The following is a 115,343-nucleotide window of genomic DNA, read 5'->3' on the forward strand; positions in this document are numbered from 1 at the left end:
CATCATGTTATACATTCATTGAATCGATTTATGAAAGCTGAAAACAACCCATACGCATGGATGTTACAACATGTTGAAAGTTTCCGTGCAGTGGATGAATTTGTTGTTGAAATTCAATTACATACGGTAAATAGGATGTTTTTACATATGCTAAGCGCAGAACAGTGTTCTATCGTAATTGAAGATGAAGCAGGAAACTTCATAGGTACAGGGCCTTTTATATTACGAGAGAAGAATACACATTTATTTGCATTAGAAGTACATGATTTATATTATCGTGAAAGACCTTTTCTTGACCGAATTGAACTATTGAATGTGGAGCAAAATGTAAATACTTATGACGTGTTAGTAAAGGCGCAGTATAAAGATAAAGAAAATCTCCATAAAGAACTTTCACGGCTCGAATCGAACGTGACATATGTAACGTGTAATCTTGTAAAAGAAGGGCCAATGCAAGATGAACTGTTTCGAAAAGCGCTATATAAAATTATTCATGGCGATAAAATCGTTCAAGAACTCGGCGGAGAACGTGGAGAAGTGGCAAAGAAACTAATATTAGCAAATGAAAGCATAGTAGAAATTGAGGAAGATATCGAAAGTTTAATTAAGAGAAGTACGTATCATAATGAAGTGCTACAACTTTATACATTTACAGGACGAGATCACGTTGAAGATGCACAATGGATACAAAAAGAGTGTGCGAAGTACGGGGTTTGTGTAGAAAATAATTTTCTTAAAATAGAAGAGCTGTTAGAAATAAGTACGATACAAAAGGCGGATATGATGCATGATAGCGCAACAATTAGCGAACGAATAGAAGATAGTTTACTATATATGTTTCTTACAAAAAACAGTTTTATTCATGGGCAAGGTAGCATGGACTTTCATGAATCATTGTCCTCTTATTTTAAACAAGAACAAGTAGAGAAAAGAGTTACACTGTTACGCGATATTGAAGACACTTTGTTACGTCAAATTCATATAATTCCTTTATACCGTAACAAACAACAAGTAACTTCTCATGAAAAAGTACAAAATATAATGATTAATTCACAAGGGTGGATTGATTTTTATGAAATATGGTTTACATGTTGATATATAAGGGTTTTTACGCATTTTATAAGATGTGTGAGAACCCTGTTTTTTTGTGTGAAACAGGGTTGTTTTACACATTGTTACGCTACTCGTGATAAAAGTCTATTTACAGCGTAACAGTGTTATGTTACATTGTTATCAGGAAGGAGTGTTATACAGTTGAGTACAGATTTAATTTCAAAAAAAGATTTATTAGAACTTACTGGTATTTCATACGGACAATTATATAGGTGGAAAAGAAAAAATTTAATACCGGAAGATTGGTTTGTACGAAAGTCTACATTCACGGGTCAGGAAACATTTTTTCCGAAAGAAAAGATATTAGAGCGTATTGATAAAATTCAAACGATGAAAGAGGATCTATCACTTGATGAACTAGCAAATATGTTTTCGCCGAGTGTGAGGGAAATTCTTTTAACAAAGGAAGACATTTTACGTAAGGGGATTGCATCAGAACCAGTTTTACAATTTTTCATAGAACAAACGAATAAAACAGCGGAGTTTCAATTTGTAGATATTCTTTATGTGTACATGTTAGAAGAATTACTACAATCGGGAGAGATTAGTTTAGAAGAAGGAAAAATGGTCTTGCAAGTTTTAAGTGGAAATTATGAAGCAATGAAACATAAAACGTGTGACTTAATTATTGTCCGAAAGTTAGGGGTTTCTACATGTTTCTTAGTTTCAAACGTGGACGACTTAATTTTTGAAAAAGGCACCAAAATCGTTTTACGCGAAGCGATTATGAAATATACCGAAGCATTAAAAACTAAATTGTTGTAGTGGAGGAGAAAGTATGCGTACAGATAATTTGATTATAAATGGTTACGGTTCATCGAATGGCGGCGAGTTTCATAAAGTGCAATTAAACGGAAAAGGAACTGTGAATGGAAATGTTGAATGTGAGCAATTTGAATGTAACGGTTACGGTACAGTTACTGGCGACTTGAAAAGTAGCAGAGCACGAATTAGCGGATCTGGTAAAGTTGATGGCACAGTTCATGCTGAAACGATGCGAATTGATGGAAAAGCTACAATTACGCAAAATGTAAAGGCAAACAGTTTGAAAATTGCAGGAAAAGGTACGATAGGTGGAAATGTCACAGGTGAAGAATTCAAAGTTAATGGTCAAGCAACAATTGACGGTAATTGTGAAGTGGATACTTTTTCTTCAGAAGGACAATTTACAATTGGAGGATTATTAAGTGCTGATGAAATAAATATTAATATTCACGGTACATGTCGCGCGAAAGAAATTGGTGGTCAAACGATTAAAGTAAGACATAGATCAGGTACATTAAGTAGGCTATTTAAAACAGTATTTGGCTTGCAGTTAGAATCTGAACTATTAGAAGGTGACAATATTGATATTGATTATGCTCACATAAGAACGGTAAGAGGAAACAATATTACAGTAGGACCGAACTGTGAGATTGAACTCATTGAATATACAGGTGTTCTGACTGTTGATAAAAGCGCAAATGTAAAAGAAATTAAGCAGGTTTAATGGGAGGGAGAAAGCAATATGGAACATCCACATAGTCTCACAGTAAATGGTTCCGGTAATTCAGCAGGCGGAGATTATAATAAAGTGAAGATTCGCGGTGAAGGAACGATTTCTAATGATATGAGCTGTAATGAATTTAAAACGTACGGCACGAGTGATGTACGGGGTAATATGAAAGTGAAAAATTATGTTGTGTATGGAGATAGTGAAGTACAAGGAAATGTAGATGCAGAATATGTAAAAGTATACGGTAATACACAAATTCATGGTGATGCACATATTGAAAAAACAAAAGTTAGAGGTATGATAGATATTGCGGGGAAGTTTTCAGGTGATTATGTCGATGTAAAAGGTGCTTTAAATGTGAGGGGAAATATTGAAGTAGAAGATTTATCATTAACTGGTGGTCTTGAAAGTGATGGATTACTTAATGCTGAAAATATTCAAATCTCACTTCGTTATGAAGGAAGTAAGGTAAGAGAAATTGGTGGTAAAAACATTACGATTCGTAAAAAAGCGAGATTTCTTCCTTTTATTAGTCATGTTGGAAACCTCCAAACTTCAATTGTGGAAGGAGATGATATTTATTTAGAACATACGATTGCTGAAGTAGTGAGAGGAAACAACGTTACAATTGGCCCTGGGTGTGAAATTAGTGTTGTAGAATATCATACTAGTTTTAATCAAAAGGGTAATGCAGTCGTTAAAGAACATAAACAAATATAAGTAGTACGAGGGAGAGCAAGGTTATGGTTGAGAAGAATAATAAGCTCGGCTTTGTTGTGGCGGGCTTATTGCTAGGTATTTTAATGGCATCAATGGATAATACCATTGTCGTAACAGCGATGGGAACAATTGTTGGTGACTTAGGAGGTCTTGAAAACTTTGTATGGGTCGTTTCTGCCTATATGGTCGCAGAAATGGCAGGCATGCCGATATTCGGTAAACTATCAGATATGTATGGTAGAAAGAGATTCTTTATTTTTGGTTTAATCGTTTTTATGATTGGTTCGGCACTTTGTGGTACTGCTGAAAATATTACACAGTTAGGTATTTATCGTGCCATTCAAGGTATTGGCGGCGGGGCATTAGTGCCGATCGCGTTTACTATCGTTTTTGATATTTTCCCTCCTGAAAAGCGCGGGAAAATGGGCGGTTTATTCGGAGCAGTATTTGGTTTATCGAGTATTTTTGGACCGTTGCTTGGCGCGTATATTACAGATTATATTAGCTGGCACTGGGTATTTTACATTAACTTACCGCTTGGCATTTTAGCACTTATTTTTATTATATTCTTTTATAAAGAGTCACGAGTTCATAGAAAGCAAAAAATTGACTGGTTTGGTGCAATTACTTTAGTTGGTGCAGTAGTTTGTTTAATGTTTGCTTTAGAGCTTGGCGGACAAAAGTATGACTGGGATTCTAGCTTTATTTTAAGTTTATTTGGTGCATTCGCTATTTTAATTGTTGCATTTATTTTTATTGAACGAAAAGTAGAAGAGCCAATCATATCATTTGAGATGTTTAAGAAGCGCTTATTCGGAATGAGTACAATTATTGCATTATGTTACGGTGCTGCGTTTATGTCAGCAACTGTGTACATACCGTTATTCATTCAAGGTGTATACGGTGGTACCGCAACAAACTCAGGATTACTACTATTACCGATGATGTTAGGATCAGTTGTAACAGCGCAATTAGGTGGATTTTTAACGACGAAGCTTAGCTACAGAAACATTATGATTATTTCTGCTGTTATTATGCTAATAGGACTATTCTTATTAAGTACATTAACGCCAGAAACAAGTCGTGCATTATTAACAGTGTATATGATTATTATCGGATTTGGGGTTGGTTTCTCATTCTCTGTACTAAGTATGGCGGCTATCCACAACTTTGGTATGGAACAGCGAGGGTCTGCGACTTCAACGAGTAACTTTATTCGTTCATTAGGCATGACGCTTGGTATTACAATCTTCGGAATGATCCAAAGAACAGGTTTCCAAGATCAATTAGAAGAAGCATTTAAGGGTATGAGCGGAGGAATGAATACAAACGCTTTAGGAGATTCAAGAGCTATTCTATCAGAAGCGGCAAGATCTCAAATTCCACCGCAAATATTAGATAAAATTATTGATGCTCTTTCTAGCTCAATTGTCCAAACATTTATGTGGGCATTGGTACCAGCTGGTTTAGCATTCATATTTATTTTCTTTATGGGAAATGAGCGCATGGTAATGAAGAAACAACAAAAGAATAAAAAGAGCGAAACATCTAAAGCGTAATGAAAAAGCTCCCTTCCAATTGGAAAGGAGCTTTTTCGTATGTACGGATTTAGATTAGCCTTCGATGATTTCGTATTCTTCGTCTGCTAATAATAAAATTTGTGTTTTCTTACCTTTGTTTTGAACTTCGATTACATCGTAAGCACCTAGGTCTCTTATTTTGCTTTGAGAAGCGTTAACCATAACTTCAATAGAATCAATTAAGATATCTTCTTCAATGTATGATTCAGGCAATGCCATATCTTCAGTATCTAATACACATGCGTATAGATTTTGTAAGTTTTCAGCAGTTGGATTTTGTTCTTCAACATCAATGATATTTTTTACTGCTTCCATATTTTCTTCTTTTGCTTGGTATACTTTAATTTTAGCCATTGTTTTAATCTCCTTTATAACGTAATCGTAGAGGCTACACTTCATTATAACGTTTTTTTTATGAAAGATGAAATTGTTATATGTATTTATAGGAAAATTTATGCGTTATTACTCATTATTGGCGTAATTTCATTATTAATGAGATGAGTAGGTAGCTATATTCCTACGTTAAAGTTATATTGTCCAAGCTTTTCTCATATCCCGCTCATATTATGTGTATGAGATAAAACATATAGAGAAGGGATGGAGTGTAAGTGGGTTGTGAGCCGAAACGAAATGATCGATGTTGCCAAAATAGTATTTGTGAATTTTTGCGAAGTCTAGAGCCTTTTACAAAAGTTGAGAGTATTGTAATTGCCGGAAACGAAATTGTTGTATCTTATTTTCTTTCATTTAATAAGAAGAATGGTGTCGTATCCTTCGTACAAGAGGACGATGAGGTTATTTTTGTAGATTGCTCTAAGATTGATGCAATTCGAATAGGAAAAGTTTGTAGTTGTAAAACGAAAGTCAAATTTATTGAAGAGGATTTTAGTCTACTTGGAAACGTTTGTCCGCAATGTTTAACAGAGGGAAGCACACTCTTTTTTGACTTTCACAATTCAGAATTGAATTTATCACTGCAAGCAAAAACAATTGATGCACCTAGTTGTACTAAGTTTATAGATGAGATGGGAAATGTAGTAAAGCAAATTACTATAATAGGTGAAGCAATTGTTTCTAAAGATTTTGTTCAAGTGCCTGAATTATTAAGTTTTCGATTCGTACTATCTGATACGGCGGAGAATCCTTTAAAGTTTGGGCTACTGTTCATTAATTTCCCAGATCTTACGTTTATTATTCTTTTCGCATCGAGTGGATACCTCAACATTTCGAACTGTTTGAAAATAGAGAGTGGAGCTGGTAATACCGAGATAGAAGAGATGAGAAAGATGATATCGAATGACGATAATACGTACACATCAGTTGTTCAAGTGACTAAAGTATATAAAAACGGGGCAACAGAATCATTTGTTTATAAGAATGAGTTATAACATATATATTTAAATGAACCCTTAAACTAATGTTGAGGGTTTTTACATAATAAAAGATTATAGATTGTGAATTATTATTATTAAGTATATTATCCGTAAACCTATACACTAGAAAGTCATTTGCTTTTTGATTAAATGTTATAATAATTTTATATTTATGAATAATTTATAATTATATGGAATGTAGTAGACGTTTGCTTATATGTAGAAAAGAGTAGAAGTGCATTAGTTCTAAAGAAAGCAGGAATGTAAATGATATATGAAGCGAATATACATACAAAAGAAAAATTAGTTACTATGTTCGAAGATTTCAATAACGTTGTTTTACTTTCTTATTTACAAGGACATATGGGTACCGCTTGGGTAAATAATCTTGAAAATCCAACAGTAGCGCAAGTTACGATAGGGATTTTCACATTTTATGCTGGGGATTCAAATGCGAAAGAAACAGAAGAATTAGTACGTAACATTCCTGATAGAATGTTAGTAATCGTAAATAGTGAAGAGTGGAAAAAGCGTTTAGAAACATGTTACGGAAGAAAAATAGATAAGTTTTTACGCTATAAATTCAAACGTAATACAGAAGTTTTTAATCGTTCAAAATTACAATCTTTTATATCAGCGCTTCCAAAAGGATACGAGTTAAGAAGAATAGATGAACATATCGTAAATAACCCTACATTACATAAAGTCTCTAAAGATTTTACAAGTCAATTTCAATCAGTAGAAGATTATATAAACCGAGGTATAGGGTATTGTATTTTGTATAAAGGAGAAGTTGTATGCGGTGCATCATCATATAGCATTTATGATAATGGCATTGAAATTGAAGTAGCGACTGATCACAATCATAGAAGAAAAGGGTTAGCGACTATAGTTAGTGCAGCACTAATCTTGGACTGTTTAGAAAAAGAGATATACCCAAACTGGGATGCAGCGAATACTACATCTGCAAAACTAGCTGAAAAACTAGGATATGTTTTTGATAAGGCGTATGATACTTATTTTGTGGATAATAGATGAAATCGTATTTTCAAATAAAAGAGCAGTTAGCAAAAGCTAACTGCTCCTCTCCAAAGGGGGAATGGAGAGATACAATCATGTTACTTACATTATTGACGGGAGGTTGATTTTTAATCAATCTCCTATAAAAGTTGAGATAAAATATTTTTAATTAACCCTGAGGATCCAATTAAGAGTACTGATAAAAAAACGATTGAGAATATACTTTTTTTAGGTTTTTTTAATTCTATGTATATGTTAATAATGGCACCAATTGCAACTACAGTAAAGATAATGAGTCTTACTACATCTATCATAAATAACGCTCCTTTTAATTACTTAATTGTATTATATAGGAATTCGCATTTCGATTAGTTTATTTAAATACGATTTAAGGTAATTTTAAACAAACTAATCTTTTATACAAAAGTAAGGTTAAGGAAAAAGATAGCGTAAGTAGTAATAGTATATCTTGTAGAAGCTGATGTAGACCAAATAAAGTAGGGTTATTATCTATGGGCAAGTATAATTAATATATATACTCACTTTAGGTACCTTTACAACTTAAATAATAAAACATGCTTTTCATAATGATCCAAACACCAATTATATTTTTCTAGAATAATTGGATGAACAAATTCTTTCGTAGTATCGACCTCAGTATAGCCATATTTCTTATAAAAGTTTTCTAATTCCTCAAAAGGAAGACAATATACATGTTGTACTTGTAATTTCTTCGCAGTTTCTACTAAAAATGAAACAAGTTCCCCAGCTAATTGTAGACCTCTAAATTTAGGAAGAATAAGTATCCCACCCATTTCTAAAGTATCTTCATCTATTTGGACTAATCGTCCAATACCTGCATACTCATTGTTGTATGTAATAATTGCAACTTTATCTCTTTTTAAATCACTGCGTACAAATCCTATTGAGTCGTATTGATTATTAATCCATTCTAAATCATTAGATGTAGCCATTTGGATACTCATAGACATCCTCCTTCGGAATACTAGCACTATCTTTATTATATAAAACATAATATGCTATATCAAAAGAACCTTGATATAGCATATTTGCAAAATTTATTAGTTGAAGTTGTGGATTTGCTGGTGTTGAAATGATAACGTCAACTAAAAGAGGATAAGAACCTTGTGAATTTAGTGTAAAACTAGTTCGTGTGTTTGGTAACGCATTATTATTTAAGCGTATAGAGTTTATAGGCTTATTTTAATTGGTGTAGCTACTATATTATTGGAACTAGTAAGGAAATATAATAATCACCAGCCTGAGTGATAAAAATCGTATTAGGATTTAGCAAAAAAAACCTCCTGAAAAAGAAAAGGGATTTAAAAATAAGAGCACTTCGAAAAGCGCCCTTCAGTAACGACTACTCATTCTAAAAAGAAAGGATGCAATATATCATATGAAGTTAAGTGTATTTAATTATGGGCCTTTTATATAAAATTTTTATTTTGTTCCGAATAAAAAGGAGGTTGTTTCCGCAACCACCTTTCAGTAAAATAAAGCACTTTTTATGAAATAAATTATGGATGATCCCTAAAAAAGGTTATAGGATATACTCACATTTTTATAACTAAAGTGACGAGCTCAGGTTATAAGAAAGGAACAATTATATTGTATGAAATCTAGACTAGACTCGTCACAAAGAAAGCTGTCTTCTTATTAGAAGGCAGCTTTTTTTTATTAAAAAAGAAGTAGAAATAAAATAGAAGATTAAGTTACTTGTCCAAACAAATTTTTTGAAAATACATAAGATGCTAGTAGTTAGTCAATATTTTAATATTGCCAACTTTTTAGACTAAAAGGAGTGGTTTTATGTGTGATTGTGAAGTTTGTAGAAGAAAGAAAAAACGGGATCCATTAAATCGGTATTCTGAACCAAAAAAACAGGATTCAGAACCATTAAATTCTTATTCGTTTAGTAAAAATGCTAATTTTTTTGAAGAAGCTATACAAACAGATGAGATTGATCAAGTTTCTGAGGAATATATTGAAATAGTTGATTCAGCAGATGTACAAGTTACTACTACAGATACAAAAGCTGCACTATCTATCCAAGCGGCATTACAAGCAGCTATTGTGGTTGTAGTAAGTATTTCTATAGCAGATAGTGAAAAAGCAGATAAAATAACACAAGAATTATTTCAAAAATCATCTATTAAACAAATTAATAGACAAAAAACAATCATTAAAAATTCTAGAAACGTAACCGTAACAACTACTGATACAGATATTGCAGTGAATATTCAAATTCTCCTTCAAATTTTATTAGCTTTACTAGTTAAATTAAACATTTTATAAGGTTTCTAACTTGTTTATATTTAGCGATAAGGGTTTACTCTAAGTAAATGTTTTTTGTTGTAATATGTGGTACAAGCTTGGACTTCTTATTATGACTGAACTAATATTCAAGATTAATGGGAAAGTAAGTGTGGAAAACAAGAGTAAAGGTTAAATACATTATTTAACAGTAAATGAAACTTATATTTATGTGAAGTGAAGGAAAGCTGACTTCTTATTAGAAGCCAGCTTTTTTATTTTATTAGTAAGAACGTTGAAAAGATAATATTCAGTTACTTGTCCAAGCAATTTGTATTAAAAAACATATAATGCTTGTAGTTATTTAAAATCTTTGCAGAAAATTGATTGGAGTGAATATTGTAAATGGATGATTTAAACAAATTTTCTTCCTTTAAATTTGATAAGGATCAAAAGAATATAATCATAGACCTTTTACTCTCAGATATTTTGAATAGGCATGGGATAAGTGAAGAAAAGTTAAAAGATTTATCACCAGAAAAAAAGCAGCAAATTAAAAATATTGTTTCAGAAATACAATCACAAGTTAATAATTATTTAGATTGAAAGGGGGTGAACATATGGACAAAAAATGTCATTCAAATGAAAATAAAAAGTGGAGTGCATTAGATTACTCAAATCCTCATCCATCTTTTAAAAATGCTAGTGTTTCAGAAACAGCTGCGCAAGAAAGTAAAACTTACCAAATTTCTGAAGAATCAATTACAATTGTCGATTCAGCAGATGTAGAAGTTACTACTACAGATACAAAAGCTGCGTTATCTATTCAAGCGGCATTACAAGCAGCTATCGTGGTTATAATAAGTATTTCTATAGCAGATAGTGAAAAAGCTGACCGTGTAGCGCAAGAATTGTTTCAAAAATCATCTATTAAACAAGTTAATAAACAAGAAACTGTTATTAGAAATTCTAGAAATGTTACGGTTACGACTACGGATACAGACATAGCAGTAAATGTTCAAATTCTTCTTCAAATTTTATTAGCTTTACTAGTAAAATTAAATATTTTATAAAATGTTTACCCCCTTTTTTAAATACAGTGTTTCTTATAGGGGAATGTAGTACAGGCTATAAATATTTATCATAACTGGACTAATATTCAATATCGCCAAAATAATAATGCAAACAATCTGATGGGAAATAAAGTTTGGTTATTGTATAAAAATCTAAAAGCCACTTCCTTTATTATTGGATTTGGCTTTTAAATTTTAAATGGTTAAATAAAATTAAAGAATTAAATACAAAAACTCACAAAATTATTCGTGTTATAGTAAAAATAAAAAAGTGGTTTAAATGGCATTACTTTCATTAACAGTTCAAGTTTTGAAGAATAGTGCATACAATATAAAGTGTTTTCCTTTCTTCATTTAAGTTTTACGTATATAATTTAAAAGTACTATTTTTATTTTATATTTTTTATATTTATAACAGAATAGAGGTTTAAAAATGGGTGTTAAAATCATTACGGATAGTGCGGCGGATTTACCGGTAGAATTGCTGCAAGCATATGATATTGATTTAATTCCACTCCGTGTTTATGATGAAGCAGAAACAGAGTATTTAGATGGAGTTACATTAGAGTCAGTTACATTATTGCAAAATATGAGAGAAGGCGCTGTTTATAGAACGTCATTGCCTTCGCTTGAAACTTTCCAGGAAAAATTTGTTTCTTATGCAAAAGAAGGTAATCCTTGTATATATTTAGCTTTTTCATCTGAACTGTCTGGTACATATCAATCATCAGTTCTCATTAAAGAGGAAGTAAAAGAAACATATGCTAACTTAGATTTAGAAATTATCGATACGAAATGTGCCTCGCTCGGTCAAGGGCTTGTCGTATTAGAAGCTGCTAAAATGGCGAAAAACGGTGCATCAAAAGAAGATATTTTAAAACGTGTTGATTTTCTAATGAACCATATGGAACATATCTTCACTGTAGCTGATTTACAGTACTTAGTGAGAGGTGGACGTTTAAGTAAAGTCGCAGGATTTATCGGTGGTTTACTAAACATTAAGCCGATCTTAAACGTGGAAGAAGGAAAGCTTGTACCACTTGAAAAAGTTCGAGGGAAAAAGAAAGTACTTGGCCGAATTGTCGATATAATGGAGGAGCGCGGAAAGGAACTTAAAGGTCAAACCATCGCAATGACTCATGGTGATGACTTAGAAACAGCTGAAGCGTTAAAAGCATTAATTACTGATAGATTTGGCTGTGAAGTATTTATTGTAAATACAATTGGTGCAGCAATCGGAGCACATACAGGACCGGGTGTTATAACGTTATTTTTCTTAAATGAAGTCGAGTAAAGGATTGATCTTTTGATCAATCCTTTTTTCTTATTAATCTGTAATAATCGGTCGATATGGTATCGGTGAAGATAAAATCATCGAAGTTTTGACAGTTCCAAATGGTATAACGATATCAATTAATTCCTCTAATTCTTTCATAGAGTGAACCGCTACCTTTAAATAATAGCTACTTTCACCTGTTACTCGATGACATTCGAGTATTCTATATTCTTCGTAGATTTTCTCCTCAAATTTTTTACAAGGAATCTTTAGATTTTCAATTCTTAAAAATGCTTGAATTGATTTTCCTACTGCATCTAATGATATCCGTGCAGTATATTTCTCGATTATTCCAGTATCTTGTAATCTCTTTAGCCTTTCGGTAACACTAGGGCGGCTGAGGTGTAAGTGCTCAGTCATTTCTGTAATCGTCATTCTCGCATCTTCTTGTAGTAATAACGTAATTTTCTTGTCAATTTCATCCATGAATTATGCTCCTTTGCAAAATTGAAATTAAATTTCTGAAATAAATACATAATATAAAATCTAATGTTAAATTACATACACTTTTGTATATTGAATAGAATGATAACTTTCTATAATTAAAATATAAATGGAGGTGCATGTAATGTCTAATCATTTTGGTGAAACAATTTCTATTAAAAAGGGAACAGCCTTATACGTCGGAGCGGTTCTAGGATCAGGAATTCTTATATTACCTGGTATGACAGCGAGTGTAGCAGAGGGGAATGCAATTGTTTCTTGGCTTGTTATGATATTACTTAGTATTCCACTTGCATTCACATTCGCATTTTTATCGATAGAGCATCCAAGTGCTGGTGGAATAGCTACTTTTGCAGAAAAAGCTTTCGGTAAAAAGATAGGTGCTATTATAGGATGGTGTTTTTTTATTGCAGGTAGCGTTGGGCAAATCGTAGTCTCAATGACTGGTGGAATGTATATAGTGAGAGTGTTTAATTTATCATCATATTTTTCTTACATTATAGCGCTTATTATTTTAAGTACTTCAATTGTTTTTAATTTATATGGGTTAAAAATGAGTGGGTGGTTTCAAGTATGTATTGGTGTATTAACTTTCTTTATTTTAATCGTAACTATTATTAGTTCGCTATCTTATATTGAAATGAAGAATATAAATGTACATATTTCTATGCAAGAAATAAATCCAATTTTAGAGGCATCATTATTAATTTTTTGGTCTTTTTTCGGCTGGGAAGCTATTGCAAGTTTAGCTCCAGAATTTAAAACACCTAGAAAAAGAAATATTATTTTATCTACGGCATTTGCGATTGTTATTATTGGAGTTTTATATGTTGGTATTGCATTATCAGTAATTGGAACGAAATCTTATCATATAAATGCTGATAATACTACAGCTCTCGTGCTTGTAATCAAGCAAACTTTAGGTGACCAATTTGCATGGGTAATTGGATTTTTAGCTTTTATCATTTGTTTAGGGACGACAAATGCCTTTATTGCAAGTATGGGTCGCTTAGGTTATTCACTAGGGAGAGAAGAAATTGCACCTCTTTATTTAGGATATATTAATAAAAAAAGAGAAACACCAACAAATGCAGTAAAAGTTGTAGGTTGTATTGCAATAATAGGTTTGCTAATAAGTTTCGTTTTTCATATTAGTATAGATAAAATTGTATTAATACCGAATTCGTTAGGAATTGTTACATATATAGTAGGTACTGCGGCTGGGATGAAATTAATAAAGAATAAGTTAGGTAAATTTTTTTCTATAGTAGCTTTTACATGTTGCGTAGTAGTTTATCCTTTTATTGGAGGAGTAATATTGATTCCAGTGGCAGTAGCATTTATCTGTTTATGTTATGTGCGTTTCAGTAGTGTAAGCAAAGGGCATAAATAAGAATGTTTGTATAGAAATCTAAATATTTAAAGATATTAAAATTTTTCTATTTCATATATAATTGTGTAGGGAGAAATATCTGTAACTATTTGTAAAAATAGGAGGCGGCTATAAAAATGAATGAAGTTGCTACGTGGGATTTAGATCGATTGTATTCAAAGGGGGATATTCTAGTACCAATATTGGAGTTGAAAGAACAATATTTTGTAACAAAAGATATAGGTCTTCTTTCAAAACTTATACAAGCTATTGAAAAAGCAGAATACTATTTGTACTGTCGATCGGCTGAAGAAAGTGTTGCATCGGATAATACTAGATTGACTGTGAAAGTAAAGGAATTAAAAAGTGAAGTGCAGCAAGTCATGCAGCAAAGTGAAGTGGAAATTACTGATAATACTAGGCTAATAAAAGATGAACTAAATGCGTGGGAAAATATGTACATACAATTAAGGAATAGGATAGAAATAGAGCACAATAATAAGCAATTATCATTTGGACAAGCAAATCATGTTGCAATGAATAGTGATAATGAAAAGGAAAGACTAGAAGTATTCGAGTCATTAACATGTGCTTTACATAAGGAGAAAGAAATTTTTGCTACTGTATTAAATCAAATAGGAAGATTGCGTAATACAAAGGGTAATGAATTAGAAGATATAGAGATTTTAGCAAGGTCCCTTCATGCGAATGGTATTTCAGAAACTGTATTATTACAAATATGGAATGCGACAGAAGAAAATCTAGATAAATTAGTTAGTGCTTTAAATGTGTATAAGAAAGGCAGAGCTTCGATTACATGGCATGAACTTATGACAGTAAAGGAGAATAATGAGGTTATTATTCCTTTTTCAGTAGCAGTACAAAACATATATGATGCATTAAAAAATATAGATGAAGAATTAGCAGAATTTGCAAGTCATGCGATAGTAAGTGGTTGGGTAGATGCAGAGCCGAGAGAGAATAAATCACCAGGTGGATTTTGTGCTCCTTTTTTCAGTGAGAAAGAATCTCGAATCTCAATGCGTTACGACGGAAGTATCGATAGTGTAAGAGTACTTGCCCACGAACTAGGACATGCTTGGCATTTTTATAATATGAGTTTTGAACAATCCTCTTCTTTTTTAGATGATTATTTGCCAATGAGTACAGCTGAATCAGCATCTATTTTCTTTGAAACGGTGCTTGTAAATTATCTAATTCAAACAACAGATAGTATAGATATGAAAAAGTCATTGCTTAGTTGGAAAATAAGAAACTGTTTTAATTATGTAATGGCAATTCGAGCATCGTACGAATTTGAGAAGAACTTTTACGAGAAATGTAAAGAAAGTCCTTTAAGTGCTGATGAAATTGAGAAATTATCTATAGCAGCGCAAAAAAAAGCATACGGGAATGCATTATTAGAATATCAGCCGTTTGTTTGGGTGAAATATATTCAATTTTATATAGCAGATGTTCCTTTTTATAATTATCCATACACATTTGGCTATTTAGTTAGTTTTAGTTTATTAGAAATAGCGAAAGAAAGGAAAAGTACTTTTCACTTGAAATATAAAGAGTTTTTACGAGAAACAGGAAAAGCTCCAGTGGAAGAACTTATGAAAAAACATTTTGAAATAGATATAATGAGCTATGAATTTTGGGATAAAGCCTTTAAACAAATTTCTAAAGATATTGATGAATATTTGCAACTTATGTAAGGGGAGAGTATAGTGGATCACCAACTTATAAAGGGAATACCTTTTTCAACTTTAGAATATGCAAAAGCTATAAGTTTATTAAAAGGTTGGCTACATGAAAAACAAGAGAAACCAAGATTTGTAGTAACTGCAAATCCTGAAATTGTTATGTCTGCAAAGGAAAGTACGGCTAAATCTAAACAGTTTAAAAAGATGTTACTATCTGCGGATTTAATAACAGCGGATGGAATTGGTGTCATAATTGGCTCGAAAATATTAAAAGGAACGCTGAAAGAACGCGTCACAGGGGCAGATATCACTCACGATTTAATAAAATATTGTAACGATAATAGATACCGCGTCTTTCTTTTTGGAGCTGCTCCAGAAAGTAATAAAAAGGCATTAGAAAAATTAAATGAGCAGTTTCCAGGAGCACAGTTTAAAGGACAGCATGGATTTGTAAATGGTGAGCAAATAGAAGAGGTAAAAATGAAAATAAAGCAATTCAAGCCGCACTTACTGTTAGTAGGACTAGGTTCACCGAAACAAGAAGAATTCATCTATGAAAACATACAAACATTAAACATTCCACTATCTATAGGTATCGGAGGTATGATCGATATAATATCTGGTACTGTAAAAAGAGCACCGAAAATTATGAGGGATACAGGAACTGAATGGTTATATAGATTACTCTCACAGCCGAAAAGATTAAAGAGACAAATCGTACTTCCGAAATTTTTATTGTCGGTTATGTCTGAAAGAATTAAAGGGAGTAATTAATAAAGGAGAGTACATTCATGAACAGAATCGGAATTATCGGAGCAATGCAAATTGAAATAGACTTACTTTTAGAAAAATTAGTTGTACAAGAAGAACAAATAATTGCGGGAATGCCTTTTTACATTGGTGAATTCATGGGAACAGAAATAATTGTTACAAGATGTGGTGTAGGAAAAGTTAATGCAGCCGCATGTACGCAAACGTTAATTCATAAATTTGATGTAGATGCTATCATCAATACCGGTGTTGCTGGCGGGCTACATCCAGATGTAAAAGTTGGCGATGTAGTTATTTCAACTAACGTAACTCATCATGATGTAAGTAAGACTCAAATGAAAAACTTATTCCCGTTCCAAGAGGAATTTCACGCAAGTAAGAAATTAATGGAGTTAGCATGTACTGCATGCAATAGTAGTAGTTTACATATTGGGGTTCATGAAGGAAGAATCGTAAGCGGTGAATGTTTTGTTGAAGATTCAAAACTAAAAGCGAAATTAATAGATGAATATGCACCGCATTGTACAGAGATGGAAGGTGCAGCAATAGGACATGTTGCTTACATAAATGAAGTACCGTTTCTCGTAATACGATGTATTTCTGACAGTGCAGACGATGAAGCACAAATTTCTTATGATGACTTCGCGAAAACGGCCGCAAACTATTGTTCAGAAATTATCGTTGAGATGTTGAAAAATATATCGAGTAAAACTTATAGTTCAAAAGGAGGGAATGAAATGTTACAAGCATTCATTTTTGATATGGATGGAACGTTATTTCAAACAGATAAAATTTTAGAATTATCGTTAGATGATACATTTGATCACTTAAGAACCCTTCAATTATGGGATACGGTAACACCTATTGAAAAATACCGTGAAATCATGGGTGTGCCTTTACCGAAAGTTTGGGAAACTTTATTACCGAATCATTCTATTGAAGTAAGAGAACAAACTGATGCATATTTTTTAGAAAGATTAATTGAAAACATTAAGAGTGGAAAAGGTGCTTTATATCCGAATGTAAAAGAGATTTTTACATATATAAAAGAAAATAATTGTTCAATTTATATTGCAAGTAATGGTTTAACTGAATATTTACGAGCAATCGTATCTTATTATGCTTTAGACCAATGGGTTACTGAAACATTTAGTATTGAACAAATAAACTCGCTTAATAAAAGCGACTTAGTAAAAAGTATTTTGAACAAATATGATATAAAAGAAGCAGCTGTAGTTGGGGATCGTTTATCTGATATAAACGCAGCCAAAGATAATGGTTTATTTGCGATTGGATGTAATTTTGATTTTGCACAAGAAGATGAACTTGTTCAGGCGGATATAGTAATAGATGATTTAATGGAGCTTAAGGGCATTTTACCTAAAGTGCAAAATACGCATGCTATGAATTGAATAAAATAATAACCATAAAAATGCTCAGAATAAATAATTCTTGAGCATTTTTATGTATTTTCATATTAAGGGGGAATTTATTTGAAAGATATACATATTCAACAAATTGAAGATTTAATGATATACGAACACAATTACCTTGTTCAGGAAAGCAAAGAAGAAGGATTTAATTTCCTAATAAAACTAATAAGTGAATATGAAAATAAAATAAACACATTTAATAAAACTGGTGAATGTTTATATGGTATTTTTCAAGGGGAAAAGTTAATTGGAATAGGAGGGTTGAATGAGGATCCTTATACAGAAAATAATAAGATTGGCCGATTAAGGAGATTTTATATTTTAAAGAATTATCGTCGTATAGGACTAGGGAAGTTGTTATTAAACCAACTATTATTTTATGCGGAAAAGAATTTTAAAGTAGTTGTTTTACATACAGATACAAAGCAAGGCGATGCATTTTATACTGCAAATGGATTTGTGAAAGGGGAATTATATCAAGGATCTAGTCACTATAAAGTATTATAGAAAAGGCTGTCAAAACAATATTTTGTTAGTCTCGAGTTCCTATATTTGTAAAGTGGAATTTTAATTTCATTTACCGAAATGATGCTATAAAAAGAGACCTCACCTTCTAAAGATAAGCTTATGAGATCTCTTTTTTATTCAATTATGTTTTTACATTCATTTTCTTCAATAATCCCTTCGGATCACCTTTTACATAATAGAAATGTGGATTATTTTCATCGTCGTAAAGCATAATATAAGGTTTTTCGTTAAGTGGTAGAAGAATAAGTACTTCATCAATTGTTGTTTGTAGCCATTGATTTGTAATAGAAACTGGTTTAGATAAAGGGATTTTTATCATGTGACCATCTTTTGGAACGACATTTAAATTTTTGAACGGGCCAGTAATGGATTTAGCATATTGAACAGCTTCTTTTTGAATAGCTGAATCTAAAGATTGTTTTTGAACGACCATTTCTTTTTGGCAATCAAATACTTCAATTTGTTGATTACTATTTGCGAACACGTTTGTCGATAATAAGAAACAAAGAAGAGTAATGACCCCAATTTTTTTAATCATAATACAACACCTCGTCTTTACTATACCCTTAAAAAGTTCAAATATTTTTCTGTCACATTTATGTAACAAAGAAGTTGTATAATACAATTGGTTTTTGTTTAAAAGCAATGGAGGATCATTCATGAAAGTATTAATTGCAGATGATGAACAAGATATGTTAAGGATTTTAAAAGCTTATTTTGAAAAAGAAGGCTTCGAAGTGTTATTAGCGAAAGATGGAGAGGAAGCACTTCAAATATTTTATGATGAGAAAATTGATTTAGCTATTTTAGATTGGATGATGCCGAAACATAGTGGCATTACTGTCTGTCAGGAAATAAAAAAGAATTCAAGCGTAAAAGTATTAATGCTTACGGCGAAAAGTGAAAGTGAAGATGAATTAGCAGCGCTTCAAAGCGGAGCAGATGAATACGTAAAAAAACCATTTCATCCAGGCGTACTAATTACTAGAGCGAAAAGGCTTGTCCAGCATGACGATGTCATTCAAGTTCAAGATTTGAAAATTGATTTTACGAAAAATAAAGTTTATAAAAATGACAAAGAGTTAGATATTACAAAAACAGAGCTAGAATTAATAAAGTGTTTTTTAAATCATAAAGGCATGATTTTGACTCGTAAAAAATTGTTAGATATCGTATGGGGATTTGACTATTTTGGAGAAGAGCGAACTGTTGATACACATGTAAGAAGATTACGTAAAAAAGTTGGAGAAAATATTATAAAGACGCATCGTGGGCTAGGATATAGTTTGGAGGAACAGAGTGAATAAACTTGGAAAAAAACTATTTCTCAGCATTTCTTTAACTGTTATTCTTATTTTTACGATTTCTTTATTATTAATCAACTATCTTTTACCGAAATATAACATTTATAAAACGCGAGAAAGCTTAGAAGGTATTACAGCACAAATACAGTCCATACCGAGCGAACAACTAGATGAAGCAATTTCTAGCATTGATAATAAAGGAACTGTTACGATTGCGTATACATCAATTAACAATTCGGAAGATCATATTAATGATGAGTTACGTATGCAACTTACAAGGAAAAGAGTTGCCCTTAATAAACTTTGGATTACAAAAGGTGAAATAATAAAAGTAAAGAACTTCGGACAATTGAATAAAATATATGATCAAGAGAAAATCAAATCTAGTTTTTTTGTGAAATATATTGCGAAAAACGATATGTTGATTTTAGTAGGGGTTTCTATCGCACATTCGAATGAAATAATAAAAACGTTAAACACATTTTATTTATTCATTTTAGGCATGACGATTTTACTCATTATTTTACTTGTATGGATATTGTCAAAAACAATTACGACACCACTGAAAGAATTAAGTGATGTCGCAGAAGATATTTCGCGTTTAAAGTTTAAAAAGACAAAAGTGAAAACGAATGATGAAATAGGAGACTTAGCCACTAGTATTAATATCATGAGTAAAAAACTACATGAAGCGCATGAAGATTTAACAGATCGAAATGAACATTTAAAACGATTTATGGGTGATGTGACGCATGAATTAAAAACACCAATAGCACTAGTAAAAGCATATTCTATGGGAATAAAAGATGGTCTAGATGATGGTACGTACATAGATACAATCATTAAACAAACAGATCAAATATCAAATTTAATTGAAGAATTATTACGATTTTCTAAATTGGAAAGAGATGTTTTGCAAAAAGAAGAATTCTCTATTAAATCACTACTTCAAAGTATTATAGATAAGCATAAGATTGAACTGGATTCGAAAGAAATTGATTTGCATGTGAATTATAATGTTGGCGATGCAATTATTTATGCAGATGTAAACAAAATGAGTATGGTATTACAAAATTTAATTTCTAATGCAATAAAATATACAACAAATCAAAATATAAAAATTACTTTAGAAGATCGAAATGAAAGTGTATATTTTCAAATTCAAAATGGTATGAATGCTGAACAAATGATAGATATCGATAAAATTTGGGAGCCTTTTTACGTCTTAGAATCTTCTCGTAGTAAAGACCATTCAGGTACAGGACTAGGTTTAGCAATCGTGAAAAGTATTTTAGAAAGGCATGGTTTTGACTATGGTGTATCTACTATAGAGGGAGAAATACGGTTTTATATAACTATGAAGAATGAATAATTTAAGACAATTAGAAGCATCGTCTATTAATAAGCGATGCTTCTAATTGATTAAATGTGAGTAGTAAAGGAGAATAAATAACTTCGAAAAATCGTTGGAAGAGTGTTCTACAAATTTCTCAAGTGGTTGCATAAAATATTAACTGAATTTTCAGTGATTTTGTTGTATAGTAAAAGGAGAAATATATGGGGAGGAAAGAGTATGGGGAAAAAGAAAATAGCTACACTATCAGCAATATTATCTTTATCAATTGCATCAGGTGTTTCTAGTATGACTGCGTATGCGGACAATAAAGACACAAACTACATAAATAAGAATGACGTTAAATTAAATGGAAAAATTTCAGAAGCGTTACGTTCAAACACGAAGATTGAATTAGAGAATGGGATGACAAAACCGATTTACTCGCTTGATGAAGCGATTGTTGAAAATTTATTTGTAGAAACGGAAGTAGATAGTGATCGAGATGGAAAAAAAGATCGAGTATCAGTAAAAGTTATGCGTCCAAAAACTGATCCAAATGTGAAAGTTCCTGTTATATATGAAATGAGTCCATATCGAGCTGGTTTAAAAGACGTTCCTGTATATAATGTAGATGAAGAATTGTATGCGTATGAAGGTAAACCGTATGGAGCTGTTAATCTTGGTTCATACGGAAATTATTATGTACCAAGAGGCTATGCAGTCATTTTAGGTGAAAGTATTGGAACTGGAAAATCAGATGGATGTCCGACTACTGGGGACGAACAAGAAATATTAGGGACGAAATCTGTCATTGATTGGGTAAATGGACGTGCGAAAGCATATACAGAAAATGGTGAGGAAGTTAAAGCCGATTGGTCAACAGGAAATGTAGGTATGACTGGAGTCTCTTATAATGGTACGTTACCGAATGCTGTTGCAACGACAGGCGTTGAAGGGTTAAAAACAATTATACCAATTGCAGCGATTAGTAGTTGGTATGATTATTATCGTGCAAACGGTGCAGTCATTGCGCCAGGTGGATACCAAGGAGAAGATACAGATAATATGGCAGAAGCAGTACTAACAAGAGAAAATCCTGAAGTTTGTGGACAAGTAATAAAAGAGTTAACAGCAGGACAGGACCGGAAAACTGGTAATTATAATAATTTTTGGGACAAACGTAATTATGTAAAAGATGCTAAAAATGTAAAAGCGAGTGTATTTGTTGTTCATGGTTTAAATGATTGGAATGTAAAGACGAAGCAGTTTGCGCAGTGGTGGGAAGCGCTTGGAGAGAATGGTGTCCCTCGTAAAATGTGGTTACATCAAGGTGGACACGGTGGGACATCAACGAATGACTGGCAAAAAACACAAAATAAATGGTTTGATTACTGGCTATATGGAATTGAAAATGGCATTATGAATGAACCAATGGTTGATGTACAACGTGAAAATAAAACATGGGAAAAATTAAAAAACTGGCCAGATCCAGCAGCTGTACCGTCAAAAATTCGTATGTATTTAAGTAACAAAACAGTTAATTTACCATTGAGCATGGGGGTTGTTAATAAGGTGTTTTCATTCGTAGATGATGCAAAAATGAAATCAAACGAATTAGTAGCAAACCCAGAATTAGAAGTAGCCAATCGATTAGTGTATACAATGCCTGTACTACAAAAAGATATGCGCATAAGTGGCACACCAAAGATTTCAATTACAGGAAATATTGATCGATCTGTATCAAATTTAACTGCTTTACTTGTTGACTATGGAGGAACGAAGCCGGAAATCGTAACAAGGGGCTGGATGGATCCACAAAACTTAAAGAGTATAGAAACTTCAACAGCGATTCAACCGGGCAAAGATTATACATTTACATGGGACATGCAGCCAGATGAATATGTCTTTAAAGCTGGGCATCAAATTGGAGTTGTTTTAATTGCAAGTGATTATGATTATACAATTAGACCAAAAGCGGGCACGAAGCTTACAGTGAAATTAAGTGAAGTGACATTGCCAATTGTGAAATAAATAGTTATGGATAAAGAGTTTACTACAAAGTAAGCTCTTTACATTTTGAAAGGGGGAGTTTAATGTGAATGTTTATTGGTAGATACAAAAAGGCTTACAATAAATAAAAAAATTGCATTTATGATCAATAGGCCACTAAATGTAAGTCCAGCAAAATCTCCAGCGAATCTATCTCCTACTTTTTCACCAATTACATGCAAAGTGGCGAAGAAAACGATGGGGGAAGAAAGAATGAAAATGCCACTGGTAATTTTCCATATTCGTCTATACTTCTTTGCAATAAAGAAAATTACAGCATTAAGAGCAATAAGAAGTAAAAGAAATATAATGAATGAATTCATCATATTCTCCTTTCGATAAAATTCTGAATTTTCATTCGTGGGGGGATGTTATATAATATGATTATATTCTATGGAAAGCGAGTGATATATTATGACAGTCAGCTCTTTCGAATTTTCATTAAAAGTAAAGGTACAGGAAGATTAATTGAATTATAATCTTCCGTACGTAAAAAACGGAGGAGAAAATAAATGTTTAGTTTTTATAGTACACTTTGCACGGAACTTTATGATTTCACAAAGCCTGTCGGTTATTCTTTAAATGGTGATATTGAGTATTACGAAGAACGTTTAAAAAATTGTAGGGGAAGAATTCTCGAAGCAGCGGTAGGATCAGGGCGTGTCATCATCCCACTTCTAGAGGCTGGATTTAAAGTAGATGGGATAGATTATTCACCTGAAATGCTAGAATCGTGCCGCGTGCGATGTAAAGAGAGAAACTTATATCCTAATTTATATGAAGGAAGCTTACAACAATTTTCACTGCCACATAAATACGAGGCAATTATCATTCCTACTGGATCTTTTTGTTTAATTGAAAATCGTGTGGATTCTATAAACGCATTGAAATGTTTTTATGAACATCTTAATCCAGGCGGGCGATTAATCGTAGATATTATGCTTCCCCATGACTGGAAGACTGGAGAAATTCATACATCGACTTTTTCTTTGCCGAGCGGAGACGGAATTACATTAGAAAATAAATCAATTGAAATAGATTGGCTGAACCAAGTTACTCTATCATATTTAAAATATGAAAAATGGAGTAAAGGACAGTTAGTACAAACAGAACTACAGCGCTTTGCGGTACGCTGGTATGGAATAGAAGAGTTTAAACTTCTGTTAGAAAGTATAGGTTTCTCTAACATTACTTGTTCTGCTGATTATGTTTATGAAAAAGAACCGTCAAATGCTAATCAAATGTTTACTTTTGAAGCCGTACGAAAAGAAAAATGAAGAACTACCTAAGAAAACAAGGCAATCGACATAATATCGATTGCCTTGTTTTAATTGTATATTATTTACATACTATTTCGTTTTCATCGTCCAAGCATCTTTCTATTAACTACATATGCTATTTATATTAGAGACAGTCACTATTTTAAATAGAACTGTTATTTTTCTATAAATGTTATTTTGGAGAAGTGGGGGGATAAATTTGGAAAACGTAGAACAAGATAGAATTGAGAATCAAGTGTATTCAAATCGTGTAGTAAGATCAGAATTTGATGCGAATTGGGAAACGTGTATATCAAAAAGTGGTTATGTAATTTATGTAGCAACAAGTAACAATGCTGAAGTAACAGTACTTCTTGCAGATGGTTCAAGTAAATTATTAATTTTTGAAAAAGGCGGTAAAGTAGTAGTAGGTGGCGGTGGAACAAGTCATTACAGTAAGCCGCATATCGCAAGAAATATTTAAGGAGTTAATTGAGAAGAAACCTATAAGTAATATAGAAAAAGCATTTCCTATTTCGGGAAATGCTTTTTCTATGTTATAGTATAATAGTGTTTCAAAACAATGTTATTTTAATATATTTCAGATTTTGTTGTGTATTATTTTTATATTAAATTAGTTGTGTAAGTATTTTTTTATATAAGGAGTAATAATTAGAGAAATGAAAAATATCGACTTTATACTAGAAAGTGATGAGGCATTAAAACCGTCTGAACGATTAGTACTATTATTATTAGAGAAGCATAGAATGTTATATACGAACGATCTATTAGCATTATCTAATTTATCATATAAAACATTAACGGATTCATTAACAGCGCTAGTTTTAAAATCATATGTACTAAAGGAAACAGGCAAGGGAAGAAGACAGAATTGTTATAGATTGGTATGATAAGATTCCTCATTTTAGAGATCATATATTAATGTTCTTTTGAATGTAAGGGTAAATTCTATTTTGGTTTTCAAATGAAAAATACAGGGCAAGGCTCGTTTGCATATTCGAATTTCATTTTTATTAATGTAATTCTATCAGTATTGAAAATAGAAAAATAAAATAAACTGCAAAAAACAGAAATAAAAAAACAATCCGTTTTTAAAATGGATTGTTTTTTATTGGAATAATATTATTTAATGAATGGAAAACAGGAATGATTATTCTACTTCACTTGTATACTTTTCAGGTAATAATTCCATTACGTTACATTTTACAAGTTCACCATTATAAGAGAGTATAACATTCGTATTTTTTCCGTAATCACTTATTAATTCTCGACACATACCACATGGAGCAACAACCCAACATTTTTCTATATCTTCATGAGGGTGTGGGTGTGCAACTGCTACAATGGTATCAAATTCATGATCACCTTCGGAAATAGATTTTCCTATTGCCATGGCTTCACCACATACTGTTATTCTTCCAACATTCGCTTCAACATGCACTGCTGCATAAATATTACCCGTTTTAGTTCGTACAGCTGAACCGATATGATGACGACCATATTTATAGTTTTTTTCGATTACTTTTTCAGCAGATGTAATTAAATTATAGTCTTCACTATTTAAAGGCATTACTTGCAACATAATTTCTCCTCCTTATAAAACATGATTATTGGTATTTTAACAGAAGATTTTAATATTTAAAACAAAAGATAGAAATCAGATAGATAATATTATTATGTAAACTGTTGTGTTGACAGGAAAATATAACAATCAATAGAACATATAGAAGAGTGTAATTAAATATTTTGAATGATGGGAGATTATTATGGAAATTTTACAATCAATAACACAAGCTGTTATAAGTGGTAATAAGGAAAAAGTGGTGGATTTTATAAAGACGAATCCAAGTGCAGTTAATGAATTTAGTGAAGATGGGTGGACGCTACTTCATTTAGCGGCTTATTTTGGACAAAAAAAGTTAGCGAGTTTTCTTTTAGAAAGTGGTGCAGATATACATATTAGAGCAAAAAACGAAAACGAAAATACACCTTTACAAGCGGCAATAGCGAATAAGCAAATTGAACTTGTTGCTTTCTTAATTGAAAAAGGATCAGATGTAAATGTTATACAAAGTGGTGGTTGGACGGGTCTCCACGAAGCAGCATTATTAGGGAATGAAGAAATTATTGTATTGCTTCTTAAAAATGGAGCTAATAAGATGATTGAGAAAAATGATGGAAAAACAGCCTATGATATTGCATTAGAAAAAGGACATGAGCACCTTTTACATTATTTGCACCAGGAAGTGAACATATGATGAATAAATGGAGTGTAGGTATATTTTTATTTGATGATGTAGAAGTGTTAGACTTTGCAGGGCCATTTGAAGTTTTTTCTGTAACCGAAGCGGATGAAGAAAAACCATTTACTGTTTATACAGTTAGTCAAAATGGAGAAATGATTACAGCAAGAAACGGATTAAAGGTACAGCCGGATTATAGTATTGAAGATTTACCACCAGTTGATATTTTACTTATTCCAGGTGGTAAAGGTGTTCGGGAAAATGAAGTGAAAAATGATATTATAATCAATTGGGTTCGTCAGCAAATGAAAGAAGTAAAGCTAATGACTTCAGTTTGTACTGGAGCGTTATTACTCGCGAAAGCTGGTTTACTGGAAGGGTTAAAAGCAACAACACATTGGGCTAGTATTCAAACTTTCAAAAAAGATTTTCCGAATGTAGAAGTAATGGAGAATGTGAAATTTGTAGATGAAGGGCACATTATTACATCGGCAGGGATTTCAGCAGGTATTAACATGTCATTTCATATTGTGAAAAATTTGTTAGGTGTGGAGGTTGCTGAGGATACGGCAAAAAGTATGGAATATGATATTGATTTACAAAATTAAAAAAGCCCAAATTGGGCTTTTTTCTTATTTTAAGTGTATATAGGTATGATCTATGCTCTAAGCTTAAGCTCTTAAATAGTCATTTTGGTTTTATCAAATGTACGACAATGCATTTCTTTTCTCCTTGTAATCATGTTAAAACAAGGAGAAATTTGTATGTAAAAAAACTCTTCTACAATAGTAGAAAAAGAATAACAGAAACTACTATTTTATGGCAGTATACATAAAAAAATGCAACAAAAATATAGAAATGTCGTCGAATGCTATCTTTAATTGGTTAATTAGTGAGATATTTTTGTGAAGGAGCTTATTTTATAAGAATAGAATTAAAGTTAATAAGAAATCATGTCGATGGTAGTGAAAATATATGTGTTAGGGGGATTTCAAAATGAGGAAACTCAAGCGAATAAATGTTCCTAATATACAAGAACAACTATCACAGTCTAATGAGAATCGAGCAATTAATAAGAAAAAACTAAGGCGATTTATATTCATGTTTATATTTATTGCGGCGGCTACTTTGTACGTTCAATTTATTTTAACGAAACAACAAGAAATAATTGTAGAAAAAAAAGATACAATAACGAACCAAAAAAAACAATTGGTTTCTTTAAAGAAAGATGAGGCTTCTTTAAAGACTAACATAGAAAATTTAACAGACGATGAAGAAGAAATTTTAAATTTTGCGAGAAAAGAATATCAATTTTCTAAATCAAATGAAACTATATTTATGTTGCCGAAGTAGTGTAATAGAACAGTTAGCAATAGCTAGCTGTTTTTTCATGTATGAATGTCATGGTACAAGAAACAATTACATATTGTAAAAATGAAGAGCTCGAGCTGTTTTTGTACTTATGGAATATATACGAAAATAAATGTTGTTAAAATTCTGTCAATTGTATTATAATACAAGGTAAGCGGATACATTTTTTAATCCATGTTGAGTTTATCACTTATACGACTATTAAAAAAACCGTTATCCCGTATTAGAAAGGAAGAGAGCTGTGTACGCTTCAAATACAATTTATGTCGTAGGGGATGCGAAAGCACCTCAAAATAATCCCATTACCGAAAAGTTTAAAAGCTATTTTGTAGCGTTTGTACTTGTTAAGGAGACTGGGGAAATTGTAGATGCAGATTGCTCAGCGACAATTGCATTAACATCTCAATTTGTTAAATATTTATTTCTACATAAAAATATTAATGACCCAGAATTAGTAACGGAAATAAAAGATCGTTATTTCGGTTCGTCTCAAAAAGCACTACTTGTAGCATTAAAAGATGCACAGAAAAAATATAATCAAATCGCTGCTTTGTCTACACATTCCTAGACAAAATCCAGCCGTAAGAATCTTCTTATGGCTGGATTTTTTTATTTCCCACTAACCTTCTACATGAAAAGTAGGCAAAAGAGGAGATTTATTGCTCCAAAATCATTGAGAATTAAGGTTCCATTTTGCCAGACAATGAAAGGATGAACAAAATGAAAATTACTGATGTAAAAGTAAATCGTAGACGTGTAAATCTGCATACACCGTTTAAAACGGCGCTTCGTATTGTAACCGAAATAGAAAGTATAGACGTATATATTCATACAGATGAAGGAATTATTGGCAAGGGTGCTGCAGCTGCAACACCAGTTATTACGGGGGATTTCGCTAGTGGGATTGAAGAAGCAATTTTAGGGCCGATGCGTTCAAGTTTAATTGGTCAAGATATTATTCAGTTTCAGCAGTTACTACAGCACATTCAAATGAGTTGTATTGGAAATCCAAGTGCAAAAGCGGCGGTAGATATCGCTTTATATGATGTGTATTGTCAATATCATAACGTTCCACTTTACGCATTATTAGGTGGAAAAAAAGAAATTCACACAGATATTACTGTAAGTGTAGATGAACCGTTCATTATGGCGAAAGAGGCAAAGCAACATGTAGAAAAAGGATTTCAAACTTTGAAAATTAAAGTGGGGAAATCTGCCCCTTTAGATTTAGAACGTATTGAGGCGATTCGAAATAGCATACCAAAAAATACGACGTTACGATTAGATGCAAATCAAGGGTGGAATCCAAAAGAGGCAGTTTCTATCATTAAAGAGATGGAAAATCGTAATTTAAATATTGAATTTATTGAACAACCTGTTCATGCGAAAGATTGGGATGGTTTAAAGTACGTCAAAGATCATGTACAAACGCCTATTATGGCAGATGAAAGCATATTTTCAGCGGGTGATGCATTGAAAATCGTTCAAGGAGGATATGCAGACTTGCTTAATATTAAATTAATGAAATGCGGTGGTATACGTGAAGCTTGGCGTATTGCCGATATCGCTGAAACAGCTGGTGTAAAATGTATGGTCGGAAGTATGATGGAATCCTCACTTTCTGTTAGTGCTGTAGCCCATTTAGCAGCTGCCCATCCTAATATTCATTACTTCGATCTCGATGCACCGCTTTGGTTAATGGAAGAACCAGAAGGAATGACTTATTCTGGGTCAAAGGTAAACCTTCAATCGACAGTGAATAGTAAATCTTAGGAGAAAAGACTAGTAAACTATCTTTTAAGGGGGATATGTATGAAAAAAGTAGGAACTGCATTTTTAACAACTTTATTTATATTTTCATCGTTTACATCAGCACATGCTGAAGAGAAGAAAGATAGTACGGCGTTTATCGATGTGTCTGCCGCAACACTTTGGACTGCACCTGATTCATTACGGCCAATTGATGTACCAAGCGCTACAAATCCAGTTGATTTGTGGAAGTGGACGAAATCGATGACGCTTGATGAAAAACTTTGGTTAACAAATGCAAATAAATTAGAAACGCAAGCGCTATTAGGTCAAGAAGTAACGGTTGTTGATAAAAAAGGGGACTGGGTGAAAGTGTTAGTCCATGGTCAGCCAACACCACGAAATGAGGAAGGTTACCCAGGGTGGATGCCTGAAAAACAGTTAACATATAATCAAGAATTTGCAGATAAAACAAATGAACCTTTCGTATTAGTAACGAAACCGACAGCAATTTTATATATAAATCCTTCTGAAAAACATAAATCGCTTGAAGTGAGCTATAATACGCGACTGCCGCTACTAAGTGAAGATACAATTTCATATCGCGTGTTGTTACCAAATGGACAGAAAGCTTGGCTACGAAAAAATGATGGAACGGTTTATCGTTCTCAAAATGATATTCCAACTCCGGCAGCCGATGATTTAATAAACACAGGGAAAATGTTTTTAGGATTACCGTATATATGGGCTGGTACAAGTGGCTTCGGATTTGATTGCTCTGGATTTACACATACAATTTATAAATCGCACGGTATTACCATTCCGCGAGATTCTGGACCGCAATCGAGAAATGGAGTTGCAGTTGATAAAGAACATTTACAAAAAGGAGATTTAATTTTCTTCGCACATGATCAAGGGAAAGGTAGTGTTCATCACGTTGCTATGTATATTGGTGACGGAAATATGATTCACTCACCAAGAGCTGAAAGATCGGTAGAGATTATACCACTAAATACACCAGGATATATAGAAGAATACGCTGGTGCTCGTCGTTACTTACCTTAAAAAATAGAGGGAGGTTTTCAAATGAAAAAAGTTGTTCGTTACTCATTAGTTAGTACTCTATTAGTTTCTTCAATTTTAGTTGGCTGCGCAAAAGAAAAAACAGCGACAAAGCCGAAAGATGAGAAAAAAGTATTACAGTTACTAGAAACGGGTGAAATTCCGTCATTAAATTCAGGGAAAGTAACAGATGCAGTATCATTTAACGTTTTAAATAACGTAATGGAAGGATTATTCCGCTTATCGAAAAATGATGAAGTGATTGAAGCTGGAGCACAAAAATATGAAGTGAGCAAAGATGGAAAAACATATACATTCCACTTACGTGATGCGAAATGGTCTAACGGAGATCCAGTAACAGCGCAAGATTACGTATATGCTTGGAAGCAGCTTATTAATCCGGATACTGCTTCTCAATATGCATACATTGCATACGATGTGAAAAATGCGGAGAAAATAAATAAGAAACAGCTAGGGTTAGAGGAATTAGGAGTGAAAGCGAAGGATGATAAAACGTTCGTTGTAGAGTTAGAACATCCTGTACCGTATTTTACAAAATTACTTATTTTACCATCATTCTATCCGATTAACGAAAAATATGCGAAAGAACAAGGTGATAAATACGGATTAGAAGCAAATAAAGCGGTATATAATGGGCCTTTTACACTATCTGATTGGAAGCATGAAGCGAGCTTTACAATGAAGAAAAACGATAAGTATTGGGATAAAAAAGAAGTGAAGTTAGATGAAGTAAACTATCAAATTGTTAAAGAAATTTCAACTGCGGTAAATTTATATGAAACAGATAAAGTTGATAGAGCCGTCATTTCAACTGAATTCGTAGATAAATATAAAAATAATAAAGAGCTTAAACAATATACAGATCCAGTTATGTACTTCTTCCGATTTAATGAAAATGTGCCGATTCTTAAAAATAAAAATGCACGTCTTGCGCTTAGTACAGTGTTTGATAAGAAAGGACTTGCGACTTCATTTTTAAATGATGGATCGGTTGCTGCAAACTATTACGTGCCAAAAGGATTTTTAAAAGGTCCAGATAAGAAAGATTTTAGAAGTACGGCAGGTGAGTTTAATAAAACGGATGTGAAACAGGCGAAAGAATATTGGGAAAAGGCGAAGCAAGAGACTGGTACAAATGAAGTAACGCTTGAGTTATTAAACTACGATTTAGAAAACTTTAAGAAAGTAGGAGAATACATTAAAGAACAGCTAGAGAAAAACTTACCAGGTTTAAAGGTAAATGTAAAATTACAGCCACATACGCAAAAGCTGGCGCTAGAGAAAAAGAAAGAATATGAAATGTCATTATCACGTTGGCTGCCAGATTATCCAGATCCAATGACATATTTAGAAGTATTCCTTTCTGGAAGCAGTGTGAACAATACTGAATATGCAAATCCAGAATATGATGCGTTAATTAAGAAGATTAAAGCAGAATTAGGTAATGATGAAAAAACTCGTTGGAAAGCATTGCAAGATGCTGAAAAGATGTTGCTGGATGATGCGGTAATTGCGCCAGTATTTCAGCGTGGATTATCTTACTTACAAAAGCCGTATGTGAAAGATTTATACGTACATCAATTTGGACCAGCAACAAGTTTAAAGTGGGCAGATGTACAAAAATAAAGGATGAGAAAACAGACTCCACGTGTGGTGGTCTGTTTTTCTTATGTAAAGTTATATAAATTGCTCGCGATATAATCTACTTGATTCGAAATATTGGGGGAATGGATATGCGTCAGGAGTAGCAAAAAAATCCATTTAATATGCAATAGAGCTTATGTGAGTAAAAAGAATAATTGGTAAGATGATAATCGTAAATGAGGATCGATTTCAATACATTGAAGTTAACGTAAAGGGAATAAGTTGATAACAAAATAGATGTGGTGTAAAATTACACTAAATAAAACAAAAGTTACTTATGGAGGGTAAGGAATTGAATAAAGAGCTCACAATCGAACTCATATCAACAAAAGTAAAGTTAATTCGTACGGAGAAAGGATACACACAGGATAAAATGGCTGAAGTTCTTGGTATTTCAAAAAAAACACTCGTTCAAATTGAGAAGGGACGAACAAATGCAGGGTGGACCAATACCGTAGCAATTTGTGCATTGTTTAGGGATAGCGAGGTTTTACAGTCTAGTCTAGGAGATGATCCATTAGTAGTCATTGCAACTTTAGCACATAAAAATATGAACAATACCAAACAGAAAACACTAGGAGGAAAAGTCTGGTGGAAACAGATTCAAGAAAAAGGGAACTTTCGTTTACAACAAAATCTAATTAGTCAGCATTATCGTATTTTAGATAAACAAGATTATCGTTTGTTTAACTCGTTTGATTTAGAAGAAGCACTCGGTCATCTTGAAAAATTAGTAGCAGATTCAGAAAATCAATAGACTACAATGACCAAAAAATAGGAGGAACTTACATATGCTCATCTTAAGTCTTCTTTGGATACTATACACACCTTATCTCGTATTATGCGGATTTGCGGGTGGGATTTATTTAATAATAACAGGGGTCAAATATCATAAATTACTCGTGAGTATTATGGGATTACTCAGTGTTTCCTTTGTCGTACTGCCTTATATTTTTTGGGGGCTGGGCGTTGAGGGTAGTCAATATCTTGACGTCCCAGCCGAGTTATATTGGATCCTATTTTCTTTAACTGGGCTACTATCAGGACTTATAGGTTTACAGTCAAAAATTAAAGGCATACGCAATATGGGATTTATTATTTTTACTAGTGGAATAATTGGAGTCTTTTTCTATTATTTAATGTCCGTACCTGATTCTATGTATATCAGATAGTTTTTTCCAAATTCGGCTTATCTACTACATATGATACTGAATTTGAAAGAATAGTAATAAAAAGGAGATGCTATAGCGTCTCTTTCCAACCACTTGGACACTTGTCTAAGTGGTTTATTTTTTATCTTATTTTGAATTTAATATAACACCTGATGGATTATGGACATTTCATATATTTTTTCATGTCTTAAAAATAAAATTATTAGTAAATTTGCAGTGTGAAATTTATGTAGAATCTTGTATAATTAACGTGTTTCTATGGAAACATTTTCTTGTGCTATTATGTAGGGCTTAATAGAACAAGGAAAGAAATGCATACATGTATATGATAGATAAATAGAATGGAACATGTATAGAGAAAAAGGAGAGAAATGATGACGTGTCAAAGACAAGGGTTACAATTTAATCGTGAGAGAAAGAGGAAGAGACGATGAAAATGAAGCATGCTTTTGGTCCGATAATTTTAGCGTGTGTGCTTTTTTTCATTATCATACTCATCCCATCGAAAAGTTTAGTATCACTTATTAGTGATAAGAAGGTAGAAGATGCGGCAACTTCCTTGCAAAAAGAAAAATTACAAAGTGTATTCTTGCAACAGAAAATGTTAGAGAATTCGCAGTATTTACCGATGTACGGTTCATCTGAATTTTTACGAATGGATGCATATCATCCATCTAATTACTTCAAAGTGAATCCTGCAGGTTTTACGCCATATTTAATCGGAATTGGCGGTACACAAAGTTTAGCTCATATATTAAATATGACGTCTACTATGGATAAGTTAGAAGGTAAAAAAGTAGTCTTTGTTTTATCGCCACAATGGTTTACAAAGACTGGGGTTTCCCAAGGGGATTTTACGAACAATTTCTCCAAACAACAAGCATATCATTTTATTTTTAATGATAAAATAAATGTAGAAATGAAGAAGCAAATTGCGAAACGACTATTAGATTATAAAGTTGTTCAAGAAGATGATATGTTAAAAAATTCCTTAGAAGGTATTGTATATAATGATACGAAACATAACGTAAAAGCGGGCTTAGTTAAACCACTTGCTTATATGCATCGAAATATTTTAGATCATAGAGATTTATTTAACTCCATATTTAAGATTGAGCCGATGAAAGAAAAAACAAATGTGGGACTACGTTCAATTTCTTGGGTAGATGCACGTAAACATGCGGAAGAAGAAGGGAAAGCGGAATCTACTACAAACACATTCGGAATTGAAAATCCGTATTACTATAAACATAATTTAAAGAAAAAATTAAAAGGTTTAAAAAACTTTAGAGCAAATGAATCGTATGAAGAATCACCAGAATATGATGACTTACAAATTGTTTTAAATATTTTTAAAGAGAAAAGTGTCAAGCCGCTCTTTATTTCTGTACCTGTAAACGGACCGTGGTATGATTATGCTGGCTTCCCTAAAGAACGCCGCGAAGTGTATTATAAAAAAGTTCGGGAACAAGTTGAGAAAGCAGGGTATCCAGTAGTCGATTTCTCTGGCCATGAATATGATAAGTATTTCTTAAAAGATACAATTCATTTAGGGTGGAAAGGCTGGATTTACTTTGATGAAGCAGTGCAAAACTTTTATACTGAGAAATAAGTGTGGAGAAAAAGGAACGGCTATAAGCTGTTCTTTTTTAGTATAGAGTATTTTGATGTGGGCAATTCGGAAAGGCGTGTATATCTTGAATTTGTCTAAAATCATAATGTTTCATTGCGAACTGCGCTTGATAAAGGTATTCATATACATACAATTGACCATCATGTGCTGAACATAATACACCAGAGGTTCCTTGCCCATTAATGAAGGAAATACCGATAGGGCGTCCGATTAAGTATTGTATTTTTTGTTGCCAATGCATAGGGGAATCACTCCTTTTTGAGATAATATACGAAATGAATGAGTGAATTGTAGCTTATCCACATAATTATGGAGGCTTTTTATCCTTTTCGGCAAGAAGACTCCATCTGATTTGTGTTACGGGTGAAACCCAACAATTCAGGTGGAGATGAATTGCCGTCAGCAGGTAGGCTGAACTCTCTTGTTTCGCTCATAGTAATTTTCTCAGTGCGAATGTTTTTTTCGTTTTACGATATAATCTGCTTAGATAAGGAGGGAGTGGATTGTAAGACAACGAAATTAGATAATGATTCTCATTCAGCTACTTGTTCCATTTCTTTCTAAATATTAATTTGTCAAAAATAATTTTAATACTCCCTCTAAGAAAGGTTGTGAAAACAATGGCTAGAAAGAAAGCAGTGAAAGTATTACGGAAACAAAAGAAAAGAGAAAACATGCAACGATTCACGCAGAAACAGAATATCGGACGAGCTAGTCTGACTGCAAAAGAATTTCGTTTACTTCAGCGCATGTCGCATAGTTCAAAAGCGTTGCGAAATGTTGGCTTATACACGATGAAACAAAGTTACTTGAATCATAACAGGATGGCTACTGTAAAAGAAGTGGACACTGCCATGCAAAATGATATGAACTACCCAGGAGTTCAATCAAACTCTGTTCAAGCGATTCGTAGATCCTTATTTACAGAAGTGAAGAGCTTTTTTAAGGCAATGGAACAGTGGAAGAAAAATCCCGAGAAGTTCACAGGTCGTCCTAAGTTTCCAAATTATTCTCGTTCCACTGACAAACGAATCATTGAAATCTATCAAGTGCCAAAAGTGGATGAGAACGGGTATTGGATCATTCCAATGAATGTTGCATTCAGAAAAAAATTCGGTTCTATTCAAATACGTATGCCAAAAAATTTAAGAAATAAAAACATCTCCTACATTGAGATTGTACCGAAGCAAAAAGGTCGGTTCTTTGAGGTGCATTATACATATGAAATGCACGTTTCTCAAATGAAGAAACCATCCACGACTACGAGTAACGCTTTGAGTTGCGATTTAGGTGTAGACAGATTAGTAAGTTGCGTAACCCATACAGGTGATGCCTTCTTAATTGATGGAAAAAAACTAAAATCCATAAATCAATACTTCAACAAAATGATATGTAATCTAGGGCAGAAAAATATGGACAATGGAATTTCAAAACGTATTGTAACGAATAAAATGGCCGCACTTTGGCATAAACGAGAACGACAAATAAACGGTTACATTGCACAAACGGTAGGTCTATTGTTCAAAAAAGTGAAAGAATTCAATTTAGATACGATTGTTGTAGGGTATAACGCTGGTTGGAAACAAAAATCTCATATGGGGAAAAAGAATAATCAAAAGTTTGTGCAAATCCCATTTCAAAAATTGATTGCAGCGATTGAGAATAAATGTGTAAAAGAAGGCATCCGATTTTTTAAACAAGAAGAAAGCTATACTTCAAAAGCTAGTTTTCTTGATAAAGATCCGGTTCCGGTTTGGTCTAAGGATGATAAGACACAGTATCGCTTTAGTGGCAAACGAATTACGCGTGGTCTGTATCAAAGTAAAGCAGGAACATGTATCCATGCTGATATGAATGGTGCGCTGAATACATTGAAAAAGTCAGGAGTTGTACAATTGGATGACAATCTGAAAATGAAAACGCCGATTCTATTAGAAGTGCAAAAACGTAAGGCTGTTGCTTCGCGCATAGCTTAGTGGGTGCGTCAACCATCCATGTGTACGCGACTTATCGGGGCTTGTAGCACACGCCGGATTCATCTGAGTGGTGGCTTCTTCCACACGGGAGAATTGCTCTTTTTTGAAAGGGTGGTGCAAGTGGGAAAACAATCGTTCGTTGCCAGTACCAACCAAAAACATACTTGGGGTGTTACCATAAGGTGGCATGAATGCTAGAGCGTCAAACTGTCTAGCGATAGACGAAAAGACCTAGAGTTCGAACTCAAGCCCCACTGAAAGGCTTTATCTCAGTGAGGGTAGTTGACAATGACTATCAATTTGGTACTAAAAAAGTGAGGCTAAACCATTATTTTTCCTCACTCATTCAGCATGACTTAAAGCATAAAGAAGAAATAAAGCAATTTCTAATATATAATCAAGCCTATAATAAAAACCGCTAACATTTGTAATAAAATGTATAGCGGTTTTTATTTATATTTTTACGCAAGATTTTTACGCTTTTTTGTCCATTTTTTTATAACGAAGTATAAAAGAATAAGTATGACGCCACCAATTGCGAATGATTTCACATATGGTCCAGCAACATCGTTAATATTTTCCCAATTCTCACCTAGTTTTTCACCTAAATAAATGAAAATGATAGACCAAGGGATGATTGCAAGTGCTGTTAATGTAGTGAAACGTAGGAATGACATTTTTGTAATACCAGCAGGAATTGAAATCGCATGGCGCACTACTGGAATGAAGCGTGCTGTAAAAATGACGCCAGTTCCGTAACGATTAAACCAATCTTCTGCAGCATCTATATGTTTTTTATGAATGAAAATATATTTTCCGTATCGTTCTAATATAGGTCGTCCACCGTATCGTCCAATCCAATAAATAAAGATTTGGGCAATAACACCGCCAATTGTACCAAATACAATTGCGCCTAAAAATGAGATACTACCATTGAATACTAAGTATCCCGCATAAGCAAGGACAATCTCACTTGGGATAATCTCAATCATAAGTCCAAGCATAATGCCCCAATAACCTAATCCTTCAAAAAACGTTAATACTGAATGAATAAAACTACTTACCATTGTTGCACCTTCTAGTTTATGTATTTTTGAATATATGCCCCTTTATTTAACTACATAAAAGGTTCACTATATGTAGATTATACCTTATTTGTATAGGGGATTGCTATTTCAATTCTTTTATGTCCTTTATAAGTATTATAGTAAAGCATATAAGTTCAATTTTCATGAAGAGATAATGAAAAGTTTATTAAAAATTTCTCATATATTAATGAAAGTAAACTGAAAATTAAGTATGATTTTACGAGTCTTTAATTTATAAAAATAGGAGGAGAACGTATGTATATTACAGAGCCGATATATGGACCAATCTCTATTCGTGATAGAGATATCCCTCGATTGATAGATACAAAAGAGTTTCAAAGATTGGCGAATATTAAACAACAAGGACATACTTATTTTTTACATGAGAACGCCATACATACGAGGGAAGAACATTCGATAGGTGTATATGTGCTAGTAAATAAAGTGATAGAACATCTTACTGAGATTGGTGACATACATTTATCTAAATATGAACGAAAGCTAGTATCTACTATAGCCCTTCTACACGATGTTGGACGAGGATATTATAGAAAATCACCTTTTATTCGAGAGATAGTAAGGTTACCTACAAAAAAATGTGCGTATTCAATTTGAGTTGATTTAGAAATTCCCTTATCACCTAGACAGGTACTTCACTTTCGAATAACGAATTATAATGGTAATAAAATTTTTATAGAAAATTAACGTGATGAAGGTGAAAATATGAAAAAAACATTATTAGAAAAGGCCTCATATCTACATAAAGCAGAATTAGAACAATTACATAAAGCTATATTAGTTTCCGAGAAAGCGCATGAAGGACAATTTCGCGTTTCTGGTGAGCCGTATATTACTCATCCATTTGCAGTTACAGAAATTTTGTTAGATTGTAAGGCAGATATAATAACTTTAGTTGCAGCATTATTACATGATGTGGTGGAGGATACAGATTATACAATCGAGTATATACGTGATATATTCGGTAAAAAAGTGGCTGATATTGTAGAAGGGTTAACTAAAATTGATAAAAAACAAACCCCTAATAAAGAAGAGTATGAAGCAGTGAATTTAAAGAAATTATTGTTAGCTACGCAAGGAGATATAAGAGTAGCTATTATAAAAGTGATAGATCGTCTACATAACATGAGAACTTTACAGGTGAAAGCTGTAAAGAAACAAGTTCCTTATGCAAATGAAACACTCAAAATTTTCGCTCCGATTTGTAAAAGACTAGGGCTATTACATATTCAACACGAGTTAGAAGATTTAGGTTTTTATTACCTTAACCATTCTAAATATAAGGGAATGAAAATTCTTTTACAAAATTATGTTAAGTTATTAGAAGGTTTGTCTCAAAATATCATGCAAGATATAAATAATTTTCTAAATCCATCTTTAATATTTGAAGTTAACTATGAAGTAAGCCCTATTTATACAGCCTATTCTCGTCTCCAAGATATTCAAGACATTACAGCGGTGTCAAAAATAATTATCACGGCCTCAAATAATTTAGACTGTTATAAAATATTAGGAGTTATACATCAACTATACCAACCAATTCCATATCAATTTGAAGATAATATAGCAATTGAAAGTGATGTGTTAAACAAATACTTAAAGACCAAAGTGGTAATCGATAACCATGAAATAGTGATATGGATTGAAACAAAAATAAATCAGGAGAGACGATATAAAGGGGTATTTCATATTCTTACAAAAAGTATAACTGATAAGGATATGCAAAATATAATTCATAAATTGATGGATCATTTTATTAAGACAAATGATCTAGTAACTCAAGATGCGATTGAATTTTATGATTTAGTTTCATATGAACTATTTCAAGATAACATTGTAGCATTTACTCCTAAGTTAGATTCCGTGAACTTACCGCAAGGTTCAACTGTAATTGATTTTGCTTTCGCATTAAACCCTGAGATTGCTAAATATATGTCAGGTGCTAAAGTTAATGGTATAAATAAACCGATAACAACGAATGTTTCACATTTAGATATCGTTGAACTTTTGGTAACTGAAAACATTAGTAATGTGAGACAGGATTGGTTAAGTTTTGCTAATAGCTCAAAAGCTCAAATCGAAATTTATAAAGAGTTACGAAGATGAAGGCGTTAAATCTATCGCGAAAAGTTGTTCGAAATATAATAGGCGATTATGGTTTTTATAATTAATACCTAGAGAAATAAGCATCAACCTGTTCTAAGTATGTAACAGGTTGATGCTTGTTTTCGTTATAAAAAAATAGAAGCATTTCTGCTCCTATTTTTTACGGCTTCACATCTAAGTTCTGTAAAAATAAAGTTGCTGTTACGTAACGTTTCGCTAACATTTGTACATAAGCGGTATGTACAGAAAGTGTGGCGATAATAATGGCGTTACGGATTGCTTCGCGTTGCTCGTTATTAACCTGATCGAACTTGCTTGCAATTTTATCAGCTCTTTCTTTTACGATGTTTTCAATTGTATGGATTGTATCTGTTGCATTTAATTGTAAGCAATTCCCTTGATTGAGTTCTTCAAATAGAGAAGAGTATGCTCCATATAAATGAACAGGATTGATTAAGTCATCACTTCGATCGGCTGGATCATTTACGATAAGGCGTAATAGCTTACGAATGGATTCAAAATCAAGTGCTGTTTTTAAATCTTCAACAATGAATAGTAAGGCTGCTTGTTCAATTGAATATTTTTTTCCTTTTTGAGGAGAGCCAATCATTTCTTTTATATCTCGTTTCACCCAGTTTTGCATAGCAGTTACAGAGAAACTTGTGTTTTCAATCTGATTGCCAAGCGCGACTATTTCATTTAAAGAGAAACCGACGTCTGTATCGTCAATTTTTATCAGTTTTTCAAAAATAGGTGAAAGTGCGGTAGTAATAAAAGCAGTTACGCTTTGTCCGCTTTCAATATCTTTTTTATGTGACTTTGCCCAAGCTTCTTGTAAAATACCGAGAGGCTTTTTCGTATTCCATCCTCTTAATGATAGAAGAAGGGTAGCCATTTCGTTTCGTGTGAGATGAAATGTTTCCATCTTTTCACCTCCATAAATAATAAAAAGTTCTTATGAACCTATAATATGTTTTGTTTCATTTAAAGTCAATTCTGTTTTGCTTAATTTTTCCTTTGTCACCAAACTGTCGGAAGTAAATAACACTTGCATATTTCGACAAAAGTTCATATAATAAGTTCATAAGAACCTTTAAAATGTTTTTAAAAATAAATCTATCATTCTGAATTTACTAGAAAGGTAGATTTCACATATATCTATATAAAAGGAGAATGGATATAATATGTTGAAAAAACTTGTAGCAGTCATGACAGCATTCATGGTTATCTTTGGAGCTAGTAGCTTCATGTTTGTAGATCACGCAGCAGCGAAGAGTTACAAATCTGGTAAAAAGTCATTTACACCAAGTTCAGGTCAAAAATCAAAAGTTGATTTAAACAAAAAAGACTCAAATGTAAATTCTCAAAAAACGACTCCAGATTCAAAAACAAAAGCAACAAATACAGCACCAAAAAGTAATAAAGGAAGCTTTATGAAAGGTTTATTACTAGGTGGTCTTGGTGGTTTACTAATGGGTAGCTTATTTGCAAATATGGGAGCTCTTGGTTCTGTATTAGCGTTTATGGTAAATATGTTAGTAATGGCTGGTATCGTAATGTTAGCAATTCGTGCATTTAAATACTTCAAAGATCAACGTAAGAAAAAGGAAGATGAAGTAGCATGGAAACGATAAAAATTTCTGAACAAGAACTGATCAATGCCCTTTGCGTATATATCGCTGAAAAAAGACAAGTTGGTCCAGAAGAAGTTTTAGTTGAACTTATGTACGACGATGACTATGGTTTCTCTGCTGAAGTAGAGGTAAATGGTCGCCAGCAAATTTTAATTCAAGCGAACTTAATCGAAGCACTACGCTTATTACTTGACAGAGAATATAACGTCAATTCATTTGCGGCAAGATTACAACTTGAATTGGATGATGAAGAGGGCATTTACGCGTTAGCGAAATTTAATAACTCAGATGAGTAGCGAAAAGAGCTGTTGAGAGTATTCTCAACAGCTCTTTTTAGTATGTGCAAATGCAAGGGAATAATCACGCCAAATTTCATTCATTTTCCGTCTACCGACATCAACACCCTGGTTAAATTGAATGGCAGCTTGTTGACGTACGGCATGTACATGTTGGATTGCTTGTTGCAATTGTTGTTCCACCGAAGGGGATTTTTTATTTGCTTGTTTTACGATTGAATATCCAGCAACAGTTCCTTGTGCCATAGCAATCTTCCCGCTTTCAATGCCAGTTATATTACCGGCTACAAATAAACCAGGGAGAGGGGTTTCCATTGTTTCAGAATGGAGAGGAACGTGCCCGCCTAATTCCGGAATGTAATGGAAAGGACAGCCAGCTACAGCAGCTAGCTCAGCAAGAGGGTATAAGCCACCTGCAATACAAACGAAATCTGCCTCATATATTTGTTCCGATCCAGTGATGATGTTTCCTTTTGTATCAATATTAGCGATGCGTACACCTTCAACTTGATCTGTACCGATAATTTCAAGAGCTGCTTTTCGAAGGTGAAGAGGTGTGCCATTTATTTTCATACCGTTATTTGGATAGAAATTTAATCCAGCTTTTTTAGCCCAGTTATATTTCATGAAGCGACTACCTACACGTAATAAAGGTGACGGGGCAAGGTGTGCAGCATGTAAGAGAGAATTTAAAACTTCTTCTGGTTCACCAGCCTGTTGACTTAATTCACTTTTTTCAGGAAGTACGATATGTTCCACTTTAATTCCTGCCAATTGTAATTCATTCAAAATGGCAAATGACAATATGTTAGCACCAATAATGATTCCTTTTTTCCCAACTTGAACACGATATACATTCGTCATAACTTGAGCTGCTCCAATTGACATCACCCCAGGAAGTGTCCAACCAGGAAGAGGGATAGAGTACTCCGCAGCGCCAGTAGCAAGTAAAACGAAAGGTGCTTCTAACGTACCGATATTCGTATGGATGAACCAAGAACTTTCATCTTTATCTAAATTATAGACGGAAATGCCACATCGAATATCAACTGAAAGAGATTCTGCTTCTTCGTGAAGGCGTTTTGATTCTTTTATCCCATTCCACCATTCTCTAGTAGGTTCTTGATGTAATTGTCCGAGCAATCTCCCGCCAGGCTTCATAAATTCATCAATAACAAGTACTTTTAGTCCAAAGCGTGCACAAGAGATAGAGGCTGATAAACCCGCGGGTCCAGCACCGATAATAATGACATCGTTCATCGCTTTTTCACCATCTCTCTCACGATATTTGGATGTTGTTTACCACTAATAACAACCATATCGTTTTCTACAACAGTTAAGCATGCTCGTACGTTTGCTTGATTGTTTACTGTGACGCGGCATTCAGAACAATGTCCAATATTACAGTAAATACCTCGTGGTGTCCCGCTATCTTCATGCACTCTTAATGTTCTTATTCCGTTCGCAAGTAAAGCAGCTGCAATCGTTTCATGTTCATATGCTTCATATTGTTGACCGTTAAATTGAAAAGTGATGCGATTACTATTATGTAAACTCCCTAAAATAGGGTGATGTGTAATTCTACTCATTTACTTTCACCTACCGATCCAAAAGTAACTGCTCGTACTGGTGGTTGGTATTTCAATGGAATATCATTTGTAGTTACGCCTGGATTTGCATTTTCAATCATTCGATCTATCATCATTCTACATGTGCGGCCACCGCAAAAACCCATGCCAGCACGTGTTCTTAGTTTTAATTCTCTTGCCGAGCATTTATAATCAGCAATTGTCGATTGAAGTTGACCGTATGTAACTTCTTCACATCGACAAACAATTAAGTGATCTTTATTCGTCATATGTATTCCTCCTCTAGTTCGATTTGCACAAATTATTTAATGCAAAAACTATGCCAATATAGAGGAGGGAAGGTTTATTGTAACCCAAGCTTTTTTAAACGATTATATAAGGTGGCTCTCGTAACACCAAGCTGTTTTGCGCATTCTAATTTATTCCCATTTAAAATGCGTAAAGCCCTCTCAATGACTTTTTTCTCATGTTCCTCCATCTCTTCTTGCAAAGAGAGGATTGTATGATTGTTGCTGAGTAATAAGGAATGAGCCGCATGATTATCTAAAGTTTCGGTTGTATGAAATGGTAAATATTCTTGCTTTATAATACCGTCAGTCGCAAATACGACAAGTCTTTCAATAACGTTACGGAGCTCGCGAATATTACCTGGCCAATTGTAATGAAGCAGTTCATGCATAATGCTTGAAGGTAAGTCGCGAATGGGTCTGTTATAGTTGATTGAAAAATCGTTTAGGAAAGAATAGGTTAATTCAATAATATCTTCGCGTCTTTCGCGCAGCGGTGGAATATGCAAACTAACTACATTTAGGCGATAGTATAAATCTTCTCGGAACGTGCCTTTTCTCATTTCTTCTTGTAAATCACGATTGGTAGCAGCGATAATACGGAAGTCAATATGAATCTCTTTTTCTCCACCAACTCGGTAATATTTTCGTTCTTGTAGTACGCGCAAAAGCTTCACTTGCATATCTAGCGGCATTTCTCCTATTTCATCAAGAAATAATGTGCCGCCTTGGGCGAGCTCTATTTTACCTTTCTTACCTTTACTATTTGCACCAGAAAACGCCCCGCGCTCATACCCGAATAATTCGCTTTCAAATAACGCCTCTGGAATGGCACCACAGTTAATCGAAATAAAAGGGGCCTTCGCTGCCTCACTAGCTTCATGAATTGCTTTCGCAAATACTTCTTTTCCAACACCACTTTCACCGAGTATTAAAACGGTTGATTTCACCGAACAAACTTTTCTAGCTAATTGTATTGTTCTTTGTATAACGGGGCTCTTTCCATTCATCGCAAGAAAAGGATCTGATTCATCTTTATACTTTGCTACTTCTTGTTCTAAACGGTGCATTTCATGTGACATATTGAATAGTTTTTCATTTAATGCGACTTGATTTGTAACGTCAGTTTCTGAAACGACTGCTCCTATAATTTCACCGTTACAATAAACTGGATTTGAGTTAATTAATACGAACAAATCTGGACGAGGTTGATGGAACTGAGCGATTATACTTTTTCCGTCATGTAATGATTGCAAAATTTCCAAATCTTTATAGTCAAAAAAACGAGTGATAGGTTGCCCAATAATTTCATTATGCTTGACTGAAAAGATCTTTTCGGCGCCATCTGTCCAGGTGCAAACGCGTTCTTTATCATCGATGACTGTAACGGAAGAATCCGTTGTTTGTATTACGGTGTTATAAAAAGAATGGAGTTCATTGTATGACTTAACAAGAAACGGAATGATTTGCTGAGTCGTGATACAGCATAAAGGCTCTTTATTTTCGTTCATTATGATAACGACTATTTCATTAGAAAACGCGTCAATTAATGCGGTGAATGAGTCATCTTCATATATTACTGCACAGTTATATTCTTCTGCAGTAGAAGAGCGGTAATAATACTTTTCGTTAACTTGCAGGATGTGTTGCAAGCTGCATGTATGATCAATGGATAAAATTTTTAGAAATTCTTTTATTGTGGGAAATGAGAATGCCATATTGTCCTCCTGTTATGTATAAAAATTTTGACAGTGATAAAAAAATAATACACCTATTTACGATAAATTTAAAATATTTTTACAAATAAAAAATTTTTTTGTAAAAAGTGTATATATGTACAGTTGGCACGTCAATTGCATAAAAGAAAGTGAGGGAGTAAAAAGGAGGGAGGATGCTACGTGAGGCACTGTGACGTTTTAATAATAGGGGGTGGTATTATTGGCTGTTCTATCGCTTATTACACTTCAAAATACGGAAGAGACGTAACAATTATTGAAAAAGGAGAATTTGTCAGTGGGACGTCTTCACGATGTGACGGAAATATTTTGGCTATTGATAAAGACCCAGGGTTTGATAGTCAAATGTCGTTAGTAAGTCAAAAATTAGTAACTGATTTAAGTGAAGAGTTAGAGCACTCATTTGAATATAGGGCGCCAGGAAGTATTCTCGTATGTGAGTCAGACGAAGAAATGGAAGCAGCGCAGCAATGGGTGAATCGCCAAAAAGAAGCTGGTTTACCGTTTCGAATGCTTGATAGGCAAGATATAAGAGCGGAATCGCCATTTTTTGCAGATGATTTATTAGGTGGGTTAGAATGCGCAACAGATTCGACTGTAAATCCATATCTTCTTGCTTTTTCACTTCTTGCAGAATCGAAGAAATTTGGTACGAAAGCTTTTAATCATACGGAAGTAAAAGAAATGAAAAGAGATATAGACGGTTCATTTATTGTAGAAACGACAAATGGGACGTTTACTGCGAAGCAAGTGGTGAACGCAGCGGGTGTGTGGGCTCCGAAAATCGGACAAATGTTGGATGTAAATATCCCAATTGAACCGAGAAAAGGGCATATTATTGTAGCTTCAAGGCAACAACACGTTGGTTGCCGTAAAGTAATGGAATTTGGTTATTTAATTTCTAAATTTGGCGGACAACGAAAAGTGGATGCTTTAACTGAAAAATATGGGGTAGCCCTTGTATTTGAGCCGACAGAAAGCCAAAATTTTTTAATTGGTAGTAGTAGAGAGTTTGTAGGTTTTCATACGAAGATAAACAACGAGGTTATCAAATGCATTGCGAATAGAGCGATACGTTTTTATCCAAAAATGGCGGATATGATGGTGATTCGTTCCTATGCTGGATTACGCCCGTGGACAGAAGATCATTTGCCGATCATTTCACGTGTGGAACATATCCCGAACTACTTTATAGCGGCAGGGCATGAAGGGGATGGCATTAGTCTTGCTGCAGTTACAGGAAAAGTGATTGAAGAGTTATTAAACGAAAAAGAAACAATCATTCCTATTGAACCACTTCGTTTGAGTCGTTTTACAGAAAGGGTGTTAAACGGATGAGGTCACAAAGAGTATTTACAACGATTGATACACATACGGGAGGGAATCCAACGAGAACAGTGATTAGCGGCCTGCCTAAGTTAATAGGAGAGACGATGGCAGAGAAGATGTTACATATGAAAAAGGAGTATGACTGGATTCGCAAATTGTTAATGAATGAACCGCGTGGTCATGATGTAATGTCAGGAGCACTATTAACAGATCCATGTCATCCTGAAGCAGATATTGGTGTTATATACATAGAGACAGGCGGATATTTACCGATGTGTGGCCACGATACAATTGGAGTATGTACAGCTTTAATTGAATCAGGTTTAATTCCGGTAGTTGAACCGATTACTTCGCTAAAGTTAGATACGCCCGCCGGCTTAGTTGAAGTAAATATTTCTGTTCAAGATGGAAAAGCGAAAGAAGTCTCCTTTTGTAACATTCCAGCTTTTTTACTGAAAAATATTACAGTAGACGTCGAAGACATTGGAACTGTAGAGGCTGATATTGCGTATGGAGGGAATTTTTATGCCATTATCGATGCGAAATCAGTAGGGTTAGAGTTAGTACCAGAAAACGCATCTACAATCATAGATAAGGCAATTCATATAAGAAATATCATTAATGAGAAATTTGAAATCATTCATCCAGAGCATTCGTTTATTAGAGGATTAACCCATGTTGAATTTTATACAGATCCTACTCATGAAAGCGCTCATGTAAAAAATACAGTTGTCGTTCCGCCTGGAGGAATTGATCGTTCTCCATGTGGTACAGGAACATCAGCGAAGTTAGCGGTATTATATGCGAATCAAAAAATTGAGATTGATGAAGAGTTTGTTCATGAGAGTATCGTTGGTTCTTTATTTAAAGGGTGTGTCATAAATACGACAAATGTTGAAAATATTGAAGCGGTCGTAACGAAAATTACAGGTTCAGCTTGGCTTATGGGGATGCATAGATTTTTTTACAATGAAAAGGATCCACTGAAAGAAGGCTTTTTGCTAATTCCGCCGATGGAACATGAAACGGAGGATGTAAAATGAACATTCAAAAAATGTATACAGCAGTAGACGTACACGTAAATGGCGAGGCATTCCGTGTAATAAAAGATGTACCATGCAAGTACTACTACAATTTAGAACAATTAAACGAACAATTTTCAGGTGAATTAGCAGAAGAAATGCAGCTTTTATTAAATGAACCACGTGGTTTTATCGGTTTAAATGGATGTATCGTCGTTCCTTCTATTCATACGGAAGTTGATGCAGCTGTATTGTTTTTTAATCATGAAGGGTCAATACCTCTTCATTACGGAGGTATTGTCGCAGTCATAACGATGTTACTAGAAAGTGGGTATTTAAAAAAGAGAGAGACGAATCAATACAAAATCGAAACGTTATCTGGCATATTTTCAGTCCATGCGTATGTAGAGAATGATGAAGTTGTATCTGTTTCGTTTGAAAGTAAATTATGTTATATGATTGAGAAAAATTTACAAGTTGAAAATATAAGTTACTCTCTCATACAGGCAGATAAAGTATACGCAGTTGTAGAAAAAGATGCGTATTCACCAGAAATTCATATTGAAAACATTTCTGAATTGAAAAAATGGGGAGAAAGTACACTAAAAGCTATACAAAAACAGTCGTTAATAAAAAGGCTTATTTTAGTAGATTCTTCGCAAAAAGAAAAGAACAATATAAAGTCGATTACCTTTCATGAAGATAACTTTATCGTACGATCGCCAGGTTTTGTTTCTACTATTGTGTCTTATGTTCACGCGTTATTTAAAAATGATTATATAGCGGATAAACCTTTTATAAATGAAAGTATGTGTAATAGTTTTATAACAGTTGAAAAAGTGAAAAAGGAAGAACTGGGTTACATTTTCCGTTTTGAAAGTAGAGGTTTTATTACAGGGATGCAGACGTTTCTATTAGACTCTACAGATCCGTTTCCGACAGGATTTTTATTAAAATAAAATGGTAAAGGGAGAGACAAATATGAAAAAAATTAAAGGGGCATTTCCAGTATTAATCACACCGATGGATGAGTTTCAAGAAATTAATTGGAACGGTGTAAAACAAAATGTAAACTACTTTATTGAGCAAAAAGTGGCTGGCATTATTATAAACGGAAGCACAGGAGAGTTTGTGAGTTTGTCAAAAGAAGAACGATTTAAAATGGTAGAAACAGTATTAAAAGAAGTTGATGGTCGTATTCCAGTTATTGTTGGAACTGCTGCGGAGACGACGAAAGAGACGATTGAATATACGAAACATGCAGAAGCGCATGGAGCGGATTGTGCATTAATTATAAATTCGTATTATTGTAAACCGAAAGAAGAGGAAATATATTTTCATTTTAAAGAAATCTCAAACGCTGTAAATATTCCAATTATGTTATACAATAACCCGTTTACATCTGGTGTTGATATGAGTACAGAACTCATGCTACGTATTGGAAAAGAGTGTGAAAATGTTACACATATTAAAGAATCTAGCGGAGATATTCGAAAAGCAAGAGATTTAGTAAGACAAGGCGAAGGTGCTTTTCAAGTATTCTGTGGATCTGAAGATTTAGTTATGGAATCTTATTTAGTTGGTGCGACGGGCTGGGTTTCAGTAGCAGGTAATATCGTACCGGGACTTGTTACGAAAATGTATGAGCATTTCCAAAATGGTGAATTAGAAAAAGCTTGGGAAATAAACGATGCGATTTTACCTCTTTGTGAGTTTCTTGAAGGGTCCGGAAAATATGTACAAATCGTTAAACGCTCAATGGAATTACACGGGCAAGCTGGAGGGCCTTCTCGCTATCCGAGACTCGGATTAACTGAAGAAGAGGATCAAAAGCTTCAAATGATTATTTCAAAAATTGCAGCTCATGCAGCTGTTTAAATAAGGAGGAGAGCATATATGTTAACGAAAAACATTGAACTAAAACCAAAAGTGAAAGCGTTTTTAAATGAAGAAATTAAAATGTTTATTAATGGTGAATTTGTTCCTTCAATTAGTGGAAAGACATTTGAGACATACAATCCAGCAACTGAAGATGTTTTAGCTGTCGTATGCGAAGCACAAGAAGAAGATATTGATGTCGCAGTAAAAGCGGCAAGATCTGCATTTGAATCAGGACCTTGGGCAGAAATGACTACTGCTGAAAGAGCACATCTTATTTATAAATTAGCAGACTTAATTGAAGAGCATGGAGAAGAATTGGCGCAGTTAGAAGCTTTAGATAACGGGAAACCATATCAAGTAGCACTGGATGATGATATTGCAGCGACTGTAGAAAATTACCGCTATTATGCGGGATGGGCTACGAAAATTATCGGACAAACAATTCCGATTTCAAAAGATTATTTAAATTATACACGCCATGAACCTGTTGGCGTTGTAGGACAAATTATTCCTTGGAATTTTCCGCTCGTTATGTCTTCTTGGAAAATGGGAGCTGCACTAGCGACAGGTTGTACGATCGTATTAAAACCAGCAGAACAAACGCCTTTATCGTTATTATATACAGCGAAACTTTTTAAAGAAGCAGGTTTTCCAAAAGGTGTTGTAAACTTTGTGCCAGGTTTCGGCCCTGAAGCGGGAGCTGCAATTGTAAACCATCATGATATTGATAAAGTAGCCTTCACAGGTTCAACAGTTACAGGAAAATATATTATGCGTCAATCTGCAGAAACAATTAAACATGTAACGTTAGAGCTTGGTGGTAAATCACCAAATATCATTTTAGAAGACGCTGATTTAGAAGAAGCGATTAACGGCGCATTCCAAGGTATTATGTATAATCACGGCCAAAATTGTAGTGCTGGATCTCGCGTGTTCGTTCACCGAAAACATTACGAAACAGTTGTAAATGAACTAGTAAAAATGGCGAATAACGTGAAACTTGGAGCAGGTATGGAGAAGGAAACGGAAATGGGTCCACTCGTATCTAAAAAGCAACAAGAGCGTGTACTACATTACATTGAACAAGGAAAAGCTGAAGGCGCGACTGTTGCTGCTGGTGGTGAACGTGCATTTGAAAAAGGTTATTTTGTACAGCCAACAGTATTCACAGATGTTACGGACGATATGACGATAGTTAAGGAAGAACTCTTCGGTCCTGTTGTCGTTATCCTTCCATTTGATTCAACGGAAGAAGTCATCGAAAGAGCAAATCGTTCGTCATATGGGCTTGCAGCGGGCGTATGGACACAAAATATTAAAACAGGACATCAAGTTGCCAATAAGTTAAAGGCAGGAACAGTATGGATTAATGATTATAACTTAGAAAATGCAGCGGCACCATTTGGTGGGTTTAAACAATCTGGTATCGGCCGTGAGTTAGGTTCATATGCGCTTGATAACTATACAGAAGTGAAGAGTGTTTGGGTAAATATAAAGTAATAGAGAAGTTAACTGTTAATAAATAGAGGAATGAAATAATGAGATAGGCGGACAACTGGAAGATTTAATAATAGTTGTCCGTTTTCTTACATATAAAATAATTTTCAAAAGAATGATAAGGGGGATTTGAATGGATCAATTAGTAGAGTGGTTAGTAGGGCAAGTATGGAGTATAGGCTTAGTTGTTTTCGCATTAGGGGCAGGTGTGTATTTTACAATTGTAACTCGTTTTCTACAAATTCGTTATTTTAAAGAGATGATTAAACTATTATTTGAAGGGAAGAGCTCGGAGACGGGAATTTCATCCTTTCAAGCATTTTGTTTAGCCTTATCAGGTAGGGTCGGAATAGGTAATATTGCAGGGGTTGCAACAGCTATCGCTTTCGGCGGGCCTGGAGCTGTATTTTGGATGTGGGTAATGGCTCTATTAGGAGCAGCTAGTGCATTCGTTGAATCAACATTATCTCAAGTATATAAAAGTAAAGTTGGAAATGAATATCGCGGTGGTACACCATATTTCATTGAAAAAGGCTTGAAAATGAAATGGTTTGCAATCATTGTAGCAGTCGTTGTAACACTTTCATATGGCGTTTTATTACCAGGTATTCAATCTAGTAGTATCGCAGTGGGATTTGAAAACTCTAACGGTATTAGTAAATATATAACGGGTATATTGTTAGTCTTATTATTAGCAGCAATCATTTTTGGTGGCGTAAAGAGAATTGCAGGCGTTTCACAAATGCTTGTTCCATTTATGGCAATTGGATATGTAATTGTTACATGTATCGTATTAATTGCGAATGTAACGGAAATTCCAAGTATGTTTGCTTTAATCTTCTCTAGTGCTTTCGGTATAAATGAAATGTTTGGTGGAATCGTCGGTGCAGCAATTGCATGGGGCGTAAAGCGCGCTGTATTTTCAAATGTAGCTGGCGTTGGAGAAGCGACGTATAGCTCTGCTGCGGCTGAAGTATCTCACCCAGCAAAACAAGGGTTAGTTCAAGCGTTTTCTGTATATATTGATACAATTGTCGTATGTACAGCGACAGCTCTTATGATTTTAATAACAGGTATGTATAATGTTATACCGGAAGGGAAAAGCGCTATTGTAAAAAATATAGGGAATGTTGATGCTGGCCCAATTTATACTCAACAAGCAGTTGAAACTGTTATGACTGGGTTTGGTCCATTATTCATTTCAATCGCAATCTTCTTCTTCGCTTTTACAACTTTACTCGCTTACTACTATATCGCTGAAACGACACTTACTTATTTAGATCGTGAGCTTAAACATAGTTGGTTAAAACCAGTTTTGAAAATTGGATTTTTAATTATGGTTTACATCGGTAGTGTAGAATCAGCATCGCTCTTATGGAATCTTGGAGATTTAGGAATCGGTAGTATGGCATGGTTAAACTTAATCGCGATTCTACTATTAAGCAAAATTGCATTAAAAGTGTTAAAAGATTATGAAGCACAGAAAAAAGAAGGGAAAGATCCAGTGTTTGATCCTAAAAATATAGGGATTGAAGGACTAACTTTTTGGGAAGAAAGAAGTAAAGAGATTGAAAGGAAAAACTATAAAGAACAATCAGTAGTGGATGATAGTCTGAAATTGTAGTTATAATAAACTGAATATTCATTCTTTTTAGGTGGCGTATATTGCCTTCTTTTCATCACATACTACAATAGGTACATATAATTGGAATGGAGGTAATAATAAAATGGCGCACGAACAACATAGTTCAGTAAATGACGTTCTACATCATTATAAAGAAGGTATCGGTAGTTTTACAAACCAAATTCCTGAAATTGCTGAAACATATAATGCATTCACGCAAGCTTGTTTTCAAGAGGGTTCTTTAACAAAAAGGGAAAAACAACTTATCGCATTAGGAATTAGTCTAGCAACGCAAGATGAATATTGTACCGTTTATCATACAAAAGGTTGTCTTGATCAAGGGTGTTCAGATAAAGAAATTCTGGAAGCGTGTGGTGTATCAGCAGCATTTGCTGGTGGAGCTGCAATGAGTCAAGCAGTAACTTTAGTACAAGAGTGTTTAACAGAACTGAAAAATCATAAGCATTGAATAGAAAAGAACGTTTTAAACTTTATGTTTAAAACGTTCTTTTACGTGAGATTAAATTTGAGTATGAAAATTAGCTTGTATGTGATTTAGCAAAGTAAGATTCTTAAATATAGTGGGAATGAGAAACAACTATTTATTTTTAAGATTTTCTAAAAAGTTTCAATTGTTTCATATAATCAATAGCTTTTGTTTTGTTTTTTTGATTACATACATATTTGAATTCATTCTTATCTCGATAATAACTATTCATTATTTCCTTTGTAAGAATTCCATCGGAAATAGCTTTTTTAATTGCGCAATGTGGTTCATTTGTATGAGAGCAGTTAGAAAATTTACAGTTCTTAGATATCGCTTCTATATCCTCATATCCAAGATCAAAGTCGTCCTTATGATGTATTAAGTCAAATCCTATTTTGCTAATGATTAATCCCTCCATCATTCATACATTCTAAAAGTATGCTCTATTTAAATATATATTTCCTTTTAGTATTCTGTTATTCCTTCTTTAAAACTTGGTACAATGAAACAAAAGGGGGATTAATAATGCAAAATTTAGTAATTGAAGAGATTAAGCAAATAAAAGATGAGGTGGAAGAGCTTTCTAACCTTTTGAAAACAGTTGTAGATGATGGGGCGTCAATTGGTTTTTTACCTCCACTGGAACAAAAAGAATCAACGAAGTATTGGCAAACTGTTTTAGCGCCAGAAGTGATATTATATGTCGCTAAAATAAACAATGAATTGGCAGGGAGTATTCAATTACATTTAGTTACAAAGCCTAACGGAATTCATAGAGCCGAGATTTGTAAGTTAATGACTCATCCCAACTTTAGACGTAATGGTATTGGACGTTTACTTATGCAAAAAGCAGAGGAACGAGCGAAGCAAGAAGATAGGTCTCTTTTAGTGTTAGATACGAGAGAAGGAGACCCTTCCAACAGATTGTATAAATCATTAGAGTATCAAGAAGTTGGAAAGATACCAGAATACGCAATATCTCCAAGTGGTAGTTTGGATGCTACAGTTATTTATTATAAAGTTTTATAAGTTATGATTAAAAAGCTATCATGTTCAAAATAATATACTTCAATTTTTAACACCGTCTATATTTCTCTAGCGGTGTTATTTGAACTTGTATAATGGACGAAATGAATTTGAGAAAGTTTTTAGAGGGTTCTTTTCGTTATGCTCCTCGACTTATAATGGATGTAGAGAAGATGACTAGGCAACTATAGTTATTTTCGCTTTATTATGGGAAAGGGGATGAAGAGATGAAAACGAAAGGTTTACAGAAGGTGAAGAAAGTTATATTAAGTGGTGGCATATTACTTACGGGATTGTTAACTTTCGGTTTTTCAGAAAAAGCTTCAGCTCATGGATATGTTGAATCACCAGCGAGTCGTTCTTATTTATGTAAGCAAGGGGTAAATGTAAACTGCGGACCAATTCAATATGAGCCGCAAAGTGTAGAAGGAATAGGTGGATTCCCGCAATTAGGACCTTCTGATGGACAAATTGCAGGAGCTGGTCATTTCCCTGCTTTAGACGTTCAAACAGTTGATAGGTGGAAGAAAGTTACGTTAAACGGCGGCGCGAATACATTTAAGTGGAAATTAACCGCACCTCATAGTACGAAAGAATGGAAATACTATATTACGAAAAAAGATTGGAATCCAAATAAACCTTTAACAAGATCTGATTTAGATTTAGTACCATTCTATGTAAAAAATGATGGTGGAGCTAGACCAGGAACTTCGGTAACACATGAAGCAAACGTACCAACTGATAGAAATGGATATCACCTTATTTTAGCTGTGTGGGAAATCGCAGATACTGGAAATGCATTTTATCAAGTTATAGATGTTAACCTTGTAAATAATGGTTTGGCATCGAATTTTCCGCTAAATCATGTAGTGCAAGCTCCTAGCTTATTTTAAATAAAGTGAAACTTTAATCAGTGGGGGTCTTACTGCACATTAAAGCGGGATAAAATATACATTTCGATCATCTAATTCATTTTAGATGATCTTTTTTACGAAAAACGATGAAAAATATAGAAGAAAGTGCAATTATTTATAAAAAATTATGCTTTAAATATTGTCATATTTGCTTCTTTAAGATATCCTTTTCATGAAGAGGTGGAAAACATGGAAAAAGTACTAGTTTTCGGGCATAAAAACCCAGATACAGATGCAATTTGTTCTGCAATTGCTTATGCAGAATTGAAAAAAGAATTAGGAATGAATGCTGAGCCTGTACGTTTAGGCGAAATCAGCGGTGAAACTCAATTTGCGTTAGACTATTTTAAAGTAGAAGGACCGCGTTTTGTTGAGACAGTTGCAAACGAAGTGGACAACGTTATTTTAGTTGACCATAACGAGCGTCAACAAAGTGCTAACGATATCGAATCTGTTCGTGTGTTAGAAGTTATTGACCATCACCGTATTGCTAACTTTGAAACAAGCGATCCTATTTACTACCGTTGTGAGCCAGTTGGTTGTACAGCTACAATTTTAAACAAGATGTACAAAGAAAACGGCATTACAATTCGTAAAGAAGTTGCAGGTTTAATGTTATCTGCAATCATTTCAGATTCTTTACTATTCAAATCTCCAACTTGCACAGAGCAGGACGTAGCAGCAGCTCGTGAATTAGCGGAAATCGCTGGTGTAGATGCTGATAACTACGGCTTAGAAATGTTAAAAGCTGGTGCTGACTTAAGCGGAAAAACAATGGAGCAATTAATCTCTCTTGACGCTAAAGAATTCCAAATGGGTAATGCGAAAGTTGAAATCGCACAAGTAAACGCTGTTGATACGAACGACGTTCTTGTACACCAAGTAGAACTTGAAAAAGTTATCTCTGCAGTAGTAGAAGAAAAAGGTTTAGACCTATTCTTATTTGTTGTAACTGATATCTTAACAAACGATTCTGTCGGTCTTGCAATCGGTAAAGCAGCAAACGTTGTTGAGAAAGCATACAACGTATCTCTAGAAAATAACACTGCTACATTAAAAGGTGTAGTATCTCGTAAAAAACAAATCGTACCAGTATTAACAGAAGCATTCCAAGCTTAATTTTATTGAGTACAGATAGAAAAAGACAAGTAGTCGGATTGGCTACTTGTCTTTTTCTATCTGCATAAAACAGAAAATTCAAATTTTTACAGGGGGGGTTGTGTATGCTTAATGAATTCGAAAGTAAATTACAGTCACTTTTAGAGCGAAATATTACTTCTGTTTTAGAATTAGAAAGTTGGCTTTTCGATGAACTGCGTGTAACCGCTGAAGTAGAAGAGGAGATAACAAGTAGTTTAATCGCCACGTATAGAGATACAGATGACAGAAATATGCGTGATTTACATTTGTATAATCAAAATATAATTCAACCACTTTTAAAAAGATACACTGCAAAATTTGACGAGAAATTTAGAGAATGTCCGTTTTCTGACTTATTAGATGAGCAGAAATATGGATTTATGAAAAAAGCAAGATTTGTGAAGAGTAGAATGTTTAATGAAGAAAATCTTGCTCTTTCTATTAAAGAGCAAGAGCTTATTACGAAGTATAGAGAAATAATGTCTAACATAACAATTAAATGGGAGGGAGAGCAAAAGACGTATGCATACGTTAAAGCACAGCTAGATAGCTCTAATAGAGCTATTCGTGAAAAAGCTTGGTACGCTTTATGTGAAGCAAGAAGTGCAGTGAAGATGGAAATAGATTGTATTATGAATAAGCTCGTACAATTACGGAATGAGATCGGTTTAAATGCAGGGTTTTATAATTATAGTGAATATGCTTGTAAACAAAAAAACAGAGATTATAATATTGAAGATTGCTATAAGCTCCATGAATCTATAGAAAAGTATGTTGTACCAATTTGGAAACAATTAGGGAGTATTTCTAAAAAGAATCTCGGTGTAAAAACGTATCGCCCTTGGGATCTTACTCCATGTAATATACTAAAAGCTCCATTTCAAAATGCCATTGATTTATTGGATGGGGTGGAAGAAATATTTCGGAAGACAGATTTATATTTTTATGAGGAATTTATCCATATACGAAAAGCGGGATTAATTGATGTAGAAGAACGTGAAAATAAAGCACCAGGAGCTGCTTGTTTTACCTTGCCTCATAGTAAAGAGGTTTTTGTGTATTCTAATTTTAGTCCATCATTTTATGCGATTAACGCGCTCATACATGAAGTGGGACATGCATTTCATTTTTATAAACAATTTAAAAATGATAGTAGCATGCAGGAAAGGTATCTTTGTGAAGAGGTGGCTGAGCTTTATTCCCTCAGTCTTGAGTTACTAGTAATGGAAAAGCTTAATATCTTTTACAAGCAAGAAGAAGAATATAAAGAAGTGCAGCGCGTACAATTATATCGTACTTTGTCTTTATTAATATCGTCAATTGCAGGAGATGTATTCCAGCATTGGATCTATACAAATCCAAACCATACACCAGAAGAGCGTGATAAGAAATACGCCGAACTATGCAAAAGGTATCAATATTCATCAGTCGATATTGACGGATTAGAGGATGAAATTGGTTCGAGTTGGTTAGAGTCATTTCACTTTGTTCAGTTTCCTTTTTATAAAATTGAATATGCAATTGCGCAAATAGGAGCAATGCAATTGTTTCAAATTTATCGAGAGGATCCAGAAAAAGCGATTACTTTCTTTAAAGAGGGAGCGAGTGCAGACTGGAACCTACATATACAAGAAATATATGAAAAAACAGGTGTCACGTTTGATTTTTCGGAAGAAAGGATAGAAAGTACTGCTAGTGTAATTGTTGATCTGATTAATGAATTAAAATAAGGATAGCATTAGCTATCCTTATAGCTGTTTGTTCGTAGATTTTTTCTTGTTTATATAAAATGTAATAATAGCTGTAATGAGAAAAATAGGTATAGCATACGCTTGCCCAACAAACAACTTCCAGCCCACATGATTATAACCTTGAGATGCTGGAGCAATCATAGCGATTACGCAAACAATAATATAGAGTACTAGTGCAGGGAGTATATTTTTCACTTGTTCACCTCCTTCTAAAGATAAAATATTTTATCATTCATATATTTTAATTAATATTAAGATCCTTGAAAAGTAAATGTACCATTATTTGTAGTATTATAATATTTACAAAAAGTGTACTATGTTTAAATAGGGCAATGGGATTTCAAATCTTAAAAAAGTGAATTATAAGTAAAAAACGATGGTTTTATGGTAAAAGATGTATTTTTTATTTTTAATATCATTATATAGCATGTTGAGAGAAAAATGTGTAAAATAGTTAACTTTACTTATGCAAGAGAAGAGGTAAGAGATAAATGAAAAGGTTATGCATAATTCCATGCGGAAAGAAGAAAATTTGGGATAAGTATCCGGATTACGGGCCTATGGAGGCAAAAGATGTATATATTAGCCCGTTCGGAAAAGCGTGTCAGGCGTATGCAACGATGTTTTTTGAGAATTGGGTTATATTATCGGCGAAGCATGGATTTTTAAGGCCAAATGATATTGTACTAGAAAACTATGATCTTGCTTTTAATTCAAAGAGTGATGAGATTATTAGTATGGAACAATTAAAACAACAAATGATTGAAAAAGACTTGCTTCAGTTTGATGAAATCGTTTTACTTGCAGGCAATAAGCATAAGAAAGTAGTAACACAATTATATCCAGAAGGAATCATAACGTATCCGTTAGCAGGTTGTAAAGGGATTGGGTATATGTTGCAGAGGTTAAAAGGGGCAGTGAAGGAAGAGAAGGAAATATAAGTATAGTTTTCGGTTACCATGATCTTAAACTTTATTTAGGGAGCTAAAACGTAAAATAGAGTTTTTAAGCATCGCCAAAAAGGTGATGCTTTTTGTTCGTGTCACCATTCAAGTTAATGCAATTTAGAGAACGAAGCATCAGATTTGTGAAGTGACATTACTTTTCATTCCGCTATTTGCGGACAGTAAGACCCCCACTTCAAAATTCAGCGGAAGAAAAGAAGTTAGGTGGGGGTTGGGCTGCCCGTAAAAGCCCGATTGGTTCAACTAATAATCAGTGGGGGATGAACAAAACCCCTACTGATTATTAGTTGAACTTTATATTGAAAACGATTTGCCTTCACCTTTAGAAAATGTAGGACGTATGGGGACAGTTAAGATTGTAAGAGGGAATAGCAATAAGACAAGTTTTGAATATGATATTAAGAAAGGAGATGTTGATAAATAATGGCCAGGTATAGTTTGCACGGAGGACACAATAGTATTGTTCAAGGGGCTAATTTTGGGAATCGGAAAGAACACGTTCTAGATAGGCAAGTTAAAGATGCTGTGGCGACTAAGTTAAGATCCCTAGGACACACGGTTTATGACGATACGGATGAGGTAGGGACAACTCAATCACAAAATTTAAATAATATCATTCGGAATAGCAATTCCCATGCTGTGGATTTAGTTATTTCTTTTCATCTTAATGCAAGTGATGGAAATGGACAGGGTGTTGAGGTTTTGTATTATGATCAGAAAGATTTGGCGGCTAAAATATCAGCTCAACTAGCAAAAGATATTGGATGGCGTGATCGAGGTGCGAAACAACGTACAGATTTAGCGGTATTAAATGGAACGAAGGCACCGGCTATTCTTATTGAATTAGGTTTTATTGATAATGAATCCGACATGGCAAAATGGAATGTTGATAAAATCGCTAATTCTATTGTATTTGCTCTTACAGGACAAACTGGAGGAGGTGCACCGGACTTGCTCAAAGTAAAAACTGGTGGTGTAGCATTTAGCAATTTACAAGCTTTGGCTCAGGCGATGGTTGATGCGGGTATTGATGGACAAATTGTCGTTCAGAAAGATGGCATTGGTTATGCTATAACGAATGGCTATCCGTCCGGAAATATCGATAAATTTACAGCTTGGTTAGATGCACGTAAATGGTACTATGAGTACTTGAGATAAAACGAAAATTAGTTTGATTAAAAACTAAAAATTGTCTTATTCTTAGTTAACAAGTATATTAAGTAATTAATAATTATGTAACTATAAATATGAATAATGTATATGTAAAGTAGTACACAAAACCACCTGTCAGAAAGGTGGTTTTGTGTATCCCGCTTTAATGGGCAGTAAAATTCATACCTCAAAATTTGGATGAAGCTAAGAAATTAGCTGGGAATTGCACTGTTTGTAGCCTCCTACTGATTATAGTTTAGAACTTTGTAAGTCTTTACTTATTAAACCCGTAATAATATTTTATTTTCTCAATACATAAGCCGAATTTTAAATTATTACTAAATAATACAATACCACTCATACTATTTATTAGATGATATTAGCAAAAAAACAAGCTTTGAATATAATAACGAAAAAGGAGATGTTAAATAATGGGTTGCATTGTAGATATTTCGAAATGGAATGGCGACATTAACTGGGATATTGCAGCACCACAATTAGATTTTGTAATTGCACGTGTGCAAGATGGTTCAAATTATGTAGATCCTTTATATAAAAATTATGTACAAGCAATGAAAGCAAGAAATATTCCGTTTGGTAATTATGCGTTCTGTCGTTTCGTTTCAGTAGAGGATGCACGGATAGAGGCGAGAGACTTTTGGAACCGTGGTGATAAAAATGCAACATTTTGGGTAGCTGACGTAGAAGTAAAAACAATGAACGATATGAGAGCAGGTACACAAGCTTTTATTGATGAATTACGAAGATTAGGAGCTAAGAAAGTCGGTTTATACATCGCTCATCATATGTATGCTCCATTTGGAATGGCAAATGTCAATTGTGATTTTGTATGGATTCCTCGTTATGGTGGTAACAAACCAGCCTACCCATGTGATATTTGGCAATACACAGAAACAGGGAATGTAGCCGGCATAGGAAAATGTGATTTAAATAAGTTAATGGGAAATAAACCGTTAGTTTGGTTTACTAATCAAACTGTTGAACAATCGACAAAACAAGAAGGAGTTGGAATTATAGTGAATAAATTTAGTAAAGTTGTTACGTATGAATTTGGTACAGCGTTAGTAGTAGAAATGTTAGGAATGATGGATGCTCTTGGGTATGAATCTCGTATTATCTCATATGGAGATAAACAAGGATTAGTTAGATTTGAAACAGCATATCGCCAAGGGAATGAATTAGATCGAGCGACAGCGTGGTTAGATGCTAAAGGACTTAAATATTTTTATACAAAAGAATAGTTTGCTAAATAAAAAGCCGTCATGTGACGGTTTTTTATTTTTATGTAATCTTTTAACTCTACTTATAATATAGAGTAAATAGACTAACAAACAAGCTATTGTATACTTTCAAACATAGAATATGATGCATTCTATCAAGGAGGAAGCATATTTATGAGAAATACTTGTCATTGTAAAACAAAAGCGAAATGCCATTATAGGCATGAAGAGGAAGGGTATTAATAATAAAAAAGAGTACGATACATACTCTTTTTTTGAGTGATTATATTCCATCTTGAACAGATTTCTTTACAATTAACCATGTGTCTTTCTTTTTAATCGTTATAGCTACATTAGTTCCATTAGATTCCTTATAAAAGATATATCCATTGTTTGAGTTTACATATGTGACTGGTTCGCCTATGCAATCTCGCGAGCAGGATTTGTTGACTAGTTTAATTAGGGATAGTTCGCTTGGATCTGTTTTACTTGCTTCTATAACAGCATCAAGACTTGTTTTTTGATAACCTTGCAAGTTTATATGAAAAAGCTGCTCTATTTCTCCTGTAATGCTAGTATGCATTACTTCTACTGAATTCTTTTTTTCTTGAAGAAATCCGTTTTCATAAAGTAATTTTGTATATCCAATCCATGCTATTAATACTAGCATGAAAAATATACCCGTCATTTTAAGCATTCGTAGTCGTTTACTTACAATAGTTTCTGAGTATTTCATTCAGTCTAATCCTCCAATGTTTTTAATTTAAAATATGCTTGGATACATACTTTTAGAAGAGGATGAAATTTGATGAGTTTTCAATAAAAAAGAAAACATCCAGAGTTAGATGCTTTCTTTTTTTGTATTTTTTGCTATCTGTTAGTTACTTGTTTCATAAGCGGTCTTATTTCTTTAACTGATGGTTTTTTATCGTATACATCAACGTAAGAAAAATAATAATTTAAGTTTCTGAGAATTCCTTTTCCTATTTTAGCACTTAAGAAAGGAAAGACTTGTCCAGTATAATCATCAAGAGATTTACAGTAGTATTTTTCATCTAAATATATACTGTATTTACATGTTAGTTCTACTAGTGAGTTTCCTTCATCATCAATTACTTCCTTAGAATCAATAATGTCTATTAATGCGAATTTTTCATTTAGATAAACTTTCTTCTTTTTCTCATGTTTATTTGTGAGTATAAATACGAGACCAATGGCGTTAATCAAACTGTTTCCTCCTATAAAAAACGGATATTAATAAAATATATCGATATACGTTAAATGTAAAGAGGACAGGTGAAATATCATTGATAGAAAGTTCAATAAGCCGATTTGGTTTTCAAATCGGCTTATTGTTATTGAAATACTTGCGGGAATTGCTTTACGATTGCGTTTGTTATCATGTCGGCCATTTCTAAAGCTTCTTTTTCAATTTTATCGTACAGTTTTACGCCTGCTTCATAATCTTTATTTAGGAATGCCAGTGCTTCTGCCTTAGTTAGTGCTAAATGTTCATAAAACATTTTTCTAAATGCTTCTTTATCAATATATGGGTTAATGCTAGTAAGAAACGCAACAATTTCATCTCCGTTAGCGTACCATTTTTTCTCTATAGCAGTAGCTGAATTTTGATCACCAGCTTTTGCTGCTTTAACAAGATCCGCTGCAATTACTAAGTGGTCTTTAATTAGTGCACTATATTTTTTCACTGCATCCTCACCATAGAATGGTTCAAGTGACAGTCCCATATGTGTTGCATTTTGAAGAAGCCGCCCAACTGTAATGTTTACGTCAGGTAAATTGAAAACAATACTTATAATAGCTAATCTCGTCCAAGCAACGTGTTGTTCCCATAAGGAACGCATATAACCTTTTAAAAAATTCTCATTTTTACTAATTCGGGAATTACGTACAGATGTATCAAAGTGTACATAAGGGTTATGATAGGGGGAGTAATACGATTGCCAATAAGGATACATAAACGGTAACACTCCTTTGAACATGTATAACTCAAAGTATGATGGGAATTTATATTTAGTTACGTGTCCTCGCTTATTTTTAAAAAATGAGTGTTTTGATTGTGATATATAGATAAAACGAATATAAAATAAAAGATGCTCTGCAAGGGAAGTTGCAGAGCACCAAAAGGGTATTGCCGAGATGTCGGACTCGACTACGTAATATTATCATAAAATTCACTTAAAAAAACCTGGTAAATGTGTCCAAATGAAAGTGTATCTTTAATAAAGTCAAAGGGATCTGCTTCCCGCGGCAAATCCCTTTAACTAGATAATGTCGATGAGCAAAAACTCATCTGGAGTACTTTAATAGTAACAAGTGAAATTCGTTTTGTGTATTGAGAAAAAAAGATTTACTTTATTAAATGTTAAGAACTTATATTTTACTTCTTGCTATTATCATCATTTGTTGTGAGTGGAGTATGGTTATAAAATGGGGAAAAGATTTACAATCACATCTAAAAGTGTACTGAAATATATATAAATCAAAAAAAGACCTGCATAAATAAGCAGGTCAACTTAAGGGGTTTATCCAACAGAATATTTCATATGTTAACAACTGTATTGTATTAAGTCTATAAGGTTCATATTGAGAAAATTATTATGAACGATCTATTACGTACGTGTATTAACGTTTAAAAAGTCGAGAAAGAAAATGAAAAAGCTTTCTATAAGAAAATAATGGTTGATACTTATAATATGATTCATATTTCCATGCGTCATTATTTGAGAATTGGAGTTGGTTCGATACGGTTTTCGGTTTGATGGAACTAATATTACGATGCTTCATAAAGTAACCTCCTGAATTCATATGTATAAGATTAGTAGTATTCAAGGAGAATCAATAAAATGTGTATTTATTTTAAAATTCGTTATAGTTGTTAATCCATCTCTAAAACGTAAAGAAGCATAAAATAATGAAAAAGCAGGACATTAGTCGTGTATTCATCACTTTCATGACGCATAAGAGATGATATAATAGGAGTAGATGAAAGTTAAAGAAAAGCAGGTGACTCTTTTTTGTTTACAAAAGCACAAGAACTTTTAGCGTCTTATTTCGGTTATTCGTCATTCCGAAGAGGACAAGATGAAACAATTAAAAATGTATTAGATGGGAAAGATACAGTTTGTATTATGCCTACAGGTGGTGGTAAGTCAATTTGTTATCAAATTCCCGCATTAGTATTTGAAGGAACAACGTTAGTTATATCGCCTTTAATATCGCTTATGAAAGACCAAGTAGATACATTAGTACAAAATGGTATTTCAGCTACATATATTAATAGTTCTATTTCGATTACAGAAGCGAATCAACGAATTCAATTAGCGAAACAGGGCCATTATAAGTTACTTTATGTAGCGCCAGAGCGACTTGATTCAATGGAGTTTGTTGACCAAATGATCGATATGAAAATCCCGATGATTGCCATTGATGAGGCGCACTGTATTTCGCAGTGGGGACATGATTTCCGTCCGAGCTATTTACATATACACCGTATATTAGATTATCTTCCAGAAAAGCCGCTCGTATTAGCATTAACTGCTACGGCAACACCACAAGTTCGTGATGATATTTGCAATACGCTTGGAATTAATCAAGAAAACACGATTATGACAACGTTTGAGCGTGAGAATTTATCATTTTCTGTTATTAAAGGACAAGATCGTAATGCATATTTAGCGGATTATATTCGTCAAAATCAAAAGGAATCTGGGATTATATATGCAGCTACTAGAAAAGTAGTTGATCAGTTGTATGAGGATTTAATGAGAGCGGGAGTTTCTGTATCCAAATATCATGCTGGTATGAGTGATAACGATCGAAATGAGCAACAAGAACTCTTTTTACGTGATGAAGTGAGTGTAATGGTAGCCACATCTGCGTTTGGGATGGGTATTGATAAATCGAATATTCGTTACGTTATCCATTATCAGCTTCCAAAAAATATGGAAAGTTATTACCAAGAAGCAGGACGTGCTGGCCGTGACGGATTAGATAGTGCATGTATATTGCTTTATTCTTCTCAAGATGTACAAGTACAGCGCTTTTTAATTGATCAATCGACAGGAGAGTCTCGTTTTTCAAATGAACTTGAAAAACTGCAAAATATGACTGACTACTGTCATACAGAACAATGTTTACAATCATTTATTTTGCAATACTTTGGAGAAGAACCAAAAGAAGATTGTGGTCGTTGCGGTAATTGTACAGACGACCGAGAAAGTATCGATGTGACGAGAGAATCGCAAATGGTTTTATCTTGTATGATTAGGACGAACCAACGATTTGGTAAACAAATGATTGCACAAGTACTAACTGGATCTAAAAATAAGAAAGTCATTGAATTTAATTTTCATACTTTGCCAACTTACGGACTTTTATCAAATCGTAGTGTAAAAGAAGTGAGTGAATTTATTGAGTTTTTAATTTCAGACGAGCTAATTGCAGTTGAACATGGTACTTACCCGACACTAAAAGTAACGGAAAAAGGGAAAGAAGTGTTACTTGGTAAAGAGAATGTTTTACGTAAAGAACGAGTAGAGACAAGACAAATCGTTCAAGATCATCCTTTATTTGAAGTGCTTCGCGAAGTACGTAAAGAAATTGCGCAAGGAGAAGGGGTACCTCCATTCGTTATTTTCTCTGACCAAACGTTGAAAGATATGTGCGCAAAAATGCCGCAAAGCGACTCTGAACTTTTAACTGTGAAAGGGATTGGTGAACACAAACTTGTGAAGTATGGTTCGCACTTCTTACAAGCAGTTCAGCACTTTATTGATGAAAACCCAAATTATGCTGAAACTATTAAAACAGAAGTGGTGACAGAGCGAAAGAAATCAGGGAAAGCTTCAGCAAATTCTCATTTGGAAACGTATGAAATGTATAAACAAGGTATTAATCTAGATGAAATTGCGAAAGAACGTGGATTATCAAGACAAACGATTGAAAATCATTTAATTCGTTGTTTTGAAGATGGAATGGAAGTAGACTGGAACAGTTTTGTTCCTGCAGAATACGAACAACTGATTGAAACTGCTGTGCAAAATGCTGATGGTGGTCTGAAATCGATTAAGGAACAACTTCCGAATGAAGTGAGTTACTTTATGATTCGTGCTTATTTACAAATTAGAAAGTAGTGACATGTAAAGGGGATAGGGATTTATGCATCACGTTTTTGTGTATGGTACGTTAAGAAAAGAGCAAACGAATGCTCATTATATGCAAGGTGTAATATGCATTGCAGACGAAGCATGGACGTATGGCAAATTATTTGATACAAACGAAGGGTATCCAGCGATGATTTGTTCAAATAAAGATAAGGTATATGGAGAAGTTTATGAAGTAAATGATGATGTTCTGCAAAAATTAGATGAACTGGAAGAATACACAGGTAATGCAGAGAGTGATTTATATGACCGAATCACCGAAACAATATACTTTGGTGATAGCGAAATACGTGCATTTGTGTATGTTTCTCAAGACAAAGAGATGCTGAAGAAAGTTATCATTTCTGGTGATTGGGTAGAATATCAAAAAGGACAATAAGAGCAGCCGTAGAGCAGATAATGGGATTTCCCATTATCTGCTTTTTGTTTTACTACTTCCAAAATTCTTATTATTTTGATAAATTGAAAATATAGGGAAATACAATATGTTTTTCCATAGGTGTCAGAAAATTAGTCGGTCACCTACAGCGTGAAAACTTATTACAGGAGGAGAATAATGAACGAATTAGATGTGAGGGAGTTTTATCAAAGACAATTTGAACTGTCGAATTACGATATAAATACAGAAAGCTGGTTAGAGCAGCTTGCTAAAGAAGTTAAAGAGCAAATTGGACATCCATTTCAGTCGATGTTAGAACTGGGAGCAGGAAATGGCGGTTTTGCAAGGGCGATGTCTAAGTTACGTGTAAAGATGACTACTGTTGAGCTTGTACCAGAGTTAGTTATGTTTGCAAAAGAGCATTCTACTAATGATATTGCTATTCATTGCGCTGATTTTTATAAAATTAATTTTGAAGAAAAGTTTGATGTTGTTAGTTATTTAGATGGGTTTGGTGTAGGAACAGATGATGAACAATTGATTCTATTAAAACGGATTAAAAATTGGATGAAGGATGATGGATGTGCACTTATTGATATTTATCAACCATTGTATTGGAAAAAGGTAAGTGGACAAGAAATGCCCTTAAGTTCAGCTATGCGAAAATATGAATATGATAGCATAAATGAAAGAATGTTAGATCATTGGTGGCATCCTAATAATCCAAATGATATAGTTACACAGTCTTTACGTTGTTATACGGTAGATGAGATTAGTAATCTATGTGCTGAAGCTGGTCTAAGTATTGTAGGATTCTTTCCAGGAGGAGAATATGACTTTGAAAAGCGAAAATATAAAGAATTAGCAACTTTAAACGAATGTTTGGCGTATCGAATTAAAATAGAAAAGAGTAGGGATTAATCTCTACTCTTTTTTTTATTCGGAAAATTCCCACTAAAAACCTTGACTTTATAAATGGATTTTTAATACAATTATATTTCGACTGAAAATTTAGAACGGACAGGAGGGAATCATCATATGAACAACATTTTTGAAGAAGAGTTACAAAGAATGAAAGACACATTACGTACGATGGATGATCAATTAGAACAGCTCGAAAACATTCCGGTTTATTATGGCGATGATTTTAAAGAACAAATTCTTGAAAGTATGAGGGAGTCTAATAGACAAAACTTACGTATTGGTGTACAAGAGCCGTACTTTGGAAGATTAGATTTTCAGGAGGATGGTAAGGAAGATGTTATGCCGATTTACATCGGTAAAGTAGGTGTTTCAGATAAAGATAAGATGAAACCAATTGTAATTGATTGGCGGGCACCTGTCGCAAGTATGTTTTATTCATTTACCGGCGGTGATGAATTAGCGTTTTATCAATCACCAGATGGATTAGTAGAAGGTGATGTTTATTTAAAGCGAAACATTTCTATTAGAAAAAGAGAATTAGAACGTGTTGTTGATACATATGTGAAAGGAAATGAAGATGTCTCGCATGCCGATGATTTTCTTCTATATCGATTAGGTGAGAATAAAGATAATAAACTAAAAGATATTGTTTCGACGATACAATCGGAGCAAAATGATATTATTCGTGCGGAAAGAAACTTACCACTACTTATTCAAGGGGTTGCAGGAAGCGGTAAAACAACGATCGCTTTACATCGTCTTGCTTTTTTAATTTATGAATATCGTGAGCAATTAGAAGCGGAGAGAATGATTGTTTTTGCTCCGAATAGTCTGTTTTTAGATTATATTTCGAGTGTACTTCCTGAATTAGGTGTCGGGAATATTAGTCAAACAACATTTCCAGACTGGGCATTACGTACGTTAGATGATTCGGTGAAACTGAAGCAGACAGAAGAAAAATTGAAAGAAGCATTTTCTATTAATCGTGATGAAAGAAAGATTATGCTTGGTAAATTGAAAGGTACGCTAGAATTTAAGTCCTTTATTGAAGAGCAAATGGTTCAATTTGAAAAAGAACTAGTGCCAACAAGTAATTTTGAGGCATGGGATAAAGCTGTTATTCCAGTGGAAGATATAAAAAAATGGATGCAAGTTGAGTATAAACATTATCCATTAAAGAAAAGAAGAGAACGTTTAGTTGGCCGAATGAAGCGCTGGATTGAAATTGAACTAAAAAAGTATGGGGAAACAAACGAGAAGAAATTATTAAAAAAAGAAGCGACAAAGAGATTGAACAACTATCTGAAGTTTTGGCCGAAAATGAGCTCGCTTTCAATATATAGTTCAATATTGAAAAGCAAAGAAATACTCGAAGTATTACCCGAGGAACTTGTGAAAGAAACTGAAAAGAGTTGTCGTAAAAAAGAAGTGTATGTAGAAGATTTACCAGCTTTAATTTACATACATCATCGCATAACAGGTATTGAAATCGGACAGAAATTTCATCATGTTGTTATTGATGAAGCGCAAGATTTCTCACCATTTCAAGTTTATGTATTAAAAGAAATTACACTAGGTAACTCTTTTACTATATTAGGTGATTTATCTCAAGCAATTTATGATTATCAAGGGATTGAAGATTGGAGTGCTTTTAAGGAAGTATTCCAAGAAACAGGTTATTATGAACTGACGAGAAGTTACCGCTCTACAAAAGAAATTATAGAATTTGCGAACGGAATAATTAAAAATGCAGAGATTCCAGTAGGGCTTGCAATGCCAGTTTTCCGTAGTGGTGAAGAAGTGAAAATAATTCATACAGAAGAACAGTTTACTGAAATTGTAAAGACATTAAAACATCTACAAAGTGAAGATGTGAAAACAATTGCGGTAATAGGAAGAACAGACGGTGAGTGCCGCGATATATATGAGAATTTAATAAACGCAGGATTGGCTGTAAACTTCATTGAAGCAAATCAAAGTAAATATGAAGGTGGTATTTCGGTAGTACCTGTGTACTTGGCGAAAGGGCTAGAATTTGACGCTGTTCTACTCATTGATGTTGATGCAGAACATTATAAAAATACGAAACATGATGCGAAGTTATTATATGTTGGATGTACAAGGTCGCTTCATGATTTATGGATTTTCCATAGCGGGGAAGCATCTTCGTTAATTAAGAAATGAAAATTCAAGAGGATTTTCTAGTAATGAATAGGAAAGCCTCTTAGTTTATCGCGCTTTAATGGGCAGCCCGATTGGTGAGGGCTGATTAAAGTTTCACTTTATAAATATATAGGAGACATGATAATGATTACAAAAGTAATAACAAAGAGAAATTGGGAAATCGCAAAGATAAATGGAGAGATTAATGAAGTTTCACTAAAAGAAGAGGGATTTATACACTGTTCATTTTTAGAACAAGCTTTAAACGTTACGGAAAAATATTTCATTCATGAAGAAGATGTTTTATTACTGACAATTGATCCATCCTTAGTGAAAGCAGAAATAAAATATGAACTTGCTTCTAACGGCCAAGAATATCCGCATGTTTACGGAGCAATTAATATAGATGCAATTATAGATGTTGTTCCATTTCCTAAGGAAAAAGGGGAATTTATATTACCAGAGTTACAAAGTTAAGCGTGTTATAAGTAAGCTAGAAAAGCGCAAATTACAAATTTGCGCTTTTTATTATCCATTTTTTAGTAAAAAATTGCATTTGTCACCTTAATACTGTACGGTACATAGTATAAAACATATACTGTATGACATATAGTAACGAAAATGAGGTGAATACATGGATGCTTTATTAAATTCATTAATTACTGAGCTAAGAAGAGGCACATTAACATTAGCAGTTTTAAGCCAATTAAGAACGCCGCAGTATGGATATTCACTTGTCCAATTATTAGAGAAATCAGGAATCGCAATTGATCAAAGTACTTTATATCCACTACTTCGCCGGTTAGAAAAGCAAGAGCTAGTGACGAGTAGTTGGGATAAAACAGAGAGTAGGCCTCGTAAGTACTATGTTTTGAGTGAATACGGATTAGATATATTCCAACAGTTGAAAAAGGAATGGATAAAGGATTCGAAAGAACTTTATAACTTATTAATGGAGGAGGACAAGAATGAATTTGATTGATATTTATGTCGAGGAAGTAGCGAAGAGATTACCTGAAAAAAATCGTGAAGATATTATTCTTGAGCTACGGTCAACAATTGAGGATATGTTGCCTGATGATTATAATGAAGATGATGAAAAAAGAGTTCTTGAAAAATTGGGGAGTCCGGTTTCATTAGCTAATGGATATTTGGATAGACCGATGCATTTAATTGGACCGCGTTATTTTGATGTATATATGACATTATTAAAAATGATCATTCCAATTGCAGTTGTTATCACATTCATTGCAATGGTTGCAGAAAATTTTATAAGTTATACTGGTGATCAAGCAGTATTAAATGTTATTTTACAATTAATAGGTAAAGGAATTGGAGAAATTTTTGAAGTAGCTCTTCATGTATTTTTCTGGTTAACACTTGTATTTGCTATTTTAGAAAGAACAGATAAAAACAAAGATACTGAGCCGTTGACGACAAGTTTAAAAAAGTGGACGCCAGCTGATTTGAAAAACATTTCGCATATTCCAAAGAAAAGAGCAATTTCCAAGTTTGAAGTTTTTGGAGGGTTAATGTGGACGGCAATTTGGGCTACACTTTACTTTTATGCGAATCATCTCGTTGGCGTATACAGTGGTACGGGAAGTGGATTGAAGTTTGTCGCGCCAACGTTTAATCAAGATGTGTTATTTCAGTATTGGCCAATCGTTGTGATGATAATTGTTTTTGAAATAGCGATATCTCTTTATAAGTTAGTACAGGGACAATGGACGAAAAGATTGGCAATCGGGAATACTATTCTTCAAATAGCTGGAACGATAGTATTCATTATAATTGTAGTAAATCCGCACATATTTACCGATGGATTTATTACGTTCGTGGCAAATGTGTTCACTATTTCTCCGGAAGAACTTAAAAAGGGGCTAATTGGCGGGGGGATTCTCATTTACGTTTTATCTGCTGCATTAAACATTTATGATAGTTTTCGAAAAGCTAGTGTTTGTGTAACAAATAGGTAGTTAAAAACAGAACGTATATGAAAGGAAGAAAACGATGATAAGGGAAGCAACGGAAAAAGATGTAACATACATTTTAGATATTTATAATGATGCCATACTAAATACAACAGCTGTATATGCATATAAACCTGTAACCCTTAAAAATAGAATAGATTGGTATGAACAGAAAAAGGCTGATGGTTATCCGATTTTTGTATACGAACTAGATAATAAAGTAGTAGGATTTGCAACATTTGGTCCGTTTAGAGCTTGGCCAGCTTATAAATACTCAATTGAGCATTCAGTGTATGTTCATAAGAAGTATAGAAAAAATGGAATTGGAACTTCTTTACTGAAGGCATTAATCACAATTGCCAAAGAAAGAGAATATATGACTTTAATTGCTGGAATTGATGCGGAAAATGAGAAAAGTATTGCTTTACATGAAAACTATGGATTTGTTCATGCAGGGACGATTAAAAAGGCTGGTTATAAGTTTAATAAATGGCTAGATTTAGCTTTTTATCAATTGGAGCTTAATGGGCCTAAAAATCCTTTAGAAGAATAGAGATTTTTCGTAAACATGTATCTTTTAGGTAGCAAGGAGTAATTCATGCTACCTTTTTCTTATTGTAAAAGCCTATTTAATCTGCTAAAAAGGTTTTTTTACATTCTATATTGAATGATTAAAGGTGATAAAACGATATGAAATGAGGAATGAAAATGGAAACAGTCATTCAAAAAATGAAAGAGATACAATCTGATCATGTTGGAATAGCTATTTATTCTACAAAAAGCAATCGTATAGTTGCTTCATATAATAGTGAAATAAATATTCCGTTAGCATCGGCAGCAAAAGTAGTAATCGGATTTGTAGTAGCGCAAATGGTGAAGGAAAATACATGTAATTGGAATGATATACTTCAGCATGTTAAATTTAATCCAAATGAAGATAGTGCGCAGTTGTATCCACATTTACAAGGAAGAAGGACTTTAACACTTAGTAAAGCAGTAGAAGTAATGATAGCATGTCATGATAGTTACGTTGCACAGTCAGTTGTAATGTACTGTGGTGGATGGGATGCTGTGAAAATGTATGCCCAAACGTACTTTTCAAAAATTCATATACAAGAGGACGCTAGGGATGAGAAAAATGTTGGAGAATTAAATGAGGTTCTTTCACTTTTAGTACATATTTTTCAGGGGTATAAATCAGAAGCAGAATTATGGGAACCAATTATTAGCGGCATGGTAAGACAGCAAGGTGAATATGAAGGAATACATTCATATCACTTAGCTCATATGACAGGTGGACTATCTTCAGCTGCAATAAATATTGGTATAATAGGAATATTCAATGAATTCCCGTTTCTTTATGTTATTGGAGGAAAAGATTTACCTAATCGACGTGAAAATAAAGAGGTAGATGAAGCTTTTGCAGTAGCTTTGAAGTACATATACAAAGAATATAGTTAAAGTATGCTAGGAGTGAGCAATTGAAAAGAAACTTAAAGACATCAACAATCATTATTTTAATTGTAACGATTATTGCTCTTGAAGTGGGTATCGCACTATACGATCACAATTTGTCATTAGATACTATTTATTTTGCAGCGATCCTCATTTGTATTGTATTACTTTTTGGTACACGAGTTTCTGAAGAGAAAGAAAGTACATCGAAAGAGAGACGAAGAAAAACAGCTCTTTTATTTTGGCCATCTATTTTACTGTCTATCGCTTCTTTTGCAGTTATAGGTTATATAAGAATAGGTTATATTTCTGTGCCAGGGATAATTGGTTTTTCATGCTTTATTACTTATGGTGGATTCGTATGTATTAGTATTTTAAAAAGGAAAAATAAAAATGAAAGGTAGCTTAATAAGCTGAAAGGAAGAAATATATGAAACATATAGAGAATGGTACTCGCGCTGAAGGAGAATACATAAAAAATAAGGTCATTCAATATAACATGTCTATTTTAACAGATGAAGCAAAACAGCCGATGGAACAAGTAAGTTTTGTTCTGAAAGATGAGGCTGGGAAAATCTTTGGCGGGGTAACAGGAACGATGTATTTTTATCATCTTCATATAGATTTTTTATGGGTTGATGATTCAGTTCGTCATGATGGTTATGGTAGTCAACTATTACATAAAATTGAAGATATTGCGAAGGAAAAAGGTTGTAGATTAATATTATTAGATTCATTTAGTTTTCAAGCGCCAGAGTTTTATAAAAAGCATGGCTACCAAGAATATGGTGTTGTTGAAGATCATCCTAAAGGGCATAGTCAACACTTTTTAGAGAAGAGGTTATAGTATTCGTGTTTTGCAATAAAAGTGGATTTTAAAAGCATCGCCAATAAGGCGATGCTTTTTTTAGCTTATAGAAACTAATCAATCTGATACAATTATGCGAAGAAATAGTTCGATTCGTATTACAAGGATTTTCTTTTTTTACTATTCAAATAGCTTATTCATTAAATCTTGTATTTCACGTCTTCTTTTATCTGTTTCTTCCTTATCAATTGTATATGTATCATCCTCTATTATAAGAACATCACCCTCTTTTGCAGTGGAAGGGAGTTTGGATTTAGGTACATCAATTGTTACGTTATTCACTTCAATAACTACTAGTTCGCCTTCAAAACGGTCAATAATACCTCTTTTCATAATTATCTCTCCGCTCTTACAGAAATGTTAGAACCATTACTAGTAATAATTACAGTTCCGTTTAAATCAGTTCTGTATACTTTAACAGACATTGCATTTAACTTTGCTAAAGTTTCCTGTGTGGGATGGCCATATCGGTTACCTGCACCTGCACTGATCACAGCGATACTTGGTTTCACTGCATCTAAAAATGGTTGAGAAGAAGAAGTCTTACTTCCATGGTGACCAGGTTTTAATACATCAGATTTTAGGTTAGAACCATATGTTGCAAGCATATCTTTTTCACTTTTAGATTCAGCATCACCAGTAAATAAGAAAGATTTGCTGCCATGTGTTACTTTTAATACAGCACTCCACTCATTTAGATCGTTACCGTATTCTTTAACAGGAGCTAAAAATTGTGAGTTTAAACCATTGATTGGTAAAGTTACCCCAGACTTCGCTTCTTTAATAGTTAACCCTTTGTTAGCTACTGCAGTTAAAAAGTCTTTAAACGTTTGTGTCGTATGGCTTACTTTAGGTGCGTAAACGTTTTTTACATTCATAGCATAAAGTACTTCATCCAATCCGCCTACATGATCGGCATCAGGATGAGTGGCAATCATATAATCGATAGTTTGGAATCCTAATCCTTTTAAATAATTTGCTACTACTTTACCTTTTCCGTTGTTACCACCATCAATAAGGATTGTTTCGCCACCTGGAGATTTAATAAAAGTAGCATCACCTTGTCCTACATCAATATAATGAACTTCTAACTCGCCTTTAGGCTTAGGAAGAGCCGGACGGAAACTAGGTTCTAATACACGAGCTAAAAATGCAGCGAACTGTTCACGAGTTACTTTTACATCTGGACCAAATGTACCATCAGGAAATCCAGCTGTAATATTATTTTGAGCTAAAATTTTGACATAATTGTAACCCCAATGATTAGATGGAACATCAGGGAAATTGACGTCTGCACCTGTAGGTTTCAAATTAAAAGTTTTAACTAAAACTACTGCCATTTCTGCACGAGTTAATGAACGGTCAGGGAAATAGTTTATTTCACGTTGTACAATGTTATTATGTGCTAACTTATGTACAGAATCATAGTAATAGATACCTTTGGCTACATCGGAAAAAATATGATTATAGCTAGATGGTTTTTCTAATTTTAATGATAAATCTAGCATTAAGGCCATTTGTCCACGAGTTACATCATCACCCGGTTTAAAAGTTCCTTCTGGTGTACCTTTAATGATACCTTTATCCGATAAATAGTTAATTTCCTTAATTGCCCAATGATTAGATTGGACATCTGGGAAAGCTTTAGCACTTGTAAGATTTGGAATGAACAATGTTAAAATCATGACAAATGCTGTTAGTAATAAACTAAACTTTTTCAAAAAATCGCCTCACTTAATGTATTTTTTACCTTATTAACTTTACCATTTCTTACAAGTAATTCAAAGTTTAATAGGTAAATATTTTATTAGTTTCTTTGTATTTCCATAAATTCATTAATTTGAAATAATCTAACTTAATAGAGGGGATAGGAAAGGTATTAGAGAATTGTTTATATTGCAATTGTAAAATCCATATTATAAATTTATAAAATCATTTATAATAATTTATATTATGTTAAATGGGAGAAAGAAAATGTATACGTATAAATTACAAGATGAGAAACCAATCTGTTCAGAAAAATTAAAGAGGCTTTACGATTCTGTCGGTTGGTGGCCAGAAAGAAAAGAAATCGATATTCAAAAAAATGTTAAAAAACAGTATAGCAATTGGGGTATGGAAAGAAAATGAGTTAATTGGTTTTGCTAGAGTTGTTTCAGACGGTGTTTTTCGAGCGTACTTAGAAGATGTTGTTGTGCATGAGAGTGTAAGAAATAAAGGTATTGGTGAGAAGATGCTTACAATGTTGCTTGAAGAGATATCTCATATCGATATTGTGAGCCTATTTTGTGGAGAGAAACTTATAAAGTTTTATGGTCAACAGCAACTTCAAGCGACGAACCAAATTGTGATGCATCGTAATCAAATAGTGAAAGAAATATGAGGTGAGAATTAGAATGAAGGTAACAAGAGCATATTGTTTATCGAAAAGAAAAGCGACAGAAGATTCTCCTGATGGTTGGAATGCAACATGTATGAGACTTAATAATAAAATTTTTGCGATATTGAACCATGAAGAAGGCGAAAAAGCGGCAATAACATTAAAATGTGATCCAGAACTTGCGCTAAGATTAAGAGAAGAGTATCCAGAAACAATCATTCCAGGGTATCATATGAATAAAAGACATTGGAATACAGTGTATATACATAAAGATGTGGAACAGGTGCAAATTAATAAGATGATTGATTGGTCGTATGATTTAGTTCTGCAGTCATTTTCAAAGAAAAAGCAGCAAGAGTTATTAGATTAATATGTATAAGGGGTGGGTGTATTGAAAGGCACGATTAAAGATACATATGATAAATTAGCGAGTACATATAAAGAAAATCTAGATGTGGCAAATCCATATAACAGCTATTATGAAAGACCAGCGATGATGGAGATGATTCCAAAGAAATTAGAAGGGAAGAGCGTGCTAGATGCTGGGTGTGCAGCTGGATGGTATACTTCTCAATTTGTAGAAAGTGGAGCAAATGTTACTGCAATTGATGTAAGTTCTGAAATGGTAAAAGCTGCAAAAGAAAGTATGGGTGATAAGGCAACGTTTCTTTGTCATGACTTGCAAGAAATATTACCGTTTGAAGATCATACTTTTGATGTAATTGTAAGTTCGTTAACCCTTCATTATTTAGAAAATTGGAATCAAGTATTTCAGGAGTTTCGTCGCGTACTGAAGCCAGGTGGAGAATTTATATACTCCATTCATCATCCTTTTATGGATTTTACAAAGTTTACTTGTAAAAATTATTTCGAAAAACAATTATTAGTAGATACTTGGGTTAAACCAGATATTACAATTGAAGTTGAATTTTTTAGAAGGTCACTTCAAGACATTATTAATGAAACAACAAATTGTTTTGTGTTAGAAAAAATGGTTGAACCGAAGCCCGTTGAAAAGATGAAAGAAGTAAATGAAAAATCTTATCATTATTTAAATACAAATCCACATTTTCTTATTGTTAAAGCAGTTAATAAATAGCTAGTAAAATGATTATATTTTACTAGCTATTTTGCAGTTTTAAATGATGAAATAGGAGTTTTGAAATGAATACGAAACGAAATAGATTACTATACGCAATGTTTACAATCCTTGTTATTATTTTAGGGCTTAGTTCAAGAAAGTTTGCTTTTGCGCTGCCGGCTCTATTAAATGATTATTTAGGTGATGCTTTATGGGCGTTAATGATTTTCATTGGATTCGGATTTTTATTTCCTAAAATAGAAACGAAGAAATTGGCTTTTATTAGTTTAATGTTTTGCTATGGGATTGAAGTGAGCCAATTGTACCATGCCGAATGTATAGATAGCATTCGTGCAACGACTTTAGGTGGACTCGTGTTAGGTTATGGATTTTTGTGGAGTGATTTAGTGGCTTACACAATTGGTGTTGGAATAGGATTTCTTTTTGAGTTGATTTTATGGAAGAAATAAGTGAGTTTAAATGGGGGGATTTATTAAAGTTAAATGAAGAGATGTTTTTCAGGATTTTTGCTAATAAAGAAACTATTGAAGAATTAATAGAAAGGAGTGTACAAATATGAAAAAAATTATATTAATAGGTTCTGGTGGTTCAGGGAAATCTACATTAGCAAGGCAGTTAGGAAATAAATTAAATATTAAAGTACATCATCTTGATGCGTTATTTTGGAAACCGAATTGGGAGGGTGTTTCGAAAGAGGAGCAAAGAAAGGTTCAAAATGAATTAGTTAAAGAAGATGAGTGGATTATTGATGGGAATTATGGCGGGACAATGGACATCAGAATGAACGCAGCGGATACAATTATCTTTCTTGATATTCATAGAACAATATGTGTTTCTCGTGCTTTTAAAAGAGTTGTACAATATCGGAATAAAACAAGACCGGATATGGGCGCGGGATGTAAGGAAAGATTTGATTTGCAATTTTTTAAATGGATATGGGAATATCCTAAGACGAAGCGACCTACAATTTTAAAGAAGTTAAATCAATTGAGTAAGGATAAAGATGTTATTATTTTAAAATCTACAAATGAAGTAAGACTATTTTTAGAGAAGTACAATGCTATAAATAGTTAGATTATAAAAAGAAATAACCTGGGGGTATAGAATTGGATAGATTTATTAGGCTAGTTGATTCTAATATGGTGAAAATTCCAGCAGGAAAAGTAGAATTAAGAGATGATCGAATAAAGAAAGAATGGAAAGTCCAAGTTAATTCTTTTCTTCTTGCAAAGTATGTTGTAACGATGGAATTGTATGATACGATTACGAATCGTACATCAAATTTATCCAAAGATAAAAACAAACCAGTTGTAAATATCTCATGGAATGATGCCATTATGTTTTGTAATCTACTTTCAAAAAAAGCGGGGTTAAAAGAATATTATTCTATTAATGACGGTGGTCAAATTGTTAGTTGTAATTTAGATTCAAATGGGTACCGATTACCTTCAGAAGCAGAGTGGCAATATGCGTGTAAAGCAGGAACTACTGGATACATATACGGTGAACTGAAAAAGATTGCTTGGTATAATGAAAATTCAAACGGACAAATTCAAGACATCGGTAAAAAAGAGCCGAATGCATGGGGCTTGTATGATATGTTAGGGAACGTTTGGGAATGGTGCTATGATTTGTATGATGAAAAGGTGTATGGATCATACCGGATTTTTCGAGGTGGTAGTTGGGCTGAAGAAGCTAGAGGTTGTGGCGCGACTTGTCGTCGCCGTAGTCATCCAACATTTTACATAGATGACCTTGGATTTAGGCTCGCTAAGTCCATTTAGAAGAATTATAAGAGCAAAATAATGTAGAGAAGATTTAAATTAAGGAGTGTTTTAAGTGGCACGTGTTTTATTCATTAATGCTGGATCAGAAGGACATATAAATCCAACGTTGCAAGTTGTAGAAGAATTAGTTTCACGCGGGGAAGAGGTGGTTTATTTTTCAATAGAAGCTTTCAGAGAACGTATTGAAAAAACAGGGGCTATTGTAAGAACAATTGACGACCAAAGATTTATAAAAGCATTTCTTTCCGGCGGTCGAAATTATTTGCAAGAAAGAATAAATGGTCTCTTATATACAGCAGATGTTGTAATACCTAGTGTTCTAGAGCAAATTGAAGGAGAGCAGTTTGATTACATCATTCACGATTCGATGTTTGGGTGCGGTCGTTTAATTGCTCAAATTTTAAAGCTTCCAGCAATAAATTCTTGTACATCTTTTGCGCAGGATGAAAGATCATTTGAACAAATGTTAGATCACTTGTCTAAAAATATACCAGTGGAAATTCAAGATAACATACATAATGATTTTGAACGCTTAACAAAAGGAATTTCAGAAAAATATGGTGTTGAAATAAACTCACCGTATGAAGTTTTTTGTAACCCAGCACCACTCACTATTGTGTATACGGTTAAAGAGTTTCAACCTTTCGGTGATACGTTTAATGAAACATATAAATTTGTAGGCCCATCTATTTCTGCACAAGTAAAAAATGAAGACTTTGATTTTACTTCAATTGAAGAAAAAAGCCCGATTTACATTTCGCTAGGCACTGTTTTTAATGAAGCGCTTGATTTTTATAAACTTTGTATGAAGGCGTTCGAGAATAGTGATCATACAATTGTGATGTCTATTGGTAATAAAACGAACATAAGTGATTTAGGTGAAATTCCTAAAAACTTCATTGTAAAAAATTATGTGCCACAAACGAAACTACTTGCATATACAAAGTTGTTTATTACACATGGCGGAATGAACAGTACACATGAAGGATTAAATAACGGGATTCCACTCATTGTAATTCCGCAAAGTGCAGATCAGCCAGTAATTGCAAAGCAAGTAGAGAATCTAGGAGTTGGGATTAAGTTATCTATGAAAGAATTAACTGTAGAACAACTACGTGAAAGTGTAGAACTTGTATTAAATAATCCATCATATAAAGAAGCTGCATTGCATTTGAAGAAGTCTTTCCGGAAATCTGGTGGCTATAAGGAAGCTACTAATGAGATTTTTACATTTATAGGTCAGTAATAAATGGAATATTATACATGAGAAGAGTGTCTATATGAAATAATATAGACACTCTTCTGTTATATGAAGCGGAGAATCAATTGTTTTGAAAGATTAAATATCTTGTTTTATAAATTCTGGCCATAGTTTTACATGTTAGTAATGCTTTCACAGTTTCTGCACAACTTCTGCACATGTTTTGGTGATTTCTATGTCATGATATATTCATTAAGTGAAATATTTCACATAAAAAGAAATATATTTTCACTGCGGTGTATGCATAAGTAACACATACATCGATGCAAGATTGTCTCTTGTTATTCTTTTACATCGAAGCCCACATTACACTACAAAGTATAACAAGAAAGGGACAGGAATATGAATAATCGATTATTAAAACAACTACAAAACATGAAAATGAACAAAAAAAGTCTAGGAGCTGTTGCATTAACAGCTGGAATTATTGGCACGACACTTATTCCTCAAAACGCATACGCGCACGGTTTTGTTGAAAAGCCTGGCAGCCGATCTGCTTTATGTAGCCCAACCTATGGTGCACTGAATGTAAATTGCGGAAGTATTATGTATGAACCACAAAGTTTAGAAGCTCCAAAAGGATTTCCACAAGCTGGCCCAATTGATGGAAAAATTGCTTCTGCAGGCGGCAAATTTGGTGGTATTTTAGATCAACAAACAGCAGATCGTTGGTTTAAAAATACAATCACTGGTGGAGAAAATACATTTACTTGGAAGTATACAGCGCCTCACTTAACGAGCAAATGGCATTACTATATTACTAAAAAAGGATGGAACCCAAATAAAGCGCTAACAAGAGCAGATTTTGAACCAATTGGAACTGTACAACATGATGGTTCTGCGGCTTCAAATCATTTAACGCACAAAATCAATGTGCCTACTGATCGTAGTGGATATCATGTGATTTTAGCAGTATGGGATGTAGCTGATACAGCAAATGCATTCTATAATGTTATTGATGTTAATCTCATAAATGACATAAAACCAGATACGGAGGCTCCAAGTATTCCAAATGGAATTCAGGCACAAAAAGTAACAGCGAATAGTATAGAACTAGCTTGGAACGATTCTACGGATAATGTAGGGGTAAAAGGATATCAAATCTTCCGTAACGGAGAAATGATCGATACAGTACCGGGCACTCATTTTATTGATAAAAAATTACAACCAAGCACGGAATATTATTATACTGTAAAAGCAATTGACGCAGCTGGAAATGCTTCGAAAGAAAGTGCAAAGCTTACAGTAAAAACGGCAGTTGAGGCTCCCGATACAGAAGCACCAACACAACCAAAAGGATTACATAGTATGGGAACAACATCTTCAAGTGTGGATCTAATGTGGAGTCCTTCTGACGATAACATTGGTGTAGACCATTACGATATTTATAGAGAAGAAGAAGGATCAATGAAAAAGATTGCAACATCCAATACGACTTCTTATATGGATAAAAATTTACTCTCTAATACTACTTATAAATATGTAGTAAAAGCTGTTGATGTAGCTGGAAATGAATCTGTACAGAGTGATATATTCACAATTACTACAAAAACTGAAAGCGCTTCATATGAAGAATGGAATGCAACGAAAGCATATGAAAAGGGAGATAGAGTTCTATACGAGGGAAAAGTATATGAAGCAGTCCAGAGTTATAAAGGAAATGGGGACCCAAACTGGATTTATGCCTTATCATTATGGAAAACAGTATAAGCTTTACTAAGATATAAACTAAGAGATAATGGGCTTTGATGCAAAAGGACATCTTGAGAATTCATTTTTCTATTAATAAAAAAGTGTAGTATATGAATACATAATGTAGTTTCATATACTACCTTTTTTATTATGATAATATTTTCGTCATAAGTATATGTGGAATACCGTCTTCCATAAATATATCAGAAGAAGTTTGATAACCTAATTTTTTATAAAATCCTTCAGCCTGTGTTTGACCGTGTAGTTTTACTTTTGTAGATTCTTTTTCACGAGCAATTTCTTCTAACGCTTGAATAATTACTTTTCCTAATCCATATTTGCGATAGTCTTTTAAAATACAAATACGTTCTAATTTACCAGTGCCATCAACAAATCGTATGCGACCTGTACCAACGGGAAACTCATTATAATAAACTAAAATATGTTTACATGTCTCACCAATTTCATCGAATGTATCGAATTCGTCTTTAAGAGGGACATTTTGTTCTTTTACAAATACTTCTTTTCGAATGTAGAAGGCAGTTTCTAAATCTGTAAGTTCTGTTATGAGTTTGGAGTGCAATTTGTTCAGCCCTTTCTAGTGTAATGTACTTTTATTTTCATAGTATATCATAATGATACGTAGTAAAGAGAAATATAAAAAGCTGACTGTAAGAGTCAGCATCCATTATAATTCCTGTATCCCGTTTTTTGTTCCAATAATCGCCTTACTAGTCATATTAACAAACAATCCGGTTTCAACTACACCAGTAATCATTTTTAAATGATTGTGTAAATTGGCAGGATTCGTTATGTTATGAGGGAATACACAATCAATAATCATGTTATTATTATCGGTTATAAATGTTTCATTATTTTTTAAGCGTAACGTTGTTTGACAACCTAAAGATTGAATTTTACTTTTGGTTTGTTTCCATGAAAAAGGTATGATTTCAACAGGTAATGGAAAAGTACCTAAATGCGTTACAAGTTTTGATTCATCAGCAATGATAAGTAGTTCTTTAGAGGAGGAGGCAACGATTTTTTCACGAAGTAATGCGCCACCGCCTCCTTTTATAAGGTGTAAATTTGAATCAATTTCATCCGCTCCATCAATTGTAAGATCAAGACTTTGTATGTCGTTTAATGAAATTAGTGGGATATTTAGTTGCTGAGCTAATACTTCAGTTTCTTTTGATGTCGGGACAGCTTGAAATGATAGTCCTTCTTTTACACGTTCACCTAATTTTTCTATCGTCCAGTATACGGTAGAACCTGTACCAAGCCCAATCTTCATTCCATCTTTTACGAAAGTCGCAGCATATTCACCAGCGAGTTGTTTTAAATTCATCGATTTACTCCGCCGGGCGTGGTCCAGCATCAAGACCTGAATTTTCAACTGTAAGTACCGGACGAACTACTATATCCTTATGTACACGCATTTGACAAGATAATCGTAAATGATCTTCAATCCCTTTTTCTGTAATCGCATTTTTTTCATTTGCATTCGCTTCACAAAAATCACCTGCTATTATTTCAACTCTACAAGTTGTGCACCGTGCTTTCCCGCCGCAGCGATGGAGAATGTTTACACCGTTATCTTCAATCGCTAATACTAACTTTGTGCCTTCTTTTACATCAAAAGTTCCCGCACCTTCAATTGTTAATTTTGGCAAATTTATTCCTCCTCACGTAAAATGGTACATAACATATTTATGACCGCGAACTATTGAACATAAACATAATTTTTTTATTTGCCCCGTAACTTTTTTATTTGTTGAATCGTTAATTAAGTAAGCGCTGAAAAGGAGTGGTTATTTTGTGCACAAAAGTTACTCATATTTTAAAGAGTCATATCGATATGAATCATTCAAATATAAATTTTTTAATTGAGCAATATGGAGAGTTAAAAAGATACTGTACTTTTTTAACGAAAAACAAATGGGATGGGGAAGATCTCGCCCAAGAAACAGTGTGTAAAGTACTTCAAAAATATGGAAATAAAGATATTTGTATGACACTCGTCTATAAAATAGCAAGAAATCGTTGGTTAGATCAGATGAAGTCTAAGTCTGTTCATGAAAAAATAAGAGAACAAATCACTTTTGAAGAGCCACAAGAGAATATTGCAGATTTGCATGAAATGGTAGGGAAGGTATTATCTTCATTAAATGTACAGCAATCCACGATTTTATTATTAAAGGATGTTTTTCAATATAGTATCGCTGATATTGCTAAAGTATGTTCCGTATCGGAAGGGGCAGTAAAAGCTTCTTTGTTTCGGAGTAGAAATAGGTTGAAAACTGTAAGTGAAGAAGGGATTGAGATTGTTGAATTCACAGATGATATGGAAGTTGTAGTAACGTCTATTCGAGAAGAGAGACCGGAATTATTAACGAAACTGCTTCCGACAATAGATTTTACTAAGTTACCATCTAAACAGCCAGTCTTGTTATTTAATGTGAAACAATCCTCTTCCTACAGTTGTATGCTTTGCGCGGCATAATAATTATTGGAGGGATTTAAAATGAATGCAATTCCATATGTAGTAGAACAAACAAAATTAGGAGAACGTTCCTATGATATATATTCAAGGTTATTGAAAGACCGCATTATTATAATCGGTTCAGAGATTAATGATCAGGTTGCGAGTAGTGTAGTAGCGCAATTATTATTTTTAGAAGCGGAAGACGCGGAGAAAGATATATTCCTGTATATTAATAGTCCTGGCGGCTCAACGACAGCGGGATTTGCAATATTAGATACAATGAATCTTATTAAACCGGATGTGCAAACGCTTTGTATGGGCTTAGCTGCATCATTTGGTGCCCTTTTACTATTAGCTGGTGCAAAAGGAAAAAGATTCGCGCTTCCTAATAGTGAAATCATGATTCATCAGCCACTTGGCGGTGTAAAAGGGCAAGCAACAGAAATCGAAATTACAGCAAAAAGAATATTGAAATTAAAGCATCACATTAATAAGATTATTGCTGATAGAACAGGACAGCCAATCGAAAAAATAGCACATGATACGGAAAGAGATTATTTTATGACAGCAGAGGAAGCTAAAGAATATGGGATTGTTGATGGGGTCGTTGAGAAAAAATAACATAAACCAGGCTAGAGAATATGCTCATTCTCTAGCCTGGTTTTTTAATCTTTAATCCATTCATCAACTAACGGTTGGTTCTTTTTAATCCATTTTTGCGCCGCTTCTTCGGGATCTTTCGTTTTATTTAACTCGACCATTAATGTACCGAGCTGTTCATCGTTCATTTTCCATTTGTCAAAGTATTTTATGATATCTGGATGATCTTTTTCGAAACCTTTACGAACAGAGTAATAAATGTCATCTTTTTCACCATATACTTTCTTAGGGTCTTTTAAATATTTTAAATCAAATTCTGAAAAGCCCCAATGCGGATTCCAAAGCGTAACAGCGATTGGTTTCTTTTTCGTATATGCTTTCTTTAGTTCACTCATCATCGCCGCTTCAGAAGATTGGACAAGTTTTAGTTTAATATCATATTCCTTCATCGCCTTATTTGTTAAATTCATTAGACTGCTGCCAGGTTCAATTCCGACAATTTTATTATCTAGTTCATCTTTATGTGTATTTAGATCTTCAATGCTGTTTATGTTTTTCACATAAGAAGGGACAACTAAACCTAGTCCGGTTCCTTCATACCATTTTGATTTTAAGACAATATCATCTTTATAACGATCATTTAGTGGTTTATCCGTAACGGGTAGCCATACTTCTAAATTAGCATCAACATCACCGCGAGCAACACCGGTCCAAATTGCTGCTTTTTCTAAATACATAAGCTCAACTTTGTAGCCTTTTTGTTCTAATAGAACTTTCCACATGTTTGCAGTTGCAATGTTTTCTTTCCAACTTGTTACACCAAGTTTAATTTTCCCTTTCGAATTTGCATTTGTTGCATTACATGAAGTGAAAATCATAGTAATAAATAATGCAAGGCATATAAACCAAATTTTCTTTCGCATCGAAAACCTCCTAAGTAACGTTTGCCTTATAAAATAAATGTATAAGTAAGCATTCTTATTATGAACGGAAACGAGAATTTTAAAGAAATCTTATGAATGTCATTTTTATGTAATATTTCTTTGTAAAATCGCAACACTATGTGAATAGATGGGTAGAAAAGGAGTAGTGACATGGATAATACAAAGGTGCGTGTTGAAAACGTAACAAAAGTATTCGGGAAACATCCGCAAAGAGCCCTTTCCTTATTAAAAGAAGGAAAAAGTAAATCGGAAATTTTGAAAGAGACAGGAATGAACGTTGGCGTAAAAAAGGCGACGTTCGAAGTATATACGGGAGAAATTTTCGTTATTATGGGATTGTCTGGTAGCGGGAAATCGACGTTAGTTCGTATGTTAAACCAACTGATTAGACCAACAGCGGGACATATATACATAGATGGAGAAGATATCGCAACGATGGGCAAAGAAGAGTTGCGAAGAGTGAGAAGAACGAAGATGAGCATGGTGTTTCAGAAATTCGCTCTATTCCCTCATCGTACCGTTTTGCAAAATGTTGCATATGGTTTAGAAATACAAGGAGTTCCAGTAGAGGAACGAGAGAGAAAAGCGTTAGAGTCCTTGAAATTAGTTGGATTAGACCATCATAAAGATAATTATCCAAGTCAACTGAGTGGTGGTATGCAACAGCGTGTCGGCATTGCGAGAGCGCTTACGAATGATCCGGATGTTTTACTTATGGATGAGTCATTTAGTGCATTAGATCCACTGATTCGAAAAGAAATGCAAGATGAACTGTTAGAATTACAAGATAAAATGGAAAAAACAATTATTTTTATTACGCATGATTTAGATGAAGCCCTTCGAATTGGTGATCGAATTGCGTTAATGAAAGATGGAGAAGTTGTCCAAATTGGAACGCCAGAAGAAATTATGATGAGTCCTGCGAATGAATTTGTAGAGAAATTCGTGGCGGATGTGAATTTAGGAAAAGTAATAACGGCGGAATCTATATTAAAACGACCAGAGACGTTATTAATTGACCGTGGACCACGTGTAGCACTTCAAATTATGAGAAATGCCGGCGTTTCTACAGTGTATGTTGTTAACAAAAAGTATGAGTTTTTAGGAATATTAACGGCAGATGATGCGAGTAAAGCAGTTCAAAAACAGTGGCCCATTGCTGATTTATTACTTACCGATATCCCACACGTGTATTTAGATACTTTACTGGAAGAAACGTATGCGAAAATGGCGGAGATGAAATATCCGTTACCAGTAATTGATGAGAAGAAAAGGTTAAGAGGAATTATTAAACGTGAAAGTGTCATTCAAGCTCTTGCAGGTAATATTGAAGAAGAGGTGAAAGACGATGAATAGTATACCACGTATTCCTTTAGGGGAATGGGTCGACTCATTTGTTGCAAGTTTATATGAGCACTTTGAAGGGTTATTCCGAGGGTTCTCTTATATTATCGGCGGATTCGTTGATTTACTCACTAATTTTTTAACAATAATACCGGCCATATTGATGATTATCATCCTTTGTTTCCTCATTTGGTACACAACGAGAAAAGTATCTTTAGTCATTTTTACACTGATTGGGTTATTATTTATTTTGAATATTAACTACTGGGCACAAACGATGCAAACATTAGCTCTCGTACTTACGTCTGTTATTATTTCAATTATTGTCGGAATTCCAATTGGTATATTAGCATCTCAAAATGAACGTTTCTCAAAATTTTTAAAACCGACATTAGATTTTATGCAAACAATGCCGGCTTTCGTATATCTTATTCCCGCGATTACATTTTTTGGAGTAGGTGTAGTACCTGGGATTATTGCATCGGTAATCTTTGCAATGCCACCGACAATTCGTTTTACTGACTTAGGAATTAGACAAGTTCCAGAAGATTTAATAGAAGCAGCGAATGCGTTTGGCTCTACCGCATCACAAAAATTATTTAAAGTACAATTACCACTCGCAACTGGAACGATCATGGCTGGTGTGAACCAAAGTATTATGCTCTCTTTATCAATGGTAGTAACAGCATCGCTTGTAGGAGCACCAGGTCTTGGAGTTGATGTATATCGCTCTGTAACACAAGTTAATATCGGAATGGGATTTGAAGCCGGACTAGCTATTGTTGTCATTGCGATTATATTAGACCGCATTACACAAGGATTTCATCAAAAAAGAAGATAAACAAAAAACACACTTTATTATACAAAGTGTGTTTTTTTGTTTGAATAAGATTACATACAAACAATAACAGAACCGCCAGTTGGCGCACAAACTTGGTTTTGCTGTTGTTCCATTGATTCAATTACATGATTATTTTCTTCAATTAATGAGATTAATTTCGCTAATTGATTTTCAAGACTTGCAATACGCTGCATCATATATTGTGAATCATGATGCAATGTATTCCTTACGGGATGAGGAGAATAAACATATTGTTGATTTATATTTGGATTCCAATGAGGATGCATTTGAATCGTTCCTTCTTAAATAAATTACTATAGTCAATGCCTATATATATTTAATGGTTACTTGAAATTTTTTTAGTGTAAAAGGAGTATATACAGAAAATGAAAAATACTATATGTAAAGTTAAAGTACATTTTTTGGGAAATGTTCAAGTGAGATAGAGAATATATTAATACATTCAAGTAAGTGTATGTTGTTTAGCGAGAAATGATGGGAGGAGATATAATTTTGGCTAAAAATAATAAAAATGATGCTTTGGCAATAGGTATTGGTATAGGAGTTGTAATCGGTGTAGTCCAAGGTTATTTTACAAATAATTTAGTAATCGGAATTGTGATTGGGATCGTAATTGGGATTGCGTTTTTGAAGAAATAATGAGGTTTAAATTCATTTCAAAAATTGCTGTATCAAAAGAGTGAATCTTCGGAATATAAATCCTGTTTTTCCTTTTTTTATGATATTATATATGAAAAGGATGGTGATGAATATGTCAACAAACGATCAAGAAAAACTAAACTGTTTTATTTGTGAAAAGCATAAAGGAAATATTATAGTTCCAGGTGGAGCTATTTACGAAGATGAACTGGTTTACGTTGGACATGTCCACTGGGATAGTGAAGAAACATACTTGGGTTATGTAATGATAGATATAAAAAGGCATGTACCTGGCCTCGCTGAACTAACAGATGAAGAAGCGAAAGCGTTCGGACTTATAACAAGTAGAGTAAGTAAAGCGCTAAAAGCAAGTGAAGGTGCGGAACATATTTACACTTTTGTTTCAGGAAATGGTGTACCACATATGCATATGCACATCATACCGCGTTATGAAAATACACCAAAAGAGTTTTGGTCACCGACTGAAGTAGCGAAATGGAACGGTGCGCCTTATGGTGACGCAGAAAAAATCAAAAAACTATGCGAAAGATTACGAAAGTATATGGTGAGTGAATATGCATACAACAAATAATAGACAACATTCATGGGTTGGAAGTAGTGAAATGTGTTTAGACGAAGTTTCAGTAAAACAATATGGTGACATCGTGCTCGGTACATATGGTGGGAATATAAGTGCTGGAGCAAAAAAGAACGAAGATGGTGCGTTAGTTTGGTCAAATGGTGATTGGGAATGTGCAGCTATATTAGATGGACATAATAGTGCAGAAAGTGTTGATTTAGTAGTAAATACAATTCAAAAAGAATATGAAAATATAAAAGAAATGATGAATGAATCGATTGATACAGTATTCCGGTCTATTGAAAATCATATTCTTACTATCTTTCAATCTTCTTCATTTAAGGAAAAGTGTCAAAGAATTAAAGGTGAAACAGCTTGCTTACTATGTGTAAGAAAAGAAAACTACATATGGTGGTTATCTATTGGCGACTGTTTAGTGTATGTATTTCATGATGAATTACACAAATTAGGACAATACGCATTAAATCAACGTCATTTTTACGAATGGATTGGAAATGTAAACACATTTGATTTACCTGTTCCTTGTTATTCAACAGGCATTCGTGAATTACGTAATGGCAACAATCGAATTGTAATGGTGACAGATGGAGTATTAGAATGCGGGGAACGTCGGTATGAAACTCCTGTAAATCTGTATAGTGATATGAATAGAAAAAATATAAAACTTGAAGAAAGTGTTCATCATGTATTAGAGCACGTTCATCATCAATTCGGACGCGATAGTGCGACAATTATTAGTTGGGACATTGATAATAAAGGAAAAGCTACTTATCCGAGTGATCAGCCAGATAAAAAGTAAAGGAGGAGACATCACTGTTTTTAGTTAAAGGAATTTTATTAATAGTATGGATCATATTCTTAGTTGTTTTGGAAAAAGTAGTGAGAAAAAAATTAAATATACCGAAACAAACAGACTGGAATAGTAAATATGTAAACAACGCTCATAAATGGGGCACTAGGGCTCTTATCATTTCTTATATAATTGTTACGCTGATATGTGCTACTTTAAATCCTATTTATATTAGTAATTTACCCATTTTATTTTTAATAACCTTATACTGCTTTCAATCATATATGGAATGGAAATTTGATAAAGAATCGAGGGAATATGTCATTTCTTTCGGAACGGTTCCATTATTAATAATAACAGGAATTATGCTTAATCTTTTCTTTTATAGATATTGGATTTAATTATATATGGAATGAATGGGGAGACAAAATGAAAATGCCTAAATTACGTGCTGAAGCAATGATTGTAAATAAAGATCATTCTAAAGTACTAGTACAATGTGATTTAAGTGAAACATTTTATCGTTTTCCAGGAGGTTCTATTGAATTTGGTGAAACAGCAAAAGAAGCGATAATACGAGAATTAATGGAAGAATACGATTTGAAAATTGATGTCCAAGGGCTAGCTGTTGTAAATGAGCATATTTTCGAGTGGAACAACGAAAAAGGACATCATTGTACATTGGGGAACTGTTCAAGAGATGGTTACAAATGAAATAAGGCATAAAGAACATGAGAATATTATATTAATATGGAAGAGCATAGAGGAATTAAAGGAGAAGCCAACATATCCTGAAGGAATTGTAAGTTATTTAGAAGAGAATAACCATAATATAGTCCACTTTGTTTCTAAAAATATATAAAGTAATTGCAGGGATAACAATGGATACCTCTACAATTTTAATTATTATTATTGGACTGGGTATAGGTGGTTACTTTTTAGAACAGTTTTTAAGAAGAAAATTAAATATGGAGAAAAGAGGCTTCTTTGGATATAAGCATGTGAATAGTTTACATGTAAAATTAGAAATAGGGCTTATTATTATTTATGTAATAAGTAGTTGTTATTATATGTTTAAATTTGAAAATGCTAAAATGGCTTATGTCATGTTTACTTATTTAGGGATATCATGGACTTTAAGAGCATGGATGGAATGGAAATATGATAGAAAATCAAAAGAATATATACTTTCGATAACGGGAATGATTTCTTTTATATTGATGCTCTCGATACTATTTTATTTCGTTCCACCTGCTACATAATAAATTCATTAATAATAGTACAAATAATGAAATAACTAATAAAGGAAGAAACCATTTATCGCTAAATGGTTTCTTATTTATTTAAGTATTTATTTTAGCTAAAATAGATGTAACGAAATTTGTTTTATCCTCTGCATATCGATGTTTATCATTAGGATTAGCTTGTGAAAGTTGAATTTTCAACTGTTCATACTGTATACGAGCAGTTTTATTGTCTATTAAGTAATCTCGAAATTGTAATTGTTCTATTAAATATGAATTCCCTTGTTCATACATATGAATTTGATGAGTTCTTGGCTCACCTTTATTAAAATAATATCGTTCAGGCAGTACATCTTTTCTATATTTATAGTTTAGCAGTTCTAACTTGTTAATACAGTTTAAACCATCGTTATAATCTTCTAATTCGATTGCAATATCAATAATTGGCTTTGCACTTAAATGTGGAATTGCAGTACTGCCAATATGGTGTATAGCTAAAATATGTTTCCCAATTTGTTTCTCAATGAATTGTTTTTCTTTCATAAACTCCAATTCCCATTCCTCAGTCCACGGAACTAAAAATACTTTCCCGTACGGTAAACCTAGCATTTGTTTAGCACCTCTTTTAAAATGGTTTTCAATAAAAGTAATTACATTTTCTTAAAGCTTCTCAAAACAAGATATTCCCACAATCTCCAAGGAAGAATTTTCTTTGCAAAGATCATAAATTTCACACCTTTTCCAATCGGATATCGTAAATTCGTACGCTTAGATTCAGCAATTTCTACAATTTTATTAGCAACATCTATCGGATTGCCAAATGTATCACTGCCGCTATTAATATGTTTTTGTATTTTGTCCATATATTCTTTGTAAGGAGAAGTAGTATCAGATTGGTTTGTAGCTAGTTGTTTACCAACTTCCCATATATTCGTGTTATAAGAACCAGGTTCCACTAAAGCAACATCTATTCCGAACGGTTTTACTTCTAAACGAAGGGATTCACTCCATCCTTCTAATGCATGTTTTGAAGAAACGTAAGGAGATAGACCAGGGAATCCAACTTGACCACTAATGCTGCTTATATTAATAATTTTTCCGCTTTGTTGTTCTCTCATATAAGGTAAAACAAGCTGAGTAATTGATATAGCTCCAAAAAAGTTCGTTTCAAATTGTTTACGGTATTCCTCTACTGGAATTTCTTCTACAAAGCCCCCATTGGCATATCCTGCATTATTAATGAGGAGGTCCACTTTGTTTATTTCTTTTAAAAATAATTGAAAGTTATGTAAAGAGTTTTGATCGGTTACATCTAATTGTTGAATTTTTATGTTTTGCTGTAAGTTGAGTTGAGTAGCTTGAGATAATAAGTTTCCTTGTTTTTCAAGGTTTCTTATTGTTGCGATAACTAAATAATCTTTTTTTGCGAGTTCGAGTGTAGTTAATAGTCCGAATCCACTTGAAGCTCCTGTAATAACCGCGATTTGTTTATTCATTTTCTGCCAGCTTTCTTTTTCTTTTATCATAACGAGTTATGATAAGAAAATCTATTATTCTTACACTTTCTTTGAAAGCTATTCATGTTAATTCAATATTCTATGGTTTTTAAAGAGGGAATTATACGGACTTATCGTATATAGAGAAGTGAGTATGAATACGTTTATGAAATGAGGGAAGAAAAATGGCCCATGTGAAAGATATATTAGCAGATCAGTTATTAGCGAATGCAAACGATCCTAGTTGGTATATTCCGTTTTCAGATGCAGTGAAAGATCTATCTGAGAGAGAAGCTTTCTGGAAACCGAATGAAGAGAGTAATAGTATAGCTGAAATTGTACAACATTTACTGTATTGGAACTCAACGTGGCAAACTAGGTATAAAGAATCAAATGTGAATGCCGTGCCCGCTATTGGTGATAATAACAAAAGTTTTATGCTTTCAGATAATCAATCTTTCGATGAATTAAGAGAAAAACTACTTGAGAAACTGTTACTATGGCAAAAGCTAATAAATAAAGAAAAGGTTGAAAGTGATGTAGTTGGATTTCCAGTATGTGCAAAGTGGTGGGAAGTGCTAGCAAATGTCACAACTCATAATGCTTATCATATTGGTCAAATTATTTACATTCGGAAGTTACAGAAGAGTTTTGATCATGAATAAAATAATGATTCTCAAACTAGGTGAACAAAAGTGGACAAAACGAGACAGATGTCTCAATTTGTCCACTTTTTTATTTTGGAAGAAAAGAGAAACCCTATTAAATCAAGAATTAGAATTTGGCACAGTACTTGCAATATAAAAGATGAACAAGAAAATAGGAGGGCTGGACATGTTAAAAACAACTGAAAGTAAAGGGAATGGAATTACGAAAGAACAAGCTCGTTGGATGTATGAAAAAATGTTAGAGATTCGTAAGTTTGAAGATAAGGTACATGAATTGTTCGCTCAAGGTGTGCTGCCAGGTTTCGTCCATTTATACGCGGGTGAAGAAGCAGTAGCAGTTGGTGTATGTGCCCACTTAACGGATCGTGACAGTATTACAAGTACACATAGAGGACATGGGCATTGTATCGCAAAAGGTTGCGATTTAAACGGTATGATGGCTGAACTTTTTGGGAAAGCGACAGGGTTATGTAAAGGTAAAGGCGGCTCCATGCACATTGCTGATTTAGATAAAGGAATGCTTGGTGCAAATGGGATTGTAGGCGGTGGGTTTCCACTTGCTTGTGGCTCAGCATTAACAGCTAAATATAAAGGAACGAAAGATGTAAGTGTTTGTTTCTTCGGTGACGGAGCAAATAATGAAGGAACATTTCACGAAGGGGTTAATTTAGCGGCGATTTGGAAATTACCAGTTATTTTTATCGCAGAAAATAACGGTTACGGTGAAGCGACAACATTTGAATATGCTTCAAGTTGTGATTCCATTGCAGATCGAGCGAAGGCTTACAATATTCCAGGTGTTCAAGTGGATGGAAAGGACTTGCTTGCAGTGTATAAAGCAGCGGAAGAAGCAGTAGAACGTGCTCGTAATGGCGGTGGTCCAACAATAATTGAATGTATGACATATCGTAATTACGGTCATTTCGAAGGTGAAGCACAAACGTATAAAACTTCAGAAGAAAAAGAAGAACATTTAAATGAAAAAGATGCGATTGTGAATTTCCGTAAGCATTTAATTCATGAAGCTTTATTAACTGAATCTGAGCTTGTAGATATGGAAAAGGCAGTAGATGAAGCGGTTCAAAAATCAATTGAATTTAGTGAAAATAGTCCATATCCAGAGGATGAAGAGTTATTAAAAGATGTATACGTTTCTTACAAATAAGAGGAGGGTGAAAAATAATGACTAGAACAGTAAGTATGTCAACTGCGATTAATGAAGCGATGAAAATCTCAATGCGTCGTGATGAAAACGTAATTTTAATAGGAGAAGACGTTGCAGGTGGTGCACAAGTTGATCACTTGCAAGATGATGAAGCATGGGGCGGTGTACTCGGTGTTACGAAAGGCCTTGTACAAGAATTTGGCCGAAATCGTATTTTAGATACACCAATTTCAGAAGCGGGTTACATGGGAGCAGCAATGGCAGCTGCGGCAACAGGACTACGTCCGATTGCTGAATTAATGTTTAATGATTTTATCGGTAGTTGTCTTGATCAAGTATTAAACCAAGGTGCAAAGTTCCGCTATATGTTCGGTGGTAAAGCGAAAGTGCCAGTTACAGTGCGTACGATGCATGGTGCAGGTTTTAGCGCAGCTGCACAACATTCACAAAGTTTGTATGCGTTATTTACGAGCATTCCAGGTATAAAAGTTGTCGTTCCTTCTACTCCATATGACGCAAAAGGCTTATTATTAGCGGCAATTGAAGATGATGACCCAGTAATCTTCTTTGAAGATAAAACACTTTACAATATGAAAGGTGAAGTGCCGGAAGGGTATTATACAATTCCATTAGGTAAAGCAGATATAAAACGTGAAGGTTCTGATGTAACAATCGTCGCCATTGGAAAACAAGTTCATACAGCACTTGCAGCTGCTGAGCAATTATCGAAAAAAGGACTTGAAGTAGAAGTAATTGATCCACGTTCTTTATCACCACTGGATGAAGATACGATTTTAGCATCAGTTGAAAAAACAAATCGCCTTATTGTTATTGATGAAGCAAATCCAAGATGTAGTATCGCAACGGATATTGCGGCAATTGTAGCGGATAAAGGATTCGATTTGTTAGATGCACCTATTAAACGAATTACAGCACCACATACACCAGTTCCGTTCTCGCCACCACTTGAAAAGTTATATTTACCAACGCCGGAAAAAGTAATTGAAACTGTATCAGAAATGATCGGAGACCAATCTTTATTACATGTGTAATAAAACGATGAGAAGGGAGAGAGAAGCATGGCTGTAGAAGTTGTAATGCCGAAGTTAGGTATGGCGATGAAAGAAGGTATTATTACGAGCTGGAATATTAAAGCAGGCGATCATGTATCAAAAGGTGAACTAATTGCTAGTATTAATTCGGAAAAAATCGAAACTGAAATAGAAGCACCAGCGGATGGAACTGTTCTTGATATAGCTGTAAGTGAAGATGAGGGGGTTCCACCTGGCACTGTCATTTGCTATATCGGTAAGCTGAACGAAAAAGTAGAAATCAATGAAAGTATAAATGTTGTAGAAGAAAAAGCACCTAATCTAGAGCCTAAAAAGGTCCAACATCCAGAACCATATGCGAAAGAAGTGGCGAAGCAAAGAATCAAAATTTCACCTGTAGCGAAGAAAATTGCAAAGTCTGAAAATCTAGATATCAAAGCATTAGTTGGTACAGGCCCTGGCGGAAGGATTACAAAAGTAGACGTATTAAAAGCGATTGAAGAAAGAGTAACAATTCCAGAAGTACTTGAACAAGAAGAAAGTAAAGTAATTCCTGTTACTGGTATGCGGAAAGCAATCGCAAACCGTATGCATGCAAGTTTACAAAATAGTGCGCAATTAACAATAACGATGAAAGTAGATGTTACAGATTTAGTTGCTTTACATAAAGAAATAGCGGCAGTTGTACAAGAACGATACGATAACAAACTAACTATTACGGATTTCGTTTCTCGTGCTGTTGTATTAGCGCTTGGAGAGCATAAAGAAATGAACAGCGCTTATATGGATGATACAATTCATCAATTTGAACATGTTCATTTAGGCATGGCAGTCGCATTAGAAAAAGGATTAGTCGTTCCAGCTATTCGCTTTGCTAATCATCTATCTTTAGTAGAGTTATCTAAACAAATTAAAAATGTTGCACAAAAAGCAAGAGAAGGTAGTTTAAGTAGTGATGATATGCAAGGGACAACCTTTACAATTAGTAATTTAGGTAGCTTCGGTATTGAATATTTTACGCCAGTATTAAATACACCTGAAACTGGTATTTTAGGTGTAGGTGCAATTGAACATGTTCCAGTATATAAAGGAAAGAAAATAAAAAAAGGCAGTATGTTACCTTTAAGTTTAACATTCGATCATCGTGTATTAGATGGTGCACCAGCAGCTGCATTTTTACGCACAATTAAACGTTATTTAGAAGAACCTGTAACAATTCTTTTATAAAGAGAAGGTGAGAGAATGAGTAAACTAGTCGTTATTGGTGGCGGACCTGCTGGCTATGTAGCAGCAATTACCGCGGCTCAAAGTGGAAAAGAAGTCACTCTTATTGATGAAGCTGATCTTGGCGGGACTTGTTTAAATGTTGGGTGCATGCCTACAAAATCATTGTTAGAAAGTGCAGAAGTGCATGACATTGTGAGAAAAGCGAATCATTATGGAGTTATGCTTAACGAAGGAAGTATTTCAGTTGATTGGAAGCAAATGCAGGCGAGGAAATCACAAGTTGTAACACAGCTCGTCCAAGGAATTCAATATTTAATGAAGAAAAATAAAATAAAAGTTATACAAGGTAAAGCAAGATTTGAAACGGATCATCGTGTGAGAGTTACACAAGGTGATAAAGAAATTGTAGTAGATGGAGAACAGTTCATTATTGCAGCAGGTTCAGAACCGACTGAATTACCTTTTGCTACATTTGATGGGAAATGGATTTTAAATAGTAGCCATGCAATGTCCCTAGAAAATATACCGAAATCATTATTAATTGTTGGTGGTGGTGTAATAGGATGCGAGTTTGCAAGTATTTATAGTCGTCTTGGAACAAAAGTTACGATTGTTGAAATGGCACCGCAATTATTACCTGGTGAAGATGAAGATATCGCATACATTTTAAGAGGAAAACTAGAAAATGATGGCGTAGAAATATTTACAGGAGCAGTTTTAAAAGGATTAAATAATTATAAGAAACAGGCTTCATTTGAATATGAAGGAAGTATCCAAGAAGTTAATCCGGAATTTGTTCTCGTTTCTGTCGGCCGAAAACCACGTGTACAACAATTAGATTTAGAAAAAGCAGGCATTCAATATTCAAATAAAGGAATTTCTGTGAATGAACATATGCAAACCAATGTATCACATATTTACGCAGCGGGTGATGTGATTGGTGGAATCCAGCTTGCTCACGTTGCTTTCCATGAAGGAACGACAGCAGCATTACATGCGAGTGGAGAAGATGTAAAAGTAAACTATCATGCTGTACCTCGCTGTATTTATACAGCTCCAGAAATTGCTAGTGTCGGTTTAAGTGGAAAATTAGCAAGAGAGCAATATGGTGATATTCTTATCGGAGAGTTTCCTTTTTCAGCAAATGGAAAAGCGCTTATTATTGGAGAACAAACGGGTAAAGTAAAAGTCATTGTGGAACCTAAATATCAAGAAATTGTAGGGATTTCTATTATTGGTCCACGTGCAACCGAACTGATTGGACAAGGAACTGTAATGATTCATACAGAAGTTACTGCCGATATTATGAGAGATTATATTGCAGCGCATCCTACTTTATCTGAAGCGATTCATGAAGCGCTATTGCAAGCGGTAGGACATGCTGTACATGCTTAAATGAAATTGTAATAAACCACTATTCTCTAAATTTATGAGAGAATAGTGGTTTGAATTTTTACAAAAGAAATTGAATATCCTATTATTTTTTTACGTCAATCGCTGAAGTAATATCGTTCCAATCAGCAGCTAAATTAGCAGTTTTACCGTACCAATCAGCGTGTTTAAATATAACACCTTTTCCATATCCTTGTGTAGAAGTATGCTCCCAAAGTGTCGTTGAATAACTTGCAGAAGGTGATGCTGTACTTACAGAGGAAATTCTATCGTTCCAGCTAGATGGTAAGTTTTTAAAGCCGCTGCTCCAGTAAATATATTGGCCACCTTTATCTTTATGTTCATAAAAATCAGTACTACCAGCACCGCTACCTAAAGGATTGATTTTATTTTTAAGTACTTTTTTATCCTTTTCAATATAAGCATCTAATGTTTCGCGGCTAGTAAAACCATAAGCTAGCCAATCTCCATTTTCATTTTGCTCTGGTAATACCATAGTAATTTGAATGTCTTTCTTATCTTGATCACTTAATTTTGTAAGAGAATTAACATTCTGTTCATCCACTTTTAAATAATCAAAAGACTTAATTGTGTTACCTTTTTCTTCAGCACTTGCTACTCCTAGTCCTCCAGTTAATGCAAATCCCGCTACTAATGTACCTGCTACTAATTTCTTCAACATATAACCATCCCTTTTTGTTTAGATTTTTGTACAGGTGAATCTTTGTACTAGTAAAATGTATTCTAATTATCAACTATTGTAAATATTCTGAAGTTTTAGAAATAAAAGATGGAATATTTACAGTTTTGCATTTTTTCTTTAGAAAAAATAGTTATTGGAATGATATAATAAATAGATATATCGCTTTTGTTGAATCTTAAAATGTTTTAGGGGGAAAGTCTTTGAAGTATTTTAATAAAGATTGGTATAAAGAAATGCAAGTGTCTGGATTTTTAATTTTCCCAGAAACAGTAGAAGAATGGGAAGAGATGTTACGAGAGAGCGAAAAGATAGGAATAGATTATAAGCAAAGTTTAAGAGAAGACGTGGAAGAAAAGAAAGACGATTTATTAAAGTTTCTACCTAAGTCATTACATCCATACATTCATAACAATACAATTAATTCAGAATACCCATCGGAAAAGTTAAAAAAACTTATGTTGGAGTGGACTGAAGATTATGAGAAAAGAATGAATGATTTAGAACAAGATTATATAGATAATTATAATATTATAAAAGAAAAGCTCGCGCAGAACGTCGTTAAACTACATGAATACTCACTACATGATAGTGTGGTCAAATCAGTAGAGAGATTATCAAAAGATAAGCTAATTATTGCTTTGGATTGCAGCGGTACGTTCAGTGAATTTGATAAACTGCAAGTAACTTTTACAGGGGTAACGAAATGTTCTATTCCGGAAGATTTTGAAGGTGCTTGGTGGTTATGTCATGAAATAGTTCTTACGAATGAAGGGTTCGAATTGGGTGTTTTATTTGATTGTCCATTTGAAGAAGTAACGATTTGTGCAAAAGGCGTACTGCTTGAGATAAGTAACTAGTAAACTTTACAAATAAAAAACAGTCTTATAGGACTGTTTTTTATTTAGTTGCTAAATTATCAAGTTTCCAATATGTATCTGTTAACGGCGCGGCTTTGCTATCTATGTATAGATACATATTATTTAAATCTTTTGGTGAAGTTTTCAGTTCAAATACAACGTTAGTAGTTAAAGAGAATTCGTGTGGAACATTTTTATAGTGCTCGTCATATATCGGATGAGCTTCACCTTCATATTTCTGACCAGTTTTTTCATCTTGTATGAAATATTTTATTTCCGAAAGATCAATAGTTTGTCCATCATCTCGAACATTATTAATCATAACACGAGTAGTAATGCGCCATTCTTTGTCTATTTTTTCGAATTTAGCATTTTCAACAGTTGCTCTATAGTATTCATTTTTAACTATTTCCCCATAATGCATTGCATTCTTTTCAAGAGCGCTCTTTTCTTGTTTTGGTGCAGTATTCCCGTGACATCCTGCCATTAGTCCTGTAAATAATAATGCTGTACAAGTTACTTTTATTATAGATTTCATAATAATTCCTTTCTGTGTTAAAAAGTAAAACATAGGAATAATTTTACATTAATAGAAGGATGAACGGAAGTATAATTGTGAAATATGCAAATATGCATTTATTTAGTTGTTAATTTAATGGGATAGAAAAAGAGAGAAAACCTGTATAGAGCTGAATAAAGAAGCATTAAAAATATTGTAAAATAGAAAAAACATGCATATAATTAAAAGATGGATAAAATTTCCGAATATTCAATGATAGTGGTGAGAACATGTTTACTGAAGAGCGTAGAGAGAAAATTTTGGAATTACTTAAGAAAAATGGAAGGGTAATTGCTAAAGATCTTGCGGAAAGTTTTGATATGTCAATTGATTCAATAAGAAGAGATTTGTCTATTATGGAGAAGGATGGCTTATTAAAAAGAACGCACGGAGGTGCAATTGAACTTGCTCGAGTAAGGAATTTAGCTGTTGAGCGATTTGAGCGTTATAGTAATGGTTCTGTATATGAAGACGCAATTGCAAAAATTGCAGCTTCTTATATACAAGAAGGAGATTCTGTTTTTATTGGTGGGACTTCCATTCATTATGTCATGTTAAAATATTTACCTGAAACATCATTTACAGTTGTTACGAATTCTATAGAAATTGCTAGTACGTTACGGGAATATAAGAACATTGATACGTACTTAATTGGTGGAAAGGTGAAACCATCAGGAAATATGACAGATACACTTGCCTCAGAATTGATAAGTAGATTCTCTATTGATCTGTATTTCTCTACAGGTGGTGGCATTTCATTGAATGGTATAAGTACTGCAACGCCTGAAGTTGCTTATTTTAGTAAAACAGTAAATAAGATTGCTAGACGAAATATTTGTTTAGCTCCTCACAATAAACTTGGAATAGACTACTTTATAAAAGGAGAATTACTGATTGAAATTGACCTTATAATAACAGATTCAGAGGCTAGTAAAGAAACGATTCAACAATTTGAGAAACAAGGTAAAGAAATTGTAATAGCATCAATAGACTACTTTTAAAAGGAGCTTGAAATGATTATAAAAGGAAAAAAAACCACATAAATGGATTAGTTTATACAATTCGTTTGGCAACTGAAACAGATGCGGAACAGTTATCGGAAATTAGGGTTCAGATTGATGGAGAAACTGAAAACATGGATAGAGAAGCTGGAGAGGGATTTATAGATAAGATAGGTTTTCAAAAAATAATAAAAGCAGATAGTGACGAGACAAAGAATTTGTTTTTAGTTGCAGAAGTGCACAACCGAATCGTTGGGTTTTCAAGGTGCGAAGGGTCAAATTTGAAGAGATTATCTCATAAAGTAGAATTTGGCGTTTGTATTTTAAAAGAGTTTTGGGGATATGGAATAGGTAAAAGTCTATTGCAACAATCTATTCATTGGGCTGATGAAAATGAGATTAAAAAGATATCATTACAAGTATTAGAGACAAACGAAAAAGCGATCCAACTTTATAAAAAATTAGGTTTTGAAGTAGAAAGAATTTTGAAAAATGATAAAAGGCTGTCGGATGAGAAGTATTATAATACGGTTGTAATGGGAAGGTGTATTTGAGTCTGCGCATAAAAGAGGTGGGAATGTATGTTTTATAGAAGAAAGTACTATATAGTAAAGAATGAATTTATAGAAATATTTAATGAGCATTTTAATAAAACAAACTTACCGAATCAGTTAAAGCATGGTTCCAGGCTAATAGGACGCTGGATGAAAGATAATAAGAATGATACGACTGAAGTGTTTGCCATATGGGAATATGATAGTTATGAACAATATAAAGAAATAGAATCAAAGATTAGAAATGACGAGAAGCATATTAGAAGAATACATGAATGGTATGAAAAACATGGCGGGAAACAATATGTTTTTCAGGAGTACATAGTAGAGATGAAAAATGAAGAGTTAGTGTGTACTGTAAAGTGATAGAGAGGTGAGGGATAATGGGAATGAAAACAAAATTATATTTTAGTGTAGCATCCACAATTTTATTTGCAATAGCCGTGATTATTTTCTTTATATACGGCAATCCACAAAAATGGTTTTGGTTATGTATTTTTTTTGCTTCCATTATACAAAATATAGTAATACTAAAAAAGAACAAAGAAGTGCATTAAGATATTCAAATTTTTAACATATTTGTGTCGTCTTTCTAGTTTTGTTGAAAACGCTTTTATTCAGTTTTATAATAAAAGTATGTTTTTACAAATCTCCAAAATAATGAATAGGGAGATGATACAATGCTAGCTTCACCGTTTTACTTACATACATGGAAAAAGTTTGTTGATGAAGGTGTCCTTGATTCGAACCGTATAAACGAAAGAATTTCAGAGTCATGGTATCGATGTAAACAAGCAAATGTGAATCCTCATATGAATAAAGGTCAGAAAATTTTGTCTTCTAATATTTTTCAAGACCAAAAGAAAAAGAGTGAAATCTTCCTAGATATAGCACTACCTCAAATACAAAATATGAGAAAAACCATTGATGAACTGCAAATGATGGCATTATTAATCGATCCAGACGGTTACGTTCTATCATTAAGTGGAAATAAACAAACGTTGCAACGAGCGAAACATATTAATTTCGTTGAAGGTGTGAAATGGACGGAAGCGGCTGTTGGTACAAATGCGATAGGAACAGCGTTAGAAATTGAAGAGGCTATTATGATAAGTGGTACAGAGCATTATTCTGTCGCATCTCATAGCTGGAGCTGTGCGGCCGCTCCTATTCATAATGATGATGGGAAATTAATAGGCGTTCTAGATTTCTCTTGTCCGATTGAGTTCTCGCATCCATATATGCTCGGTATGGTAACTTCGATTGCACATGCGATTGAACGTGAATGTAGTATTCGAGTACATCAAAATGAACTGCAGTTAATCCATCGTTTTTTAGATGTAATTGACAGTGATGAACAAGTGGTTATTTGTAATCATCGCGATGTTATCGTTTCTGCGAGTAAGAGTGTTCGGGAACGAGTATGTAATTGGTCACGAATGAAACTTGCAGATTTAATGCAATATGGATTGAAGTTTAAATTAGAAGTTCCAGTATACAGTAATAATAGAATGATTGGGAAATGTATTTATGTAAAGGAAAATAAACAAGTAAAATCATTTTCAACGTCCCCATTTATAAATGGCATCACTTTTCCTGGAGTGATTGGGACAAGTAGTGCATTTCAACATACATTAGAAGAAATTAAGCTTGTATCACCAACTGACGCAAGTGTATATGTTTGTGGTGGAACAGGTGTAGGAAAAGAATATGTTGCGAGAGCGATTCATGAAAATAGTCCAAGAAAAAATGGTCCATTTATAGCTGTTAACTGCGGTTCATTACCGAAAGAATTAATGGAAAGTGAATTGTTCGGTTATGCTGAAGGAGCGTTTACAGGTGCACGGCGCCAAGGATATAAAGGGAAATTCCAACAAGCAGATGGAGGAACAATATTTTTAGATGAAATTGGTGAAGTGCCTCCAGAGATGCAAGTCGCATTATTGCGTGTTTTACAAGAACGAACAGTAACCCCAATTGGCAGTTCAAAAGAGGTACCGGTAAATATTCGTATTATTACTGCGACACATAAAGATTTATTGCGATTAGTAGAAGAAGGGAAATTTCGTCAAGATTTATATTATCGGTTACATGTTTATCCGCTTTATGTTCCAACGTTAATAGAAAGAAAAGAGGATATTCCATACTTCATAAAACATTTTTGCAAACGAAAGAATTGGAATGTTATATTTCCAAAAAGTATTTGTAATCAATTTTATCAGCATACATGGCCCGGAAATATTCGAGAATTATTAAATGTATTAGAACGCATTTACATTTTATCGCAAGGACAGGAAATATGCGAAAAACAAATCTCTTTTTTATTACAAACAATGATGGGAAATCAACATCAACTTGCATTGCAAGCAGAAAATAAAATAGAGAACACATTAAATTTCCGCGAAAGAATACAGCGTGACAGCATGATTGAAGCGCTAGAAAAGACGAATGGAAATGTTTCGTTAGCTGCAAAACTTTTAGATGTACCTCGAAGTACATTTTATAAACGAATGCAAAAATATAAGTTATAAAGTAGATTTTTGTAATCTACTTTTTCTTTGTGGGCTCATGTTCTGTCGGAATGTGCGCTTACCGGGGAAATAATAGAATAGTTAGAAATTAATTTCCGAAAGGGGGACTTATGTGAAGTATATTGAAATTGGCTTCGGAAATACGTGGTTTGTTCGAACAGAAACTGAAAATAAAGATGGAACTGAATTTGAGGAAAGAGGAATTATAAAACCTATTTATTTTGAGTCACTGTACGTACGAATGTGGTTTCGGAAAACGTGTTTAATTTTTGATACGAAAGAAGGGTTTAAAAAGGTTAAGAAGAGGAGGATTGATTATAAATTTATAGTTGGAATTGTAAGTAGACTGAATAAAGAAAAGGTGTACTAACATACGTAGTAATATTGACCAGAAAATCCTTTTGACTTATATCAAATTCATGAAAAGCAATTTTTATAAATATAAATTGATAATAAAACCGCTAAGGAAACTTAGCGGTTTCTTTTTAAATAGGAGAGATTTTCGTATGAATAGGATCGTAACGGTTTTACTTGCAATTATTATAATGGGGTATTCCATTTATAGTTGGAATGATACTTCGGAAATGAGTATGCTAATTTTACAAACGCTTTTAGGTTTTATGTTAGTTAGCTTAGGGGTGCAAAATTTAAAAAATAACGAAAAAGAAAATAGAAGTATAGGGATAGCTTTATTACTTGCGGCTTTGTTTTTAATTGTTGTATCTTTAATAAAATATTTTGTATGAATAAGTTTTTAAATTAATAAAAAAATAAAATTCTACTTGTATTTCACTATATAAAATATGGCATAATGATTTAGTTAAAATAGAAATGGATAGGGTATTTGAGAGGGGCAGTATAATGAGTTTTGCAATAGAAATAGTAATAAAAGCACCAATGGATGTTGTATGTGACTACATAATAGAAGATGAAAAAATAAAAGAATGGAATACGTTTATAATAGAAAATCGCTATCCTTCAAATATGGATAAAGAGAATCCACGTGTAGGAGATAAATATATTACTGTTCAAAAAGTCGGTAAGAAAACATTCGAGGTTGAAGTAGAAATCCTTGAATACGATGCACCCCATATTATTTCACTTGGCGGTGAAATGAAGCAAGGTTATTCGGCAATGACTTATATGTTAGAAGAAGATGAGGAGGGTACAGCACTTACATTAATTTCAGAATATGAACCTAGTAATCTTTACTATAAAATTATGTATAAGTTAACAGGCTGGATTTCACGAGGTTTAACTATGGAACAAATTGAGCGTCTAGCAGAATGTGTAGAAGCTGCTTATCATAAAGAAGATTAATATTAAAGATATGTATGAAGGTAAAAGCGTTACTCAATCTCATGAGTAACGCTTTTACTGTTTAAGATTTTTTATTGAAAACCTCAATAGCTCTTTCATATATTTCTTTATCAATACAAAATCTTTCTGTTATCCAATAATTAAGCTCAGAAGATGTAAGGCTTTGTTCTCTTTTCTTACCTTTTTCCCAGTCAATTATTTTAGTAAGAGTTTCCCACTTTATTTTTTCTTGATGAGCTTTAATAAGCTCATTTAAAAGTTTTAAGCTAGTAGGTTGATTTGTAGTATCTAAAAATGATAGAAATTTATTTACTAGTTTTTCTTGAGACATTTTCTGATCCTTTCTATATAGAAATCGTTTTTGGTATTATTATACAATAGATGTCAGAAAATACAGGTATTTATTAATGGAGTGGGAGAGAATTATATGTCTATGTCCCTATATTATAAAAAGATCCGGGAGCAATTAGGTCATGATTTAATTTTTATGCCGAGTGTAGCTGCGGTTATAAAAAATGAACAAGAAGATATTTTATTTCAATATCCTGGCGGGGAATACTGGAGTTTGCCAGCTGGAGCAATTGAGCCTGGAGAAACTCCAGAAGAAGCGGTAGTTCGTGAAGCGTGGGAAGAAACAGGATTGAAAGTGCAAGTAAAAAAACAAAAAGGAGTGTTTGGAGGAGAAGAGTATCGCCATACATATCCGAATGGCGATCAAGTAGAATATATTGTTGTTGTGTTTGAGTGTGAAATTACTAGTGGAAAACTGAAATCAATAGATGGTGAATCTTTAAAACTACAATATTTCTCATTATCTGAAAAGCCTCCTTTAGCACTACCATACCCAGATAAAATATTTTTATAGATGTAAAATAACACACCTTATTTATTGAAGGTGTGCTATTTATATAACCCCGTTGTATACATTTCCGTCAATGTATGTACTATCTCTTCTAACTCTAATTTTTTATCATTTTTCACAATCGTCCAAAGAAACATCTCATTCATTGCGAACCAAGCACGTGCTACAGTTTCTTTATTTAATTCAGGATGCGCTAACCCATTTTCTTGAGAGTATGTAATATCTTGCGTAATGCTGTTTATAAATCGTTCTCGAATCTCATCCCATTTTTGACGTATCTCTTTTGATAGCCCGATTGCTTCTTCTACAACTTGTAAAATAGCTCGTTCTTTCTCTGCTAGTTGGAGGAATGCCCTCACTTGGTTTTGAATCATATTACGGGCTTCTTCTTTTGTTTGAGGAGAAAAAGAGCGCTCAGCAATATCATAAAATTGATTCATAACATCTTCCATTAAAACGGTGAGGAGATCATCTTTGTTTTTGAAGTATACATATGCCGTTCCATAACCAGTTTCTGCATGTTTAATAATTTGCGTAATGGTTGTTTTCTGAAATCCGTTATTAATAAAAACAATGTATCCGGAATGTAAAAGTTTCTTTTTAGTTTCTAAGGAGCGGTGTTTTCTTGATGAAAGAGTAGTGTTTTTCAAAGAATCACCTCTTTATACTGAAATATCTGAAAATATAACTGTATTGTAAAAGAAATTCATATATAAAGTCAACTGACATAATATCATTGACGTTATATCAACTAAGGTGATATATTTCAATTAGTTAGAATAAAAAGAAAATTAAAAGAAGGTGACACCATGTATACAGAACCATTTCAACCAACTTATGAGTATGCGCTTGAATGTGATAAACATGATGAACTGAAAGATTTTCAAACTGAATTTTATAAAAAAGAAGGAACAATATATTTAGATGGAAACTCATTAGGGCTACTTTCAAAAAGAGCAGAAAAATCATTACTTACTTTGCTAGATTCATGGAAAGAGTACGGTATTGACGGCTGGACCGAGGGTGAGCATCCGTGGTTTTTCCTTTCGGAGAAATTAGGTGAATTGACTGCGCCTCTTATTGGAGCTTTACCAGAAGAAACTATTGTAACCGGTTCCACGACGACGAATATTCATCAAGTAATCGCAACTTTCTATGAGCCGAAAGGAATTCGCACAAAAATTCTTGCGGATGAGTTAACATTCCCGTCCGATATATATGCACTTCAAAGTCAAATTCGTTTAAAAGGCTTAGATCCAGATGAGCATTTAGTACGAGTGAAGAGCCGAGATGGTAGGACACTTTCTGAAGATGATATTATTCATGCAATGACAGATGATATCGCGTTAATTTTATTACCTTCGGTACTATATAGAAGTGGCCAAGTTCTTGATATGAAACGTTTAACAGCGGAAGCACATAAGCGTGGTATTCATATCGGATTCGATTTATGTCATTCGATTGGTTCTATTCCGCATCATTTCAAAGAATGGGATGTTGATTTCGCTATTTGGTGTAATTATAAATACTTAAATGCAGGACCAGGTGGTGTTGCTGGTCTTTATGTAAATAAAAAGCATTGTAATAGACTTCCAGGATTGTCTGGATGGTTCAGCTCTAGAAAAGATAAGCAGTTTGATATGGAACATACATTAACAGCTGCTGATCATGCAGGTGCATATCAAATTGGTACCCCTCACGTATTAAGTACAGCGCCGTTAATCGGTTCTCTTGAAATTTTTAAAGAGGCTGGTATAGAACGTTTACGTGAAAAATCTTTACATATTACAAGATACATGCTTAATTTAATTGCTCATGAATTAAGTGATTTTGAATTTACAATTGGAAATCCATTAGAGGATGAAAAACGAGGCGGGCATATTTATTTAGAGCATGCAGAAGCAGCACGCATATGTAAAGCGTTAAAAGCAAATGGAGTTATCCCTGATTTCCGTGCACCTAATGGAGTAAGACTTGCGCCAGTCGCTTTATATAACACGTACGAAGAAGTGTGGAAATCTGTACAAATATTAAAGAAAATCATGAAAGATGAAGAATATAAACAGTTTGAAAATAAGAGAGAGGTTGTGGCATAGGTATGAAAACATCAGTGTGGATTGATATTTCACAACCGCTAAATAATGATATTGCTACTTGGCCAGGGGACACACCGTTCTCATATGAAGTGTCATGGCCGAAAGAAGAGAGTGGCTCAGTAAATGTTGGAAAATTAACGATGAGTATTCATACAGGTACTCATATTGATGCGCCGTTTCATTTTGATAATGAAGGAAAGAAAGTAATAGATTTAGATATTCAAGTTTATGTCGGCCCAGCACGAATCATTGACGTTTCTAATCTTGAAAGCATTGGGAAAAAGGAATTAGAAAACTTTCATTTAGAAGGAGTAGAACGCTTATTATTACGCACATCTTCACATGGTAAAGTGAATGAATTCCCAGATGTAATCCCGCATTTACATGCAGATATAGCACCGTTTCTTTCAGAGAAAGGTATACGTTTAATCGGGGTGGATGTACCGTCAGTTGATCCACTAGATGATAAAGAATTAGAAGCGCATCATCAATTGTTTAAACATGGCATACACATTTTAGAAAATGTCGTACTAGATCACGTAGCAGACGGCGATTATGAATTGATTGCATTACCACTTGCCTTAACAGATGCAGATGGAAGTCCAGTTCGAGCAGTTATTAGACCAATATAAGTAGAAATATATAAAAGGGGCGTTTGGCTAATATGAAAGAAAATGAAAAGGTAATTATGGAAAAAGGGATTCATACGGACTTTAAAGAGAATATGACGTACGGGGAATATTTACAATTAGATAGTTTACTATCTTCTCAAAAGAGATTATCAGACCACCATGATGAAATGTTGTTCATCGTTATTCACCAAGCAAGTGAGCTTTGGATGAAGCTTATTTTACATGAGTTACATGCAGCAATTGAATCTATTAAACAAGATAAATTACAACCAGCTTTTAAAATGTTAGCACGTGTATCAAAAATTCAGTCTCAAATTATTCAATCTTGGGATATTCTTGCGACATTAACACCATCCGAGTACATTGAGTTTCGTGACTCGCTCGGTCAAGCTTCAGGTTTTCAATCGTATCAATATCGTATGATTGAGTATGCGCTGGGTTATAAAACGCCGCATGCATTAAAAATTTATGAAAAAGATCCAGAATTACACGCTCGACTTCATACGGCGCTACATGCACCAAGTTTGTATGATGTCGCAATTCAAGCACTTGTAAAAGAAGGATTCCCTATTCATAAAGATGTGTTGAATCGTGATATTACGCAGCCTTATGAAGAAGATGCCACGGTAGAAGCGGCATGGCTTGAAGTGTATGCCGATGTGAAAAAGTATTGGAACTTATACCAACTTGCTGAAAAATTAATTGATATTGAAGATTGGCTACAACAATGGCGTTTCCGTCATATGAAAACGGTAGAACGAATTATCGGACATAAAATGGGAACAGGTGGATCTTCTGGTGTATCTTATTTAAAACGAGTACTTGATCAACGATTCTTCCCAGAGCTTTGGAATGTTCGCACGAAATTATAAAAAACAAACCTGTCAGTTAAACTGACAGGTTTGTTTTTTTATTTGAATTCAATTATGTTTTAATAGAAGCTACAAGATATAATAATTGAGTTACTATTTAAATGGAGGTAAAGTATTGGATTTCAAGCAGCTAGAAAATAAATTTGAAAAGAAAAAAGTAAATACATTTCTTGTTTATCAAAAAGGGGAATTAACAACTGAGTATTATAAAACATCCGAATGTGCAAATAACTTATATAAAATAAATTCAATTACAAAAAGTATCGTATCTTTATTAATTGGTATTGCAATCGATAAAGGCTATATAAATGATATACATACACCGATTACAGAGTGGATTGAAAATGTATCTGAGGAAAAGCAGGATTTGACTCTGTATCATTTATTAACGATGACTACAGGAGAAGATTGGAAGGAGTTTGGGAATGGGGTCGTTTTCCCAAACGATTTTGTAGAATCGGATAACTGGGTGCAGTACATATTAGAAAAACCAATAATTGAAGAACCGGCTACAAAAATGAATTATAACTCAGGGTCTTCGCATTTACTTAGTTACATTATCCAAAAAGCTACTGGAATGCCGACAGAACAGTTTGCGAAAAGATATGTATTTGATCCATTAGAAATTACTGAATATGAGTGGCAACAAGATCCCCAGGGAATATATGTCGGTGGTTTCGGTATGAAAATGAAATCTAAAGATTTATTAAAACTCGGAATATTATGTTTGCAGAATGGAATTTGGCAGGGGAATGAAATTGTATCATCGAAATGGTTAGAAGAATCAAGTACACCTCTATTTGAAACGTATGAACATGTCGGGGCATATGGATATCACTGGTGGGTATTGAATAACGAAAGATTTCACATACCGTATTGTATGTATTTTACTATGGGATATGGCGGGCAATACATCGTTATCATTCCCCAGTTAGAGGTAGTTGCTGTAATAAGTAGTCATATGCCTAAACGTGGGCTCATTCCATTAAAGTTATTTATCGAGCATGTACAGGAGAATGATAAGTTTGTATAAGAAGAGGAGGGATTGTATGGGGGATGTAAAAACATTATCTTTATTTAGACTATGTTTAAGCCTTCTAGCATTTAGTGCAATCATTACGCAATTTATAATACGGGCACAAGTGAAACCGTTCAATCCAGTTAACTTTTTTAGTTTCTTCACTATCGAAAGTAACATTTTAGTTGCATGTATTCTCCTTTTAAGTAGTATCGGAACAGCTACATTTGGTCAATCAGAACAGTTTGGTATACTTCGTGGTACAGCAACTGTATACATACTTACGACTGGATTCATTTATTTTTTATTATTAAGAGGGTTAGAAGAATCACTTCAAACTGCAATACCATGGGTAAATACGGTGTTACATTATATCATGCCAATTGCCATGCTTTTAGATTGGATTTTAAATCCGCCTAGTAAGAAAATCACTTGGAAACAAGCCGCAAGTTGGCTCTTATTCCCGTTTTTTTACGTTTTATATAGCTTAATACGTGGTCCAATCGTTAATTGGTATCCTTATCCATTTTTAGATCCGAGAATAAGTGGATATGGTAGAGTACTTTTATACAGTATAGGAATAGCAGTTGTAATTGGCGCTATTTGTATATTGGTAAGATTTTTAGGGAATCGAAACCTTAGGAATGAATTTTAGAAATGAAAGAACCCGACTGTTTAAAATATAAACAGTCGGGTTCTTTCATTTTATCCCGCATTAACGGGTAGTAAGACCCCCTCCTCAAAATTCAGCGAAAGTAAAGAAGTTAGGTGGGGATCTCAACTGCCCGTAAAAGCCCGATTGGTTCAACTAATAATCAGTGGGGGATGAACAAAACCCCCACTGATTAAAGTTTCATTTTATCTACTCGTCTTCTGAAACGACATTTTTATAAACTTATCCGTCTTCGTTTCAAACTCTACATCAACAAAAACACCATATTCCTTTCCGTCTTCACGTAGCCACAATTTGAATTTTTCAACTGTTATTTGAACGGTTTTTGGTTTTCTACCTATATGAAGATAATCAATAATCTCCGCTTTGGGGTACTGTTCTTTCGTTTTTTCTACAGCAAGTTTACCCCATTTGGCATACGGCGGCTGTGCATGAACAATTGATGAGCTTGTATATACATTTGAACATATTGTTAGAAACAGAATAACGAATGCGACACGCTTTAACAAATTCTTCATGATGAACTCCTTTTATCCTTTTTTATCCCACTTTAATGGGCAGTAAGCCCCCCATCTCAAAATTCAGCGAAAGTAAAGAAGTTAGGTGGGGGATCAACTGCCCATTAAAGTCCGATTGGTTCAACTAATAATCAGTGGGGATGAAGAAAACCCCCACTGATTAAAGTTTCACTTTATATTGTTTACATATTCTTTCAACGATATTAGTTTGGATTTTTTTGTCTTCTTTACATAAAAGCGAGGCTTTTACAAAACATAACCAAGAAATCATTTACATAATTAAGGAGGGAAAATTATGCGCCAAAAAGCTATTTTTAAAATAGCGGTTTTACTTGCGTTCATAGGACTATCTTTGATGGTCAGTAGTATACAACTAAAGAATGTAGAAGCCTTTTCTAATCAAGTCATTCAAAGGGGAGCATCTGGTGAAGATGTCATTGAACTGCAATCTCGTTTGAAATATAACGGATTTTATACGGGAAAAGTAGATGGTGTTTTCGGATGGGGTACATACTGGGCGCTTCGGAATTTTCAAGAGAAATTTGGTTTACCGGTTGATGGTTTAGCTGGAGCTAAAACGAAGCAAATGCTCGTGAAGGCAACGAAGTATGATAAGTCAACTGCTAATAAAGGAACGACAACGAATAAAGGAAATAGTGGTGGTACAGCACAAGAAAATAAACCACCTCAAAATAAAGGGACAAATGTTCCAAATGGTTATTCCCAAAATGACATTCAGCTTATGGCAAACGCAGTATATGGAGAATCTCGTGGTGAGCCGTACTTAGGACAAGTTGCAGTCGCTGCAGTTATTTTAAATCGTGTTACAAGTGCATCATTTCCAAATACTGTTTCGGGTGTGATTTTTGAGCCAAGAGCATTTACAGCGGTAGCAGACGGACAAATATATTTAACGCCAAATGAAACAGCGAAAAAAGCTGTATTAGATGCAATTAATGGATGGGACCCAACAGGAAACGCATTGTATTATTTCAATCCAGATACTGCAACAAGTAAATGGATCTGGACTCGTCCACAAATTAAAAAGATTGGGAAACATATTTTCTGTAAATAGAGCGGAGGTGGAACTATGTTACGAGGTATTATAATCGTATTATTAACAGTTGGTGTAGTTGGGACAGGATACTGGGGCTATAAAGAGCATCAAGAGAAGAATGCAGTATTAATTCGGGCAGAAAATAGCTATCAACGTGCGTTTCATGATTTAGCATATGAGGTTGATTTATTGCACGACAAAATTGGAACAACGCTTGCGATGAATTCACGCGCATCTTTATCGCCTGCTTTAGCAGATGTATGGAGATTAACATCGGAAGCTCGTTCGGATGTAGGGCAACTTCCTTTAACATTAATGCCTTTTAATAAGACGGAAGAATTTTTAGCGAATATCGGTGATTTTAGTTACCGTGCAGCGATTCGTGATTTAGAAAAAGAGCCATTAAATGATCAAGAATACAAAACGTTGCAAACTTTATATTCCAATGCAGGAAATATACAAGATGAACTAAGAAAAGTGCAACATCTTGTATTGAAAAACAATTTACGCTGGATGGATGTTGAGATGGCACTAGCATCTA

130 protein-coding genes and 6 pseudogenes (1 of these 136 running past the window's edge) are annotated in these 115,343 nt (G+C 33.8%); 102 read left to right on the plus strand and 34 right to left on the minus strand.

Going from position 1 to position 115,343, the window contains the following annotated elements; translation table 11 throughout:
• The 5 genes from MR079_RS01465 to MR079_RS01485 all read left to right on the plus strand — a co-directional run.
• Positions 1-1,095 (plus strand): ABC transporter substrate-binding protein (locus MR079_RS01465; RefSeq protein WP_242293336.1); only part of this gene is annotated, 1,095 nt, incomplete at its 5' end.
• Between the two features lie 159 nt (positions 1,096-1,254).
• Positions 1,255-1,878 carry a YhbD family protein gene (locus MR079_RS01470; RefSeq protein ID WP_139865879.1) on the plus strand — a complete coding sequence of 208 codons (624 nt, stop codon included), beginning with the start codon at positions 1,255-1,257 and terminating at the stop codon, positions 1,876-1,878.
• A 13-nt stretch (positions 1,879-1,891) separates the two neighbouring features.
• Positions 1,892-2,602 carry a bactofilin family protein gene (locus MR079_RS01475; protein ID WP_242293337.1) on the plus strand — a complete coding sequence of 237 codons (711 nt, stop codon included), beginning with the start codon at positions 1,892-1,894 and terminating at the stop codon, positions 2,600-2,602.
• 18 nt (positions 2,603-2,620) lie between these two features.
• Complete coding sequence (locus tag MR079_RS01480; RefSeq protein WP_242293338.1) at positions 2,621-3,328, plus strand: cytoplasmic protein; 708 nt, start codon at positions 2,621-2,623, stop codon at positions 3,326-3,328.
• Between the two features lie 23 nt (positions 3,329-3,351).
• Positions 3,352-4,887 (plus strand): MDR family MFS transporter, encoded by a 1,536-nt coding sequence (locus tag MR079_RS01485; protein ID WP_139865877.1) that lies wholly within the window; start codon positions 3,352-3,354, stop codon positions 4,885-4,887.
• Between the two features lie 54 nt (positions 4,888-4,941).
• Here the strand turns inward: MR079_RS01485 and MR079_RS01490 are convergent, their stop codons facing one another.
• Positions 4,942-5,262, minus strand: a complete 321-nt coding sequence (locus MR079_RS01490) for a hypothetical protein (protein ID WP_001062732.1) — start codon at positions 5,260-5,262, stop codon at positions 4,942-4,944.
• A gap of 254 nt (positions 5,263-5,516) precedes the next feature.
• Between MR079_RS01490 and MR079_RS01495 the strand changes: the two genes are divergently transcribed.
• Together MR079_RS01495 and MR079_RS01500 are read left to right on the plus strand one after the other, a co-directional pair.
• A complete protein-coding gene (locus MR079_RS01495) occupies positions 5,517-6,296 on the plus strand; it encodes a BC_2878 family exosporium-associated protein (protein ID WP_242293339.1) in 780 nt (259 codons plus the stop codon).
• A 252-nt stretch (positions 6,297-6,548) separates the two neighbouring features.
• Positions 6,549-7,319 (plus strand): GNAT family N-acetyltransferase, encoded by a 771-nt coding sequence (locus MR079_RS01500; RefSeq protein ID WP_139865875.1) that lies wholly within the window; start codon positions 6,549-6,551, stop codon positions 7,317-7,319.
• Positions 7,320-7,441: 122 nt separating this feature from the next.
• Here the strand turns inward: MR079_RS01500 and MR079_RS01505 are convergent, their stop codons facing one another.
• Positions 7,442-7,615, minus strand: a complete 174-nt coding sequence (locus tag MR079_RS01505; protein WP_242293340.1) for a hypothetical protein — start codon at positions 7,613-7,615, stop codon at positions 7,442-7,444.
• A gap of 240 nt (positions 7,616-7,855) precedes the next feature.
• Positions 7,856-8,287: a GNAT family N-acetyltransferase gene (locus MR079_RS01510; protein WP_000027221.1), complete on the minus strand. Its 432-nt coding sequence runs from the start codon at positions 8,285-8,287 to the stop codon at positions 7,856-7,858.
• A gap of 847 nt (positions 8,288-9,134) precedes the next feature.
• Between MR079_RS01510 and MR079_RS01515 the strand changes: the two genes are divergently transcribed.
• The 4 genes from MR079_RS01515 to MR079_RS01530 all read left to right on the plus strand — a co-directional run bounded on the left by MR079_RS01515 (position 9,135) and on the right by MR079_RS01530 (position 11,945).
• Positions 9,135-9,620, plus strand: coding sequence for a spore coat protein (locus MR079_RS01515; RefSeq protein WP_139865874.1), 486 nt, complete (start codon positions 9,135-9,137; stop codon positions 9,618-9,620).
• Between the two features lie 363 nt (positions 9,621-9,983).
• Positions 9,984-10,184: a hypothetical protein gene (locus tag MR079_RS01520; protein WP_000342255.1), complete on the plus strand. Its 201-nt coding sequence runs from the start codon at positions 9,984-9,986 to the stop codon at positions 10,182-10,184.
• Positions 10,185-10,198: 14 nt separating this feature from the next.
• Complete coding sequence (locus tag MR079_RS01525; protein WP_139865873.1) at positions 10,199-10,651, plus strand: spore coat protein; 453 nt, start codon at positions 10,199-10,201, stop codon at positions 10,649-10,651.
• 433 nt (positions 10,652-11,084) lie between these two features.
• A complete protein-coding gene (locus tag MR079_RS01530; RefSeq protein ID WP_139865872.1) occupies positions 11,085-11,945 on the plus strand; it encodes a DegV family protein in 861 nt (286 codons plus the stop codon).
• 33 nt (positions 11,946-11,978) lie between these two features.
• On the opposite strand, the gene MR079_RS01535 is transcribed toward MR079_RS01530, so the two are convergent.
• Complete coding sequence (locus tag MR079_RS01535; RefSeq protein ID WP_000343327.1) at positions 11,979-12,413, minus strand: Lrp/AsnC family transcriptional regulator; 435 nt, start codon at positions 12,411-12,413, stop codon at positions 11,979-11,981.
• Between the two features lie 142 nt (positions 12,414-12,555).
• Between MR079_RS01535 and MR079_RS01540 the strand changes: the two genes are divergently transcribed.
• From MR079_RS01540 to MR079_RS01560, 5 genes are all read left to right on the plus strand, one after another.
• Positions 12,556-13,824: an APC family permease gene (locus MR079_RS01540; RefSeq protein WP_242293341.1), complete on the plus strand. Its 1,269-nt coding sequence runs from the start codon at positions 12,556-12,558 to the stop codon at positions 13,822-13,824.
• A gap of 116 nt (positions 13,825-13,940) precedes the next feature.
• On the plus strand, positions 13,941-15,524 hold the full coding sequence (locus MR079_RS01545; protein WP_139865870.1) for a M3 family metallopeptidase: 1,584 nt from the start codon (positions 13,941-13,943) through the stop codon (positions 15,522-15,524).
• A gap of 12 nt (positions 15,525-15,536) precedes the next feature.
• Positions 15,537-16,286, plus strand: coding sequence for a WecB/TagA/CpsF family glycosyltransferase (locus MR079_RS01550; RefSeq protein WP_139865869.1), 750 nt, complete (start codon positions 15,537-15,539; stop codon positions 16,284-16,286).
• Positions 16,287-16,303: 17 nt separating this feature from the next.
• On the plus strand, positions 16,304-17,695 hold the full coding sequence (locus MR079_RS01555; protein ID WP_242293342.1) for a 5'-methylthioadenosine/adenosylhomocysteine nucleosidase: 1,392 nt from the start codon (positions 16,304-16,306) through the stop codon (positions 17,693-17,695).
• An 81-nt stretch (positions 17,696-17,776) separates the two neighbouring features.
• Complete coding sequence (locus MR079_RS01560) at positions 17,777-18,223, plus strand: GNAT family N-acetyltransferase (RefSeq protein WP_139865867.1); 447 nt, start codon at positions 17,777-17,779, stop codon at positions 18,221-18,223.
• A gap of 142 nt (positions 18,224-18,365) precedes the next feature.
• Here the strand turns inward: MR079_RS01560 and MR079_RS01565 are convergent, their stop codons facing one another.
• Positions 18,366-18,782: a hypothetical protein gene (locus tag MR079_RS01565; RefSeq protein WP_042514963.1), complete on the minus strand. Its 417-nt coding sequence runs from the start codon at positions 18,780-18,782 to the stop codon at positions 18,366-18,368.
• A 121-nt stretch (positions 18,783-18,903) separates the two neighbouring features.
• Here MR079_RS01565 and MR079_RS01570 point away from each other — a divergent pair, with 121 nt between their 5' ends.
• The 3 genes from MR079_RS01570 to MR079_RS01580 all read left to right on the plus strand — a co-directional run bounded on the left by MR079_RS01570 (position 18,904) and on the right by MR079_RS01580 (position 22,915).
• A complete protein-coding gene (locus tag MR079_RS01570) occupies positions 18,904-19,551 on the plus strand; it encodes a response regulator transcription factor (RefSeq protein ID WP_139865866.1) in 648 nt (215 codons plus the stop codon).
• A complete protein-coding gene (locus MR079_RS01575; RefSeq protein WP_242293343.1) occupies positions 19,544-20,920 on the plus strand; it encodes a sensor histidine kinase in 1,377 nt (458 codons plus the stop codon). The genes MR079_RS01570 and MR079_RS01575 overlap by 8 nt, the downstream gene beginning before the upstream one ends.
• A gap of 201 nt (positions 20,921-21,121) precedes the next feature.
• Positions 21,122-22,915 carry a Xaa-Pro dipeptidyl-peptidase gene (locus MR079_RS01580; RefSeq protein ID WP_139865864.1) on the plus strand — a complete coding sequence of 598 codons (1,794 nt, stop codon included), beginning with the start codon at positions 21,122-21,124 and terminating at the stop codon, positions 22,913-22,915.
• Positions 22,916-22,974: 59 nt separating this feature from the next.
• Here MR079_RS01580 and MR079_RS01585 read toward each other — a convergent pair whose 3' ends face one another.
• Complete coding sequence (locus tag MR079_RS01585) at positions 22,975-23,256, minus strand: hypothetical protein (RefSeq protein WP_242293344.1); 282 nt, start codon at positions 23,254-23,256, stop codon at positions 22,975-22,977.
• Positions 23,257-23,445: 189 nt separating this feature from the next.
• Between MR079_RS01585 and MR079_RS01590 the strand changes: the two genes are divergently transcribed.
• The 3 genes from MR079_RS01590 (at position 23,446) to MR079_RS01600 (ending at position 25,103) form a co-directional block, all read left to right on the plus strand.
• Positions 23,446-24,210 (plus strand): class I SAM-dependent methyltransferase, encoded by a 765-nt coding sequence (locus MR079_RS01590; RefSeq protein WP_139865862.1) that lies wholly within the window; start codon positions 23,446-23,448, stop codon positions 24,208-24,210.
• 202 nt (positions 24,211-24,412) lie between these two features.
• Positions 24,413-24,676 (plus strand): hypothetical protein, encoded by a 264-nt coding sequence (locus MR079_RS01595; protein WP_000432426.1) that lies wholly within the window; start codon positions 24,413-24,415, stop codon positions 24,674-24,676.
• Positions 24,677-24,872: 196 nt separating this feature from the next.
• Positions 24,873-25,103, plus strand: coding sequence for a hypothetical protein (locus MR079_RS01600; RefSeq protein ID WP_000789031.1), 231 nt, complete (start codon positions 24,873-24,875; stop codon positions 25,101-25,103).
• Positions 25,104-25,363: 260 nt separating this feature from the next.
• Here the strand turns inward: MR079_RS01600 and MR079_RS01605 are convergent, their stop codons facing one another.
• A complete protein-coding gene (locus MR079_RS01605; RefSeq protein WP_242293345.1) occupies positions 25,364-25,795 on the minus strand; it encodes a cytidine deaminase in 432 nt (143 codons plus the stop codon).
• Between the two features lie 184 nt (positions 25,796-25,979).
• Here MR079_RS01605 and MR079_RS01610 point away from each other — a divergent pair, with 184 nt between their 5' ends.
• The 10 genes from MR079_RS01610 (at position 25,980) to dltD (ending at position 35,087) form a co-directional block, all read left to right on the plus strand.
• Positions 25,980-26,471, plus strand: coding sequence for an ankyrin repeat domain-containing protein (locus MR079_RS01610; RefSeq protein WP_242293346.1), 492 nt, complete (start codon positions 25,980-25,982; stop codon positions 26,469-26,471).
• Complete coding sequence (locus MR079_RS01615; RefSeq protein ID WP_139865860.1) at positions 26,468-27,064, plus strand: DJ-1/PfpI family protein; 597 nt, start codon at positions 26,468-26,470, stop codon at positions 27,062-27,064. The genes MR079_RS01610 and MR079_RS01615 overlap by 4 nt, the downstream gene beginning before the upstream one ends.
• A gap of 388 nt (positions 27,065-27,452) precedes the next feature.
• Positions 27,453-27,809, plus strand: coding sequence for an FtsB family cell division protein (locus MR079_RS01620; RefSeq protein ID WP_139865859.1), 357 nt, complete (start codon positions 27,453-27,455; stop codon positions 27,807-27,809).
• A 259-nt stretch (positions 27,810-28,068) separates the two neighbouring features.
• Positions 28,069-28,395: a DUF3870 domain-containing protein gene (locus tag MR079_RS01625; RefSeq protein WP_242293347.1), complete on the plus strand. Its 327-nt coding sequence runs from the start codon at positions 28,069-28,071 to the stop codon at positions 28,393-28,395.
• A gap of 143 nt (positions 28,396-28,538) precedes the next feature.
• Entirely contained in the window at positions 28,539-29,600 is a 1,062-nt protein-coding gene (locus MR079_RS01630) for a dipeptide epimerase (protein WP_242293402.1), read from the plus strand.
• Positions 29,601-29,639: 39 nt separating this feature from the next.
• Complete coding sequence (locus tag MR079_RS01635) at positions 29,640-30,641, plus strand: C40 family peptidase (RefSeq protein WP_139865856.1); 1,002 nt, start codon at positions 29,640-29,642, stop codon at positions 30,639-30,641.
• 21 nt (positions 30,642-30,662) lie between these two features.
• On the plus strand, positions 30,663-32,285 hold the full coding sequence (locus MR079_RS01640; protein WP_242293348.1) for a peptide ABC transporter substrate-binding protein: 1,623 nt from the start codon (positions 30,663-30,665) through the stop codon (positions 32,283-32,285).
• Between the two features lie 310 nt (positions 32,286-32,595).
• Positions 32,596-33,060: a helix-turn-helix transcriptional regulator gene (locus MR079_RS01645; RefSeq protein WP_242293349.1), complete on the plus strand. Its 465-nt coding sequence runs from the start codon at positions 32,596-32,598 to the stop codon at positions 33,058-33,060.
• Positions 33,061-33,094: 34 nt separating this feature from the next.
• The gene (locus MR079_RS01650) at positions 33,095-33,475 is read left to right on the plus strand and encodes an ammonia permease (protein ID WP_139865853.1); all 381 of its coding nucleotides are present in this window, start codon (positions 33,095-33,097) and stop codon (positions 33,473-33,475) included.
• Between the two features lie 430 nt (positions 33,476-33,905).
• Complete coding sequence (gene dltD, locus MR079_RS01655) at positions 33,906-35,087, plus strand: D-alanyl-lipoteichoic acid biosynthesis protein DltD (RefSeq protein WP_242293350.1); 1,182 nt, start codon at positions 33,906-33,908, stop codon at positions 35,085-35,087.
• 37 nt (positions 35,088-35,124) lie between these two features.
• Here dltD and MR079_RS01660 read toward each other — a convergent pair whose 3' ends face one another.
• Positions 35,125-35,349 carry a hypothetical protein gene (locus tag MR079_RS01660; RefSeq protein WP_000558704.1) on the minus strand — a complete coding sequence of 75 codons (225 nt, stop codon included), beginning with the start codon at positions 35,347-35,349 and terminating at the stop codon, positions 35,125-35,127.
• Between the two features lie 379 nt (positions 35,350-35,728).
• Between MR079_RS01660 and MR079_RS01665 the strand changes: the two genes are divergently transcribed.
• Positions 35,729-37,084 (plus strand): RNA-guided endonuclease TnpB family protein, encoded by a 1,356-nt coding sequence (locus MR079_RS01665; protein WP_139865849.1) that lies wholly within the window; start codon positions 35,729-35,731, stop codon positions 37,082-37,084.
• Between the two features lie 461 nt (positions 37,085-37,545).
• On the opposite strand, the gene uptA is transcribed toward MR079_RS01665, so the two are convergent.
• The gene (gene uptA / locus MR079_RS01670; protein ID WP_139865848.1) at positions 37,546-38,151 is read right to left on the minus strand and encodes an undecaprenyl phosphate transporter UptA; all 606 of its coding nucleotides are present in this window, start codon (positions 38,149-38,151) and stop codon (positions 37,546-37,548) included.
• A 276-nt stretch (positions 38,152-38,427) separates the two neighbouring features.
• Here uptA and MR079_RS01675 point away from each other — a divergent pair.
• Positions 38,428-38,721 (plus strand): annotated as a pseudogene (locus tag MR079_RS01675) (HD domain-containing protein); the annotation flags it as partial.
• A gap of 174 nt (positions 38,722-38,895) precedes the next feature.
• Entirely contained in the window at positions 38,896-40,296 is a 1,401-nt protein-coding gene (locus tag MR079_RS01680; RefSeq protein ID WP_242293351.1) for an HD domain-containing protein, read from the plus strand.
• Positions 40,297-40,456: 160 nt separating this feature from the next.
• On the opposite strand, the gene MR079_RS01685 is transcribed toward MR079_RS01680, so the two are convergent.
• A complete protein-coding gene (locus MR079_RS01685) occupies positions 40,457-41,221 on the minus strand; it encodes a DUF1836 domain-containing protein (RefSeq protein WP_000447224.1) in 765 nt (254 codons plus the stop codon).
• A 259-nt stretch (positions 41,222-41,480) separates the two neighbouring features.
• On the opposite strand from MR079_RS01685, the gene MR079_RS01690 reads away from it, so the two are divergent.
• Together MR079_RS01690 and MR079_RS01695 are read left to right on the plus strand one after the other, a co-directional pair.
• A complete protein-coding gene (locus MR079_RS01690) occupies positions 41,481-41,930 on the plus strand; it encodes a hypothetical protein (protein ID WP_000914477.1) in 450 nt (149 codons plus the stop codon).
• Positions 41,918-42,226 carry a YxcD family protein gene (locus MR079_RS01695; protein WP_000447759.1) on the plus strand — a complete coding sequence of 103 codons (309 nt, stop codon included), beginning with the start codon at positions 41,918-41,920 and terminating at the stop codon, positions 42,224-42,226. The genes MR079_RS01690 and MR079_RS01695 overlap by 13 nt, the downstream gene beginning before the upstream one ends.
• Positions 42,227-42,250: 24 nt before the next feature.
• Here MR079_RS01695 and MR079_RS01700 read toward each other — a convergent pair whose 3' ends face one another.
• The 4 genes from MR079_RS01700 to MR079_RS01715 form a co-directional block, all read right to left on the minus strand.
• Positions 42,251-43,486, minus strand: coding sequence for an NAD(P)/FAD-dependent oxidoreductase (locus tag MR079_RS01700; RefSeq protein ID WP_242293352.1), 1,236 nt, complete (start codon positions 43,484-43,486; stop codon positions 42,251-42,253).
• A complete protein-coding gene (locus tag MR079_RS01705; RefSeq protein WP_242293353.1) occupies positions 43,483-43,815 on the minus strand; it encodes a (2Fe-2S)-binding protein in 333 nt (110 codons plus the stop codon). The genes MR079_RS01700 and MR079_RS01705 overlap by 4 nt, the downstream gene beginning before the upstream one ends.
• Complete coding sequence (locus tag MR079_RS01710) at positions 43,812-44,084, minus strand: (2Fe-2S)-binding protein (RefSeq protein WP_016717714.1); 273 nt, start codon at positions 44,082-44,084, stop codon at positions 43,812-43,814. Before MR079_RS01710 ends, MR079_RS01705 begins: the two co-directional genes overlap by 4 nt.
• 74 nt (positions 44,085-44,158) lie before the next feature.
• Entirely contained in the window at positions 44,159-45,820 is a 1,662-nt protein-coding gene (locus MR079_RS01715) for a sigma-54 interaction domain-containing protein (protein WP_242293354.1), read from the minus strand.
• Between the two features lie 180 nt (positions 45,821-46,000).
• On the opposite strand from MR079_RS01715, the gene MR079_RS01720 reads away from it, so the two are divergent.
• The 7 genes from MR079_RS01720 to MR079_RS01750 all read left to right on the plus strand — a co-directional run bounded on the left by MR079_RS01720 (position 46,001) and on the right by MR079_RS01750 (position 53,660).
• A complete protein-coding gene (locus MR079_RS01720) occupies positions 46,001-47,176 on the plus strand; it encodes an NAD(P)/FAD-dependent oxidoreductase (RefSeq protein WP_139865845.1) in 1,176 nt (391 codons plus the stop codon).
• Positions 47,173-48,210, plus strand: coding sequence for a proline racemase family protein (locus MR079_RS01725; RefSeq protein ID WP_139865844.1), 1,038 nt, complete (start codon positions 47,173-47,175; stop codon positions 48,208-48,210). The genes MR079_RS01720 and MR079_RS01725 overlap by 4 nt, the downstream gene beginning before the upstream one ends.
• On the plus strand, positions 48,207-49,148 hold the full coding sequence (locus MR079_RS01730) for a proline racemase family protein (protein WP_242293355.1): 942 nt from the start codon (positions 48,207-48,209) through the stop codon (positions 49,146-49,148). Before MR079_RS01725 ends, MR079_RS01730 begins: the two co-directional genes overlap by 4 nt.
• Position 49,149: 1 nt before the next feature.
• Positions 49,150-50,067, plus strand: coding sequence for a 4-hydroxy-tetrahydrodipicolinate synthase (gene dapA, locus MR079_RS01735; RefSeq protein ID WP_242293356.1), 918 nt, complete (start codon positions 49,150-49,152; stop codon positions 50,065-50,067).
• Between the two features lie 18 nt (positions 50,068-50,085).
• Entirely contained in the window at positions 50,086-51,570 is a 1,485-nt protein-coding gene (locus MR079_RS01740) for an aldehyde dehydrogenase family protein (RefSeq protein ID WP_242293357.1), read from the plus strand.
• A gap of 130 nt (positions 51,571-51,700) precedes the next feature.
• The gene (locus tag MR079_RS01745; protein WP_139865840.1) at positions 51,701-53,191 is read left to right on the plus strand and encodes an alanine/glycine:cation symporter family protein; all 1,491 of its coding nucleotides are present in this window, start codon (positions 51,701-51,703) and stop codon (positions 53,189-53,191) included.
• A 31-nt stretch (positions 53,192-53,222) separates the two neighbouring features.
• Positions 53,223-53,660, plus strand: coding sequence for a carboxymuconolactone decarboxylase family protein (locus MR079_RS01750; protein ID WP_011040414.1), 438 nt, complete (start codon positions 53,223-53,225; stop codon positions 53,658-53,660).
• Between the two features lie 139 nt (positions 53,661-53,799).
• On the opposite strand, the gene MR079_RS01755 is transcribed toward MR079_RS01750, so the two are convergent.
• Positions 53,800-54,096, minus strand: a complete 297-nt coding sequence (locus MR079_RS01755; RefSeq protein ID WP_000398675.1) for a P-loop NTPase family protein — start codon at positions 54,094-54,096, stop codon at positions 53,800-53,802.
• A gap of 107 nt (positions 54,097-54,203) precedes the next feature.
• On the opposite strand from MR079_RS01755, the gene MR079_RS01760 reads away from it, so the two are divergent.
• From MR079_RS01760 to MR079_RS01775, 4 genes are all read left to right on the plus strand, one after another.
• Positions 54,204-54,707 carry a GNAT family N-acetyltransferase gene (locus MR079_RS01760; RefSeq protein WP_242293358.1) on the plus strand — a complete coding sequence of 168 codons (504 nt, stop codon included), beginning with the start codon at positions 54,204-54,206 and terminating at the stop codon, positions 54,705-54,707.
• A 224-nt stretch (positions 54,708-54,931) separates the two neighbouring features.
• Positions 54,932-55,597, plus strand: a complete 666-nt coding sequence (locus tag MR079_RS01765) for a lytic polysaccharide monooxygenase (protein ID WP_242293359.1) — start codon at positions 54,932-54,934, stop codon at positions 55,595-55,597.
• 210 nt (positions 55,598-55,807) lie between these two features.
• Positions 55,808-56,737, plus strand: a complete 930-nt coding sequence (gene ppaC / locus MR079_RS01770) for a manganese-dependent inorganic pyrophosphatase (RefSeq protein ID WP_242293360.1) — start codon at positions 55,808-55,810, stop codon at positions 56,735-56,737.
• Between the two features lie 104 nt (positions 56,738-56,841).
• Positions 56,842-58,488 (plus strand): M3 family oligoendopeptidase, encoded by a 1,647-nt coding sequence (locus MR079_RS01775; protein ID WP_242293361.1) that lies wholly within the window; start codon positions 56,842-56,844, stop codon positions 58,486-58,488.
• 18 nt (positions 58,489-58,506) lie between these two features.
• On the opposite strand, the gene MR079_RS01780 is transcribed toward MR079_RS01775, so the two are convergent.
• Positions 58,507-58,704 carry a DUF4017 family protein gene (locus MR079_RS01780; RefSeq protein ID WP_000789868.1) on the minus strand — a complete coding sequence of 66 codons (198 nt, stop codon included), beginning with the start codon at positions 58,702-58,704 and terminating at the stop codon, positions 58,507-58,509.
• A gap of 296 nt (positions 58,705-59,000) precedes the next feature.
• Between MR079_RS01780 and MR079_RS01785 the strand changes: the two genes are divergently transcribed.
• The 3 genes from MR079_RS01785 to MR079_RS01795 all read left to right on the plus strand — a co-directional run bounded on the left by MR079_RS01785 (position 59,001) and on the right by MR079_RS01795 (position 61,888).
• Positions 59,001-59,450: a DUF6884 domain-containing protein gene (locus MR079_RS01785; protein ID WP_139865835.1), complete on the plus strand. Its 450-nt coding sequence runs from the start codon at positions 59,001-59,003 to the stop codon at positions 59,448-59,450.
• 447 nt (positions 59,451-59,897) lie between these two features.
• Positions 59,898-60,632 carry an N-acetylmuramoyl-L-alanine amidase gene (locus tag MR079_RS01790; protein ID WP_242293362.1) on the plus strand — a complete coding sequence of 245 codons (735 nt, stop codon included), beginning with the start codon at positions 59,898-59,900 and terminating at the stop codon, positions 60,630-60,632.
• A gap of 425 nt (positions 60,633-61,057) precedes the next feature.
• Complete coding sequence (locus tag MR079_RS01795; protein WP_242293363.1) at positions 61,058-61,888, plus strand: GH25 family lysozyme; 831 nt, start codon at positions 61,058-61,060, stop codon at positions 61,886-61,888.
• 262 nt (positions 61,889-62,150) lie between these two features.
• Here the strand turns inward: MR079_RS01795 and MR079_RS01800 are convergent, their stop codons facing one another.
• From MR079_RS01800 to MR079_RS01815, 4 genes are all read right to left on the minus strand, one after another.
• The gene (locus MR079_RS01800; protein WP_242293364.1) at positions 62,151-62,603 is read right to left on the minus strand and encodes a hypothetical protein; all 453 of its coding nucleotides are present in this window, start codon (positions 62,601-62,603) and stop codon (positions 62,151-62,153) included.
• Positions 62,604-62,737: 134 nt separating this feature from the next.
• The gene (locus MR079_RS01805) at positions 62,738-63,094 is read right to left on the minus strand and encodes a cytoplasmic protein (protein WP_242293365.1); all 357 of its coding nucleotides are present in this window, start codon (positions 63,092-63,094) and stop codon (positions 62,738-62,740) included.
• Positions 63,095-63,222: 128 nt separating this feature from the next.
• Positions 63,223-63,846 carry an acetylglutamate kinase gene (locus MR079_RS01810; RefSeq protein WP_139865830.1) on the minus strand — a complete coding sequence of 208 codons (624 nt, stop codon included), beginning with the start codon at positions 63,844-63,846 and terminating at the stop codon, positions 63,223-63,225.
• A 667-nt stretch (positions 63,847-64,513) separates the two neighbouring features.
• Complete coding sequence (locus MR079_RS01815; RefSeq protein WP_242293366.1) at positions 64,514-64,675, minus strand: hypothetical protein; 162 nt, start codon at positions 64,673-64,675, stop codon at positions 64,514-64,516.
• A 230-nt stretch (positions 64,676-64,905) separates the two neighbouring features.
• Between MR079_RS01815 and recQ the strand changes: the two genes are divergently transcribed.
• The 11 genes from recQ (at position 64,906) to MR079_RS01870 (ending at position 74,794) form a co-directional block, all read left to right on the plus strand.
• Entirely contained in the window at positions 64,906-67,023 is a 2,118-nt protein-coding gene (recQ, locus tag MR079_RS01820) for a DNA helicase RecQ (RefSeq protein WP_242293367.1), read from the plus strand.
• Positions 67,024-67,048: 25 nt separating this feature from the next.
• On the plus strand, positions 67,049-67,432 hold the full coding sequence (locus MR079_RS01825; protein WP_242293368.1) for a gamma-glutamylcyclotransferase family protein: 384 nt from the start codon (positions 67,049-67,051) through the stop codon (positions 67,430-67,432).
• Positions 67,433-67,609: 177 nt separating this feature from the next.
• The gene (locus MR079_RS01830) at positions 67,610-68,353 is read left to right on the plus strand and encodes a class I SAM-dependent methyltransferase (RefSeq protein ID WP_242293369.1); all 744 of its coding nucleotides are present in this window, start codon (positions 67,610-67,612) and stop codon (positions 68,351-68,353) included.
• Between the two features lie 117 nt (positions 68,354-68,470).
• Entirely contained in the window at positions 68,471-70,540 is a 2,070-nt protein-coding gene (locus MR079_RS01835; RefSeq protein WP_242293370.1) for a HelD family protein, read from the plus strand.
• A 123-nt stretch (positions 70,541-70,663) separates the two neighbouring features.
• A complete protein-coding gene (locus MR079_RS01840) occupies positions 70,664-70,996 on the plus strand; it encodes a DUF952 domain-containing protein (protein WP_242293371.1) in 333 nt (110 codons plus the stop codon).
• A 157-nt stretch (positions 70,997-71,153) separates the two neighbouring features.
• On the plus strand, positions 71,154-71,501 hold the full coding sequence (locus MR079_RS01845; RefSeq protein WP_139865824.1) for a PadR family transcriptional regulator: 348 nt from the start codon (positions 71,154-71,156) through the stop codon (positions 71,499-71,501).
• Entirely contained in the window at positions 71,488-72,498 is a 1,011-nt protein-coding gene (locus MR079_RS01850) for an HAAS signaling domain-containing protein (protein ID WP_242293372.1), read from the plus strand. The genes MR079_RS01845 and MR079_RS01850 overlap by 14 nt, the downstream gene beginning before the upstream one ends.
• A 34-nt stretch (positions 72,499-72,532) precedes the next feature.
• Positions 72,533-73,045, plus strand: a complete 513-nt coding sequence (locus MR079_RS01855) for a GNAT family N-acetyltransferase (protein WP_139865822.1) — start codon at positions 72,533-72,535, stop codon at positions 73,043-73,045.
• Between the two features lie 155 nt (positions 73,046-73,200).
• Positions 73,201-73,953: a serine hydrolase gene (locus tag MR079_RS01860; RefSeq protein WP_139865821.1), complete on the plus strand. Its 753-nt coding sequence runs from the start codon at positions 73,201-73,203 to the stop codon at positions 73,951-73,953.
• A gap of 20 nt (positions 73,954-73,973) precedes the next feature.
• On the plus strand, positions 73,974-74,351 hold the full coding sequence (locus MR079_RS01865; protein WP_242293373.1) for a hypothetical protein: 378 nt from the start codon (positions 73,974-73,976) through the stop codon (positions 74,349-74,351).
• 26 nt (positions 74,352-74,377) lie between these two features.
• Entirely contained in the window at positions 74,378-74,794 is a 417-nt protein-coding gene (locus tag MR079_RS01870; protein WP_242293374.1) for a GNAT family N-acetyltransferase, read from the plus strand.
• A 141-nt stretch (positions 74,795-74,935) separates the two neighbouring features.
• Here MR079_RS01870 and MR079_RS01875 read toward each other — a convergent pair whose 3' ends face one another.
• A complete protein-coding gene (locus tag MR079_RS01875; protein ID WP_242293375.1) occupies positions 74,936-75,148 on the minus strand; it encodes a DUF3006 domain-containing protein in 213 nt (70 codons plus the stop codon).
• Between the two features lie 2 nt (positions 75,149-75,150).
• Complete coding sequence (locus MR079_RS01880; protein ID WP_139865819.1) at positions 75,151-76,536, minus strand: S-layer homology domain-containing protein; 1,386 nt, start codon at positions 76,534-76,536, stop codon at positions 75,151-75,153.
• 253 nt (positions 76,537-76,789) lie between these two features.
• Here MR079_RS01880 and MR079_RS01885 point away from each other — a divergent pair.
• The 9 genes and pseudogenes from MR079_RS01885 (at position 76,790) to MR079_RS01925 (ending at position 83,055) form a co-directional block, all read left to right on the plus strand.
• Positions 76,790-77,198, plus strand: a pseudogene (locus MR079_RS01885) (GNAT family N-acetyltransferase).
• Positions 77,199-77,211: 13 nt separating this feature from the next.
• A complete protein-coding gene (locus MR079_RS01890) occupies positions 77,212-77,565 on the plus strand; it encodes an MmcQ/YjbR family DNA-binding protein (RefSeq protein WP_139865818.1) in 354 nt (117 codons plus the stop codon).
• A gap of 21 nt (positions 77,566-77,586) precedes the next feature.
• Positions 77,587-78,294 (plus strand): class I SAM-dependent methyltransferase, encoded by a 708-nt coding sequence (locus MR079_RS01895; protein WP_242293376.1) that lies wholly within the window; start codon positions 77,587-77,589, stop codon positions 78,292-78,294.
• 65 nt (positions 78,295-78,359) lie between these two features.
• Positions 78,360-78,746 carry a ribosomal maturation YjgA family protein gene (locus tag MR079_RS01900; protein ID WP_139865816.1) on the plus strand — a complete coding sequence of 129 codons (387 nt, stop codon included), beginning with the start codon at positions 78,360-78,362 and terminating at the stop codon, positions 78,744-78,746.
• Positions 78,747-78,763: 17 nt separating this feature from the next.
• Positions 78,764-78,856 (plus strand): annotated as a pseudogene (locus MR079_RS01905) (aminoglycoside phosphotransferase); the annotation flags it as partial.
• Positions 78,853-79,371, plus strand: coding sequence for a DNA topology modulation protein (locus MR079_RS01910; RefSeq protein WP_139865815.1), 519 nt, complete (start codon positions 78,853-78,855; stop codon positions 79,369-79,371). The pseudogene MR079_RS01905 and the gene MR079_RS01910, both read left to right, overlap by 4 nt.
• Positions 79,372-79,436: 65 nt before the next feature.
• Positions 79,437-80,081: a formylglycine-generating enzyme family protein gene (locus MR079_RS01915; protein ID WP_396022954.1), complete on the plus strand. Its 645-nt coding sequence runs from the start codon at positions 79,437-79,439 to the stop codon at positions 80,079-80,081.
• Positions 80,082-80,136: 55 nt separating this feature from the next.
• A complete protein-coding gene (locus MR079_RS01920) occupies positions 80,137-81,330 on the plus strand; it encodes a macrolide family glycosyltransferase (protein ID WP_242293377.1) in 1,194 nt (397 codons plus the stop codon).
• Between the two features lie 357 nt (positions 81,331-81,687).
• Entirely contained in the window at positions 81,688-83,055 is a 1,368-nt protein-coding gene (locus MR079_RS01925) for a lytic polysaccharide monooxygenase (RefSeq protein ID WP_242293378.1), read from the plus strand.
• A 130-nt stretch (positions 83,056-83,185) separates the two neighbouring features.
• On the opposite strand, the gene MR079_RS01930 is transcribed toward MR079_RS01925, so the two are convergent.
• The 3 genes from MR079_RS01930 to MR079_RS01940 form a co-directional block, all read right to left on the minus strand.
• Positions 83,186-83,620, minus strand: a complete 435-nt coding sequence (locus MR079_RS01930) for a GNAT family N-acetyltransferase (protein WP_242293379.1) — start codon at positions 83,618-83,620, stop codon at positions 83,186-83,188.
• A 105-nt stretch (positions 83,621-83,725) separates the two neighbouring features.
• A complete protein-coding gene (gene rpiA, locus MR079_RS01935; RefSeq protein WP_242293380.1) occupies positions 83,726-84,388 on the minus strand; it encodes a ribose 5-phosphate isomerase A in 663 nt (220 codons plus the stop codon).
• A gap of 4 nt (positions 84,389-84,392) precedes the next feature.
• Positions 84,393-84,713, minus strand: a complete 321-nt coding sequence (locus tag MR079_RS01940; protein ID WP_139865810.1) for a 2Fe-2S iron-sulfur cluster-binding protein — start codon at positions 84,711-84,713, stop codon at positions 84,393-84,395.
• Between the two features lie 143 nt (positions 84,714-84,856).
• On the opposite strand from MR079_RS01940, the gene MR079_RS01945 reads away from it, so the two are divergent.
• Both MR079_RS01945 and clpP read left to right on the plus strand, forming a co-directional pair.
• The gene (locus tag MR079_RS01945; RefSeq protein WP_242293381.1) at positions 84,857-85,543 is read left to right on the plus strand and encodes an RNA polymerase subunit sigma-70; all 687 of its coding nucleotides are present in this window, start codon (positions 84,857-84,859) and stop codon (positions 85,541-85,543) included.
• Positions 85,544-85,564: 21 nt separating this feature from the next.
• Positions 85,565-86,146: an ATP-dependent Clp endopeptidase proteolytic subunit ClpP gene (clpP, locus tag MR079_RS01950; protein WP_242293382.1), complete on the plus strand. Its 582-nt coding sequence runs from the start codon at positions 85,565-85,567 to the stop codon at positions 86,144-86,146.
• Between the two features lie 44 nt (positions 86,147-86,190).
• Here the strand turns inward: clpP and MR079_RS01955 are convergent, their stop codons facing one another.
• Positions 86,191-87,048: a glycine betaine ABC transporter substrate-binding protein gene (locus MR079_RS01955; protein ID WP_242293383.1), complete on the minus strand. Its 858-nt coding sequence runs from the start codon at positions 87,046-87,048 to the stop codon at positions 86,191-86,193.
• 171 nt (positions 87,049-87,219) lie between these two features.
• On the opposite strand from MR079_RS01955, the gene MR079_RS01960 reads away from it, so the two are divergent.
• Together MR079_RS01960 and MR079_RS01965 are read left to right on the plus strand one after the other, a co-directional pair.
• Positions 87,220-88,425, plus strand: coding sequence for a quaternary amine ABC transporter ATP-binding protein (locus tag MR079_RS01960; RefSeq protein WP_087963953.1), 1,206 nt, complete (start codon positions 87,220-87,222; stop codon positions 88,423-88,425).
• Positions 88,418-89,254, plus strand: a complete 837-nt coding sequence (locus tag MR079_RS01965; RefSeq protein ID WP_001084762.1) for an ABC transporter permease — start codon at positions 88,418-88,420, stop codon at positions 89,252-89,254. Before MR079_RS01960 ends, MR079_RS01965 begins: the two co-directional genes overlap by 8 nt.
• 50 nt (positions 89,255-89,304) lie before the next feature.
• Here MR079_RS01965 and MR079_RS01970 read toward each other — a convergent pair whose 3' ends face one another.
• Positions 89,305-89,541: a hypothetical protein gene (locus tag MR079_RS01970; RefSeq protein WP_139865806.1), complete on the minus strand. Its 237-nt coding sequence runs from the start codon at positions 89,539-89,541 to the stop codon at positions 89,305-89,307.
• A 208-nt stretch (positions 89,542-89,749) separates the two neighbouring features.
• Between MR079_RS01970 and MR079_RS01975 the strand changes: the two genes are divergently transcribed.
• The 6 genes and pseudogenes from MR079_RS01975 (at position 89,750) to MR079_RS02000 (ending at position 92,567) form a co-directional block, all read left to right on the plus strand.
• Positions 89,750-89,914 carry a glycine zipper domain-containing protein gene (locus MR079_RS01975; RefSeq protein WP_139865805.1) on the plus strand — a complete coding sequence of 55 codons (165 nt, stop codon included), beginning with the start codon at positions 89,750-89,752 and terminating at the stop codon, positions 89,912-89,914.
• A gap of 106 nt (positions 89,915-90,020) precedes the next feature.
• A complete protein-coding gene (locus tag MR079_RS01980) occupies positions 90,021-90,506 on the plus strand; it encodes an HIT family protein (protein WP_242293384.1) in 486 nt (161 codons plus the stop codon).
• Positions 90,490-91,314, plus strand: coding sequence for a PP2C family serine/threonine-protein phosphatase (locus MR079_RS01985; RefSeq protein WP_242293385.1), 825 nt, complete (start codon positions 90,490-90,492; stop codon positions 91,312-91,314). Before MR079_RS01980 ends, MR079_RS01985 begins: the two co-directional genes overlap by 17 nt.
• 68 nt (positions 91,315-91,382) lie before the next feature.
• Complete coding sequence (locus MR079_RS01990; RefSeq protein WP_087953478.1) at positions 91,383-91,706, plus strand: DUF4181 domain-containing protein; 324 nt, start codon at positions 91,383-91,385, stop codon at positions 91,704-91,706.
• Positions 91,707-91,734: 28 nt separating this feature from the next.
• Positions 91,735-92,167 (plus strand): annotated as a pseudogene (locus tag MR079_RS01995) (NUDIX domain-containing protein).
• A gap of 19 nt (positions 92,168-92,186) precedes the next feature.
• On the plus strand, positions 92,187-92,567 hold the full coding sequence (locus MR079_RS02000; protein ID WP_000381559.1) for a DUF4181 domain-containing protein: 381 nt from the start codon (positions 92,187-92,189) through the stop codon (positions 92,565-92,567).
• Positions 92,568-92,648: 81 nt separating this feature from the next.
• On the opposite strand, the gene MR079_RS02005 is transcribed toward MR079_RS02000, so the two are convergent.
• Both MR079_RS02005 and MR079_RS02010 read right to left on the minus strand, forming a co-directional pair.
• Complete coding sequence (locus MR079_RS02005; protein WP_139865802.1) at positions 92,649-93,158, minus strand: GrpB family protein; 510 nt, start codon at positions 93,156-93,158, stop codon at positions 92,649-92,651.
• A gap of 41 nt (positions 93,159-93,199) precedes the next feature.
• Positions 93,200-94,045, minus strand: coding sequence for an oxidoreductase (locus tag MR079_RS02010; RefSeq protein WP_240795781.1), 846 nt, complete (start codon positions 94,043-94,045; stop codon positions 93,200-93,202).
• 185 nt (positions 94,046-94,230) lie between these two features.
• Here MR079_RS02010 and MR079_RS02015 point away from each other — a divergent pair, with 185 nt between their 5' ends.
• The 5 genes from MR079_RS02015 (at position 94,231) to lpdA (ending at position 99,552) form a co-directional block, all read left to right on the plus strand.
• Positions 94,231-94,710: a DinB family protein gene (locus MR079_RS02015; protein WP_139865800.1), complete on the plus strand. Its 480-nt coding sequence runs from the start codon at positions 94,231-94,233 to the stop codon at positions 94,708-94,710.
• Positions 94,711-94,879: 169 nt separating this feature from the next.
• Positions 94,880-95,878, plus strand: a complete 999-nt coding sequence (acoA, locus tag MR079_RS02020; protein ID WP_000921303.1) for an acetoin:2,6-dichlorophenolindophenol oxidoreductase subunit alpha — start codon at positions 94,880-94,882, stop codon at positions 95,876-95,878.
• A 17-nt stretch (positions 95,879-95,895) separates the two neighbouring features.
• Entirely contained in the window at positions 95,896-96,930 is a 1,035-nt protein-coding gene (gene acoB / locus MR079_RS02025; protein WP_000198893.1) for an acetoin:2,6-dichlorophenolindophenol oxidoreductase subunit beta, read from the plus strand.
• Between the two features lie 27 nt (positions 96,931-96,957).
• Positions 96,958-98,157 (plus strand): dihydrolipoamide acetyltransferase family protein, encoded by a 1,200-nt coding sequence (locus MR079_RS02030; RefSeq protein ID WP_139865798.1) that lies wholly within the window; start codon positions 96,958-96,960, stop codon positions 98,155-98,157.
• A gap of 15 nt (positions 98,158-98,172) precedes the next feature.
• Complete coding sequence (lpdA, locus tag MR079_RS02035; RefSeq protein ID WP_139865797.1) at positions 98,173-99,552, plus strand: dihydrolipoyl dehydrogenase; 1,380 nt, start codon at positions 98,173-98,175, stop codon at positions 99,550-99,552.
• Positions 99,553-99,634: 82 nt separating this feature from the next.
• Here lpdA and MR079_RS02040 read toward each other — a convergent pair whose 3' ends face one another.
• Positions 99,635-100,231, minus strand: a complete 597-nt coding sequence (locus MR079_RS02040; protein ID WP_087953488.1) for a hypothetical protein — start codon at positions 100,229-100,231, stop codon at positions 99,635-99,637.
• 221 nt (positions 100,232-100,452) lie between these two features.
• On the opposite strand from MR079_RS02040, the gene MR079_RS02045 reads away from it, so the two are divergent.
• The gene (locus MR079_RS02045) at positions 100,453-101,109 is read left to right on the plus strand and encodes a DUF4085 family protein (RefSeq protein WP_139865796.1); all 657 of its coding nucleotides are present in this window, start codon (positions 100,453-100,455) and stop codon (positions 101,107-101,109) included.
• Positions 101,110-101,149: 40 nt separating this feature from the next.
• On the opposite strand, the gene MR079_RS02050 is transcribed toward MR079_RS02045, so the two are convergent.
• A complete protein-coding gene (locus MR079_RS02050; RefSeq protein ID WP_242293386.1) occupies positions 101,150-101,647 on the minus strand; it encodes a hypothetical protein in 498 nt (165 codons plus the stop codon).
• Positions 101,648-101,898: 251 nt separating this feature from the next.
• Between MR079_RS02050 and MR079_RS02055 the strand changes: the two genes are divergently transcribed.
• The 7 genes and pseudogenes from MR079_RS02055 (at position 101,899) to MR079_RS02085 (ending at position 107,074) form a co-directional block, all read left to right on the plus strand.
• Complete coding sequence (locus MR079_RS02055; RefSeq protein WP_139865794.1) at positions 101,899-102,669, plus strand: DeoR/GlpR family DNA-binding transcription regulator; 771 nt, start codon at positions 101,899-101,901, stop codon at positions 102,667-102,669.
• Between the two features lie 12 nt (positions 102,670-102,681).
• Positions 102,682-103,223: pseudogene (locus MR079_RS02060) on the plus strand (GNAT family N-acetyltransferase).
• 27 nt (positions 103,224-103,250) lie between these two features.
• The gene (locus MR079_RS02065) at positions 103,251-103,589 is read left to right on the plus strand and encodes an NIPSNAP family protein (RefSeq protein WP_139865792.1); all 339 of its coding nucleotides are present in this window, start codon (positions 103,251-103,253) and stop codon (positions 103,587-103,589) included.
• Positions 103,590-103,903: 314 nt separating this feature from the next.
• A complete protein-coding gene (locus MR079_RS02070; protein ID WP_242293387.1) occupies positions 103,904-105,754 on the plus strand; it encodes a sigma-54-dependent Fis family transcriptional regulator in 1,851 nt (616 codons plus the stop codon).
• 112 nt (positions 105,755-105,866) lie between these two features.
• Positions 105,867-106,124, plus strand: coding sequence for a DUF3977 family protein (locus tag MR079_RS02075; RefSeq protein ID WP_242293388.1), 258 nt, complete (start codon positions 105,867-105,869; stop codon positions 106,122-106,124).
• 136 nt (positions 106,125-106,260) lie between these two features.
• A complete protein-coding gene (locus MR079_RS02080; protein ID WP_242293389.1) occupies positions 106,261-106,500 on the plus strand; it encodes a DUF3953 domain-containing protein in 240 nt (79 codons plus the stop codon).
• 115 nt (positions 106,501-106,615) lie between these two features.
• Complete coding sequence (locus MR079_RS02085) at positions 106,616-107,074, plus strand: SRPBCC family protein (protein ID WP_242293390.1); 459 nt, start codon at positions 106,616-106,618, stop codon at positions 107,072-107,074.
• 29 nt (positions 107,075-107,103) lie between these two features.
• On the opposite strand, the pseudogene MR079_RS02090 reads toward MR079_RS02085, so the two are convergent.
• A pseudogene (locus MR079_RS02090) lies at positions 107,104-107,405 on the minus strand (hypothetical protein).
• A gap of 96 nt (positions 107,406-107,501) precedes the next feature.
• Between MR079_RS02090 and MR079_RS02095 the strand changes: the two are divergent.
• Positions 107,502-107,939 (plus strand): NUDIX hydrolase, encoded by a 438-nt coding sequence (locus tag MR079_RS02095; protein ID WP_242293391.1) that lies wholly within the window; start codon positions 107,502-107,504, stop codon positions 107,937-107,939.
• A 35-nt stretch (positions 107,940-107,974) separates the two neighbouring features.
• On the opposite strand, the gene MR079_RS02100 is transcribed toward MR079_RS02095, so the two are convergent.
• Positions 107,975-108,586: a TetR/AcrR family transcriptional regulator gene (locus MR079_RS02100; RefSeq protein ID WP_016717658.1), complete on the minus strand. Its 612-nt coding sequence runs from the start codon at positions 108,584-108,586 to the stop codon at positions 107,975-107,977.
• A 159-nt stretch (positions 108,587-108,745) separates the two neighbouring features.
• On the opposite strand from MR079_RS02100, the gene kynU reads away from it, so the two are divergent.
• From kynU to MR079_RS02125, 5 genes are all read left to right on the plus strand, one after another.
• Positions 108,746-110,032, plus strand: a complete 1,287-nt coding sequence (kynU, locus tag MR079_RS02105; RefSeq protein ID WP_062821645.1) for a kynureninase — start codon at positions 108,746-108,748, stop codon at positions 110,030-110,032.
• Between the two features lie 2 nt (positions 110,033-110,034).
• Positions 110,035-110,664 carry an arylformamidase gene (gene kynB, locus MR079_RS02110; protein ID WP_139865787.1) on the plus strand — a complete coding sequence of 210 codons (630 nt, stop codon included), beginning with the start codon at positions 110,035-110,037 and terminating at the stop codon, positions 110,662-110,664.
• Between the two features lie 32 nt (positions 110,665-110,696).
• Positions 110,697-111,536 carry a tryptophan 2,3-dioxygenase gene (gene kynA / locus MR079_RS02115; RefSeq protein WP_074608709.1) on the plus strand — a complete coding sequence of 280 codons (840 nt, stop codon included), beginning with the start codon at positions 110,697-110,699 and terminating at the stop codon, positions 111,534-111,536.
• A 115-nt stretch (positions 111,537-111,651) separates the two neighbouring features.
• Positions 111,652-112,569: a serine hydrolase domain-containing protein gene (locus tag MR079_RS02120; protein WP_242293392.1), complete on the plus strand. Its 918-nt coding sequence runs from the start codon at positions 111,652-111,654 to the stop codon at positions 112,567-112,569.
• A gap of 16 nt (positions 112,570-112,585) precedes the next feature.
• Positions 112,586-113,209, plus strand: a complete 624-nt coding sequence (locus MR079_RS02125) for a Pr6Pr family membrane protein (protein WP_139865785.1) — start codon at positions 112,586-112,588, stop codon at positions 113,207-113,209.
• Positions 113,210-113,412: 203 nt separating this feature from the next.
• Here MR079_RS02125 and MR079_RS02130 read toward each other — a convergent pair whose 3' ends face one another.
• Positions 113,413-113,745, minus strand: coding sequence for a DUF3889 domain-containing protein (locus tag MR079_RS02130; protein WP_242293393.1), 333 nt, complete (start codon positions 113,743-113,745; stop codon positions 113,413-113,415).
• Positions 113,746-114,040: 295 nt separating this feature from the next.
• Here MR079_RS02130 and sleB point away from each other — a divergent pair, with 295 nt between their 5' ends.
• Positions 114,041-114,820, plus strand: a complete 780-nt coding sequence (gene sleB, locus MR079_RS02135) for a spore cortex-lytic enzyme (RefSeq protein WP_001249053.1) — start codon at positions 114,041-114,043, stop codon at positions 114,818-114,820.
• A 15-nt stretch (positions 114,821-114,835) separates the two neighbouring features.
• A protein-coding gene (gene ypeB / locus MR079_RS02140) for a germination protein YpeB (protein ID WP_242293394.1) crosses the window boundary here: on the plus strand, positions 114,836-115,343 show its start. The gene runs 833 nt beyond the window's last position; the window shows 508 of its 1,341 coding nt (coding positions 1-508); its start codon is at positions 114,836-114,838; its stop codon lies beyond the right edge, outside the window.

This window comes from Bacillus cereus group sp. BfR-BA-01381 (genome assembly GCF_022663555.1).
Classification (GTDB): Bacteria; Bacillota; Bacilli; order Bacillales; family Bacillaceae_G; genus Bacillus_A; species Bacillus_A pacificus.

Bases quoted from the DNA above. Each gene is read 5' to 3' on its own strand.
- MR079_RS01475 (WP_242293337.1), top strand. From the start codon at position 1,892: ATGCGTACAGATAATTTGATTATAAATGGTTACGGTTCATCGAATGGC.
- MR079_RS01480 (WP_242293338.1), top strand. From the start codon at position 2,621: ATGGAACATCCACATAGTCTCACAGTAAATGGTTCCGGTAATTCAGCA.
- MR079_RS01485 (WP_139865877.1), top strand. From the start codon at position 3,352: ATGGTTGAGAAGAATAATAAGCTCGGCTTTGTTGTGGCGGGCTTATTG.
- MR079_RS01490 (WP_001062732.1), bottom strand. From the start codon at position 5,262: ATGGCTAAAATTAAAGTATACCAAGCAAAAGAAGAAAATATGGAAGCA.
- MR079_RS01500 (WP_139865875.1), top strand. From the start codon at position 6,549: ATGATATATGAAGCGAATATACATACAAAAGAAAAATTAGTTACTATG.
- MR079_RS01505 (WP_242293340.1), bottom strand. From the start codon at position 7,615: ATGATAGATGTAGTAAGACTCATTATCTTTACTGTAGTTGCAATTGGT.
- MR079_RS01510 (WP_000027221.1), bottom strand. From the start codon at position 8,287: ATGAGTATCCAAATGGCTACATCTAATGATTTAGAATGGATTAATAAT.
- MR079_RS01515 (WP_139865874.1), top strand. From the start codon at position 9,135: ATGTGTGATTGTGAAGTTTGTAGAAGAAAGAAAAAACGGGATCCATTA.
- MR079_RS01520 (WP_000342255.1), top strand. From the start codon at position 9,984: ATGGATGATTTAAACAAATTTTCTTCCTTTAAATTTGATAAGGATCAA.
- MR079_RS01525 (WP_139865873.1), top strand. From the start codon at position 10,199: ATGGACAAAAAATGTCATTCAAATGAAAATAAAAAGTGGAGTGCATTA.
- MR079_RS01530 (WP_139865872.1), top strand. From the start codon at position 11,085: ATGGGTGTTAAAATCATTACGGATAGTGCGGCGGATTTACCGGTAGAA.
- MR079_RS01535 (WP_000343327.1), bottom strand. From the start codon at position 12,413: ATGGATGAAATTGACAAGAAAATTACGTTATTACTACAAGAAGATGCG.
- MR079_RS01540 (WP_242293341.1), top strand. From the start codon at position 12,556: ATGTCTAATCATTTTGGTGAAACAATTTCTATTAAAAAGGGAACAGCC.
- MR079_RS01545 (WP_139865870.1), top strand. From the start codon at position 13,941: ATGAATGAAGTTGCTACGTGGGATTTAGATCGATTGTATTCAAAGGGG.
- MR079_RS01555 (WP_242293342.1), top strand. From the start codon at position 16,304: ATGAACAGAATCGGAATTATCGGAGCAATGCAAATTGAAATAGACTTA.
- MR079_RS01565 (WP_042514963.1), bottom strand. From the start codon at position 18,782: ATGATTAAAAAAATTGGGGTCATTACTCTTCTTTGTTTCTTATTATCG.
- MR079_RS01570 (WP_139865866.1), top strand. From the start codon at position 18,904: ATGAAAGTATTAATTGCAGATGATGAACAAGATATGTTAAGGATTTTA.
- MR079_RS01580 (WP_139865864.1), top strand. From the start codon at position 21,122: ATGGGGAAAAAGAAAATAGCTACACTATCAGCAATATTATCTTTATCA.
- MR079_RS01585 (WP_242293344.1), bottom strand. From the start codon at position 23,256: ATGAATTCATTCATTATATTTCTTTTACTTCTTATTGCTCTTAATGCT.
- MR079_RS01590 (WP_139865862.1), top strand. From the start codon at position 23,446: ATGTTTAGTTTTTATAGTACACTTTGCACGGAACTTTATGATTTCACA.
- MR079_RS01600 (WP_000789031.1), top strand. From the start codon at position 24,873: ATGAAAAATATCGACTTTATACTAGAAAGTGATGAGGCATTAAAACCG.
- MR079_RS01605 (WP_242293345.1), bottom strand. From the start codon at position 25,795: ATGTTGCAAGTAATGCCTTTAAATAGTGAAGACTATAATTTAATTACA.
- MR079_RS01610 (WP_242293346.1), top strand. From the start codon at position 25,980: ATGGAAATTTTACAATCAATAACACAAGCTGTTATAAGTGGTAATAAG.
- MR079_RS01615 (WP_139865860.1), top strand. From the start codon at position 26,468: ATGATGAATAAATGGAGTGTAGGTATATTTTTATTTGATGATGTAGAA.
- MR079_RS01620 (WP_139865859.1), top strand. From the start codon at position 27,453: ATGAGGAAACTCAAGCGAATAAATGTTCCTAATATACAAGAACAACTA.
- MR079_RS01630 (WP_242293402.1), top strand. From the start codon at position 28,539: ATGAACAAAATGAAAATTACTGATGTAAAAGTAAATCGTAGACGTGTA.
- MR079_RS01635 (WP_139865856.1), top strand. From the start codon at position 29,640: ATGAAAAAAGTAGGAACTGCATTTTTAACAACTTTATTTATATTTTCA.
- MR079_RS01640 (WP_242293348.1), top strand. From the start codon at position 30,663: ATGAAAAAAGTTGTTCGTTACTCATTAGTTAGTACTCTATTAGTTTCT.
- MR079_RS01650 (WP_139865853.1), top strand. From the start codon at position 33,095: ATGCTCATCTTAAGTCTTCTTTGGATACTATACACACCTTATCTCGTA.
- dltD (WP_242293350.1), top strand. From the start codon at position 33,906: ATGAAAATGAAGCATGCTTTTGGTCCGATAATTTTAGCGTGTGTGCTT.
- MR079_RS01660 (WP_000558704.1), bottom strand. From the start codon at position 35,349: ATGCATTGGCAACAAAAAATACAATACTTAATCGGACGCCCTATCGGT.
- MR079_RS01665 (WP_139865849.1), top strand. From the start codon at position 35,729: ATGGCTAGAAAGAAAGCAGTGAAAGTATTACGGAAACAAAAGAAAAGA.
- uptA (WP_139865848.1), bottom strand. From the start codon at position 38,151: ATGGTAAGTAGTTTTATTCATTCAGTATTAACGTTTTTTGAAGGATTA.
- MR079_RS01680 (WP_242293351.1), top strand. From the start codon at position 38,896: ATGAAAAAAACATTATTAGAAAAGGCCTCATATCTACATAAAGCAGAA.
- MR079_RS01685 (WP_000447224.1), bottom strand. From the start codon at position 41,221: ATGGAAACATTTCATCTCACACGAAACGAAATGGCTACCCTTCTTCTA.
- MR079_RS01690 (WP_000914477.1), top strand. From the start codon at position 41,481: ATGTTGAAAAAACTTGTAGCAGTCATGACAGCATTCATGGTTATCTTT.
- MR079_RS01695 (WP_000447759.1), top strand. From the start codon at position 41,918: ATGGAAACGATAAAAATTTCTGAACAAGAACTGATCAATGCCCTTTGC.
- MR079_RS01700 (WP_242293352.1), bottom strand. From the start codon at position 43,486: ATGAACGATGTCATTATTATCGGTGCTGGACCCGCGGGTTTATCAGCC.
- MR079_RS01705 (WP_242293353.1), bottom strand. From the start codon at position 43,815: ATGAGTAGAATTACACATCACCCTATTTTAGGGAGTTTACATAATAGT.
- MR079_RS01710 (WP_016717714.1), bottom strand. From the start codon at position 44,084: ATGACGAATAAAGATCACTTAATTGTTTGTCGATGTGAAGAAGTTACA.
- MR079_RS01715 (WP_242293354.1), bottom strand. From the start codon at position 45,820: ATGGCATTCTCATTTCCCACAATAAAAGAATTTCTAAAAATTTTATCC.
- MR079_RS01725 (WP_139865844.1), top strand. From the start codon at position 47,173: ATGAGGTCACAAAGAGTATTTACAACGATTGATACACATACGGGAGGG.
- MR079_RS01730 (WP_242293355.1), top strand. From the start codon at position 48,207: ATGAACATTCAAAAAATGTATACAGCAGTAGACGTACACGTAAATGGC.
- dapA (WP_242293356.1), top strand. From the start codon at position 49,150: ATGGTAAAGGGAGAGACAAATATGAAAAAAATTAAAGGGGCATTTCCA.
- MR079_RS01740 (WP_242293357.1), top strand. From the start codon at position 50,086: ATGTTAACGAAAAACATTGAACTAAAACCAAAAGTGAAAGCGTTTTTA.
- MR079_RS01745 (WP_139865840.1), top strand. From the start codon at position 51,701: ATGGATCAATTAGTAGAGTGGTTAGTAGGGCAAGTATGGAGTATAGGC.
- MR079_RS01755 (WP_000398675.1), bottom strand. From the start codon at position 54,096: ATGGAGGGATTAATCATTAGCAAAATAGGATTTGACTTAATACATCAT.
- MR079_RS01760 (WP_242293358.1), top strand. From the start codon at position 54,204: ATGCAAAATTTAGTAATTGAAGAGATTAAGCAAATAAAAGATGAGGTG.
- MR079_RS01765 (WP_242293359.1), top strand. From the start codon at position 54,932: ATGAAAACGAAAGGTTTACAGAAGGTGAAGAAAGTTATATTAAGTGGT.
- ppaC (WP_242293360.1), top strand. From the start codon at position 55,808: ATGGAAAAAGTACTAGTTTTCGGGCATAAAAACCCAGATACAGATGCA.
- MR079_RS01775 (WP_242293361.1), top strand. From the start codon at position 56,842: ATGCTTAATGAATTCGAAAGTAAATTACAGTCACTTTTAGAGCGAAAT.
- MR079_RS01785 (WP_139865835.1), top strand. From the start codon at position 59,001: ATGAAAAGGTTATGCATAATTCCATGCGGAAAGAAGAAAATTTGGGAT.
- MR079_RS01790 (WP_242293362.1), top strand. From the start codon at position 59,898: ATGGCCAGGTATAGTTTGCACGGAGGACACAATAGTATTGTTCAAGGG.
- MR079_RS01795 (WP_242293363.1), top strand. From the start codon at position 61,058: ATGGGTTGCATTGTAGATATTTCGAAATGGAATGGCGACATTAACTGG.
- MR079_RS01800 (WP_242293364.1), bottom strand. From the start codon at position 62,603: ATGAAATACTCAGAAACTATTGTAAGTAAACGACTACGAATGCTTAAA.
- MR079_RS01810 (WP_139865830.1), bottom strand. From the start codon at position 63,846: ATGTATCCTTATTGGCAATCGTATTACTCCCCCTATCATAACCCTTAT.
- MR079_RS01815 (WP_242293366.1), bottom strand. From the start codon at position 64,675: ATGAAGCATCGTAATATTAGTTCCATCAAACCGAAAACCGTATCGAAC.
- MR079_RS01825 (WP_242293368.1), top strand. From the start codon at position 67,049: ATGCATCACGTTTTTGTGTATGGTACGTTAAGAAAAGAGCAAACGAAT.
- MR079_RS01830 (WP_242293369.1), top strand. From the start codon at position 67,610: ATGAACGAATTAGATGTGAGGGAGTTTTATCAAAGACAATTTGAACTG.
- MR079_RS01835 (WP_242293370.1), top strand. From the start codon at position 68,471: ATGAACAACATTTTTGAAGAAGAGTTACAAAGAATGAAAGACACATTA.
- MR079_RS01840 (WP_242293371.1), top strand. From the start codon at position 70,664: ATGATTACAAAAGTAATAACAAAGAGAAATTGGGAAATCGCAAAGATA.
- MR079_RS01845 (WP_139865824.1), top strand. From the start codon at position 71,154: ATGGATGCTTTATTAAATTCATTAATTACTGAGCTAAGAAGAGGCACA.
- MR079_RS01850 (WP_242293372.1), top strand. From the start codon at position 71,488: ATGAATTTGATTGATATTTATGTCGAGGAAGTAGCGAAGAGATTACCT.
- MR079_RS01855 (WP_139865822.1), top strand. From the start codon at position 72,533: ATGATAAGGGAAGCAACGGAAAAAGATGTAACATACATTTTAGATATT.
- MR079_RS01860 (WP_139865821.1), top strand. From the start codon at position 73,201: ATGGAAACAGTCATTCAAAAAATGAAAGAGATACAATCTGATCATGTT.
- MR079_RS01870 (WP_242293374.1), top strand. From the start codon at position 74,378: ATGAAACATATAGAGAATGGTACTCGCGCTGAAGGAGAATACATAAAA.
- MR079_RS01875 (WP_242293375.1), bottom strand. From the start codon at position 75,148: ATGAAAAGAGGTATTATTGACCGTTTTGAAGGCGAACTAGTAGTTATT.
- MR079_RS01890 (WP_139865818.1), top strand. From the start codon at position 77,212: ATGAAGGTAACAAGAGCATATTGTTTATCGAAAAGAAAAGCGACAGAA.
- MR079_RS01900 (WP_139865816.1), top strand. From the start codon at position 78,360: ATGAATACGAAACGAAATAGATTACTATACGCAATGTTTACAATCCTT.
- MR079_RS01910 (WP_139865815.1), top strand. From the start codon at position 78,853: ATGAAAAAAATTATATTAATAGGTTCTGGTGGTTCAGGGAAATCTACA.
- MR079_RS01915 (WP_396022954.1), top strand. From the start codon at position 79,437: ATGGTGAAAATTCCAGCAGGAAAAGTAGAATTAAGAGATGATCGAATA.
- MR079_RS01925 (WP_242293378.1), top strand. From the start codon at position 81,688: ATGAATAATCGATTATTAAAACAACTACAAAACATGAAAATGAACAAA.
- rpiA (WP_242293380.1), bottom strand. From the start codon at position 84,388: ATGAATTTAAAACAACTCGCTGGTGAATATGCTGCGACTTTCGTAAAA.
- clpP (WP_242293382.1), top strand. From the start codon at position 85,565: ATGAATGCAATTCCATATGTAGTAGAACAAACAAAATTAGGAGAACGT.
- MR079_RS01955 (WP_242293383.1), bottom strand. From the start codon at position 87,048: ATGCGAAAGAAAATTTGGTTTATATGCCTTGCATTATTTATTACTATG.
- MR079_RS01960 (WP_087963953.1), top strand. From the start codon at position 87,220: ATGGATAATACAAAGGTGCGTGTTGAAAACGTAACAAAAGTATTCGGG.
- MR079_RS01965 (WP_001084762.1), top strand. From the start codon at position 88,418: ATGAATAGTATACCACGTATTCCTTTAGGGGAATGGGTCGACTCATTT.
- MR079_RS01970 (WP_139865806.1), bottom strand. From the start codon at position 89,541: ATGCATCCTCATTGGAATCCAAATATAAATCAACAATATGTTTATTCT.
- MR079_RS01975 (WP_139865805.1), top strand. From the start codon at position 89,750: ATGGGAGGAGATATAATTTTGGCTAAAAATAATAAAAATGATGCTTTG.
- MR079_RS01980 (WP_242293384.1), top strand. From the start codon at position 90,021: ATGAATATGTCAACAAACGATCAAGAAAAACTAAACTGTTTTATTTGT.
- MR079_RS01985 (WP_242293385.1), top strand. From the start codon at position 90,490: ATGCATACAACAAATAATAGACAACATTCATGGGTTGGAAGTAGTGAA.
- MR079_RS02000 (WP_000381559.1), top strand. From the start codon at position 92,187: ATGGATACCTCTACAATTTTAATTATTATTATTGGACTGGGTATAGGT.
- MR079_RS02005 (WP_139865802.1), bottom strand. From the start codon at position 93,158: ATGCTAGGTTTACCGTACGGGAAAGTATTTTTAGTTCCGTGGACTGAG.
- MR079_RS02010 (WP_240795781.1), bottom strand. From the start codon at position 94,045: ATGAATAAACAAATCGCGGTTATTACAGGAGCTTCAAGTGGATTCGGA.
- MR079_RS02015 (WP_139865800.1), top strand. From the start codon at position 94,231: ATGGCCCATGTGAAAGATATATTAGCAGATCAGTTATTAGCGAATGCA.
- acoA (WP_000921303.1), top strand. From the start codon at position 94,880: ATGTTAAAAACAACTGAAAGTAAAGGGAATGGAATTACGAAAGAACAA.
- acoB (WP_000198893.1), top strand. From the start codon at position 95,896: ATGACTAGAACAGTAAGTATGTCAACTGCGATTAATGAAGCGATGAAA.
- MR079_RS02030 (WP_139865798.1), top strand. From the start codon at position 96,958: ATGGCTGTAGAAGTTGTAATGCCGAAGTTAGGTATGGCGATGAAAGAA.
- lpdA (WP_139865797.1), top strand. From the start codon at position 98,173: ATGAGTAAACTAGTCGTTATTGGTGGCGGACCTGCTGGCTATGTAGCA.
- MR079_RS02040 (WP_087953488.1), bottom strand. From the start codon at position 100,231: ATGTTGAAGAAATTAGTAGCAGGTACATTAGTAGCGGGATTTGCATTA.
- MR079_RS02050 (WP_242293386.1), bottom strand. From the start codon at position 101,647: ATGAAATCTATAATAAAAGTAACTTGTACAGCATTATTATTTACAGGA.
- MR079_RS02055 (WP_139865794.1), top strand. From the start codon at position 101,899: ATGTTTACTGAAGAGCGTAGAGAGAAAATTTTGGAATTACTTAAGAAA.
- MR079_RS02065 (WP_139865792.1), top strand. From the start codon at position 103,251: ATGTTTTATAGAAGAAAGTACTATATAGTAAAGAATGAATTTATAGAA.
- MR079_RS02070 (WP_242293387.1), top strand. From the start codon at position 103,904: ATGCTAGCTTCACCGTTTTACTTACATACATGGAAAAAGTTTGTTGAT.
- MR079_RS02080 (WP_242293389.1), top strand. From the start codon at position 106,261: ATGAATAGGATCGTAACGGTTTTACTTGCAATTATTATAATGGGGTAT.
- MR079_RS02085 (WP_242293390.1), top strand. From the start codon at position 106,616: ATGAGTTTTGCAATAGAAATAGTAATAAAAGCACCAATGGATGTTGTA.
- MR079_RS02095 (WP_242293391.1), top strand. From the start codon at position 107,502: ATGTCTATGTCCCTATATTATAAAAAGATCCGGGAGCAATTAGGTCAT.
- kynU (WP_062821645.1), top strand. From the start codon at position 108,746: ATGTATACAGAACCATTTCAACCAACTTATGAGTATGCGCTTGAATGT.
- kynB (WP_139865787.1), top strand. From the start codon at position 110,035: ATGAAAACATCAGTGTGGATTGATATTTCACAACCGCTAAATAATGAT.
- kynA (WP_074608709.1), top strand. From the start codon at position 110,697: ATGAAAGAAAATGAAAAGGTAATTATGGAAAAAGGGATTCATACGGAC.
- MR079_RS02125 (WP_139865785.1), top strand. From the start codon at position 112,586: ATGGGGGATGTAAAAACATTATCTTTATTTAGACTATGTTTAAGCCTT.
- MR079_RS02130 (WP_242293393.1), bottom strand. From the start codon at position 113,745: ATGAAGAATTTGTTAAAGCGTGTCGCATTCGTTATTCTGTTTCTAACA.
- sleB (WP_001249053.1), top strand. From the start codon at position 114,041: ATGCGCCAAAAAGCTATTTTTAAAATAGCGGTTTTACTTGCGTTCATA.